General features: G+C 52.8%; 89 protein-coding genes, 4 tRNA genes and 5 pseudogenes (2 of these 98 cut by a window edge). 73 read left to right on the top strand and 25 right to left on the bottom strand.

From position 1 onward, the window contains the following. Both EGM51_16765 and EGM51_16770 read left to right on the top strand, forming a co-directional pair. Positions 1-389, top strand: partial view of a pyridoxine 5'-phosphate synthase gene (locus tag EGM51_16765; protein QBG48970.1) — the 3' portion only. 331 nt of this gene lie to the left of the window's left edge; the window shows 389 of its 720 coding nt (coding positions 332-720); its start codon lies off the left edge, out of view; the stop codon is at positions 387-389. A 36-nt stretch (positions 390-425) separates the two neighbouring features. Then, positions 426-1934, top strand: coding sequence for an NAD(P)H-hydrate dehydratase (locus EGM51_16770; GenBank protein ID QBG48971.1), 1509 nt, complete (start codon positions 426-428; stop codon positions 1932-1934). 33 nt (positions 1935-1967) lie between these two features. Here EGM51_16770 and EGM51_16775 read toward each other — a convergent pair whose 3' ends face one another. The 7 genes from EGM51_16775 to EGM51_16805 all read right to left on the bottom strand — a co-directional run bounded on the left by EGM51_16775 (position 1968) and on the right by EGM51_16805 (position 11617). After that, positions 1968-3266 carry an ATP-dependent 6-phosphofructokinase gene (locus EGM51_16775; protein QBG48972.1) on the bottom strand — a complete coding sequence of 433 codons (1299 nt, stop codon included), beginning with the start codon at positions 3264-3266 and terminating at the stop codon, positions 1968-1970. Positions 3267-3281: 15 nt separating this feature from the next. Further along, positions 3282-4295, bottom strand: a complete 1014-nt coding sequence (locus EGM51_16780) for a phenylalanine--tRNA ligase subunit alpha (protein ID QBG48973.1) — start codon at positions 4293-4295, stop codon at positions 3282-3284. 157 nt (positions 4296-4452) lie between these two features. Then, the gene (locus tag EGM51_16785; protein QBG48974.1) at positions 4453-6675 is read right to left on the bottom strand and encodes a hypothetical protein; all 2223 of its coding nucleotides are present in this window, start codon (positions 6673-6675) and stop codon (positions 4453-4455) included. 52 nt (positions 6676-6727) lie between these two features. Continuing rightward, positions 6728-8368, bottom strand: coding sequence for a hypothetical protein (locus EGM51_16790; GenBank protein ID QBG48975.1), 1641 nt, complete (start codon positions 8366-8368; stop codon positions 6728-6730). Beyond that, on the bottom strand, positions 8352-9299 hold the full coding sequence (locus EGM51_16795; GenBank protein QBG48976.1) for a trypsin-like serine protease: 948 nt from the start codon (positions 9297-9299) through the stop codon (positions 8352-8354). The genes EGM51_16790 and EGM51_16795 overlap by 17 nt, the downstream gene beginning before the upstream one ends. A gap of 100 nt (positions 9300-9399) precedes the next feature. Next, a complete protein-coding gene (locus EGM51_16800) occupies positions 9400-10650 on the bottom strand; it encodes a valine--pyruvate transaminase (protein QBG48977.1) in 1251 nt (416 codons plus the stop codon). 376 nt (positions 10651-11026) lie between these two features. Next, positions 11027-11617: a PEP-CTERM sorting domain-containing protein gene (locus EGM51_16805; protein QBG48978.1), complete on the bottom strand. Its 591-nt coding sequence runs from the start codon at positions 11615-11617 to the stop codon at positions 11027-11029. 815 nt (positions 11618-12432) lie between these two features. Here EGM51_16805 and EGM51_16810 point away from each other — a divergent pair. The 27 genes and pseudogenes from EGM51_16810 to EGM51_16940 all read left to right on the top strand — a co-directional run bounded on the left by EGM51_16810 (position 12433) and on the right by EGM51_16940 (position 41140). Continuing rightward, positions 12433-12753 carry an ArsR family transcriptional regulator gene (locus tag EGM51_16810; protein QBG48979.1) on the top strand — a complete coding sequence of 107 codons (321 nt, stop codon included), beginning with the start codon at positions 12433-12435 and terminating at the stop codon, positions 12751-12753. A gap of 54 nt (positions 12754-12807) precedes the next feature. Continuing rightward, on the top strand, positions 12808-14109 hold the full coding sequence (locus tag EGM51_16815) for a hypothetical protein (protein ID QBG48980.1): 1302 nt from the start codon (positions 12808-12810) through the stop codon (positions 14107-14109). A gap of 132 nt (positions 14110-14241) precedes the next feature. After that, positions 14242-14472, top strand: coding sequence for a thioredoxin family protein (locus tag EGM51_16820; GenBank protein QBG48981.1), 231 nt, complete (start codon positions 14242-14244; stop codon positions 14470-14472). A 66-nt stretch (positions 14473-14538) separates the two neighbouring features. Next, the gene (locus EGM51_16825) at positions 14539-15024 is read left to right on the top strand and encodes a thioredoxin (GenBank protein ID QBG48982.1); all 486 of its coding nucleotides are present in this window, start codon (positions 14539-14541) and stop codon (positions 15022-15024) included. A 15-nt stretch (positions 15025-15039) separates the two neighbouring features. Then, positions 15040-15738, top strand: a complete 699-nt coding sequence (locus EGM51_16830) for a cytochrome C biogenesis protein (protein ID QBG48983.1) — start codon at positions 15040-15042, stop codon at positions 15736-15738. Between the two features lie 488 nt (positions 15739-16226). Then, on the top strand, positions 16227-16601 hold the full coding sequence (locus EGM51_16835) for a hypothetical protein (GenBank protein QBG48984.1): 375 nt from the start codon (positions 16227-16229) through the stop codon (positions 16599-16601). A 435-nt stretch (positions 16602-17036) separates the two neighbouring features. Further along, complete coding sequence (locus EGM51_16840; GenBank protein ID QBG48985.1) at positions 17037-18011, top strand: transporter substrate-binding domain-containing protein; 975 nt, start codon at positions 17037-17039, stop codon at positions 18009-18011. A 117-nt stretch (positions 18012-18128) separates the two neighbouring features. Beyond that, positions 18129-19142: an ABC transporter permease subunit gene (locus EGM51_16845; GenBank protein QBG48986.1), complete on the top strand. Its 1014-nt coding sequence runs from the start codon at positions 18129-18131 to the stop codon at positions 19140-19142. 1 nt (position 19143) lies between these two features. Further along, a complete protein-coding gene (locus tag EGM51_16850; GenBank protein ID QBG48987.1) occupies positions 19144-20046 on the top strand; it encodes an ABC transporter ATP-binding protein in 903 nt (300 codons plus the stop codon). Next, a complete protein-coding gene (locus EGM51_16855; GenBank protein ID QBG48988.1) occupies positions 20043-20504 on the top strand; it encodes a CopG family ribbon-helix-helix protein in 462 nt (153 codons plus the stop codon). The genes EGM51_16850 and EGM51_16855 overlap by 4 nt, the downstream gene beginning before the upstream one ends. A 16-nt stretch (positions 20505-20520) precedes the next feature. Then, a complete protein-coding gene (locus EGM51_16860) occupies positions 20521-21246 on the top strand; it encodes an urea carboxylase-associated family protein (GenBank protein QBG48989.1) in 726 nt (241 codons plus the stop codon). Positions 21247-21255: 9 nt separating this feature from the next. Next, positions 21256-21900, top strand: coding sequence for a DUF1989 domain-containing protein (locus EGM51_16865; protein ID QBG48990.1), 645 nt, complete (start codon positions 21256-21258; stop codon positions 21898-21900). A 96-nt stretch (positions 21901-21996) separates the two neighbouring features. Next, a pseudogene (gene uca, locus EGM51_16870) lies at positions 21997-25588 on the top strand (urea carboxylase). 82 nt (positions 25589-25670) lie between these two features. Beyond that, positions 25671-27437, top strand: coding sequence for an allophanate hydrolase (gene atzF / locus EGM51_16875; GenBank protein ID QBG48991.1), 1767 nt, complete (start codon positions 25671-25673; stop codon positions 27435-27437). Between the two features lie 1413 nt (positions 27438-28850). Beyond that, on the top strand, positions 28851-29882 hold the full coding sequence (locus EGM51_16880) for a spermidine/putrescine ABC transporter substrate-binding protein (protein ID QBG48992.1): 1032 nt from the start codon (positions 28851-28853) through the stop codon (positions 29880-29882). Between the two features lie 110 nt (positions 29883-29992). Then, positions 29993-30879, top strand: a pseudogene (aguB, locus tag EGM51_16885) (N-carbamoylputrescine amidase). Between the two features lie 22 nt (positions 30880-30901). Further along, the gene (locus EGM51_16890; protein QBG48993.1) at positions 30902-31921 is read left to right on the top strand and encodes an ABC transporter ATP-binding protein; all 1020 of its coding nucleotides are present in this window, start codon (positions 30902-30904) and stop codon (positions 31919-31921) included. Further along, positions 31914-32858, top strand: a complete 945-nt coding sequence (locus EGM51_16895; GenBank protein ID QBG48994.1) for an ABC transporter permease — start codon at positions 31914-31916, stop codon at positions 32856-32858. The genes EGM51_16890 and EGM51_16895 overlap by 8 nt, the downstream gene beginning before the upstream one ends. A gap of 2 nt (positions 32859-32860) precedes the next feature. After that, positions 32861-33667 carry an ABC transporter permease gene (locus EGM51_16900; GenBank protein ID QBG48995.1) on the top strand — a complete coding sequence of 269 codons (807 nt, stop codon included), beginning with the start codon at positions 32861-32863 and terminating at the stop codon, positions 33665-33667. 145 nt (positions 33668-33812) lie between these two features. Next, positions 33813-35159 carry a putrescine aminotransferase gene (locus EGM51_16905; GenBank protein QBG48996.1) on the top strand — a complete coding sequence of 449 codons (1347 nt, stop codon included), beginning with the start codon at positions 33813-33815 and terminating at the stop codon, positions 35157-35159. A gap of 1 nt (position 35160) precedes the next feature. Beyond that, the gene (locus EGM51_16910; GenBank protein ID QBG48997.1) at positions 35161-35496 is read left to right on the top strand and encodes a multidrug DMT transporter; all 336 of its coding nucleotides are present in this window, start codon (positions 35161-35163) and stop codon (positions 35494-35496) included. A 13-nt stretch (positions 35497-35509) separates the two neighbouring features. Then, positions 35510-36547, top strand: a complete 1038-nt coding sequence (locus EGM51_16915; GenBank protein ID QBG48998.1) for an agmatine deiminase family protein — start codon at positions 35510-35512, stop codon at positions 36545-36547. A gap of 89 nt (positions 36548-36636) precedes the next feature. Next, positions 36637-37893, top strand: a complete 1257-nt coding sequence (locus tag EGM51_16920; protein QBG48999.1) for an aminotransferase class III-fold pyridoxal phosphate-dependent enzyme — start codon at positions 36637-36639, stop codon at positions 37891-37893. Then, the gene (locus EGM51_16925) at positions 37884-39014 is read left to right on the top strand and encodes an iron-containing alcohol dehydrogenase (GenBank protein QBG49000.1); all 1131 of its coding nucleotides are present in this window, start codon (positions 37884-37886) and stop codon (positions 39012-39014) included. The genes EGM51_16920 and EGM51_16925 overlap by 10 nt, the downstream gene beginning before the upstream one ends. 2 nt (positions 39015-39016) lie before the next feature. Next, positions 39017-40492 carry an aldehyde dehydrogenase family protein gene (locus tag EGM51_16930; GenBank protein QBG49001.1) on the top strand — a complete coding sequence of 492 codons (1476 nt, stop codon included), beginning with the start codon at positions 39017-39019 and terminating at the stop codon, positions 40490-40492. A 23-nt stretch (positions 40493-40515) separates the two neighbouring features. Beyond that, a complete protein-coding gene (locus EGM51_16935; protein ID QBG49002.1) occupies positions 40516-40959 on the top strand; it encodes a GNAT family N-acetyltransferase in 444 nt (147 codons plus the stop codon). A gap of 4 nt (positions 40960-40963) precedes the next feature. Next, positions 40964-41140, top strand: a pseudogene (locus EGM51_16940) (TetR family transcriptional regulator). Between the two features lie 424 nt (positions 41141-41564). Here EGM51_16940 and nspC read toward each other — a convergent pair. The 3 genes from nspC to EGM51_16955 are packed head-to-tail and all read right to left on the bottom strand — an operon-like array spanning position 41565 to position 44805. Continuing rightward, positions 41565-42680, bottom strand: coding sequence for a carboxynorspermidine decarboxylase (gene nspC / locus EGM51_16945; GenBank protein ID QBG49003.1), 1116 nt, complete (start codon positions 42678-42680; stop codon positions 41565-41567). Next, complete coding sequence (locus tag EGM51_16950; GenBank protein QBG49004.1) at positions 42680-43876, bottom strand: saccharopine dehydrogenase family protein; 1197 nt, start codon at positions 43874-43876, stop codon at positions 42680-42682. Before EGM51_16950 ends, nspC begins: the two co-directional genes overlap by 1 nt. A 59-nt stretch (positions 43877-43935) precedes the next feature. Further along, a complete protein-coding gene (locus EGM51_16955; GenBank protein ID QBG49005.1) occupies positions 43936-44805 on the bottom strand; it encodes a helix-turn-helix domain-containing protein in 870 nt (289 codons plus the stop codon). 87 nt (positions 44806-44892) lie between these two features. Between EGM51_16955 and EGM51_16960 the strand changes: the two genes are divergently transcribed. Further along, complete coding sequence (locus EGM51_16960) at positions 44893-45891, top strand: hypothetical protein (protein ID QBG49006.1); 999 nt, start codon at positions 44893-44895, stop codon at positions 45889-45891. Here the strand turns inward: EGM51_16960 and EGM51_16965 are convergent. Together EGM51_16965 and EGM51_16970 are read right to left on the bottom strand one after the other, a co-directional pair. Continuing rightward, the gene (locus EGM51_16965; protein QBG49007.1) at positions 45888-47402 is read right to left on the bottom strand and encodes a PLP-dependent transferase; all 1515 of its coding nucleotides are present in this window, start codon (positions 47400-47402) and stop codon (positions 45888-45890) included. The genes EGM51_16960 and EGM51_16965 overlap by 4 nt on opposite strands. Then, positions 47371-48513 carry a PLP-dependent transferase gene (locus EGM51_16970; GenBank protein QBG49008.1) on the bottom strand — a complete coding sequence of 381 codons (1143 nt, stop codon included), beginning with the start codon at positions 48511-48513 and terminating at the stop codon, positions 47371-47373. Before EGM51_16970 ends, EGM51_16965 begins: the two co-directional genes overlap by 32 nt. A gap of 207 nt (positions 48514-48720) precedes the next feature. Here EGM51_16970 and EGM51_16975 point away from each other — a divergent pair, with 207 nt between their 5' ends. Then, positions 48721-49356 carry a hypothetical protein gene (locus EGM51_16975; protein ID QBG49009.1) on the top strand — a complete coding sequence of 212 codons (636 nt, stop codon included), beginning with the start codon at positions 48721-48723 and terminating at the stop codon, positions 49354-49356. On the opposite strand, the gene speA is transcribed toward EGM51_16975, so the two are convergent. Further along, positions 49341-51245, bottom strand: a complete 1905-nt coding sequence (speA, locus tag EGM51_16980; GenBank protein QBG49010.1) for a biosynthetic arginine decarboxylase — start codon at positions 51243-51245, stop codon at positions 49341-49343. The two genes, EGM51_16975 and speA, sit on opposite strands and share 16 nt — an antisense overlap. A 384-nt stretch (positions 51246-51629) precedes the next feature. On the opposite strand from speA, the gene EGM51_16985 reads away from it, so the two are divergent. The 12 genes from EGM51_16985 (at position 51630) to EGM51_17040 (ending at position 67154) form a co-directional block, all read left to right on the top strand. Further along, positions 51630-55148 (top strand): hypothetical protein, encoded by a 3519-nt coding sequence (locus EGM51_16985; GenBank protein ID QBG49011.1) that lies wholly within the window; start codon positions 51630-51632, stop codon positions 55146-55148. Position 55149: 1 nt separating this feature from the next. Then, a complete protein-coding gene (locus EGM51_16990) occupies positions 55150-55536 on the top strand; it encodes a hypothetical protein (GenBank protein ID QBG49012.1) in 387 nt (128 codons plus the stop codon). After that, positions 55524-56075: a hypothetical protein gene (locus EGM51_16995; GenBank protein ID QBG49013.1), complete on the top strand. Its 552-nt coding sequence runs from the start codon at positions 55524-55526 to the stop codon at positions 56073-56075. Before EGM51_16990 ends, EGM51_16995 begins: the two co-directional genes overlap by 13 nt. 67 nt (positions 56076-56142) lie before the next feature. Next, positions 56143-57555, top strand: a complete 1413-nt coding sequence (locus EGM51_17000; protein QBG49014.1) for a hypothetical protein — start codon at positions 56143-56145, stop codon at positions 57553-57555. Further along, on the top strand, positions 57527-58483 hold the full coding sequence (locus EGM51_17005) for a hypothetical protein (protein ID QBG49015.1): 957 nt from the start codon (positions 57527-57529) through the stop codon (positions 58481-58483). The genes EGM51_17000 and EGM51_17005 overlap by 29 nt, the downstream gene beginning before the upstream one ends. A gap of 407 nt (positions 58484-58890) precedes the next feature. Beyond that, positions 58891-59400 carry a hypothetical protein gene (locus tag EGM51_17010; GenBank protein QBG49016.1) on the top strand — a complete coding sequence of 170 codons (510 nt, stop codon included), beginning with the start codon at positions 58891-58893 and terminating at the stop codon, positions 59398-59400. A gap of 239 nt (positions 59401-59639) precedes the next feature. Continuing rightward, positions 59640-59828 carry a hypothetical protein gene (locus EGM51_17015; protein QBG49017.1) on the top strand — a complete coding sequence of 63 codons (189 nt, stop codon included), beginning with the start codon at positions 59640-59642 and terminating at the stop codon, positions 59826-59828. A gap of 10 nt (positions 59829-59838) precedes the next feature. Continuing rightward, positions 59839-61209 carry a hypothetical protein gene (locus tag EGM51_17020; GenBank protein QBG49018.1) on the top strand — a complete coding sequence of 457 codons (1371 nt, stop codon included), beginning with the start codon at positions 59839-59841 and terminating at the stop codon, positions 61207-61209. Position 61210: 1 nt separating this feature from the next. Continuing rightward, entirely contained in the window at positions 61211-62140 is a 930-nt protein-coding gene (locus EGM51_17025; protein QBG49019.1) for a hypothetical protein, read from the top strand. An 831-nt stretch (positions 62141-62971) separates the two neighbouring features. Further along, complete coding sequence (locus tag EGM51_17030) at positions 62972-63496, top strand: hypothetical protein (GenBank protein ID QBG49020.1); 525 nt, start codon at positions 62972-62974, stop codon at positions 63494-63496. Between the two features lie 378 nt (positions 63497-63874). Beyond that, the gene (locus EGM51_17035) at positions 63875-65074 is read left to right on the top strand and encodes a cofactor-independent phosphoglycerate mutase (protein QBG49021.1); all 1200 of its coding nucleotides are present in this window, start codon (positions 63875-63877) and stop codon (positions 65072-65074) included. 133 nt (positions 65075-65207) lie between these two features. After that, on the top strand, positions 65208-67154 hold the full coding sequence (locus EGM51_17040) for a DEAD/DEAH box helicase (protein QBG49022.1): 1947 nt from the start codon (positions 65208-65210) through the stop codon (positions 67152-67154). 79 nt (positions 67155-67233) lie between these two features. Here the strand turns inward: EGM51_17040 and EGM51_17045 are convergent, their stop codons facing one another. Continuing rightward, entirely contained in the window at positions 67234-70002 is a 2769-nt protein-coding gene (locus tag EGM51_17045; protein QBG49023.1) for a hypothetical protein, read from the bottom strand. Between the two features lie 201 nt (positions 70003-70203). On the opposite strand from EGM51_17045, the gene EGM51_17050 reads away from it, so the two are divergent. From EGM51_17050 to rpe, 4 genes are all read left to right on the top strand, one after another. Then, a tRNA-Leu gene (locus EGM51_17050) sits at positions 70204-70292 on the top strand. A gap of 32 nt (positions 70293-70324) precedes the next feature. After that, positions 70325-70401, top strand: a tRNA-Met gene (locus EGM51_17055). A gap of 18 nt (positions 70402-70419) precedes the next feature. Further along, a tRNA-Met gene (locus tag EGM51_17060) sits at positions 70420-70496 on the top strand. 132 nt (positions 70497-70628) lie between these two features. Then, entirely contained in the window at positions 70629-71303 is a 675-nt protein-coding gene (rpe, locus tag EGM51_17065) for a ribulose-phosphate 3-epimerase (GenBank protein QBG49024.1), read from the top strand. Here rpe and EGM51_17070 read toward each other — a convergent pair. Continuing rightward, the gene (locus tag EGM51_17070; GenBank protein QBG49025.1) at positions 71300-72739 is read right to left on the bottom strand and encodes a hypothetical protein; all 1440 of its coding nucleotides are present in this window, start codon (positions 72737-72739) and stop codon (positions 71300-71302) included. The genes rpe and EGM51_17070 overlap by 4 nt on opposite strands. After that, positions 72736-73925, bottom strand: a pseudogene (locus tag EGM51_17075) (iron-containing alcohol dehydrogenase). Before EGM51_17075 ends, EGM51_17070 begins: the two are co-directional and overlap by 4 nt. Positions 73926-74051: 126 nt before the next feature. On the opposite strand from EGM51_17075, the gene EGM51_17080 reads away from it, so the two are divergent. The 16 genes from EGM51_17080 to bamA all read left to right on the top strand — a co-directional run bounded on the left by EGM51_17080 (position 74052) and on the right by bamA (position 86355). Further along, positions 74052-74333 carry a zinc ribbon domain-containing protein gene (locus EGM51_17080; GenBank protein ID QBG49026.1) on the top strand — a complete coding sequence of 94 codons (282 nt, stop codon included), beginning with the start codon at positions 74052-74054 and terminating at the stop codon, positions 74331-74333. A 65-nt stretch (positions 74334-74398) separates the two neighbouring features. Then, positions 74399-76138, top strand: coding sequence for a hypothetical protein (locus EGM51_17085; GenBank protein QBG49027.1), 1740 nt, complete (start codon positions 74399-74401; stop codon positions 76136-76138). Between the two features lie 83 nt (positions 76139-76221). Next, positions 76222-76677, top strand: coding sequence for a D-tyrosyl-tRNA(Tyr) deacylase (locus EGM51_17090; protein QBG49028.1), 456 nt, complete (start codon positions 76222-76224; stop codon positions 76675-76677). A 70-nt stretch (positions 76678-76747) separates the two neighbouring features. Continuing rightward, positions 76748-78124 carry an argininosuccinate lyase gene (argH, locus tag EGM51_17095; GenBank protein QBG49029.1) on the top strand — a complete coding sequence of 459 codons (1377 nt, stop codon included), beginning with the start codon at positions 76748-76750 and terminating at the stop codon, positions 78122-78124. Between the two features lies 1 nt (position 78125). Next, positions 78126-78542, top strand: a complete 417-nt coding sequence (locus EGM51_17100; GenBank protein ID QBG49030.1) for a YjbQ family protein — start codon at positions 78126-78128, stop codon at positions 78540-78542. Between the two features lie 11 nt (positions 78543-78553). Further along, complete coding sequence (locus EGM51_17105; protein ID QBG49031.1) at positions 78554-78739, top strand: hypothetical protein; 186 nt, start codon at positions 78554-78556, stop codon at positions 78737-78739. Between the two features lie 159 nt (positions 78740-78898). Continuing rightward, positions 78899-78972 (top strand) — tRNA-Gln (locus EGM51_17110). 16 nt (positions 78973-78988) lie between these two features. Beyond that, positions 78989-79915 (top strand): ribose-phosphate pyrophosphokinase, encoded by a 927-nt coding sequence (locus EGM51_17115; protein ID QBG49032.1) that lies wholly within the window; start codon positions 78989-78991, stop codon positions 79913-79915. Between the two features lie 17 nt (positions 79916-79932). Next, positions 79933-80559 carry a 50S ribosomal protein L25 gene (locus EGM51_17120; GenBank protein ID QBG49033.1) on the top strand — a complete coding sequence of 209 codons (627 nt, stop codon included), beginning with the start codon at positions 79933-79935 and terminating at the stop codon, positions 80557-80559. A 29-nt stretch (positions 80560-80588) separates the two neighbouring features. After that, positions 80589-81164 carry an aminoacyl-tRNA hydrolase gene (locus tag EGM51_17125; GenBank protein ID QBG49034.1) on the top strand — a complete coding sequence of 192 codons (576 nt, stop codon included), beginning with the start codon at positions 80589-80591 and terminating at the stop codon, positions 81162-81164. 16 nt (positions 81165-81180) lie between these two features. Further along, positions 81181-81489 carry a 30S ribosomal protein S6 gene (rpsF, locus tag EGM51_17130; protein QBG49035.1) on the top strand — a complete coding sequence of 103 codons (309 nt, stop codon included), beginning with the start codon at positions 81181-81183 and terminating at the stop codon, positions 81487-81489. Between the two features lie 5 nt (positions 81490-81494). Further along, complete coding sequence (locus EGM51_17135) at positions 81495-81926, top strand: single-stranded DNA-binding protein (protein QBG49036.1); 432 nt, start codon at positions 81495-81497, stop codon at positions 81924-81926. A 16-nt stretch (positions 81927-81942) separates the two neighbouring features. Further along, positions 81943-82155 carry a 30S ribosomal protein S18 gene (gene rpsR, locus EGM51_17140; GenBank protein ID QBG49037.1) on the top strand — a complete coding sequence of 71 codons (213 nt, stop codon included), beginning with the start codon at positions 81943-81945 and terminating at the stop codon, positions 82153-82155. A gap of 16 nt (positions 82156-82171) precedes the next feature. Continuing rightward, on the top strand, positions 82172-82624 hold the full coding sequence (locus EGM51_17145) for a 50S ribosomal protein L9 (protein QBG49038.1): 453 nt from the start codon (positions 82172-82174) through the stop codon (positions 82622-82624). Continuing rightward, the gene (gene dnaB, locus EGM51_17150) at positions 82621-84003 is read left to right on the top strand and encodes a replicative DNA helicase (protein QBG49039.1); all 1383 of its coding nucleotides are present in this window, start codon (positions 82621-82623) and stop codon (positions 84001-84003) included. The genes EGM51_17145 and dnaB overlap by 4 nt, the downstream gene beginning before the upstream one ends. A 21-nt stretch (positions 84004-84024) precedes the next feature. Beyond that, positions 84025-86355: an outer membrane protein assembly factor BamA gene (bamA, locus tag EGM51_17155; GenBank protein ID QBG49040.1), complete on the top strand. Its 2331-nt coding sequence runs from the start codon at positions 84025-84027 to the stop codon at positions 86353-86355. An 86-nt stretch (positions 86356-86441) separates the two neighbouring features. Here bamA and EGM51_17160 read toward each other — a convergent pair whose 3' ends face one another. Continuing rightward, positions 86442-86981, bottom strand: a complete 540-nt coding sequence (locus tag EGM51_17160) for a DUF386 domain-containing protein (protein ID QBG49041.1) — start codon at positions 86979-86981, stop codon at positions 86442-86444. After that, positions 86932-88983 (bottom strand): NAD-dependent DNA ligase LigA, encoded by a 2052-nt coding sequence (ligA, locus tag EGM51_17165; protein ID QBG49042.1) that lies wholly within the window; start codon positions 88981-88983, stop codon positions 86932-86934. Before ligA ends, EGM51_17160 begins: the two co-directional genes overlap by 50 nt. A 258-nt stretch (positions 88984-89241) precedes the next feature. On the opposite strand from ligA, the gene rlmB reads away from it, so the two are divergent. Further along, a complete protein-coding gene (rlmB, locus tag EGM51_17170) occupies positions 89242-89844 on the top strand; it encodes a 23S rRNA (guanosine(2251)-2'-O)-methyltransferase RlmB (GenBank protein QBG49043.1) in 603 nt (200 codons plus the stop codon). A 130-nt stretch (positions 89845-89974) separates the two neighbouring features. Continuing rightward, positions 89975-91894, top strand: coding sequence for a hypothetical protein (locus EGM51_17175; GenBank protein ID QBG49044.1), 1920 nt, complete (start codon positions 89975-89977; stop codon positions 91892-91894). 18 nt (positions 91895-91912) lie between these two features. On the opposite strand, the gene EGM51_17180 is transcribed toward EGM51_17175, so the two are convergent. The 7 genes from EGM51_17180 to EGM51_17210 form a co-directional block, all read right to left on the bottom strand. Further along, complete coding sequence (locus tag EGM51_17180) at positions 91913-93706, bottom strand: Na/Pi cotransporter family protein (protein QBG49045.1); 1794 nt, start codon at positions 93704-93706, stop codon at positions 91913-91915. A gap of 34 nt (positions 93707-93740) precedes the next feature. Further along, positions 93741-97172: a hypothetical protein gene (locus tag EGM51_17185; GenBank protein QBG49046.1), complete on the bottom strand. Its 3432-nt coding sequence runs from the start codon at positions 97170-97172 to the stop codon at positions 93741-93743. Positions 97173-97197: 25 nt separating this feature from the next. Then, positions 97198-98940: a hypothetical protein gene (locus tag EGM51_17190; GenBank protein ID QBG49047.1), complete on the bottom strand. Its 1743-nt coding sequence runs from the start codon at positions 98938-98940 to the stop codon at positions 97198-97200. A gap of 86 nt (positions 98941-99026) precedes the next feature. Further along, a complete protein-coding gene (locus tag EGM51_17195; protein ID QBG49048.1) occupies positions 99027-100358 on the bottom strand; it encodes a hypothetical protein in 1332 nt (443 codons plus the stop codon). A gap of 9 nt (positions 100359-100367) precedes the next feature. Continuing rightward, positions 100368-104291, bottom strand: coding sequence for a hypothetical protein (locus tag EGM51_17200; protein ID QBG49049.1), 3924 nt, complete (start codon positions 104289-104291; stop codon positions 100368-100370). Continuing rightward, a complete protein-coding gene (locus tag EGM51_17205; GenBank protein QBG49050.1) occupies positions 104291-105127 on the bottom strand; it encodes a hypothetical protein in 837 nt (278 codons plus the stop codon). Before EGM51_17205 ends, EGM51_17200 begins: the two co-directional genes overlap by 1 nt. 107 nt (positions 105128-105234) lie before the next feature. After that, the gene (locus EGM51_17210; GenBank protein QBG49051.1) at positions 105235-105972 is read right to left on the bottom strand and encodes a hypothetical protein; all 738 of its coding nucleotides are present in this window, start codon (positions 105970-105972) and stop codon (positions 105235-105237) included. Positions 105973-106280: 308 nt separating this feature from the next. Between EGM51_17210 and EGM51_17215 the strand changes: the two genes are divergently transcribed. The 8 genes and pseudogenes from EGM51_17215 to pheA all read left to right on the top strand — a co-directional run. Next, the gene (locus tag EGM51_17215) at positions 106281-106937 is read left to right on the top strand and encodes a DUF1573 domain-containing protein (GenBank protein QBG49052.1); all 657 of its coding nucleotides are present in this window, start codon (positions 106281-106283) and stop codon (positions 106935-106937) included. Between the two features lie 146 nt (positions 106938-107083). Continuing rightward, on the top strand, positions 107084-108313 hold the full coding sequence (locus tag EGM51_17220; GenBank protein ID QBG49053.1) for a hypothetical protein: 1230 nt from the start codon (positions 107084-107086) through the stop codon (positions 108311-108313). Positions 108314-108333: 20 nt separating this feature from the next. Beyond that, positions 108334-109161 (top strand): hypothetical protein, encoded by an 828-nt coding sequence (locus EGM51_17225; GenBank protein ID QBG49054.1) that lies wholly within the window; start codon positions 108334-108336, stop codon positions 109159-109161. A gap of 109 nt (positions 109162-109270) precedes the next feature. Then, complete coding sequence (locus EGM51_17230) at positions 109271-112333, top strand: hypothetical protein (protein QBG49055.1); 3063 nt, start codon at positions 109271-109273, stop codon at positions 112331-112333. Between the two features lie 112 nt (positions 112334-112445). Then, positions 112446-113408: a tryptophan--tRNA ligase gene (gene trpS / locus EGM51_17235; GenBank protein ID QBG49056.1), complete on the top strand. Its 963-nt coding sequence runs from the start codon at positions 112446-112448 to the stop codon at positions 113406-113408. Positions 113409-113541: 133 nt separating this feature from the next. Then, a pseudogene (locus EGM51_17240) lies at positions 113542-114243 on the top strand (chromosome segregation protein ScpA). Between the two features lie 164 nt (positions 114244-114407). Next, complete coding sequence (gene scpB, locus EGM51_17245; protein QBG49057.1) at positions 114408-115145, top strand: SMC-Scp complex subunit ScpB; 738 nt, start codon at positions 114408-114410, stop codon at positions 115143-115145. After that, on the top strand, positions 115142-115343 hold the 5' end (the start) of the coding sequence (gene pheA / locus EGM51_17250) for a prephenate dehydratase (GenBank protein QBG49058.1). Its footprint extends 863 nt past the window's final position; only the first 202 of its 1065 coding nucleotides appear in the window; its start codon is at positions 115142-115144; the stop codon falls past the right edge of the window. Before scpB ends, pheA begins: the two co-directional genes overlap by 4 nt.

Raw genomic sequence — 115343 nt, forward strand, 5'->3', positions numbered from 1 at the left:
AGCGCATGAAAGAAACGGTGACCTGCCTTACTGAAGCCGGAATTGAAGTCAGTATGTTTATTGATCCCGACATCGAAACCATTGTCGCGTGCAAGGATCTTGGTGCGCCGACGATTGAGCTGCACACGGGCGCCTATTGCGATGCCGAGCCGAATGAGCGGGCGGTGTTGATTGAACAGTTGATCAAAGCGGCCGACCACGCGCACGAGCTTGGATTGAAAGTCAATGCCGGCCACGGTATCACTATGGAAACGCTGGGCGGCATCCTCTGTATTCCGCATCTCGATACGCTCAACATCGGCCACAGTATTATCTGCCGTTCGGTATTTCTCGGGCTGGAAGGTGCTGTCCGTGAAATGCTCACCGGCATACAGGATTATGAAGGCTGAACAGTAAAAAAACGTGGGCCGGAAAACAAACGGTTCATGATCACGCGGATCTCAACAATGAAAATTGTCTCCTCAGAAGAAATGCGCGAGCTCGACCGGCGTACTATTGAAGCCGGGATTCCCGGCGAAGAACTGATGTATGCTGCCGGCGAAGGGCTCGCCGCTGCGATCAGAACGCTGGCCGGAAATCATCAGCTGGTTGATTCCCCTGTTCTTTTTGTTGCCGGTTCGGGCAATAACGGAGGCGATGCCTTTGTTGCAGCACTGCTGCTCTATGAGGATGGCTGGCCGGTGGAATGCTGGCTCGCGGCTTCTGAAAACAAGGTCAGGGGCGATGCTTTGATCTGGTTGAAAAAAATGAAAAAAGCCGGTGTTCCTTTTCAGACACTGGAAACATCCGATCATTGGAAAGCAGCTGCCGAAAGTGGAACTGATGCCGAAATTCTGGTGGACGGTCTGCTGGGCACCGGCATATCCGGTGCGCCGCGCGGTGTGATTGCGGATGCTGTTTCATTTATCGATTCCCAGGCGGATCGTTCGCTGGTGGTGGCCATCGATATGCCTTCAGCGATGGCGGTACGCGCTGACCTGACCGTCACCATGGGACTTCCCAAAGTCGAAAGTATTGAGCCGGAACATCTCGACTGTGTCGGGAATATCGAGGTTGTTGATATAGGTATCCCGCCGGAGTTTATTGAAGAGACCGCCGGAGATGGAGCCCGGGCCTTGATTCATCCCTCCGATTTAGCGGAACTGTTCCCACGGCGGCCGCGCGATACGCATAAAGGTTCTTATGGTCATGTACTTTGCATCGGCGGCAGTAAAGGATTCAGCGGGGCGATAACGATGGCCGCAAAAACGGCGGTGCATTCGGGAACCGGACTGGTGTCTGTGTTTGTGCCTGAAGCCATTCATGCGCTGGTGGCGCCGGCGGTGCCGGAGGCGATGGTGCATTCGGGCATGCCGGAAAACGACTGGACCGCCATTCTTGCAGGATGCGGAATGGGGCGTTCCGCCACGACAAAGGAGCAGGTTTTACAGCTGCTTGAAACATCATCTGTTCCGGTGATTCTGGATGCGGATGCGATCACCGTCATGGCCGGTCAGACCGAAGCGCTGGCTTCGGCGGCATGTCCGCTTATTCTGACCCCGCATCCCGGAGAATTTGCCCGGCTGTTCGGCTTGAAAGTGGAAGACGTGCAGGATGATCGTTTCGGTATGGCGCGTATGGCAGCCGATCGGCTAGGAGCGACGGTTGTGCTCAAGGGAGCAGGAACGCTGGTGGCGTCTCCGGGAGTTCCGGCTGCTGTGAATATGACCGGTAATCCGGGAATGGCTTCAGGCGGTTCCGGTGATGTGCTGGCCGGGCTTATTGCCGGGCTGGCAGCGCAGAGCATTAATCCGTTCGAAGCGGCATGTGCCGGTGTGTGGCTTCATGGCAGAGCGGGGGATCTGGCCGCCGCTGAAAAGTCGCAGGCATCCATTGCCGCAACGGATATCATTGAAAAGCTGCCCGAAGCGTTTCGTGAAATTTCCTGTCGGTGATTCCGAGGCTGTACATGCTGCGCTGAACTGCGGTTAATTGCACATGTTGGTCGGCTGATGCGTGGCCTGCAGTACGGTCTGCCAGAACCATCCTTTGGGATCAATGAATTTACGTTCACCGATCATGGAAATCGGGAGGTGCACGAGACGGCCGTGATGCATCCCGACAATCATGTTGGTGCAGCCGGCCATGGCGGCATGAACCGCGTTGTTTCCGAGCTGCAGACAATACATCGAGTCGTTGGCGTTGGCCCGGCGGCTGCGGATGTTGTAGCTTGGATCAAAATATTTGACGTTTACTTCCTGTCCCCGGCTGGCGAAATAACTATTGATTTCATCCTTCAATAGCAGACCGATGTCTTTCAGTCGTTTATTACCTGATTTATCCGTCCCGTTGTCGGTTTCATTGAAAAGATACTGCCCGGCACCTTCGGCTACCACTACGACGGCGTGTTCCTTGCGTTTCAGCCGTTTTTCCAGAACTTCAAGAAAGCCGCCGGGGCCATGGAGGTCGAACTGCACTTCCGGAACGAGGCAGAAATTCACCGCGCTGTTGGCCAGCGCGGCCGAGGCGGCGATCCAGCCCGATTCGCGGCCCATCAGTTTAACGAGGCCGACGCCGTTTTTATAGGCCCGGGCTTCGTTGTGGGCATTGGTGATGATATCCCACGTGGCCTCCACTGCGGTTTCGAAACCGAACGAGCGCTGAATCAGGCTGATGTCGTTATCGATGGTTTTGGGTATGCCGACGACGGCGATCGGAATATTGCGTTCTCTGAGTCTGTTAACAATATCGCGTGAGCCCCGCAGGGTGCCGTCGCCGCCGATCGTGAAGAGAATGTTCACTCCGTAGTGGACGAGCGTATTGATAATTTCATCGTCATCCTGCCTGCCGCGGGATGATTTGAGAATGGTTCCGCCTTTCTCGTGGATCTCATCGGTGTTATCGGTCGTGAGCTCAATCGGGTAGTGGTAATACTTGGCCACGAGGCCTTCATAACCATATTTAAAACCGAGCACCCGTTTTACGCCGTAGCTTTCTTCACAGCAGAAGGTCAATGCGCGGATGACATCGTTCAGTCCCGGGCAGAGGCCGCCGCAGGTTACAATGCCGACCGTGACTTCCGCCGGATTGAAAAACAGTTTTTCACGCGGACCTGCAAGTTCGAAGTATTCGATATCCGAAATGTGCTCAAGTCTGCCGAGCTCTTTGGTCCGATCATTGCAGGCAATCGCTTCTCCGCTGTAAAAGCGAATGATACTGTCTTTGAGCGGCGAATCGAAGGTGGCTTCGCCGAGGGTTTCCGCTTTGTGAATCTTCAGGTCGGCCATAAGGGGTGAACTCCGCTAAAACTGAGAGAGAAATCGTACGTCGTTTTCGTACAGGTTACGGATATCGCTTATGCCGTAGAGAATCATGGTGATCCGCTCAATGCCCATGCCGAATGCGAACCCGGTGACTTTAGAAGCATCGTAGCCGACATTCCGGAAAACATTGGGATCCACCATACCGGCACCGAGAATTTCAATCCATCCGCTGTTTTTACAGACGCGGCAACCTTTGCCGTTGCAGACGTGACAAGTGAAGTCAACTTCCACGCTGGGTTCGGTGAACGGGAAAAAGTGCGGGCGGAAGCGAACTTTCACTCCGGGTCCCATCAGTTCGCGTGCGAAATAGGACAGTGTACCCTTAAGGTCAGCCAGCGAAACATTTTCATCCACAAAAAGACCTTCCACCTGATGGAAGTTCGCCGAGTGGGTGGCGTCCGGTGTGTCGCGGCGATAGCAGCGGCCGGGAGAAATGATGCGAACCGGCGGTTTGTTCGCCATCATATACCGCACCTGTACCGGAGACGTGTGGCAACGCATCAGGTCGCCGTTGTTCAGGTAGAAGGTATCCTGTTCGTCGCGTGACGAATGGTCGGCTGGTGTATTAAGGGCGTCAAAATTGTTAAAAACCGTTTCAATGTCCGGACCGTCGGCCACAGTGAATCCCAGGGTCTGAAAGATCCGTGTGATGCGGTCGGTAATCTGGGTGATCGGATGCCGGGTTCCCAAGCCCTGCCACTGACCCGGCTGCGTCAGATCAAACCCGGCTCCAGCGGTATCTCCGCCGGCTGTAAATTCGGCCTGTTTGGTTTTGATCAGTTCCGTCAGTTCCTTTTTGAGTTCATTGACGGTTTTCCCGAAAACCGGTTTTTCTTCTGCGGGCACATTCTTGAGTTCCTGCATCACTTTCGGCAAAAGGCCTTTTCGGGCCAGATATTCAATACGAACCGCCTCCAGTGCTTCGGCATCAGCGGCGGCCTGCGCTGCGGCGAGCGCACGGGTTTTTATCTCGTTGAGTTCCTGTAAATTCATAGCTGTTCCCCTGTTTTTCCAGCCATTGGAAAAACGGGGTCTATCATCCAAGCTCTGAAAAAATAGGCAATGGCTTTTTTACAGTTTCTTTGAACGTTTCCGGCGCTTCTGCCGGCCTTGCATGCTGCGGATTTGTTTTACGCTTAAGCTGCGGGCATTATTCGCCGAGATAAATGAGGAGTTTATCGTGGGCGAGGATTACAAGGTCGCCGATGCCGTCGCCGTTGAGGTCGCCGGATTCTACATCGTGGGGTTCGGTCCCTCGTGTTTTGCCCACGTCGGCAAAATCAGAGGTCAGGAAGACTTCAAAAACCAGTTCCGTTTTTAATTCATCGCCTTGCTGAGAGATGAGTTCGACAGAGCGGTTGGAGGGATCGACCAGCGCGACCATGGGCCGGGCGGGGGAGCCGAGTTTCACCAGTTTGGCGTAGGCGAGCAGGGCGTTCTCGGAGGGCGAGACATATTCGGCAGCCACCTCAAGATCAAGCTGGGTGCCGTTACCCATGACTTCATTCAGGCCGGTACGGTCGAGCATGATGATGAGATCCCGTTTCGGGTGCCGCAGCTGCACGAGATCAAAGATGGTCTGGTCGGCATCCGGAATGTGGATTTTTCCCCAGTCATCGCCGGTTTCGGCAAAACGAACAAGGTCGCCGGAGTTGCGATCGTAGAAAAAGGTTCCGGTGGAACCGTCGAGCAGAGTGTAGGAGGTGGAGGCAATCATTTCGCCGCGCGGATTTTCAGGGTTGAACTGACGGATCACCTCGTAGCGGTCATTCACCCATTTAAAGCGGCGGGCAATGGCGCCCTGTGAAACCGTAATGACGGTGCCGTCACCGGGGTTTTCCAGCTGAATATTCGACAGGGCAATGCGCTGCGTGAGGGCGCGGAATGATTCGCTGGTTATCGGCTCGATGTATTCGCCGTCGTAAAGCTGCATGCGGGGGGTGTCGTAGGCCATGAAGAAGATAATACCGGTTCGGCCGCCGGGGAGGCTGAAGGCCAGCATATCTTCGGGATCGTTTTTCATGCCGTCGAGGTAGAAGACTTCGTGCTCTTCGCCGTCGGACTGTTTGACCAGCAGCAGTTCTTTATCGGAATTTTTACAGGTGAACCAGATTTCGCCATTGGACTCAACGGCAGAAGCGGCCAGTACATCACCGGGCAGTTTTTGAATGGCCGGAAATTTCTTCAGGTCGTCGGCCTTGTGCAGTGCCGCGATTCTTTCTTTCTGGCTGAGCACAAGAATATCGCCGGTGGAGGTTCTGGACATGCGGACAACATCGGACAGCGTATCGATTTTTTCCGGAGTCGGATTGAGTCCGGTTTCGGTGCCGAAATAGAGATGAAGACGGCTCAGTTCCGGAGCAGCAACGAGGAGGTCGTCCATACCGTCATGATTGAAATCGCCGGCCACCCATGCAGGGTTGTCTTTTTTGCTGGTTCCTTCGAGGCCGATACGGCTGGGGGAAACCTCCTGTGCCTCCATCAGCTGGGGCTGCTCTTTTTCGATAAAATCATAGAGCCGGAAAGCCAGACGGTTACGCAGGACCATGCCGACTTTGGCGTCGATATTTTCGGACTGCAGAATATCCATGTACTGGCGAGGCGGAAGATCGACAGGCTGCTCGGTTCCGAATACGCCGTTTCCTTTTCCGTAACGTACTTTGAACGGATTCCGGGTGGTGTTGAAATGAAAGGCCAGATCCGGGATGCCGTCTTTATTCACATCGGCAATGTCGCCGAAGAAACTTTTGTCGCCGGCAAACGTCAGCGTTTTTTTGTCCATAAAGGGTTTGGTTTTCGCATTCCAGAGCAGCTCGGCCTCGTTGCGGTGGCTGGCCAGAATATCGATCAGTCCATCCTGATTGAGATCGCCGAGCTGAATGGTGGTAACTGTGGAGGGGCTTTTAATGAAAATATGTTCCGGGGACTGGAAGCTGCCGTCGCTGTTCTGGTAGCGCACGTGCAGGCCGATGGTCGTTCCGAAGGTTACGATATCTTTCAGCCCGTCGTTGTTGAGGTCGCCGATGCGCAGGGCTTTGATGCCCTGGTCAACAATCATACCGCGGTCTTCAAAACGTTCATCCAGTTCCGGCAGGTCGTCGAGCGTTTCGCCGGTATCCGGTTTCCGGATCAGAATTTCGAGGCGGGATACGTGGTTGTTGGCAAAAATAATGTCGTCAAGGCCGTCGTTATTGATGTCGGTGACGAGCAATCGGGAGGTGCCCATTTTAAACTTATAAATTTCCAGAGGCTGGAACCCGAAGTCCCGTTCGGTATTTTCCCCCTGTACGGGGAACGCGGAACAGGAGAGTCCGGCAACTAAAACCGAGGTGATGAATTTTACAGTTTTAAATGTCTGATGGGTTGAATTCATACGGCACGGGCCTTTTTTAGATGAGCTGTGTTCTGACGTTTTTCAGGTCGTTTCAGTATTTCAGAATAATTTTCTGATGAAGTCCGCTGTTCAGGGCTTCGATGTACTGATAGGAAATATTGAAAAACTGTGCGATGTGTTCTGCGGTCGGCAGTTTGCTGAAATCCGGCGGGGGAAGGACTGAACCGCTTCTGGCCCAGTTCTGTTCGATGATGGCCGGGAGGTCTCCGCTTCCAAGTTCAGCAACAATGATGGGCATATATTTTTTCCAGTCGATGGCACTGAATCCGAAGGCTTCCGGCGAGACCTGTTTACGCAGTTCCTGAACGAGTTCAGACTGCTCGAAAGCGGTATTGGCTGCCCGTTCGCTGGTGATGGCACGGATGGTCTGACGCAGTCCGGCGGGATCGCCGTAAAGGAGGTAATCGCCTGTGACGGCAATGCCCATCTGTTCGTCCGGCGGGCTCTGTTTCAGTGTATAGATAGTGTGATCGAGGAAGTCGGAGATATCAAGCGCGGCGGCAACATAGGGCTGCATGGTCGGAGCCGTCAGCGCGGATTCGAGCCCCTGTTTGAAAGCAATGCCGTCTTCGAGTTCGAGTGCAACCACCGAGGAGGTGGTGTCGCCTTCAACCGTTGTAAAAGAGAGGTACTTTGTGCCCAGATTGGTCAGCAGATCCTGTTCTATGCTGATTCCGGTCTGTTGCTGAAGCATGGCCAGCATCATATCGAACTGGGGTTTGGTGCCCGGATTGATTTCCTGCAGAATGGCGGGGATCTCTTTCCAGAGTCCCGGCAGATCAAGGCGGCCGACTTCCAGCGAGGTGAGGTTTTCCGGAATGAACGTGACGGTAGGTAGTTCAGACGGTTCGGTATCGAGCACGTTGAACAGGCCCCGGTTCAGGTTATTAACGTACAACCAGCTGTCGATCAGCATCTGGTCATCCTGAAGGGCGATACGGCTCTTAAAGGCGCTGATATCCATGAGGCCGAGTGCTTCAAAAAGCCGCCGGTTATCTTCGGTGTCGGCACTGTTTGCCAGCAGATTGTTAACCGGTAGTTTCAGGTCCAGCACCGGTATACCTTCGGGCTCCGTGATTTCTTCGTTTCTGAGCCGTACAATACATTGTTCGAGCCACTCCCGATCATAACCAAGGATGAATGTGCTACCGACGTGCGCCTGCCAGGAGGAAATCTCGTTTACCGTTCCGGGGTTGTCTACATGCTGGATGATTTCCACACCCTGAAAGCTGTCGCGGACAACATCAAAAGGGTTTTCCGTAACGGTCCGCAGGTTATCATCCAGCTCAAGACTGCGCTCAAAATCATCATCACTCATCGCGGCAACGATAAAGATATGGTCTGTTTTTGAGTCGAAGGCCAGCACGACTTCGCCGGTGAGCATTTCCATCTGTTCGACAAAAACCCGGGTTTCTTCATCGGAATCGCCGTCGAAGAAGAAGGCATGCCAGGCTTCGAGTTCCGGATTGCCCATAAAGTCCTGAAACTGCTGGTCCTGCCAAAGTCGGCCGATGGAAGACTTCTGCAGGGCTTTCCAGAATTCAACGGTATTGGAAATGCGGAAATAGGTCTGACCGTTTGGTGGAAGCAGTTCGGTCCGCTGCAGAGCAAGGGTTGCGAACGGAATGGAAAGGATGAGGGCAAGCGTGGTGGTTTTACGGAAGAACGACATCGGATTTTTCCTTTTGGGCTGAGGTGAACTTTCCGGGACGACGCGGTGCGTCGGGATAAACAAAACCGGATTCAGGGTTGGTGGCGTCGTAGGCGAAGGCGTCAATGTGATCAAGGATATATTTTGCATGGCGTGCCGGAATGGCGAAATTGAGCCCTTCCATGGTGGGAACGCCCATGTTGATGATCCCGATCACCTGACCGCGTGCATTGAAAAGCGGGCCGCCGGAATTCCCGGGGTTGACGGCGGCATCGACCTGAAGATAGAGGATTCCACCGAAATTGCGATGAGTCTGGCTGAGTACCCCTTCGGTCACGGTGCGTTCCAGCCCAAGGGGATTTCCGATGGCAAAGACGGCTTCGCCGATGCTCATTTTTTCGTCGGGGGCAAAAACGACCGGGGTGATTTCGGTATCGAAATTGTTCACTTTCAGCACCGCGAGATCATGAAACGGGGCGGTGGCGATGATATCGACATCTTTGTGTACGACCCGGCGCAGCACCTGGTTTTCCTGCAGAAACTGGGTGACGGATATTTTCTTTTCGCCGGCAATGACGTGGAAGTTGGTGATGAGGTATCCTTCTTTATTAGTAAAGAATCCGGAGCCGAGTCCGGCGGCGGTTTTCACTAGAACCACTGCCGGCGCGTAAAGTTCAGCGGCTTCAGCCGTTGTAATGCGTGCGGGAATCTGGACGTTGTAAAGGGCATTGGAGTCGGTCGGAACCGTACCTTCCACCGGTTCGTCTTCGTAGGTGGCGAGAATTTCGTCTTTGGGAATCCGCAGTACATCAAATCCGAGATCCAGTACGGTGGCTCCGTCTGTATTTTTCAGTAGCGGGGCCTGAATTTTAGCCCCGCCCTTGAGGATGACATCGCCCGCACGGGCGGTGGCCGTCAGGGCGGCAACGATTAAAAACAGGTGTATTCTCATAAAAATTCCTTTATGCGCAGGTATTATCTATAAACGATAGCACACGGCTTTATATGGACATTGTACAGGGCGGAACGCATTTCGCAATAAGCATTACGTTTCACGAATAGAGTTCCTTTACTTCTTCGCAGATTATTTTTACGCCCTCGGCCACAACGGCATCGTCCTGAGCATAGGAGACCCGGATGCACTCGTGTTTGTGCGGCCACTCTTCATGTTCCAGTCCCGGGAAAAAGCAGTTGCCCGGAACTACCAGTGTATGGCGTGCTTTGAGGCGTTCATAAAGCCGGGTTGACGTGCAGGGAAGTTCCGGAAACCAAAGCCATAGAAAGAGGGCACCTTCCGGTTTATGGATTCTGCACGGGATATCGCCCAGATGATGCTCAAACTGCTCCAGTGTCTGAAAGGCTTTGCGGCGATAGAACGGCTGGATTACTTCTTTGCTGAGGTTCACGATTTCGCCGCTGCGTACCATTTCCAGGGCCAGTCTGGCTCCTGCTCCGCCGGGGGCCAGGTTCAGCACTCCATTGATATCGCCGATGGCCGCGGCAATTTCTTCCGGTGCAATGACAATGCCGGTCCGTAGATTCGGCAGTCCGAGTTTGGACAGGCTCATGGTCAGAATGGTGTTGGGACTCCAGAAGGGTTTGGCGTCTTCAAATATGATGTTCGGAAAAGGGAGCCCGTATGCGTTGTCGATAATCAGGGGAATGCCGCAATGGCCGGCAATGGTGTCCAGGTGCTGGATTTCGGCATCGGTCAGTACGTTACCGGTTGGATTGGTCGGACGGGAAACACAGAGGGCGCCGATATCATCGCCGACCTCAAGTTCCTCAAAATTGACGTGATATTTAAACAGGCGGTCGCCGATCAATTCCATGCTGGGGCGTTGTGCCGCGAAAAAACGGTCGGTCAGTCCGGCGTCGGCATAACCGATGTATTCAGGGGTAAGAGGAAACAGGACTTTCTTTTTCGATCCGTCCGGCATATCGCCGGCAAACAGATTGAACAGATAAAACAGGCCGCTTTGTGCCCCGTTGGTCAGAGCGATATTCCGTGCGGTGATCTCCCAGCCGAACTGTTCCCGGAGCAACGCGGCAAGTGCATCGATGAAAGCTTCGTTACCACGCGATCCGTCATAATTACCGATCAGTGTTTCAAAACCGTGCGGTTCCGCCATGATGGCTTCCATTCGCGCACGGAAACATTTCTGAACGTCCGGAATGTGAGCCGGGTTTCCGCCGCCGAGCATCAGCATATCTCCGCCCGCCATGGCGGCCCCGAGATCATCCATCAGCTGTGTGATCCCGGCCTTACGGGTAAACTTTTCGCCAAACTTAGAAAAATCCATGTAAACAGATTAACTGCGGTTCCGGTTGAATACACGAAAAATTAAAAAACAAAAGGGCGGTTTTTCATCTTTTCCGAAGCCGGTTACTTCAGTAAGGCAACGCTTCTGAGGTCGGTATTGCGGAGAAAGGTCAGCTGGTCTTTTATTTTCCAAACGCTGTATTCGTAATGCTGATTGATCTCCAGCACCTGAATGTCCTGTGCCCCGAGCTCCATGTGCTTAAATTTTATATGCCGGGCCTTTTTTCGCTCTGTGCTTTATTCAAAAGCTTTTCACTGAACGATGAAAAATAGATGGTGCGAAGTAAACGGAAGGTGCCTGAATGAAAAAAGCGCCCGGATGAGCGCTTTTCACAGATTGCCGTTCGGCAGAGAAGTTACATCATCAGACGACGACGGACGAAGAGAATGCCACCGCCGAAGAAGGCGATAAGGGCAATTGCGGACGGCTCAGGAATGGCCGTCGATATTTCTCCGGCAAGAAGCGAGCCTGAGTTCCCTTGCAGCCACATATTATAGGTGCCGCTTGAAAATAATTGCGTTTCGGCGGATCCGGCTCCAAGGGTGACTGTTGTTCCGGAAGGAATGGTAAGCACGTCGCCGACACTGATGCCGCCCGTATCGTACGTCCACAGGGCGCTCCAGTTGCTTATTTCATATCTGGCTTCCTGATAGCGCCAGAGGTCCCAGGTATCCACGCCGTTTTTCCGGATCAGGGTCGGACTTGAAGCGGTGAGGTTATCGGACGAATCCGTTTGCGGATATAAAACACCGAAGTGATACCTAATAAGTCCGATGGAATTATCGTTTTCGATCGTGAAATTAACATCATGATTAAAGGTGATGGTTGCTCCGGCCCCGGTAGCGGGGTCGCCGGTTACAGTCACATTTGCAGGGATTAAAACGGCGAATGATGCCGAACAGATCATTACTGCGGCCATTGTTGTTATTAGTTGATTAGGTTTCATTGTGCTCCATCTTTGTTTTGCTCAGAATGGACTACGGCGTCGTGTCATAATTCATCTTTGCAGTTTTGTTTTGCATGTGTGGCTTCTAGCAATCGAAGAAGCCGTTTCACAAGGCCTGTTTGATGAAGCGGCGGTTTGGGTGGATGAAGTGCCGGTTTTCCGCACTTCAATCTATATATTAGAGAACGGAAGAATATGCGACGTTTCGAAAATCGGTCGGCCGTCTTATCCCTCAAATGCGCTACGCAGTTATGGGGTTGATTTATACCAAACGTTAAAACTATCCGGTATAAATTTGATCCCGCGCAGAGGCGCTGAGGACGCAGAGAAATTCAGTCATAAACGGCTCCGCGCTCTTGTAGGTTTCTCCCGACATCATTTGAGCTTTTTCCCCTTTCGAGAATGGGAACCATTACTCGTCGGAGAAAGGGGAGGAAAAAAGCTCCTCAGTTAAGTAAGCTGAGGAGCACCAGGGAACCGCCGGGCTTTTGACGAAAAGCTCTGCGCGGAATAACGCTGTCGTTAAGACCGGAATGTTTTGGTAAATGGTATTATATTGGCCGCTGTTTATGGGCTCAGATTTTTTCAGCACCTTTCAGCTGAAACATTTCCAATTCGAAACCGTCCGGCACTTCCGTAAACCCGGTATTGTGTCCGTCGGCTTTTCCCCCAGGATGGTCACTTCATCGAATGTCAGGGACAGTTGTTTCGGATTCATTAACAGGAATATGGCTCCGACTTCTGTTTTTATTTATCGAACGGTTGACAACTTTTTACATTTGGCTATATTGCCAAATAATAATTCGGAGCATGGTATGACCGGGAAGGAAAAAAATCTGTATGAAGCGAAGGCAAAGGTGCTGAAGGCGCTGGCGCATCCGACGCGGCTGTGGATGGCGGAGCAGCTGTCGGTCGGGGAAAGGTGTGTCTGCGAATTTGTGGATCAGATCGATGCCGATTTTTCGACAATCTCGAAGCATCTTTCGGTACTGAAACAGGCGGGAATTGTGCAGGACGAGAAGCGCGGCAAGCAGGTGTTTTATAAAATGAAGGTTCCATGCGTGATGAATTTCATGAGTTGTGTGGAAGCGGTCATTGAGAACAATGCAAAGGATCAGGCGACATTATTGAAATAATTTTTGAACGATTATTGGTTAAAAGGTCAAATGACCATGTAATGAGGTGGTGCAATGAATTGGAAGACTGAGTGGAAAAAGCTGGCGTGGATTGTCGGGATATTTTTGGGGTTCTTCTATCTTCCGGTCGGGAATACGCGATTTGACCATGCTGTAATGGAGTCGCTCCATTTGGCGAAATGGTATGCTCAGGAGCATGTTCTGCTCTGTTTGGTTCCGGCTTTTTTTATTGCGGGGGCGATTGCGGTATTCGTCAGCCAGGGCGCGGTGATGAAATACTTGGGAGCAAGAGCCAAAAAGGTGGTAGCCTATGGGGTGGCTTCGGTTTCAGGAACCATTCTGGCGGTTTGTTCCTGCACGGTGCTTCCGCTTTTTTCGGGAATTTATAAAATGGGAGCCGGATTAGGGCCGGCTACGGCGTTTCTTTATTCCGGACCGGCGATCAATGTACTGGCGATTGCCCTCACGGCCCGTATCCTCGGTGCGGAAATGGGGATTGCCCGTGCGGTCGGTGCTATTCTGTTCAGTGTGGTGATCGGATTGCTGATGCACCTTATTTTCCGCAAGGAGGAACAGGAAAAAGCTGCGGCCCAGATGGCCCTGCCCGAAGAAGAGGTGGCCCGTCCGTTATGGCAGAACGGCCTCTATTTTTTCTCGATGGTTGGGATTCTGGTTTTTGCCAACTGGGGCAAGCCGGATCTGGATACCGGTCTCTGGGCGGCGATTTATTCTTTAAAATGGATCATTACTTCCATTTTTGCTGCGGCCTTCGGAGTATTCCTCGTACTTTGGTTCAGTATTAAATGGTGGAAGGTCGTGTTGACTGCCGTTCCGGTCGGTACTTTGGCCCTCACATTTCCGGAACAACCCATCCTTGCGTTCAGCGCCGGGGCGGTGGGGCTTTCGTGGTTCACCAGCACCGATAAAGGTGAAGCAGGGGAATGGTTCAGTTCGTCCTGGGGATTTGCCAAACAGATTCTTCCTCTACTGCTTTTCGGCGTCCTGATTGCCGGTCTGCTGCTCGGCCGGGTGGGCCAGGAGGGTTTGATTCCTTCCGAATGGGTCGCCTCCGCCGTGGGCGGAAATTCGCTGCGGGCTAACTTTTTTGCATCATTTGCCGGGGCTTTCATGTACTTCGCCACGCTTACTGAAGTGCCTATCCTGCAGGGGCTGATCAACAACGGCATGGGCAAAGGTCCCGCATTGGCCTTGCTGCTGGCCGGCCCTGCACTCAGCCTGCCGAACATGTTGGTGATTCGCAGCGTGCTTGGCACCAGGAAGACGGTCGTGTTCGTTTCGCTGGTTATTGTTATGGCGACAGTCAGTGGAATGATTTTTGGAACGTTTTTCAATTAAACGGACGGTGTCGGGGAATTGAGACCGGATAGATGCCATGTGGCGGTGCGGCCGATGGGCCGTGGAGGGCTTAGTTGATGAATAATACGTCGTATAACGGCGTTTAAAGAAGGAATGAACGGAGGACATAAAATGAAAGTACAGATACTGGGCACCGGATGTCCGAAATGCAAAAAAACGGCGGAGGCGGCTCAATCGGCCATTGATGAACTGGGTATTGATGCTGAAATCGAAAAAGTGACCGACCTGAATGAAATTATGAAGTTCGGAGTCATGCTGACTCCCGCGCTGGCGGTGGATGGCGACGTTAAGGTCGTGGGTAAAGTTCCCACGGTGGATGATGTAAAGAAAATGCTGAAATAAAGGGAACGCTGGCAACGGAAAACAGGAACGAATCCATCTATATGGTTATGGGGGAATACGGAGCTTATGAAAAGAATTATACCGATTGTATTGCTGGTGGTTGCAGTGATTGCCGTAGTAGGCATAAAAAACAAAAAGAATCATGCCGCTCCGGAAATCGCCGGTTGCGAAGGGGGTGTCTGCACACTGCCGATTCCGCAGGAAAAGGTGGTGCAGGAAGCGGCGGAGGCCGATGCGCCCGTCGACAGTCCGTTGCCGAAACTGCTCGATCTGGGAGCCGGCAAGTGCATTCCGTGTAAAATGATGGCGCCGATTCTTGATGAGATGAAGGAAACCTTCGCCGGACAGCTTGATGTGGAATTCATTGATGTCTGGGAAAACCAGGAAGCCGGACAGCAGTATGGAATCCGTATGATTCCGACACAGATTTTTTTCGATGCGGATGGCCAGGAACTGTTTCGTCATGAAGGATTTTATGCCCGCGAAGATATGCTGAAAAAATGGCAGGAGCTGGGCTTTGAGTTTGAAGACCGCGCTGAATCTGCAGAGTAGCGGAGGAGAAAGTGTATGGAACAGCTGTTCATTGCTTTGACGCATGCGATCGAAAGCACCCCGCTGATTGCTCTCAGTGCGGCGCTGGTCTGGGGCGTGCTGAGCATAATTCTCAGTCCGTGTCATCTGGCCAGCATTCCGTTGATTATCGGATTTATTGATGAACAGGGCCGCACTTCGCCCCGTCGGGCTTTTCTGACGGCTCTGCTGTTTGCCACCGGCATTCTGCTGACCATTGCGCTGATCGGTTTGATTACGGCGGCGCTGGGCCGCATGATGGGCGACGTCGGGCGCTACGGAAACTGGTTTGTAGCGTTGATCTTTTTTGTGGTCGGCCTGCATCTGCTGGGCGTGATTCCCATGCCGGGCAGCGGCCCGGGACAGGTGGGGATGAAACGAAAAGGACTGCTTGCCGCATTCATTCTCGGGCTTATTTTCGGCATTGCGCTCGGTCCCTGCACCTTTGCCTATATGGCACCGATGCTTGGAGTGACCTTTAAACTCGGTGCGGAACAGCCGCTCTATGCCGGAAGTCTGCTGCTGATGTACGGAATCGGACACTGCAGTGTCATTGTCGCCGCCGGCACCTCAACCGGTCTGGTGCAGAAATACATGAACTGGAACGAAAGCTCCAAAGGTGCCGACCTGCTTAAGAAAGTCTGCGGAGTGCTGGTGCTGATCGGGGGGCTTTACCTGATCTACACCGCGCCCTGAGCAGGCGTTTATGATTTGCGGTATATTATTTTTAAACAATTGATCGGCTGGAAGAGTGGCAAATGAAATCGGCCTTGGCTGTTTAGGTTTGATGTAACGACGCTGTGCGAAGAGGTTTTGTTTTTCATCGCTTTTTTCTTTGGCCATGGTCCGGGAAAAGAAACCCGTCTCACAATTTCGTGTCGCATTTAATAAACAGATAATGCAGAGATGAGACATTTCAGGCCTTGAAGTGATGGTTTTGGATTTCAGCCGCTGCGTTTATAGGCTTGCATTCACGGTGTCTTTCCGGCCGACCCGCTTCTCCTATTAAATATACTCTCCCCTTCTCGATCAGGGAACTGAGAGGGGGGAATTGATTTCCGGTGTGTGGCTGTTGCAGTTGTTGACCACGGGCGCACGTTCGGCTGGAGCGAGCGGATCTTTTTTCAAACAGGTTGATTTTCGGGATCGGCGCTGCTGTTGGGGGAGGCGTCGGGTTTGTTTTAATGGCGGCGGTGCTGCTGACGGCACGCTTCATTGTTCCTTTGATTGGATATGAATCCGAATTTGAGCAGATGATTCAGATCTACCTTTATATAAGCGCTTTTTCGATTATTCCGGAGCTGATTTTTTACGCGATCCGGGAACTGCTGCTGGCGCGGTCCCATACGGTGATTCTCAACCTGTTGATTTTTCTGTTCAATTTTTTCAACATTGCGGTCAACATTCTGCTGATGTTCGGCCTGAAGCTGGGAATCGCCGGAGCGGCGATCGCCACGCTGCTTTCGCGGGCTCTGATGGCGCTGGCGGTTTTCCAATACAGCCGGAAAAAGACCCGTTGGCATTGGAAGGTTTGCGGTGATACGATGCTTATGATCTGAACGGTAATCGCACCTGAACCATGCCAAGCTGGGCACGCGGGAGTGCCGCGAATCCTGTCGCGGCTGTATGATGCCATAGCGGAAAATGAAGTGCCGCTCAGACACGGCCGCAGATTCCGCTTAAGCCAGTTGTCTTGAAATCGGGGCAACCGCAGGGGCTGCTGGGGAAACAAAAATGCGTCAGATTTCGGTTTATAAATACATATGTGTATTTGTGTGTATTGAGTCTACTGCGGTTTAATTTGCGACAATATTTTCATAGAATAATCATAAATTGTTTATATATAGGAAGAAATGTAGTTTAAAAGTTGTGGTTTATACTCAGGCCTGAGGGGGATGGCACATCTGTTGCGTATAGCAACGGTATCACTAATAAACTATCTAGTAATACTGTAGAGGATGAGAAAAACCAAACCCAATGGAGATTAAACCGAGATGAAACTGACCTTCCTTATGAGACCCATTGCTGTGATCATGGCGCTGATTGCCACTGCTGCTGTGGCGGAACCGCTTAAAATTGCCTATAGCGATTGGCCGGGCTGGGTGGCCTGGGATATCGCCAAGGAAAAAGGATTTTTTGAAAAGCACGGCGTGGAAGTGGAACTGCTTTGGTTTGAATATGTGGCCTCGATGGATGCCTTCGCGGCGGGTAAAGCCGATGCGGTCTGTGTGGCCAACGGCGACTCGGTGGTGCTCAATGCCACGGGGGCCCGCAACGTGATGATTCTGGTGAACGACTATTCCAACGGGAACGACAAAATCGTCGCCCGGGAAGGGATCGCCGATGTGAAAGCGTTGAAAGGAAAGAAGATCGGTGTCGAAATCGGTTTTCTCAGCCATGCGCTGCTGATCAAGGCGTTGCAGGATAACGGCATGTCGGAAAAGGATGTGGAACTCATCAATATGCCGACGCATCAGGCGGCACAGGTGCTGGCGTCCGGCGATGTGGATGCGATCGTGGCGTGGCAGCCGCATTCCGGCATGGCGTTGAAAGCCTCCGAGGGATCCACGGCGGTGTATACGACAGCCGATGCGCCCGGCATTATCTATGATACGCTTTGTGTGGCACCCGGCAGCATTCTGAAACGCAAAGCCGACTGGCAGAAGGTGGTGGCGGCCTGGTATGACGTGATCGACTATATGGCCGATCCGGCCAATGAAGAGGAAATGCTTCAGATTCTCTCCGCCCGCGTCGGTCTTACGCCGGCTGAATATAAACCCTTTCTCTCCGGCACCTACATGATGAGCAAAGACGAAGTGCTCAAGGCGCTTGAGCCCGGAGACGGATTTGAGTCACTTTATGGTTCCTGTGAAGTGGTGAATCAGTTTTTCGTTGCCAACAAGGTTTATGAAGAACCGGTGGCGGTTAAGCGCACCATCGATCCGTCGTTCACTAAATCCGTGAAATAATCTCTCCTCAAACCTCCTGGCGGGCCGGCTTCGGCCGGTCTGCCGAACCCTTTGCCCGCAGCATGCGGGCGATATACAACTTTCCAATCCCCGGAAAAATCCGGGGACAGGGGTGTCATGTCTAAACAGGAAAAATGGTTCAGGTTCGGAAAGAGCCTTTCGCCGAAGCGCGTCAGGGGACTGACCGTTGCGTCGTTTATTCTTCCGCTCGTGCTCTGGTCGGCGATCAGTTATATTCCGGGTCTCTGGCATCCGGAAGTACAGATTGAGAAGGTTGGGGACAGTCTGTATTTTGATGCGGGCGACCGGGTCGACGTGGAGACTTTTGAGCTGGAAAACAAAAATCTTCAGGCATCGGACGGTGTTCCAATGGTGGGGAAACGGGTAAACCCGGTCTATTTCCCGGCGCCGCATGAGGTGGTTCGCGCGCTCTATTCCGCATTCGTCACCGAGCCGCGTCGCGATGGTGAACCATGGTTTCATGAAAGTGTGGCGCACAGTGTGCGGGTGGTCTTCTGGGGTTTTCTGCTTTCATCGCTGTTCGGGGTTCCGCTTGGTATTCTCTGCGGCGTCTTCAGCTATTTTTCCAAACTGATTGAACCGTTTGTGGAGTTTTTCCGCTACTTCCCGGCCCCGGTGTTCGGTGCGCTGGCGGTGGCGATTCTGGGCATCAACGATGCGCCGAAAGTGGCGATCATTTTTATCGGTACGTTTTTCCAGCAGGTGCTGGTGATCGCCAACACGACGCGGACGGTGGATTTCAGTCTGGTTGAGGCCGCGCAAACGCTGGGAGCCAAACCGGGACGACTGCTTTTCAAGGTCGTGATTCCCGCGGTACTGCCGAAACTGTATATGGATATGCGGATTCTGCTGGGCTGGGCATGGACCTACCTGATTGTGGCGGAGGTTGTCGGCACCAGTACAGGCATCAGCTGGTTTATTAATCAGCAGGCCAAATACCGTATGTTCGACAATGTCTATGCCGCGATCCTGGTGCTCGGTTTTATCGGGCTGGGCACCGACATGCTGCTCGGTGCGCTCGGGAAACAGCTGTTTGCCTGGGAGGACGGGCGGCGTTCAGGATTCGGCAAAATGCTGCGAAAAATAAAACCTGCACCGGCGGAGGCCTGAGATGACCGATTTGCCCAGTACACTGAACCTGCCGTCCTATAAAGAGCAGTCGCATAAAGTGAAGGAGCGTCTGGACCATATCAAAAGCCAGCCGGTTGTTATCGAAGTCGATAAGCTGGTGAAGGATTTTCCAACGGAAGAGGGCATGCGCCGCATTCTCGACCAGGTGTCTTTTAAAGTGCACAAGCGCGAATTCCTTTCCATCATCGGCCCGTCGGGCTGTGGTAAGTCGACGGTGATCCGCATGATGGCCTGTCTGGAAGAGATCACCGACGGTCTGATTCTAGTGGACGGTTATCCAGTATCCGAGCCCGGGGCTGATCGCGGTATGGTGTTCCAGAAGTACACGCTCTTTCCCTGGCTGACCGTAAAGAAGAATGTCATGTTCGGTTTGGAGGTCGGCGGTGCCAGTAAGTTTGATGCCGAGCGCGATGCCCTCCAGTGGCTGGATATTGTCGGGCTCGAACCCTATGCCGATCTTTATCCGGCACAGCTTTCCGGCGGGATGCAGCAGCGCGTGGCCATTGCCCGCGCATTAGCCAATAAGCCGAAAGTGCTGCTGATGGATGAGCCGTTCGGGGCGCTTGATGCGCAGACGCGCGCCAAAATGCAGGCCTATCTCCTGCAGATCTGGAAGAAGATCGATATCACGATTATTTTTATTACGCACGATCTGGATGAGGCGGTTTATCTCTCCGACCGCGTGCTGGTGCTCGAAGCCAATCCGGGCCGGGTGCAGGAAATGGTGGAAGTCCCGGTCAGCAGGCCGCGTTCGCCGAGTCAGTTTTTATCGCCGGAGTTTCTGACCACTAAAATCCATCTCGAGGAACTGATTCATCCAACCGCAGAGGAGGCTCAGGATGATTTTGAGGTGGTTAAAATGGTGGCCAAAGAAGCTGGATGATCAGAGGAAAGGGAATGAAGAAAGAAAAACAGAATTACAAACGGTTCAGTGTCACTATGCCGGCCGAGCTCTATGAAGAGCTCGAAGAGATGGCGGAAGATCGGGGGATGGATAACCGCTCCATGATGATCTCGGATCTGGTGAAACGTGAAGTGCTTAAACACCGTCAGCTGGACCGTTCCCGCGTGATGGCAGGAACGCTGACGATCTCCTACGACGCGGCGGTCGATGACTGTGCCAACCGGCTGATCGCGCTGCGCCGCAACTATCTGGATGAAGTGATCTCCACGTTTCAGGTGATGCTGGAGGATGGAAAAAATCTGGAGATCTGGCTGGTGCAGGGGCAGGTGGAGGTACTCCATACCCTGCTTTCCCGCGCGCTGAAATGCAGCAAAAGCATGATGGGGCAGATTACCTTTGCCGACGCCATCCTGCCGCCGCTCAGAACCAATCGATAAACAAAGGACGCAGAAGATGAAATCTATACCCGAAGAAAAAATACTGTATGAAACCGTGGTTTCCGGAGGCTGGAACTTTTCGCACATTGTGCGCCGCGGCTGTACATTGCGGATTACCGATCTTGAAGGCGGCGGCAATGCCTCGGTGCTGTTTTACAATGCGGACAACTATACCGAGCGCTATAACATGGGTGACACCCTGAAAATCCAGCACATCTCATCGCTCTTCAAACATGCCTGTATCTATTCCGATATGGGCCGCGTGCTTATGAGTATTCCCGATACATCGAACGACTGGCACGATGTCATCTGCGGGGTGACCTACCGCGAAGACATGCTCCAGCGTTTCGGCACAAAAAGCTATCAGGAAGCCCGCAACGATTTTTATCGGAACGGTTATGACTCGCTTACGGTTGAGCTGGCCAAATACGGCATGACCAAGCGCGACTTCACTAATGTGGTGAATTTCTTTTCAAAAACCGACATCGATGCCGACGGCAATATGACCTTTGTTCCTGATGCATCACCGGCCGGTTCCTTCGTGGATCTGCGTGCCGAGATGGATACGCTGGTCATTCTGGATGCCGGTATGCATCCGCTGAATCCGTCGAGCGAATATGTGGCGAAGCCGATCGGTATCACACTGTATGCATCCGAACCCGCCGCGGCCGATGATCCCTGCCGGATGCTCTGCCCGGAGAATCAGCGCGGGTTTGAAAATTCGGAAAATTATTATTTGTAGGAGTCGATCATGAGTGAATTGAAAGAAAGTACATTGGTTGAAGAACATGCCCGGCTGAGCGAAACGGTTTCAGCAGGAACCTATTGGATGAAGGTGGTGAAAAAAGGAGAGATTCTCCGGATTACCGATCTTGAAGGGAATCAGGCGGCTGATACCCTGTTCTTCAACGCGAACAATACCGAAGAACGTTACCATGCGAACAATACGCTGCGAATGCAGAACAACGTCTACATCAAGCTCGGCACAGAAATCCGTTCTAACGAAAACAACGTAATGATGAAAGTGGTGGCTGACACCTGCGGGCGGCACGATACGCTAGGCAGTGCCTGTTCCTGCGAAAGCAACACGTCGCGCTATGCCCATGAAAAACGTTATATGCACAGCTGCCGCGATACATTCCTGCAGGGGATTCTCGACTGGGGCAACGGCATGGATAAGCGCGATCAGGTCTGCAATATCAACTTTTTCATGAATGTTCCGGTCGATCCGGAAGGCGGGTCCGATTTTGCCGATGGGATATCCGAGGCCGGAAAATATGTAGAGCTGGAGGCCGTGATGGACACGCTTGTTTTTGTCTCCAACTGCCCGCAGCTGAATAATCCCTGCAACGGCTACAACCCGACACCGGTGAAGATGACGATCTGGGAACAATAATGAATGCGAACCACGAACTACACGAAATCCCGAGAGCTGCTGAGTTTCGTGTAGTTCGTGGTCATCATCGGTTTACACACGACAGAGGATAATTGAATGTTTAAAAAAGTACTGGTGGCCAACCGCGGCGAAATTGCCTGCCGTATTATCCGCACGCTGAAGGAAATGGGGATAACCGCCGTGGCGGTCTATTCCGATGCCGACGCCGATGCGGAACATGTGGCGATGGCCGACGAGGCGTATAACATCGGTCCGGCGCCGGCGAAGGAGAGTTATCTCAACACGGATAAAATCCTGGCGGTCATGAACGACCACGGGGTGGAAGCCGTGCATCCGGGGTATGGCTTCCTCAGTGAAAATGTTGAATTCCGCAAAGCCTGCCTGGAGCTGGGCGTTGAATTTATCGGCCCCGAGGAACGCCACATTCTTGAGTTCGGCCTCAAACATATGGCACGCGATCTGGCGGAATCCGCCGGAGTGCCGCTGGTGCCGGGAACGCCGCTGCTCAACAGCCTGGAAGAGGCGCTCGAAGCGGCGGAGCATATCGGCTATCCGGTTATGCTGAAAAGCACGGCCGGAGGGGGCGGAATCGGCATGCGCATCTGCAACGAATCCGACGAGCTGGAAGCGCACTACGATACGATCAAACGCCTCGGTAAAAACTACTTTAAAGACGAAGGGGTTTTTCTGGAAAAATATATTCGCACCTCCCGGCACATTGAAGTTCAGGTGTTCGGCAACGGTAAAGGCGAGGTCGTTGTTCTGGGAGAACGCGACTGTTCGGTTCAGCGGCGGAATCAGAAAGTGATCGAGGAGACGCCGGCCCCGAATATATCGGAAGAGACGCGTGCGGCACTGCATGCCGCAGCGAAAGCGCTGACGGAAAAGGTGGCCTATCGTTCCGCAGGTACCGTCGAGTTTATTTATGACACCGAAACAGAGCAGTTTTATTTTCTTGAAGTGAACACCCGTCTGCAGGTGGAGCACGGAATTACGGAGGAGGTGTTCGGCGTTGATCTGGTGCGCTGGATGGTTGAGCTGGCGGCGGGTGAAGATCCTACCCCCGGAAAATTTGATCTGAAGCCGTCTGGCTGCGCGATGGAGTTCCGGGTCTATGCCGAGGATCCCGGCAAGGAGTATCAGCCGTCGAGCGGCATCATTACCAAAGCCGAATTCCCGGAAGGCATTCGGGTGGATAAATGGGTGGAAACGGGTGCCGAGGTGTCGGCCTATTATGATCCGCTGCTGGCCAAGGTGATTGTGACGGGAAGCACCCGGGATGAAACAGTTGCCCGTTCCGTGGACGTTTTGTCGAACACCGCGATCTGCGGTTTTGAAACCAACATTCAGCTGATGAGGCAGGTGCTTGAAGATGAAACCTTCCGGCGCGGTGAGGTTTTCACCGGCCTGCTGAATACGTTTGATTATCGGGCAGATACGATTGAAGTGGTCGTGCCGGGAACGCAGACGACCGTGCAGGATGTGCCCGGCCGTATCGGTTATTGGGGCATCGGGGTTCCGCCGTCGGGACCGATGGATATGCTCAGTTTCCGCATCGCCAACCGGCTGGTGGGCAATGCGGAGAATGCCGCGGCGCTCGAAATGACGATGTCGGGGGGAGTTATAGGTTTAACTGTGATGCCGTTGTGGCGGTGGCCGGCGGTGACCTGACCGTGATGCTGAACGGAGCGACGGTTCCGTTGCACGAAGCGTTCGAAGTCAGGGCCGGTGATACCGTCAGCGTGAGCGCTTTCTATAAAGGGCAGCGCGCCTATCTGGCCGTACGCGGCGGACTGGATGTTCCGGACTACATGGGCAGTAAATCCACCTTCATTCTCGGACGTTTCGGCGGTCATGCAGGGCGGGCATTGGCCGCCGGTGATGTACTGCATATCGGCGATTCGGTTGACGATGAGTGGACTATGAGGAAGCTGCCGGAAGCCGCTGTGCCGGAAATTTCAAGCCATTGGAAAATCGGCGTAATGTATGGACCGCACGGCGCGCCGGACTTCTTTACGGAAAAGGATATCGACACCTTCCTGGCGCATAAATGGGAAGTACACTTCAATTCGTCGCGCACCGGCGTCCGCCTGATCGGCCCGAAGCCGGAATGGGCGCGGACCGACGGCGGCGAAGCGGGGCTGCATCCCTCGAACATTCATGACAATGCCTATGCCATCGGCGCGATCGACTTTACCGGCGATATGCCCGTGATTCTTGGGCCCGACGGTCCGAGTCTGGGCGGCTTTGTCTGTCCGGTCACGGTGGTGGGTGCGGAGCTCTGGAAAGTCGGACAGCTGAAGCCGGGGATACAGTTCAGTTTATTCCCATAACGCTTGAGGAGGCCGGCCGGCTTGAAAAAGAGAATGCTGCGCTCATCGAATCGGGGACGCCGATGACGGTGCCGAACTATGCAACCATCGAGGATACGCCGGCGGTTATCGGCACATGGAATGAGGAAGATGAATTTGAAAAAGTGGTCTGTCGGCAGGCGGGGGATCAGTATCTGCTGCTGGAGTTCGGGCCGCTGCAGCTCGACCTGCGGCTGCGCTTCAAAGTGCATGCCTGGAACCTCAAGTTTGAAGCGCTGAACCTGCCGGGCATCATTGATATGACGCCGGGGATTCGCTCCTTCCAGTTGCATTTTGATCCGGCCGTGCTGCCGCGCAGGGAACTGCTCGCGCTGATTGATTCGCTGATCAAAGAGCTTAGTGAAAATCCGCCGGAGGAAGTGGAATCGCGGATCGTTCATCTGCCGCTGAGCTGGGATGATCCGCAGACGCGCGTAGCGATTGAAAAATATATGTCGTCGGTTCGGAAGGATGCGCCGTGGTGTCCGAGCAATATTGAATTTATCCGGCGCATCAACGGTCTCGATTCCATTCAGGATGTACAGGATATTCTGTTTGAAGCCAGTTATCTGGTGATGGGGCTGGGCGACGTTTATCTCGGTGCGCCGGTGGCCACTCCGCTGGATCCGCGGCACCGGCTGGTGACCACAAAATATAATCCGGCGCGGACATGGACGCCTGAAAACGCGGTGGGCATCGGCGGGGCCTATATGTGTGTCTACGGTATGGAGGGGCCGGGCGGTTATCAGTTTGTCGGACGGACGGTGCAGATGTGGAATCGCTATCATCAGACCCGGGAATTTAAACCCGGTAAACCGTGGCTGCTGCAGCCCTTTGATCAGATTCGGTTTTATCCGGTTGGTGGCGATGAGCTGATGCAGATGCGCCGCGATTTTCTGAAGGGCCGTTTTTCGCTGAAGATTGAAAAGACGACATTCAATATTCGTGAGTACAATCATTTTCTGGAGGCGAATGCCGGGAGCATCGATGCGTTTAAGTCAAGGCAGCAGGCGGCGTTTGCGAAAGAGTATCAGCACTGGGTGGACAACGATCTGCTGACGTTTGAAGAAGCGGTGCAGGAAGCGTCGTCGGAAGAGACGGAAATCATGGCGGGCGCCGAAGCCGTGACGGCTTCCGTGGCCGGCAGTGTCTGGCAGTGCAAGGTCAAGGTCGGCGACACGGTTGAAGCCGGTGATGAGGTGGTGGTGCTGGAAAGTATGAAGACGGAGATTCCGGTGATTGTTCCGGCAGCCGGCGAAGTGGTGCAGTTTTTCTGCTCTGCCGGCGATACGGTCAAGCAGGGCCAGCCGGTTTGCTCAATTAAATCTAATGAATAAGGAAAGCCATGAAATACACTAAATACACGAAAGGTACTGAGAATCATTTTTGTGTGGTTCGTGTATTTTGTGGTTCGAAAAAATGAAAAGTTTACAGATCAGTGCGCTGCATCAGGCGTATGCAAAGGGTGAAGAGACGGTGGCATCCGTCATGGAAAAATGTCTGCAGCAGGCGGATGAGCTTGCGCCGGAGGTGTGGATCCGGAAGCTGACGGCGGAAGAGGTTTCTATTTATGTGGGGGCTCTGAAGGGGGAATCGCCGGAGACGAAGCCGTTGTACGGTATTCCGTTTGTGATTAAGGATAATATTGATCTGGCCGGTATTCCGACGACGGCGGCGTGCCCGGAATATAGTTATGTCCCGGATCAGTCGGCACATGTAGTAGCCAGGCTGATTGAGGCCGGGGCGATTCCATTGGGCAAAACCAATATGGATCAGTTTGCAACCGGGCTGGTGGGCACGCGGTCACCCTATGGCGCCTGCCCAAACAGCTTTGATCCGGCTTATGTTTCCGGGGGGTCGAGCAGCGGTTCAGCGGTTGCTGTGGCGGAAGGTTGTGCCTCGTTTTCGCTGGGCACGGATACGGCCGGTTCCGGCCGGGTTCCGGCGGCATTCAATAATCTGATCGGATTGAAACCGTCACGCGGTGCACTGAGCTGTTCGGGGGTGGTGCCGGCGTGTAAGAGTCTTGACTGTGTTTCGGTTTTTGCGCTGGATGCGTCTGATGCCCAGACAGTGTTTGAGGTGGTGAATGATTTTGATCCGGGGGACTGTTATTCCCGTGAACTGGAGCAGGTTCCGGTAATTTCCAGCGGTTGGAAATTCGGGGTGCCGAAAAGAGAGCAGTTGAAGTTTTTCGGAAGCCGTGAATATGAATCCGCATTTTCTGAAAGTCTGGATATGCTGGAGAAGGCGGGCGGCACACGGGTTGAGGTGGATTTTCAGCCGTTCCTTGATGCGGCAGATCTGCTGTATTCCGGGGCCTGGGTGAATGAGCGTTATGCGGCGGTCGGTCCGTTCATTGAAGAGCATCCGGAGGCCGTGCTGGAGACGACACGGAATATTATTCTGTCAGGGCTGGATATTGCTGCACCGGATGTGTTCAGGGGATTTTATACTTTGCAGGAGTTCAAACGCATTGCGGATGCGGTGATGAGATCGGTTGATCTGATTGTCACGCCAACAGCGGGCACGCCTTATACGATTGACGAAGTGAATGCGGATCCGGTTCAGCTGAATACCAATCTGGGGTATTACACCAATTATATGAATCTGCTGGACTATGCCGCTATTGCAGTGCCGACGGTACTGACGCCGTCGGTACCGTTCGGCGTGACGCTGCTCTCCTTTGCGGGGCATGACCTGAAACTGCTGCAGCTGGCGGACCGCCTGCATCAGGTGTCCGGCCTGAACGTCGGTAAAACGGATCGGCGGCCCACGCCGCTGGAACTGCCGGCAAAGAAAAAACGGACGATCGATCTTGCGGTCTGCGGCGCGCATCTTAACGGATATCCGCTGCACCATCAGCTTGAAGAACTCGGCGCCTCGTTTGTGGAATCAACCGAGACCGCGAAGTCTTACCGGATGTATGCTTTTGAAACAGACGGTATCGCCAAGCCCGGCCTGATCCGCGATGCGGAGAAGGGCAGGCGCATCTATGTGGAGATCTACCGGATGACCTATCAGAATTTCGGTAAATTTGTAGCCGCCATTCCGGCTCCGCTGGGCATCGGTAAAATCAAACTCCGGGGCGGGGCGGAGGTCTGCGGTTTTATCGCCGAACCCGAAGTGGCCGCCATCGGCAAAGAGATCACCGAACTTGGGGACTGGCGGAAGTTTGCCGGTTAGCTGCCCTGTCCCAGATCGCCTCGTAGTGACTGATGATTTCAAGCATACGCGTCCGGTCAAAACTGGAATCGTGCCCTCCGTATATGGTGACGATCGGCAGCGATTTCAGGAGATCAAACATTTTCCGGTAATCCGGGGTACTCGTTTCCGGGCCTTCATAAAGCAGTGGTCCGTCGTAGATTGCATCCCCGGCAAAGAGTACGCCCGTACTGGTTTTAAACAGGCCGATGCTGCCGGATCGTAGCCGGCATCCAGCAGTAATTGTAAAATATCGTCGGGCATCTCGTTCCGAAATTAAGTGAGTTGGTCTGTGGGCTTTGCCGTCTCTTCAGCCTCGGCGGGGTGAAGCCGTCGGGTGTCAAACTCGTACACTGCGCCGATATGGTCAATGTGGGACAGATAATTTCCTTGGCGGGATCGCGGTGCAGCGTATCCGGAAAGGGTTTTAAGGGGATCACGCCCATATCCGTGTCAAAGAGCATGTCTCTTTCGGAGCCTTCAACCCGAAATATGTTTGCCCGGACCGGGAGGTGGACATGCGGCTCGAAAATCATCGTTGTATCCGCGCTGAGCTTTTTTGTTTTAAACCGGTTATCTGCAATATTCATCATCGTATGTGTTCTCTGTGGATTTGGTTTTCCGGATTGATCAGTGGATTTTATCAGGAAGGATCTATGGCAGAAGATGTGCCATCGAAAGACGGTGGCAGGAATGCTTTATAAGTGCCGAATAAGCGACCGGAGAACAATGTCGCCGTATGACTCCAAATGTGTGCGGTACTAATTTCGAAGGGAATATAAGTGTGTTATGTGCGCGAGCGTCCTTTCCCGGGGCGGCATCAGCAGCCCTTGATGAAAGCTGTCCCAATGCTGCTTGAAAGTACTCGGAAAATTATTTTTCCGGACTGGATATTCCGGCGCCGTAAGCGGCTTGCACAGGGACGGTGATGATCCGGCTCGGTCACAGGCGGAAATATACGGGTTGCGCGGATCTTTTCCAATGTCTGTAAGCGCTTTGTACAGGATGTTTCTTTGTGTCCTGACCCTCTGCGATGAATGGATTGTGGATTTCGCAGAATGACTTCGCGGGTCGCCCGGCCATGTGCAGATGGGCCATGAATTTTTGTGATTTCGGGAGGAGGATAAAGTGGGGTGAAAATAACAAAAATGTACTTATTAAGGTGTGACACATACATATATGAATGTGTGGATATAGTATGTATACATACACTCATGAATGTTTAATAAAAATCGTAAACCAATGTATACAAAGAGATAATATCAATAGTAGATAGATCATAAATATCGAAAAGCAACCGGTGGCACGGGGATTGCGTATAGGCTGGCAAGGATGCACGGATAATATTCAGATGGGGCGCGGCCCCGGAACCTTGAACCCACAATGGAGATTGAAATGAACGTGAAATTCGGAGCCCTCGCTCTTGGAGCCCTGCTGGCCGGTTCGGCTGCTGCCAGGGAAGAGCTGAACATCTATATCTGGTCGGAATACACCGAGCCGGAGCTGACCAAGGCGTTTGAAGAAAAGTATGACTGCAAGGTCATTGAAACGAACTATGAAAACTGTGAAGAGATGGTCGCCAAGCTACAGGCCGGCGGCCTTTCCCAGTATGACATGGTTTTCCCGTCTGACTATATCCTCCCATCGATGATTCAGCTCGGTCTGCTCGAAGAACTGGATCATTCCAGGATTCCGAACATTAAAAATCTGACCGATACGTTTACCTCACCGAGTTTCGATCCGGGCAATAAATATTCGGTGGCCTATCAGTGGGGTACTGTCGGCCTGATCTACAACATCGAAAAATTCGGTAAAATTGATTCCTGGAAAGCTATTCTTGAAGCGGATGATTCCACTCGCTTTTCACTCTTTGATTCCGAGCGCGAGATGACCGGCATTGCACTGGCCTATCTCGGTTATTCCATGAACACCACCAACAAGAAAGAACTGATGGAAGCAGCTCAGCTGCTGATCAAAGCGAAGAAGAAAAAAGGTTATTCCGGCTTCGATGCCAACGTCGGCGGCTTTTCCAAGGTTCAGGCCGGAACGCTCGACATGTCGTTCTGCTACAGCGGTGATGCCTTTGCCAACTTCAAAGATAACGATCATCTCTCTTATGTGATTCCGAAAGAGGGAACCGTGGTTTGGTGCGACAGCATGTGCATCACCAGGAAGGCACCGAACAAAGATCTGGCCTATAAATACATCAACTTCATTCTGGATGCGAAGAATGGCGCGCAGCTTTCCAATTACATCGCATTTGCCACACCGAACAAAGCATCACTGCCTCTGATTGACAAAGAGCTGATCGAAAATCCGTCCATCTATCCGGATGCGGCCACGGAGAAGAAGCTGGAGTTTATTCTCGATGCCGGCGCGAATACCGCCATGTACGGTGAGCTCTGGAAAATGATCAAAACCCGCTAACGAACCAATAACGATCCACAGATTACGCAGATTCCCACGGATTAGTACACCTGAAGAAATCCATCTAATCCGTGAAATCTGTGGATCAGAAACTCCATCGAGCAAGATCTATGAGCAAAGTAAAAACAGCCGTAACCCAGATGACCTGCAGCGAGGATTCCGCGGCCAATGTCGACAAGGCGGAAAAACTCGTCCGCGAAGCCGCAGCACAGGGCGCACAGATTATTCTCCTTCAGGAGCTCTTTGAAGGACCCTATTTCTGCAAACTGCAGAAGGATGAATATTTTTCCTGTGCTCATGAAGCCACGCTTGACGATCCGCTCCTGAAGCGTTTTTCAAATCTGGCGAAGGAACTCCGCGTGGTGCTTCCGGTCAGCTTTTTCGAACGCGCCGGCAAAGCCGCGTATAACTCGATGGCGATGATGGATGCTGACGGCACGATGATGGGCATCTACCGGAAAATACATATTCCGCAGGGGCCGGGCTACGAGGAGAAATACTATTTTGCCCCGGGTGATCTCGGCTTCAAGGTCTGGGATACGGCCTACGCCAAAATCGGTGTCGGCATCTGCTGGGACCAGTGGTATCCGGAAACCGCGCGCTGTCTGGCGCTGTTGGGTGCCGACCTGCTGCTCTATCCGACCGCGATCGGTTCCGAGCCGCGAGCGCCGGGCTATGATTCGTCCGATCACTGGGCCGTACACAGATCGGCCACGCGGCCGCCAATCTCATTCCGGTCTGCGCCTCAAACCGGATTGGAACCGAGCGGGATGAAGATGTGGAGATGACCTTTTACGGCCGCTCGTTTATTGCCGATGAAACAGGCGAGCTGATCGTTGATGCCGACCGCGATACCGAGGGGATCTGGATGGCGGCATTTGATTTTGAGGCATTGCGCAATTTCCGCTCAGGCTGGGGCTTTTTCCGCGACCGCCGGCCGCAGCATTACGGCACGCTTTTAACCCACGACGGCGTGAACCGCGTTGCTGGAATCTGAGTTTTACAGAGAGGATGATGCTATGGACTTAAAGGTATTTGCAGTTTGTAAGAGCTACGGTGAGGTGGAGGCGTTGAAATATGTCGACCTCAAAGTTGAAACGGGGGAGTTCTTTACCTTGCTGGGCCCGTCCGGCTGCGGTAAAACCACACTGCTGCGTGTGATTGCCGGTCTCGAAATGGCCGACAGCGGAATGGTGATGCTCGGCGGCGAAGCCATCACCTGGAAGCCGGCCAACGAGCGTCCGGTGAATACCGTGTTCCAGAGCTACGCCCTCTTTCCGCATCTCACGGTCACGGAGAATATCTGCTTCGGTCTGATGTCGCGCAAGATGCCGAAGGCCGACGCGCTGGCCAAAGCCGGAGAAATGCTCGATCTTGTGCAGCTCGAAGGTTTCGGTGACCGTAAACCGGATCAGATGTCCGGCGGGCAGCGCCAGCGCGTGGCGCTGGCCCGCGCTCTGGCCAACGAGCCGGAGCTGCTTCTGCTCGATGAACCGATGTCCGCACTTGATGCCAAGCTCCGGGTTCAGGTGCAGATTGAGTTGCGCCAGATTCAGCAGCGCCTCGAAAAAACCTTTATCATGGTCACGCACGATCAGCACGAAGCCCTTACGGTTTCCGACCGCATGGCCGTCATGAATGTTGGAGAAGTGGCACAGATCGGCGATGTCCGCGAAGTCTACGACCGACCGAAAACCCGGTTTGTGGCAGACTTCCTTCAGGCCCAGAATTTTATCGAAGCCGAAAAAGTTTCGGACGGGTTGATCAGAACATCCTACGGCGACTGGCCGGTGGCTGATGATATTCCGTGGGAGAAAGGGATGGTTACAGTGCGTCCCGAAAATATGAGCGTTACCGAAGACGCCTCGGCCTGCACTTTCAAAGGCCGTGTGCAGACTTCGCTCTACCGTGGCTGTTATCAGGAACTTTTCCTGGATAACGGCCTGCAGGTTGAAACCGAATCCGTCCGCCCGTTTGCCCGGGGCGAAGAAGTGATGGTTAACGTTCCGGCAGAATCGGTGGTGATGCTCAATGACTGAAGAAAAAAACAATTCTGAAGAGCAGAAGCCTGACGGAAGCTATACCGTTTTCCACGGCGGGCTCCTGAAAAAGAAAGCGCTGACCCGCCGCGGCATCGGTTTTGTTTCACCCGGCTTTATCTGGTCGCTGATCTTTCTGGTGATTCCCTGCCTGTCGCTGTTCATCGTCAGTTTTGCATCGCGCGGCGACTACGGCCAGATCGAGTGGAATTTCACCATCGATAACATGCGGCGCCTTGCCGGTTTCGGTTTTTTCGGCTGGTCGGCCGACAACCTGCTGATTGTCTGGCGCAGTATTCTTGTGGCGTTGGTGACGACCTTCCTCTGCGTGGTGCTCTCTTATCCGCTGGCCTTTTTCCTGGCGAGCCGCCCGGATAAAACGCGCACCATCTGGCTGGCGCTGCTGCTGATTCCGTTCTGGACGAATCTGGTGATCCGCACCTATGCCTGGTTCCTGGCGCTGGCGCCGAATATGCCGCTTTCGCTGCTGCTGCAGAATATCGGTGCGATCGATCCCGGTGAGCCGCTCTATCCGAGCACGTTTGCGGTCTATCTCGGCATGGTTTCCATGTTTCTGCCGTTTGTTGCGCTGCCGCTCTACACGGCCGTTGAAAAAATGGACTGGGCGCTCGTCGAGGCTGCGCACGATCTCTATGCCAGCCGCTGGCGCGTGTTCCGCCATGCCATTCTGCCGCAGACCATGCCCGGTCTTTCAGTGGGCATCACGCTCACGCTCGTTCCGGCGATGGGCATGTTTGTGGTGCCGGACATGCTGGGCGGTTCGCGCTACATGCTGATCGGCAACCTGATTCAGCAGCAGTTCGGCACCTCGCGCGACTGGCCGTTCGGCGCCGCGCTCAGCCTGGTGCTGATGCTGCTCACCCTGTCCGCCCTGATGGCTTCGCGCCGTAAAGAACTCAAGAAAGCGGAGGCTTAACCATGAACCGCTGCTCAACCGGACATGTCATCAACTCCGGACTGATTTTTATCTTTCTCTACATTCCGCTGCTCTGCGTGGCCATGTTCTCGTTCAACGCCAATAAGTTCGGCCTGACGTGGGACGGATTCACGCTCGACTGGTACATCCAGATGTTCCGGAACGAGGTCATTCTTAAGGCCGCCTGGAACACCCTGCTGCTCGCCGTCGTCTCGACGATCATCTCGACTGTGCTCGGCACGATGCTCGCAATCGGCATGTACCGCTTCCCATGGAAGAAGAAAACCATGCGCAAGCTCGATACGCTGCTGCACCTGCCGGTGGTTACTCCGGACATCATCTTTGCGGTGGCGCTCGTGATTGCCTTCAGCGTGATCCGCCACTTTACCGGCCTGTTCGAACTCGGCATGCCGTCGATGATCGTCGGGCACGTGACCTTCCAGGTTTCGTTCGTAGCCCTCGTGGTGCGCGGGCGGCTTGAACTGATCGGGCATGATGTGGAAGAGGCGGCCTATGACCTGTATGCCGATCACAAGCGCGTGCTGTTCAAAGTGCTGCTGCCGCTGCTCAAGCCGGGTATTCTGGCCGGGGCGATGCTGGCCTTCACGCTGTCGCTTGACGATTTTGTGATCAGCTTCTTCACGGCCGGTCCGAAGTCGACCACACTGCCGCTGTTTATCTATTCGGCACTCAAGCGCGGTATCACGCCGGAGATCCATGCGCTCTCTACTGTCATCATGGTGCTGACCATTGTGCTGGTGCTCGTCATGCAGAAGTTTACGGCCAAAAACGGCGGGGAGATTCATTAAATGATCTGGAACGCTCAAAGACCGGATTGTGTCTGCACCTCGCCTCCGCAGGGCCGGGCCCGACCGCCGGACGCGCCCGGGACGGCTCGGCGAGCCGCCTCTGCCGATGCACAGAATCTGAAGATAACATTTAAGGAGAAATAACATGCCAAGGAATATTGAAAACGCGAAAACAGAAGTACAATGGATCAACAATATTGTCTCTGGGAAAACCGAACTGACGCAGCAGGTTAAAGAGGAGATTTCGAGCAAGACGGTTGAGAACTTCCGCGATCACATTAACAAAGGATTTCTCGAATACCGCAAGTCCGCCACCATTGCCGGCGACTTTGCCATGACCGAATGGTCGGGACAGGGTTCGATCATCACTGATATCCTCGGCCGGGAATTTATCGATATGCTCGGCGGCTACGGGCTCTACAGTCTGGGCATCCGCCACCCGAAAGTGGTGGAAGCGGTCAGTGCCCAGCTGCACCGCTCCCCGCAGTATTCGCAGGAACTGCTTGATCCGCTGCGTGCCCAGCTCGGTCGTGTACTCGGCGAACTCACCCCCGGCGATATCCAATACGGCTTCTTTGCCAACTCCGGTACCGAAGGCGTGGAGGGCGCGCTGAAACTCGCCAAGCTTCACACCGGTAAAGCCGGCTTCATTTCCACCATCGGCAGCTTTCATGGCAAAACCGCCGGTTCGCTTTCCGTGATGGGCAAATCGGTATACCGTAAGCCGCTGCTGCCACTGCTCGCCAACGTGAAATATGCGCCGTACGGCGATGCGGATGCGATGGAGGAAGAACTGAAAAAAGCCCAGATTGTCGGCGATGATATTGCGGGGATCATTGTTGAGCCGGTGCAAGGCGAAGCCGGCGCGATTGTGCCGCCGGACGACTACTGGCCGCGTCTACGTGAAATGTGCGACCGCTACGGCGTGCTGCTCATTGCCGATGAAGTGCAGACCGGTTTCGGCCGCGTCGGCGAAATCTTCGGGGTCGATTGCTGGGAGGTGGTACCCGACATCATGGCGTTCGGCAAAGCGCTCGGCGGCGGGGTGGTTCCGTGCAGCGGCTTTATGTCGACCGCCAAGGTCTGGGAATGCATGGAGCCCAATCCGTTTATGCACACCACCACCACCGGCGGCAACCCGATCGCCTGTGCTTCGGCCCTCGCCGCCATCGGCGTGATGCTTGAAGAAGACACCCCGAAACAGTCCGCCGAAAAAGGCGTCTACATGACCGGCAAACTCAATGAGCTGAAAGATAAGTATCCCGACGTGATCAATGAGATCCGCGGCAAAGGCCTGCTGATCGGCGTGGAGTTTGCCGACGGCGACGTAGGCTACAAAGTAGTGGCCGGTATGTTCAAACGCGGCGTCCTGTGCGGCGGCACGCTCAACAATGCCCAGACCATCCGTATTGAGCCGGCGCTGACCGTGCCGTACGAGCTGCTCGACCAAACCGTTGAGATTATGGAAGAGGCCATCAAGGATCAGATCTAAGATGAAATTCGGATGGATCATTCTGATGATTTCCATGCTGGCGGATGTGGCCGCCAGCCTGCTGGCCAAGCAGGTCGACGGCTTTCGCCGACCGTTTCTGCTGGCGGCGGTGATCGGCGTATACATGGTTGCAATGGGGCTTTTCATGTATTGCATGAAGGTCCTGCCGATCGGGCCGGCATTTGCCATCTGGTCGGGTATTGGGATGGTGCTCATTGCCGTGCTCTCGATCTTCTTTTATCGCCAGATTCCCGACGGACCGGCCATTGTCGGAATGAGCCTGATTGTACTCGGAACCGTGGTGCTCAGCACCATGTCGAAGATGCAGGTGCACTGATTTGAGGAAAAATATGTTTACGATTGAAGAAACCAGAACTCCGAAAGCCGACGGCTTTCACATGCCTGCCGAGTGGCAGAAACATGAAGCCTGCTGGATGGCCTGGCCCTATGACGGCACCGCCTGGCGCGGGCACCACCGCGAGGCCAAGCACGCCGTGGCCACTCTGGCCAATGCGATCAGCGAATTCGAACCGGTCAAAATGCTGGTTCCGCCGGAGGTGCGTTCCGAAGCCGAGCGCTTTCTCGGCAAATACGTCGAGATTATCCCGTGCAAGCTCGACGATGCCTGGACGCGCGATACCTGCCCTTCATTCCTTATTGATCAGGAAGGCGGGCTGGCCGGCGTGAACTGGCGCTTTAACGGCTGGGGTGAAATGGAGTATGCCAATTGGGAGTCCGATAAAAAACTCGCCCGCCGTGTCTGCCGCAAAATTGATGTGCCGTGCTATAACGCGCCGATCATGAACGAAGGCGGGGCGATTCATGTGGACGGCGAAGGCACGGTGCTCTGCACCCGCGCAACAATCCTGAATGATAACCGTAATCCGGAAATGAGCGAGGAGAAGGTGGAGCAGATCCTCTGCGATTACCTCGGTGCGGAAAAGGTCATCTGGCTCGATCAGGGCTATGAACAGGATGAAACCGACGGTCATATTGATGTGGTAGCGGCTTTTGTTGCGCCCGGCAAGGTGATGCACCTCTCAACTGGAAATAAGACCGACCCCAACTACGGCCGGTTTGAGCAGAACATGGCCTACCTCGAAAATCAGACCGATGCAAAAGGCCGGAAAATTGAAGTCATCCGCATGCCGCAGCCGTCGCTTTGGCTGGAGGAAGACCGACGGATTTCATGCAGTTATGTCAATTACTACCTCGCCAACGGCGCGGTATTTGTCCCGCTTTTCGATGATCCGGTGGATGAACTCGCTATTGAAATATTCAAAGAGCTCTACCCGGACCGCGAAATTGTCGATATGCCCGAGTGCGCCGCAATTTTTTACGGCGGCGGAGGCATCCACTGTATCACACAACAACAACCCGCCATTTAGGAAATGGCTAAACACGAAGATACGAAAGACATGAATAACGAACACGCCTGAGCAGCTTCGTGCAGAAACAGAGAATAAAAATGAAGGAAATGGAATATAGTTTATCAGGTGTCTGGACCCATGCATGCGATCACACTGTCGTGCGCGGCGAAGGGGTTCGGCTTTTTACCGATACCGGCAAATCGCTGCTCGATTTTACCAGCGGTATCGGCGTCAACAGCACCGGCCACTGCCACCCGAAAGTGTCGGCCGCCGTTGCGGAGCAGGCGCAGAATCTGCTCTTCAGCCAGATCAACTGTGTACGGCACAACAAGCTCTACGAGCTGGCCGACGAACTCAAGTCGGTGGTACCGCCGCACCTGAATAAATTTTTCTATGCCCAGTCCGGCGCCGAGGCCATCGAGGCGGCTGTCAAACTTGCAAAACATGCCGCCGGCAAGCCGAACATCATTGTGATGCAGGGCAGTTTCCACGGCCGCACCCATATGGCCATGGCCATGACGACCAGCAAGACCGTCTACCGCCTGAAGTATCCCAACCTGCCATCCGGCGTTTATGTGGCGCCGTATCCCTATGCCTATGCTTCGGGCCGCACGGAGGAAGAGGAAACCGCCTATGCTCTTCAGGCCCTGGAACTGGTGCTTAATACCCAGAGCGCACCGGCGGAAACCGCCGCCATTTTCGTGGAACCCGTACTGGGCGAGGGCGGCTACCTGCCCGCACCGCCCAACTATCTCAAAGGTCTGCGCGACATCTGCGATAAACACGGTATCCTGCTGGTCTGCGATGAAATCCAGACCGGCTTCGGCCGCACCGGGAAAATGTTTGCGCACGAGTACGACGATGTTAAGCCGGACATCATGACCATGGCCAAAGGGATGGCTTCCGGCGCGCCTATTTCCGGCATCGCCTACCGCGAAGAGCTGGATGCCAAGTGGGGCAAAGGCACGCACGGCGGCACCTACGGCGGCAGTCCGCTCGGCTGCGCTGCGGCAATCTCCACCATCCGGGTCATCAAGGAAGAGGGCCTGGTGGAAAATGCCGTGGTGCGCGGCGAACAGCTGATGGCCGGGCTGAAGAAGCTTCAGCGCAACTATCCGTGTATCGGCGATGTGCGCGGCCGCGGCCTGATGATCGGTATGGAGCTGATGGCCGGCGATAAACCCGACACAGTCCTGCCGGGCAAACTGCTCAAGGAAGTGTATGCGCGCGACATGATGCTGCTTACCTGCGGGATCCGCCGCAATGTGGTGCGCTGGATTCCGCCGCTGGTGGTGACCGAAGCGGAAATCGATGAAGGCCTGAAGATCTTTGAAGAAGCGCTGGAGGCGGCGGTATGCATCTGATTCCCATGCCCGAAGTGTTCTGCGGCTCCGATGCGCTGGAGGCGCTGAGCAGCACACTGGCGCAGGTGAATGCGCAGCGCGTTTTCATTGTGACCGGTCCGCATGTTTCTCAAACGGACGGTTTTGCCGCAATGAAGGCGGTTGCGGAAATGGGCCGCGATGTCGCGGTGTTTAATGAAACGCAAGGCGATCCCTCGGTGGAGCAGGTCACCGAAATGATTGCACAGGCGAAAGCATTCGGCGCGGATGCCGTGATCGGGATGGGCGGCGGCAGTCCGATCGATGCTGCGAAAGTGGTGGCGGCTGCGCTTTTCAATGATCGGAAAGTCGAGGAGATGGTTGGAACGGATTTGGTTCCGAACCGCTGTGCGCCGCTGTTCATTATTCCCACAACGGCCGGTACGGGATCGGAGGCGACGAATATTTCAATCCTGACCGACACCGAAGAGCAGATGAAGAAAGCGGTGATCTCGAATAATATCCTGCCGCATGCCGCTTTTCTAGTGCCGGAGCTGACGGTTTCCATGCCGCCGCGTATTACGTCGATGACCGGGATCGACGCATTCTGCCACGCCACGGAAGCCTATCTTTCCAAACGCCGGAATCCGTACAGCGACGGCATGGCGCTCCGGGCGCTGGGTCTGATTGCCCGGTGGCTGGAAAAAGCCTGCAGTGAGCCGGAAAACCTCGAGGCGCGCGAGGGCATGCTGATGGCGAGTTTTTTTGCGGGGCTGGCTTTCACCAACGCAAGTGTTACGGCGATTCACGCCTTTGCCTATCCGCTGGGCGGACGGTACCACACGCCGCATGGCATGGCCAATGCGCTGATGCTCGCGCCGGTTCTACGGCATAACCTGGACGGCAATGAAGAGCGTTTTGCGGACTTGTCGGAAGCCTTCTGCGGGATTCGCGATGCCGAAACGTTTGTGCCGCAGGTTCAGGCCCTTAAAAAAAATATCGGCCTGCCGATGTCGCTTGAAGATGCAGGCGTTCCGGAAGCCGATCTGGAACCGATGGCCGAAGCGGTATTGGGGGTCACTCGGTTGCTGGAAGTGAATCCAAATCCCATCGGCATAAGCGATGCGTTGCGGATTTATCAGGAAGCATTCAAAGGAGAATAACCATGAGTGATGTGAAGAAAATGTTCATTAACGGGCAATGGGTGGAAGCTCTTTCCGGCGAAACGCGCGAGTCGATCAATCCGGCCAACGGCGAAGTGCTGGCGGCGGTAGCGGAAGGTTCGGCGGCGGATGTGGATAAAGCCGTCGAAGCCGCGAAGGAAGCTTTTTATAACGGACCGTGGGGATCGACCCCGGCGCAGGAGCGTGCGGCCCTGCTGTTTAAACTCGCCGACCTGGTGGATGCGAATGCCGGGGAGCTGGCGGAACTGGAGATGCGCGACAATGGTAAGCCGCTGCGCGAAACGAAGTATGACGTAGCGGATACGGCGGCCTGTTTCCGCTATTATGCCGGACTCTGTACGAAGCCGATGGGCCAGACCTATGAAGTGGCGGATCCTATGCAGGCGATGACGGTGCGTGAGCCGATCGGTGTGGTCGGCCTGATTGTGCCGTGGAACTATCCGCTGTTGATGGCCACGTGGAAAATTGCGCCGGCTTTGGCGGCAGGTAACTGCATTATTTTCAAGCCGGCAGAGCTGACGCCGCTTTCGGCGGTGCGTCTGTTTGAGCTGATTGAAGCCGCCGGATTCCCGAAAGGATCGGCCAACCTGGTGATGGGCGCCGGGGCCTCGGTCGGTGCGCGGATGGCCGAGCATCCGGAAATTGAAAAGATTGCTTTCACCGGCGGCACGGAGACGGGCCGTAAAATCATGATGGCCGCCACAGGCAACCTGAAGAAGATTTCGCTCGAACTCGGCGGTAAATCACCGTGCGTGGTGTTTGAAGATGCCGATATGGATGCCGCGGTGGACTGGGCGCTGTTTGCAATCTTTGCCAATCAGGGCCAGGTCTGTTCCGCGGGATCGCGCCTGCTGCTGCAGGAGAGCATCCACGATGAGTTCGTGGAAAAGCTCGTTGCACGGGCGAAGCAGATCAAGGTGGCTCCGGGCGATGCCGAGGGCGTCGAAATGGCGGCCATGATTTCGGAAGCGCACATGGAAAAGGTGCTGAAGTATATCGAAATCGGCAAGGAAGAGGGGGCCACGCTGCTGTGCGGCGGCGAGCGTTTGACCGACGGCGAGCTGGGCAAAGGCTTCTTTGTTGCACCGACGATCTTTACCGATACAACGCCGGACATGCGGATTGTGCAGGAGGAGATCTTCGGTCCCGTGCTCGCGGTGCAGAAATTTACCGATGATGAAGACGCGGTGCGTCTGGCCAACGATTCCATTTACGGCCTGGCTGGCGGGGTTTTTTCAGAAAACGGAACGCGGGCGATGAAATTCATCAAGAAGCTGCGCGCGGGCATTACCTGGATCAACTGCTACCACCCGACGTACAGTGAAGCGCCGTGGGGCGGTTATAAACAGAGCGGCATCGGCCGCGATTTAGGGACTTACGGGTTTGATGAATATACGGAAGTGAAGCAGATTAACATTAACCTGGAACCGGGACCCGTCGGCTGGTTTGAGGGATAGTTTTATTTTAAAGGGAGATTGGAATGTTTTTGGTCCAGGCTACGACAGATCATATTCTGCATGCGGCAAAGCTGTTTGACTTATATCGGCAGTTTTATGATCAGCCTGCCGATCCTGCGCTGGCGGAATCGTATATCCGTCAGCGTATCGTAAATAATGAGTCGGCGATTTTTTTGGCTTTTGAAGGCGGGGAGGCGGTTGGTTTTGTTCAGCTCTATCCCTCGTTTTGTTCGGTGGATGCGATCAGGATTCAGATTCTATACGACCTCTACGTAAAAGAAGCGTTTCGCGGAAACGGCATTGCCCGCTCGCTTATGAATAAAGCCAGAGCATATTCAAAAGCGAGCGGAGCAAAACGGATTGATTTATTGACCGGTGTTGAGAATAAGGCGGGTCGGGCCTTGTATGAAAAACTTGACTACTATCGGTCTGTGGATGACTTTATCGGGTACTCACTAAATTTGTGAAAAGATTATGAGACGTACAAAAGAAGAGGCGGATAAGACACGGGCGGCGATCCTCAAAGCCGCCCTAACGGTGTTTTATAAAAAAGGGGTCAGCCGTTCGACGCTGGCGGATATCGGCCAGGCGGCCGGTGTGACGCGCGGCGCGGTCTACCACCATTTCAAGGACAAGGTGGATCTGTTTCTTCAGCTCAGTGCCGAGATCACGAAATCGCGGCACTTTAATCCGGAAATCTGGAACGATGACTCTGTTCAGACTTTGGACGATCTGCGTGAAGTGATACTGGAACGGCTGCGGCTGTTCTTTGATGACCGCGATGTGCACAAGTTCATGATGACGATCTTTTCGCGTATGGAATACATCGACGATTTCAAGGAGTTCTGGATCAATGAAAAGAAGTACCAGCAGGCCTCAATCAAGGGACTGGAAAGTGCATTGGAGCGCTTGAAAGAGAAGGGGGAGGTCCGCAGTTCAATCAATCCGCTGCATGCAGCGCGGCATATTTATATTTTCATCGACGGGATTTACGACTGCTGGAGTATCGACGAAAAAGAATTTCTTGTGCGGGATGAGCTTGAAGAAGCTGTGGATGAATTCCTGATGCTGTTTAGGCCAGTCTGGCGCGGTAGTCCGCATAATTGAATTCGCGAAGAATTTCCACCTGATCACCGCGTCGGACAGCGATATCCGGGTGTTGAATGCCGTTGAAAAAGGTGGTCTTCACCATGGAGTAGTGGGCCATGTCTTTGAAGATCAGCCGGTCACCGACAGCCAACGGTTCATCGAATGAATAGTCGCCGATGATATCGCCGGCGAGGCAGCTGAGCCCGGCCAGCTTATAGGTGTAGGGTTTGGCTCCGGGAAGCGCGGCATTTTCAATCTCCGGGCGGTAGGGCATTTCCAGCACGTCGGGCATATGGCAGGTGCAGGAGACATCGAGGATAGCAATGGCGCCGTTGTTGTCGATGATGTCCAGCACCGAGGTGACGAGTTCGCCCGCATTGAGTGCCACGGCTTCGCCGGGTTCGAGGATGACCTGCACACCGTATTTCTTTTTAAAGGCGTTGATCAGTTTGACGAGCAGGTCGATGTCGTAGTCGTCGCGCGTAATATGATGCCCGCCGCCGAAATTCACCCAGTCCATTTGAGGCAGCAGATCGCTGAACTGTTCTTCAACAGCTTGCAGCGTGGTTTGCAGATCGTCGGCATTCTGTTCGCAGAGGGTGTGGAAATGAAGGCCGGTAATACCGGTCAGATTCTGTCCTTCAAAATCCCGGCGGCGAATACCGAGGCGGGATTGCGGGGCGCAGGGGTCGTAGATGGCATGGGCCGGATCCTGCGTGGAACATTCGGGATTTATGCGGAGGCCGAATTTGATGTCTGTGTCGCCGGCGGTCCGAAAGCGGTTGAGCTGATGGAATGAATTAAAGTCGATTTCATCGCAGAGTGTCAGCAGTTCCGCGAAATCGGCCTCGGAATAGGCGGCGGCGTAGGCATGAACTTCTTTGCCGAATTCTTCACGGCCGAGCCGTGCTTCCCAGGGTGAGCTGGCGCAGACGCCGTCGAGGTATTCTCCAATAATTGGAAAAAGGGGCCAAAGGGCGAAGCCTTTGAGGGCTAGCAGGATTTTACAGCCTGTCTGTTGTTTTACGGAAGCAAGTACTTCGCAGTTTTTTCGAACGAGATTTTCATCCACGATGAAAGCTGGAGTTTTAATATCCATCAATCGAGCTCAGCTACGGCGCCTTCGACTACCTTCCAGGGGAGACCGTATTGATTGAGGTCGTCCATAAACGGATCGGGGTCCATCTGTTCAATGTTGAAGACGCCTTTGCCGCTCCACTTTTTCTCGAGTACCATTTTTGAACCGATCATGCAGGGTACGCCGGTGGTGTAGGAAATCGCCTGTGATTTGACTTCGGCATAGCATTCCTGATGATCGCAGGTGTTATAGATGGTGATGGTTCGGGTTTCGCCGTTCTTAATGCCGGTAACCTGGCAGCCGATCCATGTTTTTCCTTTTGTGCGCGGGCCGAGGGTGGAGGGGTCGGGGAGGAGGGTTTTCAGGAACTGCAGCGGGATGATTTTCTGACCGTTGAATTCCACTTCGTCGATCCGGGTCATGCCGACATTGCCGAGCACTTCGAGGTGTTTGAGGTAGGAATCGCCGAAGCTCATCCAGAACCGGGCGCGTTTCAGCCCTTTAATATGTTTGCCGAGTGATTCGAGCTCCTCGTGATACATCAGGTAGATATTAAGGTCTCCGATATCTTCGGGCACCGCAAAGGAGCGTTTAACGGAAAGCGGTTCGGTTTCGATCCATTCACCGTTTTCCCAGTAGCGGCCTTTGGCGGTGACTTCGCGGATGTTGATTTCCGGATTGAAGTTGGTGGCAAAGGGGTAACCATGGTCGCCGGCGTTGCAGTCGATGATGTCGATGGTGTGGATTTCATCAAGATAGTGTTTCTGGATGTAGGTACAGAAGACCGAGGTGACGCCGGGGTCGAATCCGGAGCCGAGCAGGGCCATGAGACCGGCTTCTTTAAAGCGGTCGTGATAGGCCCACTGCCATTTATATTCAAATTTGGCGGTATCTTCAGGTTCATAGTTGGCGGTATCGATGTAGTGTACACCGGTTTCGAGGCAGGCATCCATGATGTGCAGATCCTGATAGGGCAGGGCCACATTGATCACCAGTTCCGGACCGAAGCGTTTAATCAGCTCCACCAGCTCCGGCACGTCGTCGGCATCGACCTGCGCTGTCTGAATCGGCCGGTCGAGTTGTGCAGCAATGGCATCGCACTTTGATTTTGTGCGGCTCGCCAGCATAATTTCTGAAAAGACTTCCGGCAGTGCGGCGCATTTGTGCACGACTACTCCGCTGACTCCGCCCGCTCCGATGATTAAAACCTTTGACATATTTTTAGCTCCTGAAAAAAGAGGATGCTAAATACCGCACCTGCGGCGGTTTTGGCAACCTAATGTTTATACTGGCTCAGGTGGGTCAGTTTCCGCTCGCGGAATTCCGCCGGTGAGAGTGTGCTGACCTGTTTGAAAACCCGGCTGAAATAGGCGCGGTTCGGGAAGCCGGTGGCCTCTGCAATCTGATCAATGGAGAGATCGGAATGCTCGAGCAGGTGGCCGGCCCGGCTGATGCGGATCTGATTGACATAGCGTGCCGGCGAGGTGTGCAGGTATTTACTGAAAAGGCGGCACAGGGTTTCGATGCTGATGCCGGCTCGAGCAGCGAGCAGTTCGTTCGGCAGTTTTTCACTCATATGCTCGCTGATGTAGCGGATGACCGACTGCAGTCTTCCGGGGAGCGGTGGGGCCCAGCTGATGTCGCGGTGACTGATGCACAGATGGATAAGCGCCAGACTGCGGTGGAATATGCGGTTGGTTCCGGCGCTGCCACTGGAAATTTCTTCAGCGAGATTCTGTATGAGCTGCAGCTGAAAGCCGGTCGGTTTGATAATTACCGGAATTTGCTGGTGCGGGGTGAGGCGTTTTTCCAGGGAAAAATGGAACCATAGGTTCCGTACTGGCTGTTCACCGATGCAATGAAACAGGACATGATCCGGAATAAGCAGAATGCGGTCGGGTTTCAGTTCATAGCGCTGATGATCGAGTTCGATGCAGTGGCCGGGATCGAAGTTGTAGTAAAGCCGCCAGAATGGACTGAGTACATTCGGAAAATTCCAGTGGGTATTGCCTGGAATATAGCCCGCCTCGTGTAACGCAGGCAGTTCCGAGGTGGCGATGATGCCGCGCGGCTCAAACTCAATCCCTTTGCCGGAGTAGGGATTTTCGTAGGCCCCGAAATTTAATCTTTTGACAGAATCAGACATAAGAATGCACGGAGCGGATATAGCCGTATTTCGGGATCGGTGCAAACGTAATCTGTTATTGAGATTTAGTATTAACAGGAGGATACTATGCCTGAACTCGTTGAAGAAAAAATATGCTGGTACCGTAGCCCCATTGATAAAGAGCTGCGCAAAAAACTGATGGAACGAAGCGATGCCAAAGGTCTGGTTCACGTTGTTTCGCTGATTCTTCTGTCTCTGGCAACCGGTTTCGGTGTGTGGTATTCAGCGCATCATTTCCACTGGAGCATTACGCTGCTGGCACTGTTTATTCATGGAACCTGCTTCACGTTTCTGGGGGAGCATGCCGGTATTCATGAGCTGTCGCACGGAACTGTATTTAAGACGAAAGCTCTGAATGAATTTTTTCTGAAACTGATCGGGTTTTTTACCTGGAAAAATATTCATGTGTACCGTGCCAGCCATACCCGGCATCATATGGCTACGGTGCATTGTAAACAGGATCTGGAGGTTCCGCTTCCTTATAAAGTCACGCTGCGGCAATGGATCGGGTATTACACCTTCGACATGGATCGTTTTCTCAGCACCAACTGGCAGATTGTCCGCAATGCCTTCGGCGTATTGAGCGGCGAATGGGAAAACTTTCTCTTTCCCAAGGGTTCTAAAGACCGGAGAAAGGTTTTCGCCTATGCCCGCATCGTTCTCATGGGTCAGCTGCTGATTGTAGCCGGAATCATCTATTTGCAGGACTGGATTCTGCTGTTGCTTTTCACGTTTCCGACCTACGCCACCTGGCTGGCCTGGCTGGTGACGATTCCGCAGCATGCGGGGCTGCAGCCCAATACGCCGGATTTCCGACTATGCTGCCGGTCGGTCAAGGTCGATCCGTTCACGCTTTTTCTGCATTGGAATATGGATTACCACGTGGAGCATCATATGTTTGCCGGAGTGCCCTTCTATAATCTGCCGAAACTGAGGGAAGCGATTAAAGACGATCTGCCGCCGATGCGTCCGTTTTTCGAGACCTGGAAAGAGATCCGGCATACGCTGAAGAAGCAGAAAACGGATCCGACCTATTGTTATATTCCGGAGATCCCGAAGGGCTAGGGCAGTGCCCGTGCGAGGCGCGCAATCAGGTCCTTCGGGTCTTCGGTGCCGACCGAAATACGGATGAGCCAGCGTGAAGCACCGGCCTGTTCCGCCCATTCGAGTTCCTGATAGTGGGCGATCAGTACAAACGGGCAGCAGAGACTGAAGCTGGTTCCGAGGTTTGGACCTTTGGTGATTTCGAGGCGGTCGTAGACCGCTTCGGTGTACTTTTCAGGTTCTTTCAGAACGAAAGAAAGCAGGCCGCCGTAACCGCCGTCGGGTCGCCGGAACTGATCATAGATTTCCCGGTCGGTAAACATCGGATAATACACGGAATCAACGGCCGGGTGCTGATGCAGATATTCGCTGAGGGCCAATGCGCTGCGGTTGATCTGTCCAACCCGTTCCCGGAAGTTGCGCGAATCTTTTTCCAGCTGGATAATGTCGGCTCCGTAAAACGCTTCCGGTTCATGAATGGTGCGGAGTTCATTGCGGAGTGTGCGATAGAAATCCGACTTTTCGTTCAGAATCAGTGCCCCGCCCATGACGTCGCTGGTGCCGGAAAAGAATTTGGTCAGGCTGATAACCGAGATGTCGGAAACCGGCAGTGTATTCTGATTGATGCAGGCGCCGAGGGTTTCATCGATGATAATTGGAAAGTGGAACTGATCCGCCAGTTTGCGGAGTCTTTTCAGATCCACACACGTCAGCAGCGGATTGGAGGGAAATTCACAGAAAAGGCCGCTGATGGGGGATGTGGCTAAATCCTTTTCCAGCTGTTCCAGATCCGCGATATCGCCTTTATCATAAAACAGGGCGCGGTAGGGATTAAACTTTTCCTGCAGCTTGAGCGTATCGCCATAGGGGAAGGCAAACTGTGCGGTCGGGGCTTCAAGGCGGTTTTGGCGTACGGCGATGTAGGCGGCATGAATGGCTGCCATTCCCGATGGGAAAAGAAAAATGTTTTCGGGGGTTGCGCCGGAAAATCCGGCAATACGTTTTTTAAGGGTTTCCGCTTGTGCGGAGGCGTCCGGGGCCGGGATGCCGTTGAGCAGGGCTTCGGCGCAACGCGATGAAATGCCCTCGCCGGCATGCTGCCAGTAGGCTTTGGCCTGCGCGGCCAGTGTTGAAGGAAAACTGATCAGATGAACGGCGGAACCGTCTGTTTTACGTATGCTGATTTCGGCGGTCGGATCGTTGACCCAGAGATAGGCTGCGCAGCGCTCGGCGGCATCGCGGGTGGTATAAAGCTGTGCGCATTCGTCGCTTCGCCTGCTGAATTTATGAACGGCGGCCTCGACCAGGGGATGATAAAAAAAGCGCGGATAGCCGAGGTGCAGTTTCTGCATAGTAACAGGGTTTTTCTCCTCGTAGCCGATGACGTCCTGCCAGCGCGGCAGGCACATGGCGATGGCATGCGGCGAGTTGGGCACCGGTTTTCCGAGATCTTCAGCCCGCCAGAGCGGATTTTTGCGTAAGGTTTCCTGCGGCATAACTCTATAGATTTTTAAGTGAAGTCTCGATGTCATTAATCAGGTCGTCGGCATCCTCGATGCCTACGGAAAAGCGGACGAGCCCGTCGGTGATGCCGACCGCTTCGCGTTCGGCTTTCGGGATCGAGGCATGGGTCATCGATGCCGGATGACAGATGAGTGATTCTATGCCGCCGAGGCTTTCTGCCAATGAAAACAGCTTGAGATTGGAGATCAGTTTTACGACCTGCTCAAACGGCAGGTTAAAGATGGCGGTGACGATGCCGCTGCCGCCGCGCATCTGTTTTCTGGCCAGCTCATACTGAGGATGCGAGGGATGGAAGGGATAGCGTACAGTTTCGGTTTCTTTCAATGACAGGAGAAAATCGGTGATTTTCAGCGCATTTTCCTGGTGCTGCTTCATGCGTACGGCAAGGGTTTTCAGGCCGCGCGAAATCAGCCAGCAGTCGAATGGCGACGGATTCAGGCCGACGGCTTTCTGCGCGAAGATCATCTTTTCGTTCCATTCTTCGGAATTGGTACAGACGACTCCGCCGAGGCAGTCGGAATGACCGTTAATGTATTTCGTGGTGCTCGACAGGCTGATGTCCGCTCCGAGCGCAAGCGGATTCTGGAAATAGGGTGATGCAAAGGTGTTGTCGACCAGCAGTTCTGTGCCGGCGTCGTGTGCGGCGTTGGCGAGAGTTTTGATATCGATGATTTTCAGCAGCGGATTGGTAGGCGATTCGATCCAGACCAGGGCCGGTTTCTGTTTTTCAATTTCCGCATAGTTTGCCGGTTCGGAGAGATCGGCATAGGAAATGGTGATGCCGAACTTTCGGAAGACCTGGTCGTAGATGCGATAGGTGCATCCGTAGATATTTTCTTCGGCCACGACATGATCGCCCGAGGAGAGGGTGGAAATGACGGCGTTGACGGCCGCCATGCCGCTGCCGAAGACGGTGGCATATTCCGCCTGTTCCAGCTGGGCGAGGGTGGCTCCGAGACGGTCGAAAGCCGGGTTGCCCGAGCGGGTGTAGTCGTAGCCCCGGGTCTGTCCGGGTTCGAGCTGGGCAAAGGTGGAGGTTAAGTAGACAGGGGGAATCACGGCTCCGGTTTCTTTATCCGGTTCCTGGCCGATGTGAATGGCTGCGGTATCAAATTTCATCTCATTCTCGTGTAAAACTGATCATATTTAAAGGGATTGTCGTGAGGGAAGGTAGCGGGTTGAGCGCATTACGTCAAATGCTGCCTTTGGAACCTTTGTTTTAATCTTGTTATCTGATTTGAATTGATTAATTCGTCTGGAAAATGGAGTTTGCTTTAGGACGTGTGTCCGGGGAGAAGGGTTCTTATTCTGGTTATTAAGGAAAATATGTTACGGGTTGTGAATAATAAGGCTTTGGCATTGCTTATGGCAGGAACTTTGTTCGTGCGGACCGCGTCAGCAATGCCGGAAACAGGTATAGCTCCAGAGAATGGTTTTATTGAAAATCTCCAAGTGGCTTTGCTGGTGTTGGGAATGCTTGTATTTCTGATCAGGGTGAAGCGAACGAGTCCGGCTTGCCGATGTATTATGTTCGGGGGGGCATGGCTCTGTCTCTCTTTTGTATTGAGGGAGCTTGATGTTGAGGATTTAGCAGTCCCTCGGTGGGTCATTATGATTGGGAGTGGGACGGGGCGGAATCTGATCATGGCTGCAGGATGGGTTGCTGTAGGCATATTTTGTTTGAAGTCATTTCGGATACTGAAGAGAAATCTGAAATTTCTGGTCTCTGTTCCGGCAAGTATTCTTGTTGTGATTGGCGGTTTTTTACTGGTGTCGGGGGGGCTGTTCGATCGAGAAACCATCCGGTTGGAAAACGGGCGTCTTTATGAAGAACTTTTGGAAGCCTGCGGCTATTTTCTGATATTTGTGGCTGCGCTGATGGCCGGCAAATTTAAAACACTTCCGGAGGATGAGCAGGAGGCCGTTGCGGCGGAGGGGGCCTGCGTTCACCGTTCGAAGTAGGTGTATCCGCGCATACCGTTTTCGAAAGCATCCATGATGTTGCGGCGCTCTTTCGCAGTAATCGCATCGTTGCGGACGGCGGTTTCCGCCAGTTTCCGGATGCGGCGGATTATGTTTTTCGGGTCGTATTCCACGTAGGATAAAACGTCGGCCACTGAGTCGCCTTCGAGTTCCCGGGAATAATTCAAATGTCCTTCGCGGTCGACTTCCACGGTGATGACGTTGGTGTCGCCCAGCAGGTTGTGCAGATCGCCGAGGGTTTCCTGATAGGCTCCGACAAGAAAGACGCCGAGATAATATTCATCATCTGTCAGGTTATGCAGCGGAAGCGAATCGCGGGTGGTGTACTGCCCGACAAAGCGGTCGATTTTACCGTCGCAGTCGCAGGTAATATCGGCCAGCACTACTTCGCGGGTCGGTTTTTCATTGAGCCGGTGGATCGGCATGATCGGAAAAAGCTGATCGATGGCCCAGACATCGGGCAGCGATTGAAACAGGCTGAAGTTACCGTAGTAAATATCGGCCAGCATGGAAGGCAGTTTGCGCAGCTCGCTGGGCACATAATCCATCTGTCCGGTGAGTTTTGCTATGCGGGTGATAATGTGCCAGAAAATGGTGCCGGCCAGCGCGCGGTCTCGCAGGGTCATGGTACCGCGTTTGAATCGTTCGTGAATTTCGTCGCGGTAGTAAAAGGCGTCGTGGAAGCATTCCTGTGCGTTGCGCTTGTTGACCACTTTGACTACGGCCATCAGGTTGTGCAGCAGTTCGTGAGCGTTTTCGGGGAGTTCAGTAGGCAGATCGCTGATTTCGAAACGGCTCTCGTCGAGAATGTTGAACAGCAGTACAGAATAATAGGCAACCGTTGCGCGCCCCGATTCGGTGACGATGTCGGGATGGGGCACGCCGGTTTCGGCCAGCGTACTGACCAGGTTTTCCACGATCGCTACGCAGTATTCGTCGAGATTATAGTTCCTGCTTGCTTCGGTATCGCCCTGTGATCCGTCATAGTCAACCGCCAGGCCGCCGCCAAGGTCGAGGATGCCCATGGGGGCGCCTTCTTTCACCAGACCGATATAGACGCGACAGGCTTCGACGACTGCTTCACGAATATCCCGGATATTGGGGATCTGCGAACCGACGTGATAGTGCAGCAGCTGGAGGCAGTCGAGCATGTTGACTTCTTTCAGGAGATCGACGACGTCACACACCTGCGAAGGATTCAGCCCGAAGACACTGCGCTCACCGCCGGAGTGGTTCCAGTGCCCGGATGCCTGAGTGGAGAGTTTGAGACGGACGCCGATTTTCGGCGGTATATCCAGGGTTTTGGAGCGGTTGATGATCAGTTCGAGCTCCGACGGGGTTTCCACCACAAAGATGCACTGCAGGCCCATTTTGCAGGCATAAAGGCCGAGGTCGACAAACTCCTCATCTTTATAACCGTTGCAGATGAGGTAGGCTTCGGGATCGTGCATGTAGGAGAGGGCCGCGATCAGTTCCGGTTTACTGCCGGCTTCTAGACCGTGATGGTAGCGGGCACCGAATGCCGTGATTTCTTCGAGCACCTGCTGTTGCTGGTTCACTTTAATCGGATAGACACCACGGTAGTTTCCTTCGTATTCAAACTCCTGAATCGCCCGGCCGAAACCTTCGTGCAGGAGTTTGATCCGTGCGTCAAGGATGTCGGAAAACCGCAACAGAACCGGCATATTCAGCCCTCGGTCGATTAAACCGTCCACAATATGGCGAAGAGATATGCCGGTGCCGTTTCCGTGCGGGTGAACAATCACCTCGCCGGCATCGGATACACTGAAGTAATCTGTACCCCAGTTGTTGATACCGTAAATTTCCGCCGACTGTTCCGGCGACCATGCTGTAGATTCCGTTTTCAAGAAGTGCGATATACGGGCGTTTCCGGGGTTTTGAAAGTCAATTATGAAAAAAATCTGATTGATTATAAATCCAGCGATTAACGGATAAGCCGGTGAACTTATTTCTGAAGAGCAATGCTGACGTACCGGATTGGATAAAAATTGATTTTCGGGTTTTCTCTCTGAATTTACGGGCGGGGAACTCAGCGATCGACTGTTGCGGAGAGGTTTCGAAATGGCGCAGGGATTAAACGCGATCGGGTTCTCTTTTTCCCGGGCATTATACGGTTGGATCAACGTTTCAGCGGGTAATCCGTAGCGTGTAAATTATATTTTTTTAAGTTTAACCTTTTATGGATTTCTCTTTTCTTCTTATATTTTCTATATTTAAGCATGGGAAAGTTTATGAAGAAAAGGGAATGGGGCGTGCCGGCTTTTCTGGCGGCGGTTTTCTTTCTGAATATGGCGGAATCCATGTTTGCGCAGGAGTTCCGGATCAGCGAATACGATGGAGATTCGATTACGGTTGAATATCCTCCGTGTTTTGACGGGGCCTACCTTTTTGTCGAGCAGGGGACCAATCTTGTCGATCAGAACTGGGAAACCGTGGATTATACGCAGGTCAGCCTGGCGGAGGAGGATGCGGTATCCTTTGCCGTGTCTTCGACCGGCCGGACAGCAACTGCCACGGGAGCGATTTCAGCCGCCGAATTGCCGGAGACCGGCGGAGAGCATGAAAGCGGATTTGTCCGGATCAGTGCCGTCTCTTTCGTGGATTCCGACGGGGACGGTCTCGACAATGTCACGGAATATGCGCTGAACCTGAACCCGTATGAGCAGGATGCCCCGCAGGTTTCACTGCCCGAAGATGACGGCGATCCCCGGCCGGTGCCGGGATCTATCGACAGTGCTCCGGGCGACTGGAATACGCCGCCGTCTGCAGTGTACCGGAATGCAGGATCTGCCTATGAGCTGATCAATCATCTGATTCTGGCGCTGGAAGGAACCAACGGAACGTTCACGGCTCAGACATCTGCTGCAGCGCTGGGCGGCTGGATCGAACAGCAGTGCGGGAGCTGGTATCCGCCGCTGGAGAATGATCGGTTTCCGATTGTGTACGGCGGCCGTTTTTTCAGGATGGAGACCAATGGATTTGAATGGGTCGGAAAGGAGCATATTTATCCGTTGGCTTTTTATGATTATGCGGCATCCGGCTATGCGGATGCCGTGCCTCAGTTTATCAATCATCTGGTCCGTTCGTCCGAAACAGACCGGCCGGGACTGGCGGTACTGCCGGACGGTTCCTCCGTTCTGGTCAATGCGGAAAATCCGTGGACTCCGGAAAAGGTGAATGCCTGTCTGCAGCAGTTCAGAACGGTGGTCTGCCGGCTGCAGTCGGTAGATGAAAATGGCGGTTTTGCGGCATCAGACAGTAACGCCATGGCCAGAGCAACGTGGAATTACTGGGGCACCTATAATGCCGCAACGGAATATTATCATCAGCCGCAGCAGCTGATCCGCTCTGAGTGGAAATATAATGCTGAACAGGGGGAGTGGGAGCAGGTTCCGAATGAAGACGGCGCCATTGTCACCATTTTCGCTCAGAATCAGCAGTTTGAATTTACGGGAAATCTGCGCCGGTATGGCTTCGGCAGAACGGTCCACCGCGGTTATATGAAACTGATGGATGAGGTGGAATGGCAGATTGGATATCCCGATGAAACCAGTGCATATAAACGCAGGTATGACCATCTCCCGGAAGGATTCCGGACCAACGGGATTTTCCGGACATTCACCGCCTCGGATCATGAAACCGCCTGGCTGGCCGCCGCGGCAACGAATTACAGCGCCGAAGCGTTCTGGGACTGGACGGCGCCGGATCTGACGGGCGGTACAGCGTGGACCGACCGGACGCTGGTTTATGACCGGGGCGGTTATATTGCGGACGGCTATGTGTATTCCGGATACTATCCCTCCTATGTCTCTCCCGATGACTATACCGTTCTTTCAACCCTGTCGCCCCCGGTCTTTGCCGAACAGTCGCTCATTATGGATATGGACCGCGACGGCGCCATTGATGCCGACGACTTCTATCGTGCGGACGCATCCCATCCCTACCGCTTCTGGATGAATGAAGACGGTAACGATGCGGCCTATCCTGAAGCCGATATGGAGGATTTCTTTCCTGCCATGTTCAAAGGAACCGGTTCAGCCCAGACCTTTAAACTGTCAGCGAATATCGACATGGATTATATTCAAACCACCATGTTAACCAACAACACCCAGGCGTATTTACATGATATTGATCTGGCGCAGTCGCTGGCCGGTCAGATCCGGTCCCTGGATGCCGGCGATCAGAGCCCGGCTGTTTTTTCAGAAAACGAGATCGTTCTGCTGGCGGCATCTGAAGTAAACACCAATGCACAGATCTATGTCCACACGCTTGAAAACGGGGTGGAGATCTCAATTTCCACCAACTATTTCTCCTTCAGCTCCGTCACCAACATGTACCGCATCAAAAACCTGCGGGCCGGCGGTGTCAGCTCCACCAATAAGCCCCTCAACTGGCCGGATGAATTGACCAACGGCAAGGATTTCGTCTTTGTTCATGGGTATAACGTGACGGAATCAGCCGGACACGAATGGAACAAAACCATCTTTAAACGCCTCTGGCATTCCAGCTCCAACGCCAGATACCACGCCCTCCTCTGGGATGGATCGCCGCCTACAGCAGGATTGCCCAATGTTGGCTATCATTATCACAACGCAGTCATTAATGCCTTTGCTACCGCTTCGCAATTGGCTGTTTATCTTAATGGATTGAATGAACCGGTTGTAATGGCGCACAGTTTGGGCAATATCGTTACCAGCGAGGCCATTACCGGAGACCATGGACTGCCGGACTATCACGTTGAACAATACTACGCCATGGATGCGGCAGTTGCACTTGAAGCATACGGCGATTCAACCCCAACTAATAATCTAATTCCTCAAACCCGTCTTGCCCGAAATGCGGAAGGGTTACTTTCGTTCACCGGATATAAGTGGACGGATTATCCTTATCAGATGCATCCTTATTCATGGTACCGCCGGTTTGGAGAAAGTGATTCACGCTCTGAACTGACATGGCGGCATCGTTTTGCAGACGTTCAGGAGAAAACGGATGTGTTCAACTTCTATTCCAGCACAGAAGATGTGCTCCGTGTGGGTGATGGGTACACAATTTATTTGGATACCGTTGATATCGATACAGAAACCTTCCTTTTTATTCCGACGGGCTTTGATATGCAAAAAGGGCTGTATGCATGGCACATTCAGGAAATCTACAAAGGAAGAAGCGGTTTCTTTGAGGGCCTGGTTCCCGATATGCTCGGCGGTGGATCAAGTAAATATGGCGGATGGGAGTTTGTGAAGGAGGGTGGTCATTATATCTATTCATTCCTCGGCCTTGACCTGTGGCCTGTTCATCCCAATACATGGAAGGAACGCCTGTGCCCTGATAATCCCGACCAGGAGGATTGGCTCGAAGTGGTTCGCGACGATCCGTTCTTTCGGCACACGCCGGAAGAACTGTTCGAGGCAGGTGCAGAAGCTTTTGCTGGCGGCACGCTTGGAACCCATGGCGCAAACCTTGACTACAACGCCGCCAGCTCCACCGTGCCAGTCAGTGAGGTTGCTATCCGCGACTGGCTCTTAGCGAAAGCTTTCCCCGCCGTCACTAGACCGATGGGGTCGACGTTTAATAGTGCAGAAAAATGGGAAAATGTAAATTTCGACATGTATAGCGCTGATTATATGACTGACCAAGCCGCATGGCATCACAGAGAAAATAATGTGCCAAAGTGGTGGCACAGCGATATCAAGGACATGCCATATGTTCATATTTACAAATTATATAACAAAGTTACCGGGAAGGAGCAGTAGCATGAAATCAAGTGTCTTATTTGTAGTATTATTAATGCAGTCGGGTTGCACATTAGCTAATCCGGCTACAACAAAATTTACGGTTAAGGTAGAAGATGCAGAAACTGGTCTTCCTGTCACCAACGCTGTGGCCAAAGCCAACTTTATTCTGAAATATGATCCATGGGGGGCAAAAAAAAACGAATATAATCAGGCAAAAGTTCAGGTCAATGCAGATGGCATGGCAGTTATCAGCGGAAAAACTATTCGGCGCACGGGCGGGGGGCTTCTGTTTTTGCAGATGGATATTATCCCGCCGGAAATGGATTCTCGTTTTCTGGACAGAATGTTGTACTCAATCGCTGGGAGCCGTGGAACCCGACGATTGAGGTTAAGATGCGGAAAATAAAAAATCCGGTATCGATGGTGCATAAAGGAAAAAAGTGGGAAGCATTTCCCGAATATAATGTTGAAATAGGATATGATCTGGGTGTCGGAGATTGGGTGTCTCCAAACGGGCGAGGCAAGTCCGCCGATTTTGTCTTTAAGACAAGGAAAACAGAAAATCCATCAAGAGCGGAATATGTGCTTTCCTTTTCAAATCCCGGTGACGGTATACTTGAATATCAATTTCCGGAAAACCTGAAGTCCAGTTTTAAGTGGCCCTATGTTGCTCCTGAAGCTGGGTATGATAATAAACTTGAAAAATACAAAGTCTATAAGATCCCTTCCCGGCCTGAAACGAACCTAAAGCGAACCGTTAATTACATTTTCCGAGTCCGCACCCAAATGGATGAGGATGGAAACATAATCGCAGCTTGCTATGGGCGGATTTCGGGAGAGATTGAACTGACGACTGACGGGAAATATCAATTTGGATACTGGTTCAACCCAGATTCCTCCAGCCGTTCTTTGGAATACAACGGTGTTAACCTGCTGAAAAAATGATCTTTGACATTTGAATAAAATGAGGGTTTCCAAGGTTTGAAAAAGTTGCGTCTGGTTTTTCCAAGCCTTGGAAATATATACACCCAACTGGCCCGACGAACTCACCAACGACAAGGACTTCGTTTTTGTGCATGGGTATAACGTGAAAGATGATTTCTCGTTACTCAAGTTTGATGAATTGGATACGCCCGCTCGTTTATGGCATCGTGAGATTTTTAAACGCCTGTGGCATGCCGGATTAAATGCTCGGTACAACGGGGTCATTTGGGACGGAACTCCCAGTTCGTATGCCGGTAAAAAACACTATCATCACTCTGTTATCAATGCTTTTGCCACCGCTCCGTTGCTGGCAACTTATTTAAATACATTCGATGATCCTGTGGTGATGGCGCACAGCTTAGGCAATATGGTCGTGGGGTCGGCGATTGTGGACTATAATGCGGATGTTTATCAGTATTATGCCATGGATGCTGCGGTTGCGCTGGAAGCCTACGGCGATGTTGCTCCGACGAATCACATGATTCCTGACTCACTGTTTGCTGTTCAGAATGATGGGTGGCTTTGTTTTAAGGGATATAGCTGGACCAATTACCCTTCGGAAACCTACGCCTCTGAATACTATCGCCTGTTTAAGGATAGTGGCGATTCGCGCACCAACCTCACCTGGCGGCATCGCTTTGCCGATATCCAGACCAAAACCGACGTCTTCAATTTTTATTCCAGTACGGAAGATATTTTGCGAGTGGATGATAAAATTGACATGCTGGATATCATCGATATTGACGCGGATCTGAAGATGAGTTTTCCGCCGGTCGATTTTGATTTCTCTACTCCGTACGCGTGGCAGCTGCAGGAAATGTATAAAGGGCTGGATCAAATTCCGATTATCAATGCGCCCGGCGGCGGTATCAGCAAATATGGAGGCTGGGGATTCATTGAAGATGGCGACTCCTGGCATATTAAAGAGTGGTTTAAAATTTTTGATGTCGGTCCGCGCAAGCCCAGACTCTATTTTGAGAAATTGGAAGACACGGATGAGAACAGGGAAACGCGTGATGAATTCAGGGCTTTGCTACAGATCGACCCGCTCTTCCGGCACGAACCCGAAGAGCTGTTCAGCGAGAATGCCGCCGCTTTCGCCGCCGGAACCATCGGATCACACGGCGGAAATCTGGAGTATCACACCGGCGATAACGACCTCGATATCTCGCAGGTGAAAATCCGCGATTGGCTTCTCGCCAAGGCGTTTCCGTCCAGAACAAGGCCGATGGGGTCGACATTGAATGCGAAATGGCCAATCACTATGGCTAATTTCGACATGTCGGATCCGGATACTGCGAAAACACTAATGACCGATTCGGGGAAGTGGTGGCATAAGGACGATGATAATCAAATAGAATGGCGGCATAGCGACCTGAAAAATATGCCCTATGTCCATGTTTACAAGCTTTATGAAAAAATCACAGGAATGGAGAAGTGAAATGAGATGGTTAGGCTTATTTTTGATTTTACTGCTGAATTCGGGTTGTGTTTTGGCAAACCCGGCTAAAACGAAATTTACAGTCCGAGTCCTGAATGCTGAAACAGATGAAATAATTACGAATGCTGCCGTGTTGTGCCATTTCACACAAAAACGGGATCCCTGGGGGAATGGAACAGGCAAATCGACTCGTGTAAAGCAGGTAGTCGATGCAAATGGGGAAACTACCATTGAAAATAAAACCATTCAGAAAGGAACGGGAGCAACAGCGTTTGCGGATGGATTTTATACCGATTCGGCCGGACTTAAATTTACAGGGAAAAATACCGCCCTCAACCGCTGGGAGCCATGGAATCCGACGATTGAAGTGAAGATGCGCCCGAAAAAGAATCCGGTGCCTATGATCAATAAGCGGGTTGAGTCATCGAAAATTCCCGTTTGGGAAAAGGATCTCGGATTTGATCTGGAAAAAGGCGATTGGGTAGATCCGTATGGAATAGGCACACAATCCGATTTTTTTGTAAACATGGTTCGTCGATTTGAACATTCAGGTGATTACGATGCCGTGGCAACGATCCGTTTTCCGAATGAAGGTGATGGTATTCAACGTTACGAGGTTCCTGACGAGTTTCAATCGAGCAGTTTTAAATTTCCTTATAAGGCTCCACTGGATGGATATCAGGATAAGCTGATTCTGGAACGACATGCCACGCTTCGCAAAACAGAGTGCAATTTTAATCCAAAAACAGATCTTTACATCTTTCGGGTACGCACGGAATTAGATGCGGACGGAAATGTTGTTTCCGCCTGTTATGGTCGTACCACCGGCCGAATTGAAATCGGATGGGGCGAGGTATTTGATTTCAGCTACTTTTTTAATACGAACTCCCAAAGCCGCAGTCTGGAGTCTGATGAGAAACCGTATTGATCTTTGACATCTGAATACATTTCTTGCCGCCGGAACCATCGGCACACATGGCAGCGGTCTCGAATACCACACCGGCGACAACGGCCTCGATATTTCCAATGTGGAAATCTGCGATTGGCTCCTCGTCCCGAAGCGTAGCGCAGATAATTTTCCAACGGAAAATAGCGACAAGGGAGCGGTTCATGCCTTTCCGTCCAGAACGAGGCTGATGGGAAGTGCAGAGAATAAAGAGTGGGATACTCAGGGCGCGAACTTTAACATGTTTATTGAGTTTAGAACTGATTCTGATAAATGGCCAATCGAAGATACCAATGATAATAAAATCTGGCGGCACAGTGATTGGAAAAATGCACCATACATACACGTCTATAAACTGTTTGAAAAAATGACAGGAAAGAAAAACTAAAATGAAAACAGCTTTATTTTTACCACTTGTCACATTGGTTTCCGGGTGCGCTTTGGCTCAGCCAGCATCTTTGAAATTTACGGTTCGGGTCTTGGATGAGGAGACTGGTCGTCCTGTTACAAATGCGATTGTACAGAGCTTTTTTGAGCATCAGTATGATCCATGGGGCAACAAGGCGAATATTATAAAGAAGGCGAAAGTACCTGTTGATAGAAATGGCGAAGCTGTCATGCAGGGAAAAGATTTACAGGGAGGTGTTGGAGGCACCGCATTTGCCGAAGGGTATTATCCGGGACATTCTGGACAAGCATCCGAATGGAAAAACTTAGCATTGAATCGATGGGAACCATGGAATCCGATCATTGAGGTTAAACTACGTCCTAAGAATAATCCCGTGCCGATGTTTTACCGAAAGCGGAATTATAGTGCGTTTAAGGTTCCGGAATATAATCAACCCATCGGGTATGACCTTGAAAAGCAATCATTTGTTGCCCCCATGGAAAAGGGGTAAAATCAGATCTGTTTTTTGAATTTAAACGGGATTTTAAAAATTCTCAGAATTACGATGTTTCATGCAGGCTGACATTCCCGAATGAGCATGACGGCATTCAGGAATATTATTTTGATGAAGCGATACAAAGTAGCTTTAAATGGCCTTATCTTGCTCCGACCAATAATTATCAACCGACTGTAGAATGGCATTCAACTCGAAGTAATGCCGGGGCTATAAACAATAATTTCAAAGAAAACGTGAATTATATTTTTCGGGTTCGAACACAGGTTGATGATGAAGGGAATATTACATCCGCCTGCTATGGGAAAATATCCGGCCCCTTCGGACTCGGATGGGCCGATTGGGTAAACTGGGTGTATTGGTTTAATCCGGTTCCGAACGAGCGGTCGCTGGAATGGAACGGTGTGAATCTGCTGAAAAATTGATCTTTGACAATTGAAAACCGACCCGCGCTTCCGACATGACCCCGAAGAGCTGTTCAGCGGGAAGGCCGCCGCTTTTGCCGCCGGAACCATCGGTACGCACGGCGGAAATCTCGAATATCACGGCATAATCTGGGACGGTATTGGAGAAGGTTCCTTACGGACGCATTACCAGAATTCAGTGGTGAAAGCTTTCGCGACTGCTCCATGGGTTGCTGACTATATTCAATCCCTCTCATCCACGGAAACCATTGTATTGGCGCATAGCCTGGGCAATATGGTGGTCAGTTCTGCTATCTGCGAATACAATGCCCCGGTCCGGCAGTATTATGCCTTAAATGCCGCTGTGGCACTCGAAGCCTACGGAGATGTAACGAGCAATGAAGCCTTAATTCCGGATGTCTTTTTTTGCTGGGAACGGGAAGGGTTTCTGGATTATGAACGGCGGGGCTGGCGGGACTATCCGCATGAAACCTGGGCTTCGGAATGGTATCGTCTGTTTCCGGAAAACGATCCGCGGGCAGAGCTGACCTGGCGGCACAAGTTTGCGGATATTCAGAAAAAAACAGCTGTATTCAACTTTTATTCCAGCACCGAGGATGTGCTTCGTGTGCTCGACGATGTAAATTCCATTATCAAATTGATCGACTGGAGTTCCGTCCGTCCCGAATTACGGTTTCATGTTTTTCCCCTGACTTTTACCTCTGACAAAAAATGTGCATGGCAGTTACAGGAAATGTACAAAGGATTAAATGACTGGGTAGCAACGTATTTCGGAGGAGGATCAAGTAAGCAGGCGGGATGGGGATTTACGAAGGAGGATGGAATGCATGTAAAAACTGTACGGAAAAAAACACCGGGCAGCCATCCCCCAAGCTACAGCTACAGAAAGTATACGGAAACTCCTGCCGCAGCCACCAATGCACTGAATACTTTGCCGGGTAATGAAACCCGGCGGGCAGACTATCTTGAAAAACTGAAAACCGATCCGCTCTTCCGAAAAGAACCGGCGATCCTCTTCGATGAAAACCATGCGGCGGATTTTGTGTCCGGTACTGTCAGTGACTATGCCGGCCATCTTGATTATACCAACGATGACACCGAACTTGATATTTCTAATGTTATTGTCAGGGATTGGCTTCTCGCAAAAGCATTCCCATCAAGGACCGGCCCCATGGGGTCGACATTCAATGCGAAATGGCCAATCACTATGGCTAATTTCGACATGTCAAATCCTTCGGAAGGTTTTAAAACGAGCGAGCAGGACTGGTTTAGAAAAGATAAATATAATGAAGTGAAAGAATGGAGGCATAGCGACCTCAAAAACGCGCCCTATGTCCATGTATACCGATTGTTTGAAACAATTACAGGGAAGGTGAATTGATATGAAATGGATTTTTTTATTTTTAAGTTTGATAATTTCAGGGTGTGTTTCTGCGACTGTGCCTGCATCCAAGTTTACTGTTCATGTAACAGATGTTGAAACAGGGTTGCCCGTAACCAACGCAGTGGTGGAAACGGTTTTCGAACATTTTTATGATCCATGGGGCAATAAAGCATCCAAAATAGACCGCAGAAAAAAGCAAGTAAACCGAGAAGGGATCATCTGCTTCTCAGGAAAAGAACAGGAACCGGGAATAGGCTGTTCAGTGGATGCGGATGGTTATTATGGAGACTGGGGAGGGATTGAAGGTCAATATATGAAAAAGAATCTCGTCCTCAACCGCTGGGAACCATGGAACCCGACGATCGAAGTAAAGATGCGCCCGAAAAAGAATCCGGTGCCTATGATCAATAAGCGGGTTGAGTCATCGAAAATTCCCGTTTGGGAAAAGGATCTCGGATTTGATCTGGAAAAAGGCGATTGGGTAGATCCGTATGGAATAGGCACACAATCCGATTTTTTTGTAAACATGGTTCGTCGATTTGAACATTCAGGTGATTACGATGCCGTGGCAACGATCCGTTTTCCGAATGAAGGTGATGGTATTCAACGTTACGAGGTTCCTGACGAGTTTCAATCGAGCAGTTTTAAATTTCCTTATAAGGCTCCACTGGATGGATATCAGGATAAGCTGATTCTGGAACGACATGCCACGCTTCGCAAAACAGAGTGCAATTTTAATCCAAAAACAGATCTTTACATCTTTCGGGTACGCACGGAATTAGATGCGGACGGAAATGTTGTTTCCGCCTGTTATGGTCGTACCACCGGCCGAATTGAAATCGGATGGGGCGAGGTATTTGATTTCAGCTACTTTTTTAATACGAACTCCCAAAGCCGCAGTCTGGAGTCTGATGAGAAACCGTATTGATCTTTGACATCTGAATACATTTCTTGCCGCCGGAACCATCGGCACACACGGCAGCGGTCTCGAATACCACACCGGCGACAACGGCCTCGATATTTCCAATGTGGAAATCTGCGATTGGCTCCTCGTCCCGAAGCGTAGCGCAGATAATTTCCCAACGGAAAATAGCGACAAGGGAGCGGTTCACGCCTTTCCGTCCAGGACCGGGCCGATGGGGTCAGCGCCAAACAATAAGTGGCCAATTACATCGGCTAATTTTGACATGTCGGATCTCCTTCGGAAGGTTTTAAAACGAGCGAGCAGGACTGGTTTAGAAAAGATAAATATAATGAAGTGAAAGAATGGAGGCATAGCGACCTCAAAAACGCGCCCTATGTCCATGTATACCGATTGTTTGAAGCAATTACAGGGAAGGTGAATTGATATGAAATGGATTTTTTATTTTTAAGTTTGATAACTTCAGGGTGTGTTTCTGCGACTGTGCCTGCATCCAAGTTTACTGTTCATGTAACAGATGTTGAAACAGGGTTGCCAATTACCAGCGCTGTGGTTCGAACAACTTTTGAACATGTTTATGATCCATGGGGAAATAAAAAGCCAAAGGTTGATCGACGAAAGGAAGTGGTGGAACCGGAAGGACGCATAATCTTTTCTGGTAAATCGGTTCGACCGGGGATTGGGTGTTCAGTTTCTGCGGATGGATATTACGCGGACTGGGGTGGTTTGGAGAAGACCAAGAAAAATCTAATTCTTAACCGCTGGGATCCGTGGAATCCGACGATCGAGGTGAAAATGCGAAGAACGAAGAATCCGGTTCCAATGGTAAACAAGAGAGTGGAATGGAAATTTAAAATTCCTGAATATAACACGCCGATTGGACTGGATCTGGAGCGAGGGGATTGGGTTCAGCCGTATGGGAACGGTGTTGTCAGCGATATGCTGATTGAAATCATTCCCCTGAATCCGCCGGAAAAAGGGTCGCAATGCCGTATCACCTTTCCGAATGAACGGGACGGAATTCAGGAACATAAATTCCAATGGCCGTCATCAGAATTCAAGTGGCCGTATCTTGCCCCGACAAACGGATACAGCAATGTGCTGGAAAAATTCTATGTGCTGAATTTACCGAAAATTGCAAGCGCGCCGAAACATACGCTTAAAAAAGAGAGGAACTGTATTATTCGAACGCGAACGAAGGATGATGAGGGCCAAATTATTTCAGCCTGTTACGGATATTTTGAGGGTGAAATCATGTTTCTACCCAAAGGAGAATTCAGCTTTTCCTATCATTTTAATCCGGTTCCGAACGAGCGGTCGCTGGAATACAACGGTGAAAATATTTTAACGGAGGAAAAATAATGTCGATTATAAAGCACATATTCTTGGTTATTTCTTTAATGCTTATAGGGTATGCTCCAATTACATCTCTGTCTGCGGAGAACATTGGCGGTGTGGATTGTGCATCTATACAGGATGAGTATAGAAGACTTGTTGAAATTGCCCAGAATGAGGATGCTTTCGCATTAGCCTGAATAATTCAGGCTAGAGAGGTTTGATCTGATCGCTTTGGATAGTACGCGCTGTGTCCGGGCCGGCATAACCCCATGGTTTTCTTCGGAGACGGAGGTTCCGAGGATTGAAAAGCGGTTTATGCTGTTATAATTTGGGTGTTCTTATGAATTGCCTTTTATGGACAATTCATAGAGATTCTCGCCCAATTATTCGGAGATTTTCCTGATGAAATATGTGTTTTTATGTGGCGACGGGATGGGTGACTATCCGGTTGAAGCGCTGGGAGATAAAACCCCGCTGCAGGCGGCGGACTGTCCGATGATGCGGACGTTTGCGGCTTTGGGCGAGACGCGCATGGTACAGACGGTTCCGGACGGTTTGCCGCCCGGAAGCGACGTCGCCAACATGGCCCTGCTTGGATACGATGCGTCTCTGAACTATACGGGACGCGCGCCGATCGAGGCCGCCGGTGCGGATATTTCCATGAAATCGTCGGATGTGGCATTTCGCTGCAATCTGGTCACGGTGACCGAAGACGGAATTATGGATGATTATTCGGCCGGACACATTACGACAGAAGAAGCGCATGCGCTGGTGCATTCGCTTCAGGAAGCACTTGGGACGGAAGGACTGACTTTCCATCCGGGTGTACAGTACCGCCATATTCTCGTCTGGAATAATGGCCCTGCGGAATGCCATTGTGAGCCTCCGCATGAATTCACCGATAAGCCGGTGGCAGACAATCTGCCGGCGGGAAAGCGGGAGGATGAAATCCGCGATTTAATGGAAAAATCGAAAGCTGTGTTTGCGGATCATCCGGTAAATCAGAAGCGTATTGCGGAAGGCAAAAAGCCCGCAACGCAGATCTGGCTGTGGGGGCAGGGAAAGGCTATGCAGCTGGATTCATACAAGTCCCTTTACGGTCTTGGCGGCGGGGTAATCTCCGCTGTTGACCTGCTGAAGGGAATCGCAAAACTGGCCGGTTTGGAAGCACCCGATGTTGAAGGTGCGACCGGCTTCCTGGATACCAATTACCAGGGCAAAATTGACGCGGCGTTTGAAATTCTTGAACGTGAGGACTTTGTTTACGTTCATATTGAAGCGCCGGACGAATGCGGTCATATGGGTGATGCACAGAAGAAAACCTTTGCCATCGAAGAGTTCGACGCAAAGGTGTGTTCCCCGGTTTTTCAATGGTTGGAAAACCGCGGCGAAGCGTACACCCTGGTGCTGTGCACCGACCACCGCACACCGGTTGCCCTCAAAGGGCATACCTCTGAGCCCGTTCCCATGACGGTCATGAAAGGACCCGTGGGGCATACGGATGCGCAGGCTCCGTTCGACGAAGATGTGAACGGAGGCCATGCCCAGGGCATGGCCTGCCATTGGTTACAGGATATATTGAAAAACGCATCATCCGACTGATGATGGAAGAATGGATTTTGGACTACAGGATTTGAGCCTACACAGGAGAGATTCAGGCAACCCATTTCAAAGCAGGATATTACGGATCCAGTAATCCATTCTTCCAGCCCTTCGGATGTGAAAGGACTGGAAATTGAGCTTACTCAAAAAAATCGCTTCCGTGTTCGGTAAGAAGGACGAACCGACCGGGAACAAAGCAAAGAAACAACAGGAAACATCGTCCAGCACGACTGATAAAAAGAATAAAAAGCAGCCCGAGCCCGGTACCGTCGAATGGCGTCCCGGCCAGAAACCCGTAAAAGGAAAGGGTGAGGGCGGTCAGCGTAAAAAAACGCAGCGCAAACGTAAAGAGCAGGGGCCTAAAGGCGAACAGCCGCAGGGGGAGAAAAAACCGCGCCCGCCGCGTACTCCGAAAAAGGAAATACCTCCGTTTGAGCTGTCTGCCGAAGAGCAGGAACGCATGAAGGATTTCCGTCCGGAGGAGGAAGACCGCCGGATTGCGTATGAAAAACGGCTGAGACAGCGTTGGAACGAAAAACACGGCATTAAGCCGGAGCGCCCGCCGCGTAAAAAACGTGAATCGCGGGGGGATGGCGACAGAAAGCCGGGACGTAATGAGGGTGAGCGTAAACCGCGTGATCGTAAGCCGAAGCGAGAGCGACCGGCGGATGCTCCTTATGCCGTAACTGCGGGAGCCACAGAACGTCGTAAAGTTGAAGATGTTCCGTGGGATCCGGAAACTTTTAAAGTGGAGCCGGCAGAAGGAAAGATCCGTTTTCATGATCTGGATCTGCATCCGAAGCTGATGCAGAGCATTCATGCGTTGGGCTGGAAATATGCGACGCCGATTCAGGGCGAAATTCTTCCGGGCACGTTGAAGGGCAGGGATATGGCCGGCCGGGCCCAGACCGGTACCGGTAAAACGGCTGCGTTTCTGATTTCGATCATCAATCACTGTCTGAACAATCCGTTGGAGAAACACAGTCCGGCAAGTCCGCGGGCTCTGATCATTGCGCCGACCCGCGAACTGGCCATGCAGATCGGCGAAGATTCTGTAGGTTTGAATAAATTCACCGGTCTGCGCACCGTCGTACTTTACGGCGGCATGGATTACAACAAGCAGCAGCGCGAACTGGAAGACGGACTGGTCGATATTGTGGTGGCTACGCCGGGTCGTCTGCTGGATTTTGAAAACAAGAAGGTTGTCAATATCCGCCACACGGAGATCATGGTGATTGATGAAGCTGACCGTATGCTCGATATGGGCTTTATTCCGGACGTACGCCGTATCATCTACAAGACTCCGCCGAAAGAAAAGCGCCAGACGGTGTTGTTCAGTGCAACGCTTTCGGACGATGTCATGAAGCTGGCGGCGGCCTGGATGGTTGATCCGGAGCGGATTGATATTGAGCCGGAGCAGGTAGCTGTTGATAGTGTGGAACAGAAGGTCTATATCGTGACTGATGATCAGAAATTCACACTGCTCTACAACATTATCAAAAATGATGATCCCGACCGGATCATTATCTTCACGAACCGCCGCGATCAGGCTGAGCGTCTATCCGAGGATCTTGATCGCTACAGCATCAAGTGCGAAATGCTGTCGGGTGCGGTGACGCAGAAAAAGCGGATGCGCATTCTGGAAGACTTCAAAGCCGGAAAAGTCAAAGTGCTGGTGGCTACCGATGTCGCCGGCCGCGGGATTCATGTGGACGGCCTGAGCCACGTGGTGAACTTCAACATTCCGGAAAATCCGGATGATTATGTGCACCGTATCGGGCGTACCGGCCGCGCAGGATCCACCGGTCAGTCAATTACGTTTGCCTGTGAGATGGAATCGTTCGAACTGCCGAAGATTGAAGAGCTGCTGGGGATGGAGCTGAAATGCCGTATGCCGACCGACGAGCTGCTGGCGGAGCTTCCGCCGGCTCCGCCGCGTAAGCCGCGGGCCCGTCGACCGCAGCAGGGCGGACAGCGTGGAGGTCGCCGACCGCAGGGCGGACATCACAAACCCGGTCAGAAGCGTTCGGGTAGTGGAACCGGGCACCGTGTTCCGCGTGATAAGCCGGAATCCAGATAATTCCTTTTTCAGGGACAAAAAAACCTTCGCCCTTGCGAAGGTTTTTTTTTGTTTCTGAGGTAGGGAATCCCGGTGAAGATCAGGGAAATACGCTGCGCCGACCGCCGGCGCGGCGGGTCTTTCGTCGCTTTTCCACTTTTTCCACGGTTTCTTCGACAACCTCTTCGACGGTTTCGGTGGTGCCTTTTGTAATCTTTCCAACGCTGTCTTTTGCGCCGCTTACCATGTCTGAAGTCAGGCTTCCAAGGCCTTTGAGGGTATCACCGGCAAAGCCGGTTGCTCCACTGACGGCATTGAGCATCTCTTCGTAGAAGGTGTCGTAGACCTGCGTCGCGGCTTCGGCCGGGGTGGCACCGCCTTTTTCTTTACCGATATCCTTCAGTTCCGGAAGAGGCAGGGGAATGGGCAGCGTCGGAAGAGCCGAAAGTTTGGCGTATACAATGCAACCGTCGATGGCAATGCGCTCAATAATAACCTTCTGGCCCTCCTCCTCTTCGGTTTCGGTTGTCGGGGTGGCTTCTGCGATTTTCGGTCCGGGTTCTGTATCGTCGGTGTATTCTTCCCGATGGAGCACGGCCTGTTCAATATTCTCCTGAAAGGCTTTGATGTTATCTTTGAGGATATGGCGTTCGTAGCGGACGCGCGGGTTGGTCAGCTGAATATCCCGAATCAGGAGAATGTCGCTTTGGAGACTGTCCGGATCAAGGTCGAGGCTGAAGTGCTCGATTTTAACCATATCCCGCCGCGAAAATTTCGGCGGGTTGGCGATACGCAGTCCGTTGATGTGCAGCAGGCCTTTGAGCGGTTGAAGAACGAGGTCGCTGAACGCTACAAGGGTGATAGGCGCATCGGGGTCGATTTCGGCCTCTTCGTCTTCTGATGAAAGCGGGTTGAGTTTCCCGATTTGTCCCATGGGGTTGAGCTTTCCAACCTGTTCCATGGGGTTAAGGCTTTTGAGGCTCATACCGGCGGTTTCTGTGTTGTTGGTGGTTACCGGAAGCTTAAGGTTTACACTCAGGTTGGTGATCGCGAGGCGATGCAGGACCACAGGCTGTTCCGCAATCGGGAGCGACGGTTTTTTTTCCTCGGCCGGTTCGGGCTGTTCCGGTTCGGGTATTTTGTCTGCAATTTCGGGCGGGATGAAGTGTTTGAAGGTGCCCTGGAGGCTGGCGACATTACCACTGTTTTCGGTCTGTTCCAGATCGACCTGTGGAGAATCAATCATAACGTCGTTAATGACGATCTGGTCGGAATAAAGGGAATCCGGATCAAGACTGACGGCGATCTGTGCCAGGTGAAAAAGGTTGCTTGCGGCAAAATCCGGGTGGTTGGGTACGGTGATATGGTTGATTTCGATCCGGCCATCGGTGAGCCGGGCTGAAATTTCATCAATTCCGGCGATTATTCTCGGGGTGTGGGTGGTGAGATTGGTGTCGGTGGTATCCAGTAGATGAGCTGCAATATTTTCAATGGCAATGTGTTGCAGTTCGAGTGGCGGAGCGGTCGGTTGATTGGTCGCCACGGCTGTGAATGTGTCATTTTTCGGTTTTTCCGGTGTGGGCGGGAGGCTGGGAATGGGATACGTCGGAATGCGTTCGATGTAGCTGTTGACTACACGAAGCCATTCGCTGACGGTATTGTTTTCTTTGTTCAGTTCAAGGAAGGCCAGCGGGCTGGTAACCCGTATATCTTCGATTACAGGGGAGGCTGTTTTGTGAGAACCGGGTTTGAGCTGAACGGCAACGTTTTCCAGTGAAAACAGGTTGGGGGTTTCCAGTGTTTCCGGATTGGATAGCCGGAGATTTTTCATTTCGACTTTGCCGTCTTCCAGGGCCACGGAAAGCCGATCAACGGATAACTGCACATTAAGATCCGGTTCGCCGATATTTATTGCGTGGAGCTGTATGTTGTCCACAGCCAGCAGGTCCAACGTAACATCCGGGGGCGGCGGGGCATCCCCGCCGGCGGTATTGGTTGTGGCAACGGTGTTGGTCATTTCTGCTTCCGGAGCATTGGTGGGGATTTTTGCGATAAGGGATTGGGCAAGCTTCAGAAATTCACCGGCAGTATCCGTATCGGAATTATATTCCACGTATGCATGCGGATTGATGACTTCGACGGCTTTAATATGAATGTTTGTGGAATAAATGGAGTCGGGCTCCATTTCAACGTTAATGCGGTCGAGCGTAAACAGGTTCGGTGTTTCCAGTCGCCCCGGATTTTTTACATATGCCTGATCCAGCACAAAGGTGCCGTTAGTCATGCTGACAGCCAGTGATTTGATGCCGAATCCGATATCGAGCTCGTGATCATGCGTGTTGGCCAGTTGCACCTGAACATCGTTGATGATCAGAGATTCGACGATGATCACCGGTGCCGTTTTCCGGTTTTTCTTTTTTTCTTTTTCCGGTTTCGGAGCCGAGGGATCCATTTTGGCAAATGCCTGCACATTGTGGATAAATTCAGTGATATTATCGCTTTTGAGATTCTGTTCATATACGAAATGCGGGCTGTTGATCTCCACCTGATGTACAGTAACGGTACTGGAGAAGAGCGAGGCCATATCGACTGAAATGTCCAGGCTGGCCAATGAGACGGCGTTGGATTGCCCGAAAATTTCGGGATTGCGGATGCTGAAATCCGACAGGGAAATAATGCCCTTCATCGGGTTCACTTTCAATCTGTCGATACTCACTTCTGTCCCGAGCGCTTTCGATCCGATGGTCCCGGCCACGAATTTAACGGTGGGGCCCAGCCAGAAGAGGAAGGTCAGGACAATCAGAATGATCAATGCCGCGATCCCGCCGATTACAATTTTAAGTGTTTTTTTTAATTTCTGTTTCGTCATGATCCCGCGCCTTAGTAGATGCTCAGAACACTACACGTATTTCAAAATCCTGGAAAGTTGTTTCCCGGGACGAATGCCCTGAGCGCACTTCAGAAATGGCTGAAAAATATTCTGGTTTCAAGTATCGGAATTTTTTCTGTTTTACCGCTTGCACCATATGGAGTGCCTCTGTATCTTGCTCCACCTCTTTTCGACCAAACCGCTCGGGTGGTGAAATTGGTAGACACGCAAGGTTGAGGGCCTTGTGGGAGTTAAATCCCGTGTGGGTTCGAATCCCACCCCGAGCACCATGTGCAGGTCGGTGGGAAAGAAGATAAAAGATTGCGGGGTAGAGCAGCCCGGTAGCTCGTCAGGCTCATAACCTGAAGGTCATTGGTTCAAATCCAATCCCCGCTACCAATTTGAAAAACTTAAGATTGCGGGGTAGAGCAGCCCGGTAGCTCGTCAGGCTCATAACCTGAAGGTCATTGGTTCAAATCCAATCCCCGCTACCAACTTATGTGAAGCAGGCCGGTCGGAAACGACCGGCCTGTTTTTTTGTCCTTGTTTCGGCGGGAACGGGGCGGCGGTCTTGACTCGATTTCCGCAGTTGGTTACCGTCCGCGCGTTTTCAGGAGATTTTAGATATGCCCGAAATTCAGATTATGCCATCCATTTTAGCGGCCGATTTCGGCCATCTGGCTGCCGGCTGCCGGCGTGCCGAGGAGGCGGGAGCCGATCAGCTTCATGTTGATGTGATGGACGGTGCGTTTGTGCCGAATATCAGCTTCGGCCCTGATGTGGTGAAAATGGCGGCGGCCAACGTTTCCATTCCCCGGAATGTTCATCTGATGGTGAAACGGCCGCAGGATCATATCAAAGCGTTTGCCGCAGCCGGGTCGGATACGATTCAGATTCACATCGAGTCGGTCTGTAATATTGAAAAAACGTTGACGGCCATCCGTGAAATGGGAAAACGTCCGGCCATTACCCTGAATCCCGAAACGCCGGCTGAAGCGATTTTTTCGTGTCTGGATAACCGCTGGGTGGATGAAGTGCTGGTGATGTCGGTGCATCCGGGATTCGGTGGTCAGAAGTATCTTGACTATGTGGAAGAGAAGGTGGTTGAAATCCGGCGCCGTGCGGACTGGGTGGATATTGCGATCGACGGGGGAATTGACGGCGAAACTGTTATTTCTGCGGCGGCGGCCGGCTGCAATCTGTTTGTGGCGGGGTCTTATCTCTATAAGCAGGATGATATGGCGGCGGCCATTGCGGATATGCGCGAAAAAGCCGCCGCAAATTTCTGCAAAGCGGTTTAGCGATTCCAGACCGTCAGGCCGGCGGGAACTTTCGGCGATTGGAAAAAGCGACTGGCGATGAGGGCTGCGCTGAAGCTGACAAGAAACGATATGGGGAAATAGTAGAGCTCGTGGACGGGCGTGAATTTCTGGATCCAGATGCTGGAGCCGATGGATACGCCGAGGCCGACGAGCCACCCTTTAAAGTTTCCTTTTTGCGTGAGAGCGCCGAGAAGAAAGAGAGCCAGTACGGGGGCGCTGAACATCCCCATGAAACTGAAGAAGGCTTTCAGAATGCCGTCGATAGTGGAGACGTAGAACGCCAGTGCTGTTGCAAGAAGGCCCAGGATCAGAGTAATGATGCGGGCCAGACGCACTTCATGTTCCACGCCTTTGGTAAAATCGCTGATGATGACAGTGGCAATCGAGTTGATACCGGAATCCATGGACGACATGGCCGCTGCAAAAACGGCGGTGATCAGCAGGCCGGAGATGCCCTGTGGAAGATGGTGGATAATGTAGTATGGCATTACTTTGTCCGGCGTGATGTCGGCAGGGAGTTCCGTTTCCTGAAAAAAAGCGAAAAGTCCAAGGCCGATAAACATCAGCAGGCCGATAATGAAGAAATCGGTACCGGCGTTGAACATGACGGATTTTACGGTTTTTCTGAGCGATCCGGTCGCCATAAGGCGCTGGACGGTGACCTGGTCGGTGCCGTAATCCTGCATGAGCTGGAAAAAGAACGAGATGGCAACGGCGGGGCCGGTCATGGCGAACAGGTTGAGTTTCCAGTCGCCGATGTCGAGCCGGCCGGTTTTCCCGGCGAGGGCCAGGATTTCCCCCGCGCCCCCTTCAACCCCGTTGATCAGTGAAACCGCCATCCAGATGGCTCCGCCGATGAGAATGATAAACTGGACGGCATCGGTCCAGACGACGGCCGAGAGGCCCCCGAGCGCGGTGTAGGCGGTGGCCAGCAGGCCCATTATACAGATACAGGTCCATGGCGGAATACCGGTGACGATGGACATTGCCATGGCCGGGGCGTAAACCACGGTGCCGAGCCAGCCGAGGCGGGCGAGGATAAAGAGGCCGGCTACGGCATATTTTGCCGGTGCACCGAAGCGTTTGAGAATGTATTCGTAGGAGGTAGTGACGCGCAGGCGGTGGTAAAGCGGGTAGAACAGAAACAGAATAAACGGAGCGACGATCGGGCTCATGATGCTGACGATGATGAGCGATATGTTTTCCGCATAGGCGGTGCCTGGAAGGCCGATATAAGTGACCGCGCTGGTGAGCGAAGCATACATGCTCATGGCCACGACGAGCCACGGCAGTTTGCGTCCGCCGAGAAAAAACATTTCGCTGTTTTCCTGCCGTCGGGAAAAATAAATGCCGATGCCGATCATGCCGGTGAGATAGATCGCCAGGACGGAATAATTGGTCAGGCCGAATGTCATAGATAAAGTGTGGCATCGCCGTCGGTGGGGGCGTCCATGGATTCCTGAAGGATGGTGATCAGTTCTTCATCGGTAAGTTCGATCGGATTGCCTTTCATGCTGCTTGATTTCCGAGCCTTTTCAACGATGACGGGGATGTCGGCGTGTGTGACGCCGAATTCTTCGAGTCCGGGAATGAACATCTGTGCGCAAATGTTTTTGAGGCTGTCGAGTGCATCGTCGATGGTGGCATCAGGATTGTGCAGAATCAGCTGTGCGGCCTCCCGGTATTTTTCAAGTGCTCCGGTTTCGGGGGTGCGGGACTGAAGAGCTCCGTGGTTGGTGTGTACAGCGGCATGCAGGAGGCTGGCACAGATCATTCCGTGGGGGGCTTTGAACATGCCTCCGATGGGGCCGGCGAAGCCGTGAATAACGCCGAGTCCGGCGTTGGCGAGGGCCAGTCCACCGCAGAGACTGGCAAAAGCCATGTTGGTGCGGGCTTCAAGGTCGGTGCCTTTGGTGTAGGCGCGGTAGAGGGAGTCGCCCATGTGCCGCAGTCCTTCTCGGCAGATGGCATCGGTTATGGGGGTGGCTTTTCGGGAAACAAAGGCTTCGAGCAGTTGAACAAGGGCGTCTAGCCCGGAGCCGGCTGTGACTTCGGGGGCATGGAGAGGGTCAGTTCAGGGTCGATAAGTGCGATGGTGGGCAGCATTCCAGGATGGCGCATGCTGACTTTGACCTGGTGCTCCTCCGATTGCAGGACAGCGTTGCGTGTGACTTCGGAGCCGGTTCCGGCGGTGGTCGGGATGGCGATGTACGGCGTGGGAACTTCGGTAAGGGGAAGGCCTTTTCCGATGACTTCGAGGTAGTCCGTGATATCGCGGGTATTGGTAAGCAGGGCTGCTATGGCTTTGCCGGCATCGATTACACTGCCGCCGCCGAAGGCCACCACGAAATCGCAACCGAGTTCGCGTGCGCCGGCGGCGAGTCGGGCAATGCGGTCGATGGTGGGTTCTCCGCTGATGCTGAAGGCGGCGGGAGCTGCACCTGCATTTTTCAGGGCGGTGAAAACCGGGGCGATCCGCTGGGCATTGCCACCTGTGACCAGGGCGGCTTTTCTGCCGAGGTCCTGAACGAGCTCCGGGAGAAGGCCGATTTTTCCACACCCGAAAATGATGCGTTGAGCGGTGGCGAATTCAAAGTTCATGCAGATCTCCAATGTTTGGGGAGGCAGTTTAGTTCGGGAGGCAGGCGTGTCCAGAATCAATTTGACAATAGAGGGGGAGTCGCTAAATTCCGCGTTTTTTGAATCTGTTTGTAAATGGAGAGTGCTATGCCAACGTATGATTATGAATGCAGAGAGTGTGGTCATCATTTCGAGGCTTTTCAGAGTATGTCGGCTGATCCGCTGACGAGCTGTCCGAAGTGTGAGGGGGAAGTACAGCGCATGATCGGCATGGGATCCGGTGTGCTTTTCAAAGGATCGGGATTTTATGAAACAGATTATCGAAGTTCCGGGTATAATAAGGATAAGGCCGCTGATAAACCCGGTAATACCGAGACGAAAAAGGATAAAAAGTCCGCTTCCAATAAGAATACGAAACAGGCACAGTAGTCGACCAATTGCGGCTTGTGGTTGGGCAGGACGCGTAATTCTCTTAAAAGAAGGACAACTGGACTATGAAGGATAAGAAGGAATTCTACAATCTGTTGGCTGAGCTCGACGGACAGCCGTTCGCGGAGTATCAGAGACTGATCGGAGATTTCGATTTCACCCGCTATGTCATTAAGTGCATGAACATTGATCTGTCGGAAGAGACGGGCAGTCGTCCGGTATTCAGCATCCGTGTTCCGCAGACCATATCAGAGATTCCGGAATATCTCTTCGACAGTCCGGTGCGGCGCACCGCGATGGAGGATCTGCTGCTGCGTCGTATGGCGAACCGAATTGCTTCCATAGCGCACTATGACCACAACGGTGTTGCCCGCCGTCATATTCATGTGGCCACACCCAACCAGAAGATCCTTCCCCGCAATGCATTGCTGCTGACCCGGGAATATATTGAAGTCCGTATTGAAATCACGCTGCCGGTGCAGACCATTGTGGTCGACGGTGAGCCGATTGTTTCCATTGATGGTACCATGGCTCAGCAGATCTTTTTTGAAGATCTTCCGGAAGTGGTGAGTAATTCGCTGCTGTACTGCAATATTGAAGTGTCTGAGGCGGATGACCATGTAAACTGCATGGAGGATGCTGACCGGCTTCGTCAGTATCTCAGTGCTTCCGGACAGGTGGCTTTCGTTGCCGAAGGAGCGCTGGTGAGCCGGGAAACCGGTACCGATACTCCGGATTTTGTCCGCTTTGACCCGGTTGAGGTCAGTGAGGATATTGTTGAAGAGGTCGAAGTGCCGCACAGCGGAACCGTACGCGGCCTCGGTATTCCGAGCGGGTTGACGCTGATTCTGGGCGAATCCAACAGTGGCCGGGTGGACCTGATGGATGCGATTGGGCAGGGGATATACAATCATATTCCCGGTGACGGCCGCGAATATGTGGTTACGGTTGCGGATGCGGTGAATATTCGCTCTGAAGTCGGCCGTTCCATTCAGCAGGTTGATATATCAGCTTTTGCCAGCAGTCTTTCCGATGGCGGAACACCTTCCTCCTATTCTGCTAAAGCGGCAGGAGCGTTCACATCGCAGGCTGCCTCCACGGTTGAGGCGCTCGAAGCCGGTGCGCGCGTTCTGCTGTATGATGAGCACAGCTCTTCATCCACATTTCTTTCTTCAGACACCCGGGTGACCTCGTTGCTGGGTGAATCATCGCGCAATACACTGGCCGCACGGGCCCGTCAGATGGTGGACGAACTGGGTATTTCCATGGTGGTGGCGGGCAGCAGCCTTGTTGCGGAATTTATTCCGATCGCCGATAAAATCCTCAAGGTGGAGAATTTTATGGTTACGGATATCACGGAAGAGGCCAAAGCGCTGGATATCACTCCGTCTATACCGGTGAATGATACAGTGAATCTTTCTTCAATGCTCAGTCGTTCGCGCTGGATTATGCCGAGCTCTATCGATCCGAGCATCGGCCGTGAAGATCTTGTGATCGAAACCGACGAAATTGATTTTCTGCAGTTCGGTCGTTCGCTGGTGGATCTTGATGGGGTCCGGCAGATTGCGGATGTCGATCAGGTGCGCGCAATCGGTTATGTACTCTACTATGCAAAGCTGCGCTATATGGATGAAGGTTATCCGCTTCGGGAAATCCTTGATCTGGTTGATCGCGATCTTTCCAATGAGGGTCTTAACGCGCTGGTACGTGATGTACGCGGCGATCTGGCCCGTCCGCGGCGGTATGAAGTGGCTGCCACGTTGAACCGTCTGCCTGCGTTCCGTGTATCACACGTCACAGAATAACGTATTTTTAACGGATTAAGAGAAGGTCGCAGAGCCCGCGAAGAGACGATCTTTGCGAACTTTGCGGCCTTTATGTTTAAACAATGAAACTTGTTGTTCAGCGGGTAAAGCGGGCCTCCGTTACGGTTGAAGGAGGGAAAATATCCGAAATCGGCCGGGGGCTGCTTGTGTTTTGCGGAGTCGGGCACGATGATACGGAGCACGATGCCCGTTTTCTGGCAAGGAAAACTGCCCATTTGCGCATTTTTGAAGATGATGCCGGGAAGATGAACCGGTCCGTGATGGATGTCGGCGGTGAAATTCTTTCAGTCAGTCAGTTTACGCTCTATGGCGACTGCACCAGAGGGAACCGTCCGAGTTTCATCGAAGCGGCCCGTCCGGAGTCAGGCGAGGCACTGTTTAATGCATATGTTCAGGCTTTGGAGAAAATCGGGTTTGTTCCGAAAACGGGCAGGTTCGGTGCGGATATGAGCGTGGATCTGCTGAACGACGGGCCGGTGACACTGATTATGGAATCTTCCGGGCGTACCCGGGATTAAGGACGGATAATTCTTCAGCATCTGCGTGCATTCGTGTTTATTCGCAATGAATAATTTTTAAGGTGAAGTCATGGCAAAACAGAAAACAACCGTTGGAATTATTAATCATGAAACGTTGGCTTATACAGCTGGACGTGATGTGGAGCTGGATCATGCACTGATTACGGTCGACTGTATCGGAACGGCGGCGCATGTGACCATGCTTTCGAAAATGCCGGTAAAGCCGAAGCTGATTACCGGGGATGAATGCATGCAGGTGATCGAAGGTCTGGTGGAAATCATCGGGCTGGCGCAGCAGAATCAATTTAAAATCGAGTTGGCGGATCAGGATGTGCATCTGGCGGTGGAGCGAACACTTACCAAAAAACTGGGTGATCTGGGTAAAAAAATCCATACCTGCCGCAGCCGGAATGACCAGGTGGCGGTGGATCTGCGTCTGTATGCTAAAGAACAGCTGCTTCAGACGCTCGAAGAGGCTGCAGCTCTGGCGGCGGTGTTGGTTTCCTTCGGCCGGAAACACAAGGACGTTCCAATGGTTGGAAGAACGCACATGCAGCCGGGAATGCCGTCGAGCGTCGGCCTCTGGGCGACGGCGCATGCGGAGAGTCTGCTGGATGACTGTGTCGGGCTGGTTAATGCATATGAACTGAACGATCAGTGCCCGCTGGGCTCTGCGGCAAGTTATGGGGTCCCGCTGCCGATTGACCGGCAATTGACGTCCGATCTGCTGGGTTTCGGGCGTCCCACTCATAATGTGCTTTATGCCAATAACGGCCGGGGAAAAATGGAGAATCTGGTTCTGTCGGCCATGAGTCAGGTGATGCTGACGCTGTCGCGTCTTTCGCAGGACCTGATGATTTTCACGATGCCGGAGTTTGATTATTTTCAGTTGCCGGCGGAATTCTGTACGGGGAGTTCGATTATGCCGCAGAAGCAGAATCCGGATGTCTGTGAGCTGATGCGCGCCAAGGCCTCGCGGGTGAAAGCCGCGGAGCTGGGAGTGTATGATCTGATTAAAGGATCGCCGTCCGGGTACAACCGTGATCTGCAGGAGGCTAAGGAGCTTTTCATGGAAGGGATTGCGACCACGCGCGCCAGTTTGCGGATTATGGCTCCGATGATTAAAAGCGCCAAAGTAAATAAACAGAAGCTGATTGATGGTTTTACGCCGGATGTTTTTGCCACAGACCGTGCGCTGGAGCTGGTGGGCGAAGGCATGCCGTTTCGCGATGCATATCATTATATTAAGGAAAATCTCCACGAACTGGAAAATATCGATCCGACAGAGGCGATTCAGCTGAAAACGCATCTGGGTGCACCGTTCGGGCTGGACTGGGATTATTTCAAGGACCGAATCGCGGCCGTGAAAGAAACGGTGCGCGAGGAGCGCAAGGCGTTTAATCGTGCTGTAACCCGTTTGCTGGGTGTTAAATATCCGATTCAGTAAGATGGTTTATCGTGAGACAATTCAGATTGAAACGTCCGGGCATCGTGATATGCACGAGATGACCAACCGGGTGCAGGCGATTGTGGACCGGTCCTGCATTTCGGAGGGTACGGCGCATGTATTTAATGTCGGCAGTACCGGTATTATCGGAACGATTGAGTATGAGCCGGGGCTGGAAAAAGATCTGCCCGATATGCTCGATCGGCTGATTCCTCCGAGTCTGGATTATGGTCATGAGCGCCAGTGGCACGACGGGAATGGCCACTCGCATCTGCAGGCGACACTGATGGGGCCCGAAATAACGGTGCCGGTTGGTGGCGGGCGCCTGTTGTTGGGTACGTGGCAGCAGATCTTCCATCTTGAGGCGGATATCAAACCGCGCAGCCGCAAGGTTGTTGTTACTGTGGTCGGGGAATAATGGATGTATTTATGAACATCCTGTTCTGGTTGGGTATTTTCGGTCTGGTGGATGGTTCGTTGGGAATTCTGCTGAAGGAAAAGTGGCAGAAAATGGCCGGGGATATGGATATTCAGAAGGTGGCGTTGATTGAGATCAGTCTGGCCTGGGTTTTTCTGATTCTGCATTTTGCGCTGCAATACGGATTCGGACGGTAGCGGCACTTTTCCGCTACTTTGGAAAAGCGCTGAAAAGAGGGCGTTTTCTTCGATATGCCCGCTTGACTTCCAACCCGTTGCTTTCTATGGTCTTCCGCTCTTTTGAACTTGAGAAAGGAAAAGGGGCGGGTTCGACTGTGCCTTTTTTACTATTTTTGTTGCCCGATAGTGTAATGGAAGCACATGTGACTTTGACTCATAGGGTCCTGGTTCGAACCCAGGTCGGGCAACCATGCAGAAGTGTAGATTATGAAAATTATTTCAGGGACAGGACATCGGGAATTGGCCGAGCAGATTGCTGCTGCGGCAGGCGCGGATTTGTGTGATGTAGACATCACGCGGTTCCCTGATGGCGAGGTATTTGTTAAAATTGTCGAGAATGTTCGCGGGGATGACCTCTTTATTGTTCAGTCCGTTTCGGTGAAGCCGAATGAATACCTGATGGAGCTCCTGATTATGATTGATGCGGCCAAACGGGCTTCGGCCGATCGCATCACGGCCGTGCTCCCATTCTACGGCTATGCCCGGCAGGACCGAAAAGATCAGCCGCGCGTTCCGATTACTGCAAAACTGGTGGCCAATCTGCTGGTTGCGGCGGGCGCGGACCGTATTCTCTGTGTGGATCTGCATGCGCAGCAGATTCAGGGTTTTTTTGATATTCCGGTGGATCACCTCTATGCTTCGCCCGTGATTGTTAAATACCTGCGTTCGTTGGACCTTGATGATCTGGTGGTGGTTTCGCCGGATGCCGGCGGCCTGAAAATGGCGGATGCGTATTCGAAGCTGCTTGATGCCGGTATTGCTCTGGTGGGCAAGCAGCGTAAGAGTGCAACCGATGTGGAGGCCAATCATCTGGTGGGTGATGTCGAGGGGCGGAATACCCTGCTGGTAGATGACATGACTTCAACGGCCGGTACGCTGACCGCGGCGGCCAAACTGCTGGAAAAAGCGGGTGCAAAATCAATTCGTGCGGCGGTTAGCCATTCCCTGCTGACTGAACAGGGGATAGACCGTCTTAAAGGTTCGCCCATTTGCGAGCTGGTGACCACCGATACGGTGCCGCAGCGCGAATGGACTTCATTTAATGTAACTGTATTATCTGTGGCCGACACGCTGGCGGAAGCCATCTGCCGGATTCACAACGACCAATCCGTCAGCTCGCTGTTCCGGGTTTGATTATTAGGAGAGAATCAATGGAAGATATTAAACTGATTGCTAAAAAAAGAGAACTCGGCGGTTCTTCAAATGCGCGCCGCCTGCGTAGTGAAGGCCGTCTGCCGGGTGTCGTATACGGCGGGGATAAAGAGCCGGTATCCGTTGTGGTTGATGCGCATGATCTGGAACAGATCCTGCATCATCATTCCAGTGAAAGTGTGATGATTGAAATCGACCTCGAGGGCGAAGGAGATACTCGCGTTCTGGTGAAAGAGGTTCAGCATCATCCGGTGACCAGCGATCTGGTTCATGTGGATATGCAGCGTGTTGTTGCCGGGCAGACCATGCATGTGGACATACAGATTGAACTCATCGGAGAAGCTGCCGGGGTTAAAGCCGGCGGTACGCTGGATCATGTAATGCACAGCATCGCTGTAGAGTGTCTGCCGAAGGACATCGTTGAAGCGATTGAGGTTGATGTTTCCGATCTGGAAATCGGTCAGAATCTGCACGTTTCCGACCTCGGTATTGATGACACTTTCAAAGTACTGGTTGATGATGATGCGATTGTCTGCGGGGTTTCCGGTCCGATGGCGGAGGTTGACGAAGACGAAGAAGCTGAGGCCGGCGAGCCGGAAGTGCTTACCGAAAAGAATGCTGAGTAAACTGTGATCCTGTTTCCCGGGAGGTTGATTTGAGACTGGTCGTGGGGCTGGGAAATCCCGGAAAAGAGTACGAGCGCACCCGTCACAACATCGGCTTTATGGTTGTGGAGGAACTGGCCCGGCGTCAGGGCGCTCTGCTGAAAAAGAAGTTTTTGTTTCCCGCCCGTGTGGCGAAATGCCGGATCGGGGAGCAGGAAGTGCGGTTAATTGAACCGACTACTTTTATGAACCACAGTGGTAAGGCGGTCTGGGGTGCCATGAGAAAATGGCGCGCTGATCCGGAAGATACAGTGGTGGTTTACGACGATGTCGACGTTGCTTTCGGCGGCATCAGGGTTCGGGCGAAGGGCTCGGGCGGAAGTCATAACGGCATGAAATCGGTGCTGGAGTGGCTTCAAACGAAAGGGTTCCCCCGCGTGCGGGTGGGCATCGGGCCGAAGCCGGCTGAAACGGACATGATCAAGTTCGTTCTGGGCGACTTCCCCGAACAGGAGCATTTGAAGTTGGAAAAGGTTGTCGAACGTGCCGCCGATGCGGTAGAAAGCATCCTTTCCGTTGGAACTGAGCGAACCATGAACGAGTTCAACCAGTTACAGATAGGTTAAGTATAGGAGAAAACCATTGAATACGTATGAAGGACTGTTCATCTTTCCGGAGGCACTGGACGAAGAAGGACTCGACCAGGCAATCGGCCGTGTGAAAGAAGAACTCGAAAAGCTGGGCGGCTCGATTGAAAGTGCTGCCCGCATGGGAAAGAAGACATTCGCCCGCGCACTGAAAAAGCAGAAGGCCGGTCTTTATGTGAACATTATGTTCAAGCTCGACGGTGCACAGGTTGATGCATTCAAAACCCGTCTGAAGCTGAGCACGAATGTGTTCCGTCACCAGTTTGTTGTTGCCAAAGGAGCAGAAGTCGCTCAGGAGGCGTAAGCACCATGGCCAGTTTTAATAAGGTCCTGCTGATGGGAAATCTGACGCGCAATCCGGAAATCCGGTATACGCCGTCCGGTACCGCTGTGGCAGACCTGGGGCTGGCTGTTAATGAGAACTTCAAAAACAAAGCGGGGGAAACGGTTGAACAGACCTGCTTTGTTGATGTCGTTGTTTGGGGACGCCAGGCCGAAACCTCGGCTGAGTATCTCCAGAAGGGCTCTCCCGTTTTTGTTGAGGGAAAGCTTCAGCTGGACCAGTGGGAAAACCAGCAGGGTGAAAAACGGAGTAAGCTGCGTGTACGTGCAGACCGTATTCAGTTTCTGGGCTCTCCCGGAAAGAGTACGGAGTTTTCTGCGGCACCTTCATCAGCTCCGCAGGATAACGTTCCGCAGCCACCCCCGGTTGCGGATGATGAAGATGATGTGCCGTTTTAGAGAAAGGATATAAACTATGGCTCGTAGAGATAGAGATGATTACAAGCGCGATCCGGAGCTCCTGCGTGGAGTTACCGAGGTTGACTATAAAGATGCTGAGTTCCTGAAGAAATTCATGACCGACCGCGGTAAAATTCTGCCGGGACGTATTACCGGTGCGAATGCCCAGCAGCAGCGTAATATTAAGAAAGCAATCCGCCGTGCCCGCGTAATGGGTCTGGTCCGCTAAGCAAGGAGTATTTACCATGGCTGTTGAAGTACTGTTGATGGACCAGGTTGAAGGCCTGGGTATTGAAGGTGATATTGTTAAGGTGGCCGACGGCTATGCCCGCAACTTCCTTTTCCCGCGTGGTATCGCTTCAGAAGTGACGGAAGGCAAAAAGCGCCAGATCGAGAAAAAACGTCTCGAACGTCTGGCCCTGCTTGAAAAAGAAAAAGCCGCTGCTGAAGAGCTCGTCAAGAAAATCGAAGGCGTTGAGTGCACCATTGCGGCAAAAGTCGGCGAAACCGGTAAGATGTTCGGTTCGGTCGGCGTGCCGGCCATTCTGGAAAAACTGGCGGAAGCCGGTATTGAAATCGATAAATCCAAAGTTGCACTCGCGGAACCGCTACATGAACTCGGTGTGTTTGATGTCGCCATCAAACTTCATCCGGAAGTTACCGCAACACTTAAGGTCTGGGTCGTCGAAGATAAATGATCCCAGGGGATCCATCCGGACTGAGAATCCCCCCGCACAGCGAAGAGGCCGAGCGGGGGGTTTTAGGTTCCATATTGCTCGATCCCGCCGGCTCTATCGATAAATGTCTGGCAAAGCGCCTTGGCCCTGATTGTTTTTATGATCGTCGCCATCAGGCGCTTTTTGAGCAACTGCAGGAAATGAGCCAGGCAAATGTTCCGATGGATGCGCTCACCATTGGTGAATGGCTCAAAAAAAACAATGTCCTCGATAAAGTCGGCGGTTACGATTATCTCGTTCAGCTGCAGGACAGCACGCTCGTTCCGGCTCATGTGGAGTTCTACTGTGACATTGTCATGGAAAAAAAACTCTACCGCAGCCTGATTGAAAAATCATCGGAAGCGATTGATAAAGCTTATCAGGGCGAAGTCAATGCGTCGGAGCTGATCAGTGCTGCGCAGGAGGATTTGTTTTCTCTCTCTGTTAATGGTGCTGAAAAAATTCCTGACTGGAAAGAGTCGGTCCGTGGGGCTTTTGAGGAAATTGAAAATGCGGATCCGAATCAACTGGTCACCGGAGTGACGACCGGATTTATAGGGCTGAATGAGCGGCTCGGCGGTTTACACAAGACCGATATGATTGTACTGGCGGCCCGTCCGGCCATGGGTAAAACCTCGCTGGCGCTGAATATTGCGGAAAATGCGGCGCTCGGCATACATGGCGATCCGGTTCCTGTGGCGGTATTCAGTCTTGAAATGAGCCGAGAGCAGCTGGTTAAACGTATGCTGTTCTGTAATGCGCGGCTTCCGATGCACCGCGCCAAGGGACGTGGCCTTACACCCGATGAACATGCCAAGCTGACCTCGGCTGTTGACCGGCTTTCCAAAGCCAAAATTTATATCGATGACACCCCGGGCCTTGAGGCTGTGGAAATGCGTTCGCGTGCCCGGAGAATGAAGGAGCGTTACGGTATCGGCCTCGTTGTAATTGACTATCTGCAGTTGATGAACTTTTCCAAATTTGCGAGCGACGGTCGGCAGCGCGAAACCATGGCGATTTCCGGTGCTGTGAAGGCGATGGCGAAAGAGCTGGATGTTCCGGTGATTGTGCTTTCCCAGCTCAGCCGTGCCGCCGAGAGTACCGGAGATAATATTCCGAAGCTTTCGCACTTGCGTGATTCCGGAGCGATTGAGCAGGATGCCGATATGGTCTGGCTGCTGTATCGTCCGAGTTATTATGCGAAGGGCGATGAACGCAACTCCGATAATCTTGCGATACTGGATGTGGCTAAATACCGCCACGGTGCTACCGGAGAAGTGAAGTTATCCTTTATCCGGGAGTACACCCGTTTTGAAGACCGTGCCGAGTTTGAAGATCAGTTCGACCCGGGTGAAGAATAGTTTCCAACCTTTGGACGGTTAATGAAATACATACGTTCTATACTTTTCAGCCTTCTGACCGCCGCCGCAGTTCATGCGGAAGTGATTAAAGATATCCGTATCGTGAATGCGGACGGCAAAGCCTATGACAACAGCTCTGTGGCTGCTTTCACCTCCTTCAGTGTCGGGGAGCAGGTGCCCGACCGGGAGACGATACTTTCTTCGATTGCAACTGATGTGAACCGGATGCGAGAATCCGGCCGATATTCATATGTGAATGCCCGCATGGATATTGAAGGTGACGGTGTTGTGCTGGTTTATACCGTGGTATCAAAACACCGACTGCGTCGGATCGCTATTGTCGGCGGCAAAAAAAGCGGGCGGAAAATTAAGCAGAAGTCCGAACTGGAAGTCGGCCAGTTTGCGGATGACTCCTCCTTTGAAATTGCTGCGGCTAAAATCCGTGAAGCCTATCGCGATTACTGGTATCCGGATGCGAAAGTGACCTGGACATCGAAGGTCAATGATGAACTGGGAACGGTTGATGTGGTCTTTAAAATTGATGAAGGCCCTAAGATGGGCATCAAACACATTGAGTTTGAAGGCAATGATATCATAGAGGATAAACAGCTGCGGAAAGTGATTCAGCAGAAGGAAAAACGCTGGTGGTCGTTTATTACCGGTTCGGGGAAGTACAAAGAAGAAGCGGTTGATGCCGACGTTTATGCCATCAAGACGCTTTACATGAACAATGGTTTCCTGGATGTCCGTGTATCTGAACCGGTGCTGGATGATTCCAATCCGAAAAAGTCGCGGCTCACGTTCCGGATTGATGAAGGCCAGCGCTACCGGCTCGGCGAGATTTCGCTGGAAGGGGTTGAGGCCTATCCGGAAAATGAAGTTCTCCGTGCCGTGCGGTTGCGTCCGGGAACGATTGCCTCAGTTGAAAACTCTGAACGCGGCAGCGAAGCCATCAAGGCTTATTACGGCAACCGTGGTTATGTCCGTACCATCGTGCGGCCGGTATACGATGCCAACGCGGAGACCGGTATTGTAGATATTACGTATCAGGTTACCGAAGGAAGCATCGGCTATATCAATGCTATAAACATCAGTGGCAACGAGCGTACGCTCGATAAAGTGATCCGGCGCGAGCTGGTCATGTATCCCGGTGAAAAATACAACCGAAGCCGGATTAAAACCTCTGAAAGCCGTTTGCGAAACCTGAACTATTTCGAAGTGGTCACCATCAATCCGGAACCGACCGGAGAAGGAGACAAATATGATATCAACGTTCAGGTCAGCGAAAAACCGACAGGGCAGTTTACTGCCGGTGTCGGTTTCTCGAGTGTGGATTCACTGGTAGGCTATATCGAGCTTTCGCAGGGTAACTTTAACTGGAAAACGTGGCCGCCCATAGGAGCCGGCCAGAAATTCAAGATTCGTCTGCAATTGGGTACGGAGCGTAATGACATTGATATTTCGTTCATTGAGCCGTGGTTCCTCAATCGGCAGCTCTCCTTCGGAATTGACCTGTTCCACCATGAATACCGTTATTTTTCGGATTCCTATGACCAGCAGAATGACGGTTTCCGGTTGTCGCTCGGAAAGCCGTTGTCCCGCTGGACCCGCGGGAGTCTTGCCTACACGCTGGAACAGTTTAATGTGTTTGATGTCGATGATTCCGCATCCCAGGCGATTAAGGACGAAAAGGGCCGCCGGCTCAAAAGCAGTCTCGAATATACCTGGACCTATGATTCGCGTGACCGGTTTTTCAATCCTTCGCGCGGGCAGAAAACGACCATTGCCCCGTATGTTGCCGGCGGCATGCTCGGCGGCGAAACTGATCTGTACGGAGTCCGGGTGCGGGCCACGCGCTATTGGCCGATGATGTGGGACATGATTTTTAATCTGCGAGGACAGATTGAATCGGTGGAAGCTTTTGGTGACAGTAAAAAAGAGGCTGGAACCTATGGTGAAGGGGTGCCGATTTTCGACCGGATGTTTCTTGGCGGCTCCTATAATCTGCGAGGGTTCGAATACCGCGATGTCGGCCCGACCGATCCCGTTACCGAGGATACCGTAGGTGGCAACTCCATGGCTTTCTGGACGGCTGAGCTCACCTATCCGATATGGAATAAAATCCGTGGTGCTGTTTTTTATGACTGGGGTTTTGTGAATGAGGATTCATGGGACTTCAATCCGAGTAAGCACGGAAATAATTTCGGCTATCACGACGACTGGGGTATCGGCCTGCGCCTGGATCTGCCCGGTTTCCCGTTGCATCTTGATTATGCCTGGCCGATCACCTATGACGACCGGTATCTCAGTGGAAAAGGCCGCTTCAACTTCCTGATCGGACACACCTTCTAGAAACTTGAACTGTGAAATTGGAAACTTGAACGATAGGTTATTCTAATCACAATCTGAAATCTGAAATCTGAAATCTGAAATTTTCCTCAGTCGACCGCGACTTTCACTACCACTTTGTGGATCGGGCCGTCTCCAATGCCTGGAAGGTGGGCATCGGTGGGCAGAAAAATGGCAAAGGAGCCCTCGGGAACTTTTACCACACTCTGAACGGGGTCGGTAAAAAATTCCAGATCGCGTTCTGCGTCATAGCCTTCAGAACCGACGAGGTCGACGAGCGGGCTCCAGCCCATCGATTCATGACCGCTGATGATATACTGAATATCAATATACCTGCGGTGGGCTTCGAGTTTTCCATCTTCGATTTTCCGGCCGTTGTTTTTTTCGACAATGGCGAAAACCAGTCCGTCTGAGATTTCATAGCGTCCCGCTTCCAGTTCCGCAATTCCCGGCTGATCGAGAAAGCCGAATCCTTCCGACAGTCCGGTTTTGATTCCCGTATATCGTGCGGCATTTTCCAGTGTATCCAGAATCATGGTATCTCCATATAATGTTGACGAAGCTCCCGGCTTCGTGAGGTTAAAATGCAAAGCCCATCTGGCCGGTGTTTTTATCTTCGGCATCTTCATCGGAACTCAGTAGATTGATCAGCTGTTCCTCATTCAGAATGGTGACCCCAAGGGCTTCGGCTTTGGCCAGTTTTGAGCCTGCGGCTTCGCCTGCCACCAGATAGCTGGTTTTTTTTGAAACACTGCTGCTGACTTTTCCGCCCCGAGCCTTGATCTTATCGCCGGCTTCATCCCGGGTCATGGTTTTCAGAGATCCGGTCAGTACAAATGTAAGCCCTTCAAGTTCGTTACTGCCGCCTTCGTTTTTCTGTTCAAAATTTACGCCGGCCGTCCGGAGTTGTTCGATAATTCGGCGGGTATCGGGGGATTGGAAATATTCCACGATTGATTTTCCGACGATGGGGCCGATATCGCGAATATTTTCCAGTGTCTGAATGTCAGTCGCCATCAGAGCATCGATGTTTTTGAATTCCCGGGCAAGAATAGAGGCCGCTCCTTTGCCGACATGACGAATACCGAGGCCGAACAGCACTTTTTCAAAAGGCCTTTTTCTGCTCTCTTCAATGCCTTTAATGAGATTGTCGGCTGATTTTTCGCCCATGCGTTCAAGTCCGAGCACCTCCACTTTCCGGAGGGTGTAGAGTTCGGCCGGATTTTTCACTAACCCGCCATCCACCAATTGTTCCACCAGAGATTCGCCCAGTCCGTTAATATCCATGGCCCCGCGCGATGCAAAATGGGTAAGCCAGTTTTTCACCTGTGCCGGACATTGAAGGTTGATGCAGCGTACCGCCACTTCGCCGTCCCGCTTTTCGACCTCGCTGCCGCAGACCGGGCATCGGCCGGGCATCGAAAACTCCTTCTCGGTTCCTGTACGTTTTTCGTCCAGCACTTTGACTACAGCCGGAATAATCTCCCCGGCCTTTTCGATAATTACGCGGTCGCCGATGCGGATATCTTTACGTCGGATTTCGTCTTCGTTGTGTAATGTGGCGCGTTTGACCGTGGTTCCGGCCAGCGGTACCGGTTCAAGTTCCGCCACCGGAGTCAGCACGCCGGTGCGGCCCACCTGGATGGAAATGGCGTTAAGCCGGGTTTCGGCCTGTTCCGGTTCATATTTATAGGCCACGGCCCAGCGCGGACTTTTGGCCGTATAGCCGAGGTCCTCGTAGAGGCGGCGCTGGTTTACTTTAATTACACCGCCGTCCATCCCGAACGGAAATTCGTGGCGCATGTTTTCCAGTTCATCAAGCAGTTCGATAATTTCAGCAATCGTGTTCCGAAGCCAATACTTCGGCGTAATCCGCAGTCCGTAGTTCCGCAATTTCAGAAGCATCTGCTCGTGGGTATCGAAATCAATACCGACGAGTTCGCCGGTGGCATAAAAAACAGCATCCAGCGGGCGGGAAGCCACTTCGCGCGGATCGAGCAGTTTCAGTGATCCGGCACAGGCATTGCGGGGATTGGCAAAAGGTTCCAGTCCGGCTTCCTGCCGCTGTTCATTCAGTGCGCCGAAACCCCGGGTATCCATATAAATTTCGCCGCGTACCTCCAGTACGGCCGGCGGCATCATATCGGTCAGGCGAAGCGGAATTGATTTAATGGTCCGAACATTCGCCGTTACATCATCGCCCGTCGTTCCGTCGCCGCGCGTCAGCGCACGGACTAATTCGCCGTTTTCATACCGTAGCGAAATGGCCACGCCGTCGATTTTCGGTTCAAGAATATAGTCAAAGGTCTCCTCGGGAATCAGTTTTCGGATCCGAATATCAAATTCGGCCAGTTCCTCTTTGGAATAGGTATTGGAAAGGCTCATCATCGGCACCGCATGCCGCACACTGTCGAAGCGGGCCAGCGGAGCACCGCCGACCCGCTGGGTCGGGGAGGTGGGGCTGCTGAATTCCGGAAATTTCCGTTCCAGTTTTTCCAGTGACTGGAGGAGGGCATCGTATTCGCGGTCGGTGATCTCCGGTGCGGCATCAATATAATAGAGGCGGTTATGGCGCTCAATTTCAGCGCGCAATTTATCGATCTTCTGCTTGGCTTCGGCTTTGTCTGTCATAATTCGGGAAAGCTACAGAAAGGGGCCGGAGTCGTCTATGCAATTGGCAAGGAAAGCAACAGAAGTCGAAGGGGGCGGGGGTGCGGGGGAACCCCGGGAGTATTGTGCCGGATTGTCCCGGTCCGCGTGTGGATGTGAACCGTGGCGGAAACGGAATACGTTGGATCTGTTTTATTTCTGACTGCGAGATTTCCGGTAATGGTGATCGGCAGCGCGCAGTGCGGTGGGTATAAGGAGATAAACGGTTTACTGGAGATTATGAGAAAACAATCGAAGCGACGTGCTGATCAGGGCCGAAACTCATCGCATGGGCGCAGTAATAAGCATTCGACCGGAGTCCGGGGACGGGCGCGGATGGCCGATGAATCGGAACTTGAGGCCTTGCTTGCAGGGGTGGAGCAGCCGTTGATTCTGATCCTGGATTCACTGCAGGACCCGCATAATCTGGGGGCGTGCATCCGTTCCGCCAATGCGGCGGGGGCGGATGCGGTCATCATGCCTCGTGATAGAGCTGTGGGGGTAACGGACACCGCCATGAAGGTCAGTTGCGGCGGGGCCTCCGAGACGCCGCTTTTCCGCGTGAAAAATCTGGCGCGCACCATAGACCTGCTTAAACAGCTGGGAATTCGTGTTGCAGGCACATCGGATCACCAGGGAACACAGAATCTCTATGAGGCGGATATTTCGGGCCCGATTGCTGTTATGGCGGGATCGGAGGAAAAAGGGGTGCGCCGGTTATCGATGGATAAATGCGATCTGCTGCTGAGTATCCCCATGGCCGGTTGTGTGCCGTGTCTGAATGTATCTGTGGCCGTGGGAATCTGTCTGTTTGAAGTTGTACGCCAGCGGTCGTTGGGCTGAGCGGGCGCACATCGTGTTTCATCCGAACCGGTCTGTGAATAAATGCGGTTACGCTTGTGAGGCTGCAGCGAGAATGGGGTGAGGGAGATTCGGCGGCGGGGAAGTGTGTGCCGGGTTTTGAGGGGACCCGATGAGAATCTCCATGAAAACGGCGGATTTTTCTATAGCATCTGCAGGCGCATCCTTGCATGATTTCCTTTCACGTTTTGACGGAAAACCATTAACGGGGAATGCAATGAGACCTACTTTTTCAGAGAGTATGGAGCTGGTCGGCCTTTCGACCAACTGGAATAATTTTACCGATGAGCAGAAGGAGCTGATCAATACGCTGGTGGAAAACGGGCAGGCACATCTGTTTGCCGGATGGGATGAGCCGGGTACGAACGATGACGCAAAGCAGGCCTTTCTGGAATCGCTGGAAAAAATTAACGGGAATTATCCGGGCGGGCTGGCCGGTTATATTTCCAATGCCCGGAAACTGCTGGCGGAATCCAAGGCGGGCGCAAATCCGTTTGAAGGGCTGACGCCGGAGCAGCCGGAAAAGGTGGATCTTACTTCGTTTACGGATGCGTTTGAAAAATATGAATCCATCGGGGCACAGTATTTCGATAAAGTCGGTGTTGTACTGGTGGCCGGCGGCCTGGGCGAACGACTGGGCTATAACGGCATCAAAGTGGATATTGCGGTTGAAGTGCTCGAAGAAACCACGTATCTGAAGCATTATGCCGACAATCTACTGGCGATGCAGGCGCGGTCGGAAAGTAAGCGGCCGGTTCCGTTCATTATTATGGTCTCTCAGGATACCGGCTCTAAAACCATCCGGTCTCTTGAAGAGAATAACTATTTCGGGCTGCAGAAAGAACAGGTCCATATTCTCCAGCAGGAGCTGGTTCCGGCGATTGCCGATAATGACGGCGCATTGGCATTGAAGGAAAAATATAAACTGATTCTTAAGCCGCACGGGCATGGCGATATTCACATGCTGCTGCACACCAGCGGGGTGGCGGCGAAGCTGGCGGCGGAAGGCATTGAATATTTCATGTTTATTCAGGATACCAACGGCCCGAGCTTTAATACGCTGCCGGCGGCGATCGGGGTGTCGGTTGAAAACGGATATGACTTTAACTCGCTGGCGATTGTACGCCGTCCCGGCGAAGCGGTCGGCGGTCTGGCCAAACTGGTGGGCAAGGGTAAAGAATTCACGCTCAACGTGGAATATAATCAGCTTGACCCACTGTTGCGCGCCACGATCAATCCTGAGGGCGATGTCGCTGACGAAACCGGCTTTTCCCCGTTCCCGGGCAACTGCAATACGCTGGTGATCAAGACCGAGTCGTATGTCCGTATTCTTGAAGCAACTCAGGGCATTATTGCCGAGTTTGTGAACCCGAAATATACGGATGAGACCAAGACCGCTTTTAAAAAGCCGACGCGTCTGGAAACGATGATGCAGGATCTGCCGAAGCTGTTCGGTGAAGCTGAAAAGGTGGGCGTAACCGTGTTTGACCGCATGTGGAGCTTTTCGCCGAATAAGAACAATGTGGTTGATGCCGCAGCCAAAGTGGCTGCCGGAGGGCCGGCGGACGCGAGTGCCACGGCAGAGAATGATTTTTATGGTGCCGGCCGGGCGCGTCTGAAAGCTGCCGGAATGAAGGTGAAAGAGGGTGAGGAAATTAAACTGCTCGGCGTCCCGTTCACCACCGGACCGAAAGTGATTCTCCGGCCGTCGTTTGCTATGACGCTTGAAGAGGGTCGCCGTAAAATTTCAGGTGGAAGTATTTCCGATGAAGCGACGCTGATTCTTGAAGGTTCCGGTATCACATTGGAAGACGTTGAGCTTTCCGGAAAATCCGGCTTGGTGGTGAAGGCCTGCGATGGTGCGAAAGTGACGGTTAAGGGCAAATTTGAAAACGACGGTTTTGAACTGGTTGAGCTGGATGCCGATGCCGAGGTTCCGGAATACCTGAAGATTCGCGGCTACACTTTTGAGAACCGCGGGGCCCAGATTTTCTCGTTTACCGAACCCGGAGAATATGTGGTTGAAGGCTGAGTGTTGAAGGTTTTCAATCTAAGGTAACTGCAGTGCCGCCCTGGAAGCCCGGGGCGGTTTTTTATTAGCGGTATTCGTCTGATTGCAGGCGGTCGAGATAGTCTTTAGGGTTGATATTGTCCGGAAGGGTGTATCCGGGGCTTCGGCAGACATCACACGGTTCAGCTTTTCGCGCTTGAGCCAGAATTGCGGTTGCTGTTCGGCTAGAGCAATACTCTTAATATGTTTTGAAATCCGCCAGAAGTTGGAGAGGTAGTCGTTAAAGAACAGTCCGGCGGCGGGCGTGATTTCCTTGGTTTCCAGTCGTTGGAAATGAGCACGGCGTACCTTGATGGCGGTTTCGCTGCACTGTTTCTGCAGATCAATGATTTCTCTGGCGATATCCTGGAAATTATCAAGTTCGGGATTAAGTGACTGGATGACTTTGGCGAGCAGCAGCTCGACGGCTTTATGCACTTCCAGCCAGTTTTCTACGGCATCGGGACTGAAACGGGCGGTGGATACCGCACGCTGCCGTGCGGCAATATCGGCCAGGTTGGCGATATGATCCCCGATCCGTTCGAGATCGGACATGCAGCGGTCGATGTGACCGATAAGGATTGACTGCCGTTTGGAGAGGTAGTGTTTGGTCAGATCGGTAAGATAGCTGCGCATGGCTGTTTTGATGGCGTTGACGCTATGTTCATTGACTTTAATTCGTTTGGTCCGTCCGGGATCGTGCTGAATAAATTCTTCGGCTGCCAGATGCAGGCTGACTGCACAGATTCTGCTGGTACGCTGAAGTTCGTGCAGACAGGCGGAAATGGCTCGTTCCGGCTGGATGAGCTGGTCTCGGTTGAGATAGCTGGATTCTGGTTGCTTACGTTTTGTCGGAGTAAGCACGATGGTAATTTTTGCAATGACGGGAGCCAGAGGCAGCAGGAGTAAGGCGGAAAGTGTCATTTTGAGGGTTCCGGCATTGGCGGCCTGGCGGATCAGGTCGTCAGAAGTTAAGGGGATGTATTGATAGAAGAGCGGGGCCGTTGCAATCGCTAAGGTGGTGCTGATCAAATTAAAAATCAAATGAGCAATGGCCGCGCGCCGCGCATCCACCGTTGTGCCGATACTTCCTAGCAGACCGGTCACGCAGGTGCCGACGTTGGCTCCGATGATGATCGGAAAAATGCCCTGAAAATCCGTGATGGCTCCGGCGGAAATCAGGGCGAACCCCATGCCGATGACGGCACCGGAACTTTGAACTGCTCCGGTGACCAGTGCGGCTATGCATGTGCCTGTGATGAGCCCCTTGAAGGAATGCCCACTGATATGCACCAGCCAGGGTTCAAAGAGTGCCCGATGGGGTCTTAGGGAATCGCCCATGATCGTCATGCCGAGAAACAGCAGGCCGAAGCCGAGGATGGCCTGACCGCCATATTTAAGTTTTCGATGGCTGGAAATCAGGTGCAGCATAAGGCCCGTGAAAACGGCCGGAAGGCAATAGTCACTCAGTCTGAAAGAAATCAGCTGAACGGAGAGTGTGGTGCCGATATTGGCACCGAGAATCGGGGCAATCGATTGCGACAGGGTCATCAGACCGGCGTTAATGAATCCAATGAAAAGCACGACGGATGCGCTGCTTTGTATAAGACCGCCAATGAGGGTGCCGAGTCCGAGCCCGGAAAAGCGGTTTCCGGTGGATTTGCCGAGCAGGGTCCGCATGCCCTCGCCAAGGGCGGAGGATAACCCCTCACTCATTGTGCGCATTCCGAAAATGAAAAGAGCCAGTCCGCCGAGCAGGTTGAACAGCAAGGTGATAAGTTCAGGGGTATCCATGTTTAAATCATAGATGACCCGTTGCCGTTGTCAACTAGCGCAGATGGATACCGACCTTATAAAAGCGGGCATCTGAAGAATCGGTACTGATGACGGTGCTCAATGTGCCCGGGGCCAGTTCGTGATCGCTGGAAAAACCGGGAGTTGACAAATCATCGGAATAGATTGCCGTGAAAACGAACGGATCCGCATAGGCCGCCGGCCACTGAATATCGAGCTGAATCTGTCCTGCACCGAGAGAAGTCACAGTAACTTCCGGAGGACTGAGATCGACGATGGCTCCTGCAGGTGTGTTGAGCGGGTCGGCGGGATCGGAGCCGTCCAGATATTCCTGAAGATCGCTGTAGCCGTCGCCATCGGAATCGAGGTGGGACGGGGACCTCGGACTGGCCAGCAGGTTTTCTTCGAGCGCATCCGGAATGAGATTCCCGTTGGCATCGGCATCCGATGAAACGGGCACGGCGGTAAGGTTCAGACTTATAATTTCAATGGGATCGGTACCGGGCACCCGGTTCCATGAAACGTCGGTGAAGGCCAGCGCAGTGACTTCGGCGCCTGCTCCCAGTTCAAAAGAAAAGGGCATGATATAAGGGCGACCCTCGGCATCGTAGAGGCTCTTGGCGGCATCGTCTGTCGTGTAGAGCACCGGACAACTATTTGAGAATGAGCCGTCCCGGACTTCCAGCAACAGCGATTCCACCGGGCGGGGGGAAATACTGGCCAGCATGTTGGTGGCGTTGTCTACGATCTGAGTCAGTTCACTCGAATTATAGGTAACGCGCGCGGCGTAGTTGGAATTCAGCGTGCCGGTCAGCAGATAGTTGCGGAGCACGGTCATCGGCAACGGATAAAGGCCCGGTTCAGCGTCGGAATACTCGCTGCAGATATCGTAGAGTTCCTGGGCAAGGAATCGGAGTGCAGCGCTGTTGGCGTCTGAAAGATAGGTGTCGATTTCAGCGATGACTGTTTCCGGCAGAAATGCGTTATTGGTGTTTCTGCGCAGGTCGGAAAAATCATTTGCAGATACACTGAGCATGGTGCCGTCGGAAGGACGCGTTGGAAAAATAGTGGCGTAACGGTTGGTAATGAAACCTTCATTGAACAGTTCGTCGATCAGTTTCCGTTCGGTCAGCATGGCTCTCAGGACATCCTCGGTGTTGAGTTCATCCTGAAGTACCGGAACGGAGCTGTTGGTCATGATATTGAGTGCTGCGCTGATCCAGGTTGCGGATTCCGATGCGAGATTACCCCCGCTGTAGACCGGCGGAATTTCCAGGGGCTGGAATGAGGGCGGTATCATGACCGAGGCCATTTCAATGCCGATATTTTTATTGCTGAATGACGTGCTGATGGGGAAATGCTGATCGGTCAGCAGGGTGAAGAAACCGGCTTCAATGGTGGACGGCATGTTGGTGATCAATACGGAGGGGTCGGTGATGCCGGCAACAGCATGGTTGGAGGCTGTGGCAAAACCGAACTGCCATCCGGTGCCGCTGAATGCACGCAGTGTGGTTCCGGTTCGGCAGACGGTGAGACTGTCCGCGGTTCCGTCATATGGTGTCAGAGAAATGTGCAGATCGAAAGCGGAGAACTGTTCAAGCCGGCCGGACGTTCCGGGGATCGGGAGTACAGGTACGTTTGAGGAGACTGCGGGATCAGAGCCGGCCAGCAGTTCTTCAAGATCGGAGAAGCCATCGCCGTCGGCATCGAGTCCGCTGGTGAGCGGATTCAGGCCGTTTGCAAGTTCGACATAATCAGGAATACCGTCGCTGTCGGAATCAAGTTCGCCGGGAGCGTCTTCAAATGAGTAGGAGGAAGACCGGATCGGCGAGCGCTGTCCGCCCGGAGCTTCGGCATAGAACAGAATGGTTTCATCCTTAAACAACGGAATAGCGGAGCTGTAAAGGTTCCAGACCGTGGAATCCGACAGACGGTAATAGATGTCATCGCCGGTGCTGTTGGAAAACGTAACCTCAATGCCGGTACGGTAGTGCCCGGGGGCGGGATTGATGAAGGCTTCAGCCCATTGATCGCCTGCGGCCGCTTCGGTGCTGTAAATGGAATACGGGATGCCGGCCTGATTGACCAGCGTGTGCTGAGCACTGATATCGGCAAGGCCGAGAACCGCTGTGTCGGTATTGCCGAGACCATCCGGCAGGCCCTGATCGATTTCGTAGTCGGCCTCAATTTGGACGGGACCACCGGTCAGCAGCGCCCGGGAGGACCAGTCGCCGGCGTTCAGGGTCTGAAGCCGTTGCGGTTGCGGATTCACGAACGGTTCGTTTACAAAAGTGAATACGTTGGCCCGACCACGTGCTGCAGTTACAGCAGGAAGTTCAAGCGGGCCATCTCCCTGGAAAGTACCGTCCGCAAATTCAAAACGTTCCGCAGTGAGGGAACGGCCGGTGGCCTCGTCGGCTGAAAGCAGGACAAAGCGGTCGGAGCCGATCTGCAGAGCGGCGCTATAGAAGATGCCGCTTCCGGCCGAAGCGATGTCGTGGTCATATATCGGATCATTCACGCCGTCGTAAGCGAAAACCCGGGCCTCCCCGTTGGTATAGAAGATCAGCAGCCAATCTGATCCTTTGGCCTGAACGGTCTGGATTGAACGGATATCGCCGCCGAAGTCGACGGCATCGAGGGTACTGAAGGTATCGCCGGGCTGCATGTAAAACCGATAGGCGGAGGAGGTGCCCGGATCCCAGGCGATGTAGTGGATATAGCCGCCGGATACCGGATGTATCGGACAGTAGTCCGGTGCGGTCAGTGCACTGTTGAAAAAGAGGGAGTCGAGGTAGTGAATGGTTCCCGTTGAAAATTCATACATACGCAATGCATTGTTGCTGCGGTCGAGGAATACGGCGGCGGCTTGGTTGCCGGTATACAATACCGAATTGCCGCGTTCCCAGGCATCGCTGATGGTGTGGGAGCCCAGCGGGGTGAAGGAACTGCCGGACGATTCAATACGCTCCAGCCGGTTTGGATTCGATGAGCCCAGGCTGTTAATAACGATCAGGTCCGATTCCGGGGTTCCTGCTCCGATGGGCAGGCTGACCACCGTTTCCGGACCGATTTCATTTCCAAAAACCGGAAGAGGATAGGCGGGGGTTCCGACGCCGGCCGCCTCGATCAGGTGAATGCGGTTCATAAAAGGCGTGACTGCAGCAATGCTGTCGTAATTGACATCGGTGATGGGGCCGGTGGCGAGACCGGTAATATTGGTTGCACCCAGACTGCGTGATTCGGACCAGGTGAAGAGGTCGCTGCTGATCTGATAGCCGGCTCTGAACGTGCCGCTGCTTTTATCTACAACAACGATATCCTGACGTCCGTCTCCATCAAGATCCGCACGGGTGATCAGTTCCTGTTCGGTTTCCGTGACAAACCCGCCTGAAGCAGACAGGACAAAGCCGATACAGAATCCGGACAGTCTGAGGGCGTCGGCAGCTGTATGAAACGTTTTCATGGTTTTCATATCCTTTTCATAACGGTTATTCCGGGATCGATACGGTACCGGCATCATAGATGGTTTCCGGTTCTCCGTTTTCGCCGAAGCGAACGAGAAGATACTGATAATTCGCACCGAGCATTACGGGATGGGTGTCGACCAGATAGATGCCCCAGACCGCGTCCTGACTCCGGTGGGTTACACGAATGAACGGGTCATATAATGTGGTCTTTCCGGGATTGGCGGGATCATTTTGACCGTAGGCAATATTTTCCATAAGGACCGATACCTGGGCTACATCACCACTCACCTGTGGATAGAGGGGAGAGGAAATCTGGTACCGGTAGAGTACACAGGGGAATACGGTCTGTCCGTCGTCATCGGTATAGAGGAGCGATTCCGGTGTGCTGGAGGTGTAGAGAAATATGCCCTTTCCGGGGGCGATATCACCGATACTTTTGTTATCGATTTCGCCGATTCGTATCCCCACACGACCGGAGGTGTAAATGCCCTGATAACGATCCCCGGGAAGATCGCTGCTGTAGGGCAGCATAAACCGCGCTTTAATGCGGGAATCAAAGGGGTCTTCAACGGGAGGAAGCGGACGGGTCGGCCAGGGGACATCCGGTCCAGCCAGCGGAGCAGGAGTCCAGACAAAGCGGCGCGCTTCACTCCACCTGCCGCGCTCTCCGTTAGGACCGACAGCGCGTACCATCAGAATATATTCCGGTCCCAGTTCGACGGAACCGTTAATGAGGAATTCCGGGTTCTCCGGCAGTCCGAAGTTTGCGCCGACCCGGCCGGTCATATAGGTCATGAAACTGAGGTTGGTGGTCACACCTTCGAGCACTACATCGGTAAAGTTGGTGATGCCGAGGCCTTCGATATCGCGCAGTTCCGGACTGAATGAGGCTGTGACGGGGGAACCGCCGTCTTTATGTACAGCCACTTCGAACCGCTCTATCCCCTGCGGGGCGCAGAACCAGGAGGCTTCGAAACCCGGGCTGGCGGTTTCTGTTCCGGTCGACTCCAGCGGATTGAGCACTGGAACCGGAAGGTCCATGGTCCGGGTAATGTCAATGCAGTCGATCAGCGTCATCGGACCCGGATTGCCGTTGAAGTCCAGGAACTGATAGTAGTAGCAGATGGTGCCGCCGTTCGCGATATAGGCCTGCTCATCAGCTTCAATGATGGTGGTGGCGTTGGAGGTTGCGCCCTGGCCGATCAGTGTGCGCGGGCCGTTGTTCACCCGGCGATAGTAGCGGTATTCGCCGGCATCCGGCGGAACATCAACCTCCAGCACCGGGAAAAACGGCGTCGGTGTGCCGGTGACATGCGGGCCGTCAGAGGGATCATTGCTGAATCCGTAGGTGGCGAACCCGAGAAAATTGGCGACACCGGTATCCCGGACACTGAGTGCTCCGACACGCCATTCACTGGTCTTGACACCATTGCCGACGCGGCAGAAAACCGTGTAATAGTCGAGGTGTCCTTCCGGCAGTTTGGCTGTTGCGCTGACCTGCGGTTTGTTGTCGAAGTAGAACCGTCCGACAAAGGCGGCGTTTGTGATCAGTTCAGGGTTGCCGTTTTCATTGGGCAGGTAGGCGAACTCAGCCCATTGTACGCCCTCGTTGGTGCGGGTGCAGTTGAAGACCAGATCATAAAACGGGTTATCGGCTTCCGAGCCGAATTTATCGAGATTACAATGAAGCGTTTCCACATAAATACTGATGTTGGCGCCAAGCTGGGCTTCCGGGCCTTCCCAGTCGTGGATACCGCCATGCACGGGGGCACTGTTCAGCGAAAGGTTGGGGCCGCAGTAGGCATCGTCAATAGCTCGTACGGTGTACCAGTAGGTACGGTCCTGATCGGCTACGGAAAGGGTATTGGTATAGGCCAGACGTTCCGCCCGTTCTCGCGGGCGATCGGCCCGGCGATCCGGCCGTATACTTTATTAGCGGCATTGGCCTGCATGTTGGAAATACTATCGTACCGATATACATAATAGGCATGGGTTTCGGCGGCATCAGGATCCTGGTCCCATGAAATTTCCACCGACTGCACCTGATTGCTGGATTCATCGAAGGTGTAGAGTGCGCGGGTGCGAATGTCTTTTGGGACACGCGGAGCTACACGGTCGCAGGCGGTTGCTTCATAACCGTCCGAAACTTCGCCGTCGCGGCCGAGCAGATCGAGGGCGGTGACAAAATAGTAGAACTTTTCCCCGTCGACAAAGGGGGTTCCGCCGGATAGTCCGTCGTTGTCATCGATAAAGAAATAGGTTTCGGGGGTTACCTCATCCTCGTTCGGCAGAATCGGCAGCCGGTTGACCTTCTGTACAGCAGGATCGTTCTCTGCGAGATCAATCAGCTGTTCCGTAGCGGGCGGGTTGACATCAAATCCGTGTTCAATGGTGAACTTTCTTTCCATGCGATACAGGCTGTAGCCGAACTGCATGAGCGCCAGACGGCGCAGGGCATCCGGCGATTCCCAGCGCAGGCGGATATTGAGGTGCCCTTTCGGTGAGGAATCGAATACCTGAACGATATTTTCCGGGGCCGGCAGGATGGTCGGGTTTCCGGCCTCTACGCTGATCCGCCCGATGACTTCACCGGTATTGTGATCGCGGATTTCAAAACTGGTGATACCGCTGCTGCTGATGCGGCAGGCAAATCCGCGGCCGAGGGCCAGAGTGAGGGCGGGATGCGCCTGCGACATAAAGACGATATTCTGAAACATTTCGGTATCTTCCAGCGACCCGTCGATCACGGCGGCCACTTTTTCGCCGAGGGACAGATTTCCGTCCGGAACGGCTTCAGCAAACAGTTCATCGATGGCGGTTTCCAGAAGGTCGAGATCCTGTCCGAGGTTTTCTGCGCGGCTGTTCAGCACAGCAATTGAGTTGGGGTCGGTGTGCAGCTGGGCTGTGCCCTGGAACTCGTAGGGATTCGCCGAGCTGAAATCGCCGGATTTGGCATAGATGTCGTACTGCACGCCCAGCAGCATATTCAGGTCGGTCGCCATCCAGCTCAGGTAGGCCCACTCCCGACCGTTTTCATCGGTGGTTACGGTGCCGGCGGTAAAGATCATATCGCCGAGGCCCTGATTGTTCTGCGCCTTGAGCGAAGCGGACGGGGCCGCCACCCACAGCGCGACCGCCAGGGCCGTTCGGGTTACTGATTTGAATATGTTTTTCGGAATCATGACTGTCCTCTAATAATCGGCGTCCCAGTCGCCGTTTTCATAGGTGATTTCAGCGCTTTTGCTGAACTTGACACAGAAGGGGCACGGGCCCACTTTGCCGGAAATTTTGCCTTTGCCTTTCATCCGCATGATGTCGCCGTTTTTCATGCCGACCAGGGTTACTTCGCCGCGGACACCGACGACGCAGATGGCTTCGCCTTCGGCGCCGAGGAAGATTTTTCCGCCGACCGGTCCTTCGAGGAAGGCGAACACGCCGGCACCGACTCCGGATTTAATCCGGAAGAGACAGCCGTAGTCGATGATGGGCATCCAGCCTTCGCCATAGACATACACTCCGGTGAACGGCGGATCGCCCAGAATACCCTGTACATCCGGATCCCAGGCAAAAGGATCCAGTGTGCAGGTGCGGCCGAAGAAGACGCCGCCTTCCACCTCGAAACTGGTCATTTCGCAACGTACCGCGGCGGAGAGATAGTTTTCACGTGCACCGAAGGCCACGGCGGCATAGAGCTCCGATATTTCGAAGGCTTCGAAGCTGATAGCGCCCTCCGTCATTTCGAAGGCCCCGGCGAGCCCGATCGGTTTGAACGGTCCGGTGGCAAAGGCGAATTTGGTGTTGATTTTTGCACGGAGATCAGAGCCGACCCAGCTTAGATCGACGTCGTCCGAACCGAGGACGACCTCGGTGGCATTGTCGCCCGGAAAACCGCAACTGGAAGAGCCGTCGGAATTCAGCTGACGGATGATGAGATAGGCATTAAATTCCATTTCTTCCGGAACTTTCCACTGGAAGGCACCGTCCAGGCGAAGCTCGGTGAGCGAGTCATGGCGGATGTGGGCATAACCGTCAATCTGGCCGGCGCCGATGAGATCCGACAGATCTCCGAGCATGCCGTTGATTTCTTCATCGATGGCGGTAAGATATTCGCCGATAACATCTTTTATGGCAGTGTTCACCTGCTGGAATACGCCGTCGATGGCGGTGTTGACCGATGCCTGTACCTCATAAACCCGGGAGCGGATGGCCTGCTGGATGTTGCAGACGGGGAGGGAGCCATAGAACTGATCCTCGATGTGCTGGCGGATCATGGCTTTGATTTCCTCGGCAGTATATTCCTCGAACAGATCGCCGGCAGCCTGCAGAGCGGTGAATTCACCGGTCAGGTCTGCCACGGCGGCATCCATGGCGGCCTGCAGCTGGACCGGATCGAGAGCGGCCTGTACTTCGCGGGCGAAAGATTCGCCGTCAGCGAGCTGGGTGCGGATCTGCTCAATTACACGGCGTACTTCCAGCAGATATTCACGTGCTGTATCGAGTGAGGGTTTCAGATGGCTGATGGCTTCGTTCAGTGAGGTTTCAAGTTCCGCTCCCAGCGACCCGGCCACTTCGGAGGCGAGAGTGCCGATAATGCCTGCAGCGAGATCGCCCAATGCCTCGAATTCAGTACCTTCAAGGTCCAGCAGACCGTTAATTGCCTGAGGCAGAAGCTCACCGGTTTCGGGATCGAACTGGACGGTGCCGGTGAAGGCATCAATGACCCGGAGAGCCTGCTCCAGATGACCGTCAATTTCGTCCAGCATATTGGTTGCATTTGCAGTTGTGTCGGCCAGATTTTCCAGTTCGTTCTGAATAGAACCGATCGGTCCGGCAATATAGTTGGTGAGAAGGCCGGAATAGTAATCCGTATTTGGAGCGGCGTTGTAGGCCGTCTGCAACTGGGTGTAGAGTTCATCGACAATGGGATCGACGGTTTCCTGCAGAACCGGTTCAAACAGTTCTTCGGGAATATCGGCAAGCAGATTGTCGAATCGATCCAGTCCCTGGAAAATCGTCATGAAAATATTGCTGTTTACGCTGCTCAGTACAGCTGAGGCCATGCCGGTCTGTTCATCAATGGCATTAAAGGCCATGTTGGCCAGGTTGATCTGCGGCAGGCCGTCGTACTGAATGCCGAATGACAATTCCGCATTTACCCCGCTGAGGTAATCGGCCTGATGTTCTACTTCGAGAATAAGAAGATCGTTTTTTACCGCTTCCGGGGATTGGAAGGATTTGGTCGCGCTTGACCAATCCAGCGGATAATCGAAATCCACGACTTCCAGCCAGGTGCGCTGTGCCCGCGTGCGGTAGGTGTCGGTGGAGGGATTCCGGAAACTGTCTACGTCCACACCTTGCGGAATGCCGGCATTGAGGACATCAAAATCTTCAGGCTTTTTGTGGAAGGTGTGCCCCAGAGCATCGGTGAAACCGCCGGTCATGTGGATTGGAGCTGCACTGTTGTTGGTGCTTGCGCTGGTATGAAACAGCACATTGAGATCTTTAAAGAAGGCAACATCAAGGGCTCCCGCAAAGTTGATCCAGCCTGTGTCGTCGGGTGCTGCTCCCGATTCGCCGTAATCGTTGTAGTAAGCGGAGAGGATCGGGGTAAAGCGGTATACCTCATCCTGCGGTCCGTCGAGTTCAATCAGATCGGGCAGGCTCAGACGCGAATCGATGCCGATAATGCCGTCGGCTTCGGAGGCGATTTCTCCACTGGGCAGAAAGCCGAGCACGCCGGCCAGCGGTTTGTCGATATTGGCGCAGGCGGTGGTGATACCCAGGCAGAGACCGCGTTCGCTGTTGCCGCAGCTGTCGTTGACCGTCGGTTTGTAGAACAGTGATTTCGGACTGATGACGGCGTTCCAGTATTCGAGGGTTTTATCCGGAGCACCATCAATGTCGGCACTTAGAATTTCACCCATGCAGTCGAATTTCATCTCTTCATATTCGAGGTCGAAGTTGCTTGGGAAGAAAAGGGAGACAAGCCCCTGCACCCGGGACTCCTGCGGTTTTCCGGAGAGATAGGACAGACCGTATTGGCTGAAGTTGTGGAGGTATCCGTAAATGTAAAGGGTTTGAGGGAATGTTCCCGGCGAGGCTTCGTGAATACCGGTTACCCCGGACGGGCGGAGGTAATATTTTGCGCGGTCGGTCAGCCACCAGGTGCCCGACGGTGTTCCGCCCAGAACGGACTCCGCCGGATAGGAGGCATCAATACCGGTCAACACATTCAGACCGGCATAATGGGCATAGCCGTTGCGGTAGTCTTCGGCACCGGAATAATGTCCGGGACGTTCCATTTCAGAGCTTTTGGCATGGGCGCCGGAAAGGAGGATAACCCCTGGGCCGAAGTTGTCGGTGACCGGAAGAACGGACTGATCGCCGCGAATAAAGTGGCCCGCCATACAGAACTGGCCTTTATGAAAATCCATTGCGCGCTGGGCATAATAGCCCGCTTTATTTTTGCCCCATTCAATATCGAGGCTGTTGAGCTCCACCGGCTGAAGCAGGCCGCCGTCTTTACTGAAAGCTGCCGGAGAGTTCGCATACATCTGAACCGGGGTTGCACCGCCGGGATCGGCGCAGGTGTGTGCCGGGCAGGTGGGGTTGTATTCAATCTGCATATCGGTGGTGTTCCGCAGTTCGCTGCCGGTATCCACGAGATCCTCTGCAATCATGATGGAGGATGAGTCTAGCCATTGCACAACAGGACCATAGGGGAAGTGCGTGTGGAAACTTCCGGGATCAAGTGAAATATCCACTGTCATGCGGGCATCCTGGGAGGGCCCGGGGTTGACCTGAATATCGGAATTCACTCCGGCCACCGCTGTATAGTATTCAGCGTTAGAGCGTTTGATAGCGAGATCAGGTGATGTCAGCGAAGGTTTAGCAACGGCTAACTGTACATGGTCACTTTCGCGAGTGAAGGTAATACTGCCGGTTTGGGTAAAATCCAGCGTTCCATTGGCCGGATCCCAGGTGATATCCTGCACATCAATCCATAACGGTTTGGTTTCTTCGGTAATTTTAAAAGGGCCGGGTGATGTCAGCACGTATTTCGGTTTGAGACTGGAATCCAGCGATACGGAGCCGAAGGTATATGTAGACTGCATCACATATTCGTTCGCCGTGGAGATCCCAGGCCGGCGGGCATCCGCAACCGGATGTCCGCGTAAGCCCCGGCCGTGCTCAGGGTGAGGTCATTCGGCAGCGTATACTGAAGACCGGCCATGGTAACGGGATTCGGAACCGCTACGGTGATGGTCTGGGTTTCTGAGGGGTGAATGGAATAGTTGAGTGAAACCGGATCCTTGATCACATCGAGATTATTGAAGACAAAGCTGTATCCGGAAATCGTTCCGCTGCCGCTGATGGTGTGCAGGGTATCGGAAGTCCGGGTCCAGTCGGTGACGGTGATGTCGGTTTCAACATCGTCGAAAAAGAGTTTGCCGGAATACTGGTTGATGGTGAGCGGCAGGGTCCGGGTGTTGTTGTTTTCCCGGCCCTCATCAATTTGGTTGCCGGCGTCGGCTTCGATAAGAACAGTGTAGTTGTTTTTCGTGAATTTTTCGGTGCCGGGAATATAGAAGTTTGCGGTCCAGTCATCTTCCTGCGCTTCCAGTGCCGGGAAAGTGATATTCCGGGTTACGCTGTTGGAGAAAACCGGCGAGGCTCCATCGAGAATAGTGAAGCGGTAGGAAATACCCGGATAGGATTCGGTTACCTGTCCGCTGCGCAACGTGGTCTGGATCTCAATCGGAATATTTCGAGTGCCGAGTGTAGTTTTCCAGATATTGTTGGTATTCGCGGCAAAGAGATAATCGGCATCATGAAGGAAGAGGTCGGCATCGGAAAAGATCCGGATATCATCGAATTCCCGGCCGTCGGTCGGCCAGCTGTAATTGTCTACCTGCTGAAACTTGATATAAGGGGTTCCGGTCAGGGCCATGCCGTTCTGTGCTGCCAGATCGTTAATATCGAGGTTGAAAGTCTGCCAGCCGGTAGTGCCGTTGGGCAGATCAAAAATTTTGGTGAATGACGAGCCGCTGTCATTACTCAGGAAAATGCCGTCGCCGGCATGGAGTTCCTCCCGGATGCCCGATGTTTAAAGCTGAGTGTGAGTGGATCGTAATCTTCGATGTCGACCACCATCACAACGCTGTTGGTTGCGGTCTGTCCGGCAGAAAGGTTGTCGTCCATCCGCATGACCATGTTGGTGGCAATGTCCAGTTCCTGGACATAGGTCAGACTGGACGGTGAGGCACCGGATGCTGATCCGGCTGCCGGGTATCCACTTATGGCGTATCCGCCGATGCTTTGTCCGAATGCCGTCTGCTGCGGATGGGAGCCGGAGGTGCTGTAGCGCGCCGAGTTGTTCCAGGCGGCACCGATCAGGTAGTATTTGCCCTCCTTCAGGACAGTGTTGAGTGTGCCGTAGACATAGTTGGTGCCAATGGATGCGGTAACCGTGTTGGAGGAGATTAGTGAATAGGTTCCGTTTGCCGTGGAACTTTCATACACCAGAAACTGCACGGAGGTGGATTGCGAGCGGCCCAGATAGAAACCCTGGCGGGTGAGTTCCACGGTTTGGTCGCACTGGAAAAAGTTTCCCCTCATACGGTTGCTGCCGGTGTAGTGGCTGGGGTTGAAAAGCGGGCCGGGAATATTCTCTGTAATCACCGTGTCGGTATCTCCACGCAGTTCAATGCGTCCTTCCGGGGAGGAGTTATACACCCACAGGATATTATTCGGCAGAGTCGCTTTGTCGAAATCTTCGCGGATCGGCGGAGCCATCGAATATGCGCTCCGGGTGGTGATCAATAAAATTATCAGACAGAAAAGCCGGGATAATCGAACTGAACCGGAAGGAAGAGTTTTCATTACTTTTTCCTTTTTTTAAATTCCGGAGGTGTCGGCTAATGTATAAATGTATAGCCGGTAAGCTCCTCTCTTTGTTTTCCTCAATAAGTGCAAGCTAGGGTTGAGGCTCATTATTGTCAATATTAAGTATATTAGGATTTAATATAATTTATGGGGTATCATCCGCGATACGTCGGTTTATTTTGATTTATCGGGTTACAGGAATCGGGTATCGCTTGTTTATGAAAACAGGATTAATCATCAGTCTGGTGGCTTTTTATGCTGTGCGTGTTGTGGCTCAGCTGGAGTGGGATCAGGAATTTATCCGGCTGAAGGCACACCCGCTGCAGGAAAAGATGCAGATCGAATTCAACTACCGGAATGTCGGGGATCAGCCGGTGAAGATTGTCCGTATGGATTCTTCCTGCGGCTGCCTGGTTCCGCAGAAGGGACCGCGCACGGTGGCTCCGGGAGAGTCGGGATCGATTACGGCTGAATTCATGTTACGCGGCCGAAGCGGAAAGCAGAAAAAGCATATTCTGGTTACCACTGATCGTAATGCGCAGGTTCCCTATCGGCTCGATATTGAGGTGGATATTCCCGGCAGTTACCTTCCGTCGGTTAAACGGGTAATCTGGGAACGTGCGGAAACTTATGAATCCCGCACCGTCAGGCTGACGAACCATTATCATGAACCGATCAACCTGATCGAGGTGCTTCCAAGCATTGGTACGCTCAGAACAGAACTGAAGACGGTCAAACCGGGGTTTGAATATGATCTCACGATCACCCCCGAACCCGGTGTGAAAAATCTTCGGGCATTTATTCGACTGAAACCCGAACCGCTTTCTGAAATGCAGAAGCCCCGGGATTTTAAGGTGTATGTCTTTGTGCGGTGAAACGGATTTAATTTAAAAACACACCGTTTAAAACGTGTATTGGTATGCATATATTTATAAATTTAAAAAGATGCTAATTAGTCTTGTTGTCTGAGAAAACCCTTTTAGTGTCCGTCTCTAAGAAAAGATGTGAAAAGGGAGGGCACATGGCATCGCAGGCAACAATCCTTATTCCGGGAATTAAAGGGACTAAACTGCTGAATTCCAACGAGGTGAATCATGACACCATCTGGTCGGGGATTCAGAGTAACTTTGAATCAATCGACGATCTGACGCTGACCAGGAGTTATCGGAACCGATATTATGACGAGGCGCTGGAGTGTATTATTCAGCCCAGCGAGGTGGAACAGCTCGCTTATGGAGAGCTTGTACAGGAGCTGCGGAAAACTTCGAGCCGTCCGGTTTATATTTTCAACTATGACTGGCGCTACTCCAATGTGGAAAACGGCGAACGGCTGCGGGACTATATCGGATACCTGATTGCCAAATCAAAAGCCCGCCGCCGGGTGGATCCGAATCAGCCGGTATTTTCTTCGTTCGATTTTATCACGCACAGTATGGGCAATCAGGTGTTGCGTTCGTATCTGAATCTGGATGGATTCCGGTATGTTAATAAAGCGGTGCTCACCGTGCCGCCGTTTCGGGGATCGCTTGAGATTATTTCGGCATTGATTAAAGGCGAAGGGCTTTTTGCCGGAACCAGAGAAAGCATGCGGAAACTGGTGCGCACCTGGCCCGGTGCCCTGGAACTGCTTCCCCGTTATGCCGGGGCCTCGCGTTTTGAAAACGGAGCGGCACACAACTTCTTCAACATTAATCACTGGCAGGAGAATCTGGTGCAGATTAAACCGGATGATTCCGATGAAAAGATTGCGCGGAAGGAAAAACTGAGGGCGCTGATCCGCCGCGGAAAAAAGATGGTGGAGCAGGAAATGGTGGATCTTGATCAGCTTTCCGCGGCCGACAGAAAACGGATGCTGATTGTGGTTCGCGACGGGTTTAAAACCATGCAGTCCATACAGGTGCTCAAAGATGTTCCGTCTCCCGGACCGGCGAATCTGTTCAACCTTTCACAGGTAGCTGTCAGCAAAGACGGCGACGGTGCTGTGGCGCATGCCAGCTCCTGCTGTTATGCCCGCCCAGACGGTTCCGGTGTTCAGACGGTTGCATTAATGAAAGATTTCTGGGCCAACGACAACAGCCACGGTTTTGTGCTGAACGAAGGACGTATGCAACGTCTGATTCAGCGTTTTCTCTATTCCGATGCCCCGTTCGATTACCGGATTCCCGGAAACTCTGTCCGTGAAGTGATCGGGCTGGATAAACGCGGATGGGGCCACAACCTCTCGCGCTGGGGATTGGTGCTTAAAGATTGAATATTGAAAGGGAGGGCGTGATGAAAATCATCATTTATCTGGCTGTGATTATTGTGTCTGTTTCGGGGTGTGAAACCACCGGCAGGAGCACATCCCGGGAGATCAGTCCCGGTTATTATCCTATTGATCCGCTGCCGGTGCAGTTGGCTAAGCCGGACGGTTATGAACCGGTAAAAATGAACGAAGCAATTCTGGCGGTTCTTCCGGATGAAACCATGCGCCTTTCGGTGGGATCGTTCGATTCTTCCGGTGGAATTACCTATGGGCCGGCGGGTGGAAACTTCAGCAAAGGCAGCTATGTGGTCGTGCTCGATTATATCAAGTATACGACGTTGCCGGTGGGGATTCTGGAAACGGGGACAGCGTCGAATACTATGCTGCAGGCGGTGGAGTATGGGACAGATGCGCCGATGTCCACCGGGCTGTTTACCGGCGTCGGCCTGCGGTTGACCGCAAATCTGAGTGTGCTGAAATCGAATGTGGACCTTAGCAGTCTCTTTGCTGTCGGGGTGGCGGCTGAAGCAAAACAGGTATCGGGTTCAATGGTGATTCAAACGCTGGGAATCAGTGGAGAGCCGGTTTCGACGATGCTGCCGATGCCCAGCGAAATCAGTCGGTCAAGTATTCAGAATGCCATGCTGGCGCTGGGGGCTATCAAGGCTAAATTATATGAAGAGGATATTACCATTACCCCCCGTATTCTCGGCTTTAACAACACCTATTGCAAAACGCCGGAATCGATAAGCTATTTTACGGCTTCTCTCCTGAATCTTCCGTCTCCGTACCCGCCCGTTAATCTGGTGCAGGTTTTTGCAGCACAGGCAGATGCTGATGATCATGGGCTGTAAAGCAGTTCTACTCAATCCGGTTAAGGCCGGATGGTTATAAACGGTACAGGCCGTATGGCCGGTATGAAATGATCCCGGTTCGCCAGGAAAACGTGAATGAAGGGGCATCATGAAACTGTTAGGCACCGGTTCCGGTCCGATTCCGGCGAGCAATGTGATTCTGCTGTTCAGCGCGATTATCGGCGCACTGATATCGAGCACCCGCACCACCCTGAAATCTCATCGGCCTGTTATTCCGGAAGAGGCTGTCGTGGAACGGACGGACAGTCAGGTAGCTGCGCGGCTTTGGGAGGATCCCTTTGATGTGCTTGAGCGATGGGAGTTGCTAGCGTCAAAGGGCCGGGTTGAACTCAGGTCTCTGCAGGCAATTCTGGCCGCCAGACCGAACAAACTGATTATTCCGGTAATCACTGATGACGAACATTATCCGGAGATGAGGGAAAACCGGATTCAGCAACGCTACGCCATACTGGCGGCTCTGAGCACCTCAAATTATAAGCCGGGAAATCCGAAAAAAATGGGGATTGGCGAGCTGGTAATTGACGGTGTCACTATTGGGGTGCCGTATGATTGGTTTTCACTGGATAAATCCAAACCGGCGGTTTATCCGGACGGGGGAATTAACGGGATTGATCCCGCCTATAAACAACCGGGCAATATGTCCAATCATGAATTCGAGCATGTATGTGTTCTCTGGCTGCGCAGTGACTTAAAGGCGAAGGACTGGGCCGAAAGGGATGCCGAAATAAAAACAGCTGAATCGTTCGCGAACATCTGGAGAAAGAAGACTGATGCATTGGGGAATGCCTGTGCCTCGATGAAGCACCGGATCAGCAGGCTTGAGGCCGTCAGCAGAGCTCTTGGCCGATTTAAGGAAAATAAACTGGCCGATGCCGGAACGATGAACGGAATTAAAAGTCTGTATCCGGTTCCTGTCTGCAGTGTCTTTTCGCCATGGGCCACTGCGGATAATTATCTGCTGAATGCAGATCTCACAGACGGCAACCGTTTTAATGAACTGATGGATAAAAAATATGACAGCAGAACCGCGATCGGGCGCAGCGCACTGGCGGAACTGCGTAAGGAAATGCTTTATTTCCACGGCATTCATTTCAACCGTACTGTACAGAAAGACAAACGTGTCGCTGAAGTGCTGGTCAATGAACTGGTACGGCGGGGAGCAATTGTGCCGTCGGGCAATAGAGAGGAATCGGCGGCCCGCATCGTTTTGATCGGGGAATGGGATTCTGTGTTCAGTCGGGCGCTTTCAACCACATTCGCGCTGGAATACCTGGGAATAATGGGGCGGCCGGCGTACCAGTGGCCGGCTGAAATTGAGGTTTTTGAATATTTGCGAGGAATCGACGGGCTCATACCCGGTGCGGAACATAACGACGTCCCGTCATCCGGCAGCGGCACGCGAGACGGACAGAGCGTATATCAGACCTTAGGCAAACGGTATCCGGACGGAGCAAGCCAGTATGACTATCTCCGGCGATTGGCCGACCGTATTCAGCATATCAATACCGATGAACACAAAGTTACGGCGGTCGGCATTTTTGGCAGTGATCCGTATGATAAACTGCTGATTCTCCGGGCACTGCGAGGGAAAATTCCCGATGCGGTATTTTTTACGACCGATCTTGACGCCCGCTTTTTTCATGGAGAAGAATTGAAGTGGACTCGCGGACTGGTGGTGGGTTCCAGTTATGGACTTGAGCTTGCTCCTGCGCTGCAGCAACGGACGGCACCGTTCCCGAATACTTATCAGACCGGGATTTATGCGACCATGTTTACGGTCCTTAACGGAGCACCCTGGGCGTTCAATATTGATGATTATGAGCCGCGCATTTTTGAGATCGGTCTGCAGGGGGCCGTCGATATATCCAATCGGGAAAAACAGTTGGGCGATTTTTTTCTGCCGCTGCATCCGGAGCCGGATAATCTGTGGAGAAAACAGGTCTTCAATCTGCTGGTCCTGCTGGGTCTGGGGGTTGCCGTTCCTGCATTGCTTCTCGGTCTGTTCGGCTTTTTTAAAACCGAAAAAGAAAATCCGGATATGTCAAAGTCGGCTCTTTACTGGCTGCTTTATGCCGTTTTATGCGGTTGGGCGATCATCTCATTTTTCAGAAAAGTCGTTGAAAGTGCAGCGGGATCCTATGGAGGAGAGCCTCTGTCATTTTCCGGCGGGATATCCATCTGGCCGTCGCTCATGATCCGTATTCTGGTTTTTATATTTTCACTCTTTTTTATCATCAGAACCTATTTTTCCATTCGTAGCGATTCTTGTTCAATCGCTTCAGAATTCGGATTTGACACCGGATCGCTGAACAAAAAAGAATACGGATTTCTGAAGAATCTTCTGTGGCCGTTCCAGCGGCGGGGAACAGAACCCGACATTTCTCAGATCTGGAGTGCGTACAGCTGCCGCCGTGGAATAGGCTGGATTTACGTTGTACTTTTTCTTGCCACATTTATATACGGCAGAATGGCTTCGCTGGTTGTCCGTTGCGACCCTCCGTTTGTTCCGTACCGGGGACTGCCTGCACTGGAAGCACATGAAAGTACACTCCGTCTGGCGTTGCTGAGTATGATTCTTCTCTGCGGAATTACGGTTTATACCCTGTTGCGCAGTACTCGACTTATCTGCAGTCTCTATCACCGTGGGAAAAAAAGCTTTGAATCGTGTTCCTGGATGCAGAGCGGACTGCCGGCTTCGGAGTGCCGGATTCATCTGAATAATATTTTTCTCGTGGGCCGTGTGACGGAGACCACGGGGCGGATTATTATCTATCCGTTTGTCGTGCTTTTTCTGATGATTTTTTCCCGGTATTCTTTCATCGATCTGTGGGACTGGCCGCTTCCGCTGGCCGCTGTTGTCGGTCTGATCGTATTGTCCGCACTTTTTTCAGCGGTTTACCTGAGATATAAAACCAAGGAAATTCAGAAACGCGCAATTGATCTGCTCCAGATGCAAAAACTGAAAAAACCGGGAAAACGGGATGATATTAACCGGTGCATCGAACAGATTGCCGGGTATGATCGCGGGGCGTTTGCTCCATTGTCGAGTAATCCCATCCTTCTGGCCGTATTAACGCCGTTCGGGGTATCGGGGCGGTTACGATCCTCCAGAGCATCATTGCCGGGCTGTAAAAAGAGGTCGTTGTGTTGAATCCGCCGGTTCGGTCGTTCCGGTTTTGAGGGTTTATTGGATTTGTATAGGGGGCGCGGAATCGGTAAAAAGTTCCATTCTTTCTGAAAACGAATGATTTGGAGCACTTTAAATGAGAATTCTGACGGGTATTCAGCCTTCGGGCAAACTGCATATCGGCAATTATTTCGGGGCGATCAAGCCGGCGACGGAACTGCAGGAACAGGGTGACGCCTATATTTTTATCGCGAATTATCATGCGCTGACAACGGTGCATGACGGACCGGCGCTGCGGGAAATGACAAAAGATGTGGCGCTGGACTATCTGGCGTGCGGCATTGATCCGGAGAAAACGGCGTTGTATCGGCAGAGCGATCTGCCGGAAGTACAGGAGCTGGCGTGGCTGCTGTCGGTGGTCTGTCCGATGGGGCTGCTGGAGCGCTGCCATTCCTATAAGGACAAGATCGCGAAAGGATTCGCGACGACGCACGGCCTTTTCGCCTATCCGGTACTGATGGCCGCGGATATTCTGGCGGTGCAGGGTGAAGTGGTGCCGGTGGGCAAGGACCAGAAACAGCACTTGGAAGTGACTCGCGATCTGGCGATTAAGTTCAATAACCAATATGGTGAAGTTTTCACGATTCCGGAAGCGGCGATCCGCGAAAATGTGGCGGTGGTGCCGGGGATTGACGGGCAGAAAATGTCGAAGTCGTATGACAACACCATCGAAATTTTTGCCGAGGGCAAACCGCTGAAAAAGCGGGTCATGTCTATTGTAACCGACAGTAAAGGGCTGGAGGATCCGAAGGAGCCGGAAGGCGACAATGTTTTTGCACTGTATAAACTGTTTGCTTCCGAAGAGGAACAGCTTGATCTGGCGGCGCGATATCGGGCCGGCGGGCTGGGTTATGGCCACGCCAAGCAGGAACTGCTGGAAAAAATCAATGAGCATTTCGGGCCGATCCGTGAAAAACGCCGGGAATTGGCGGCCAATATGGATTATGTGGAAGACGTGCTGAAGACCGGTGCGGAAAAGGCGCGGGTGCTTGCCCGTGCAACCTTGCAGAAAGCGCGTCAGGCCGCCGGGCTCGAATGAGTTTTGAATGGAATGCTGAGGTGTGGGGCTGCGACGGGCTGTTTAGGAAAGTCCGTCTTCTGAGTTCCAGGCCTCATCATTCGTCATGCTGAAGCTGTAAATGCGAACGGACGTGAATTCACAGATGGAATTAATCAAAGACGACTATAAGGTTCAGCTCGAGGTGTTCGAGGGCCCCTTGGACCTGCTTTTATACCTCATCAAAAAAGATGAGGTGGATATCTATGATATTCCGATCGGTCGCATTACGGATCAGTACATGGAATATCTGCGGCTGATGAAGGTACTGGACCTGAATATCGCCGGCGATTTTATCGTGATGTCGGCTACGCTGATGCTGATTAAGAGCCGCATGCTGCTGCCGGTGGAAGAGCGTAAGGATGAAAGCGAAGAGGAAGAGGAGGATCCGCGCTGGGATCTGGTACGCCAGCTGGTTGAATATAAAAAGTTCAAGGATGCGGCGGATCATCTTGAGGACCTTGAGCTGCATATGGAAAATGTGTTCAGCCGTGAAAGTGAACATGTCGAGCTTGGCGCACCGCCGGATGTCGATCTGAAAGACGCGAGCATCTTTGATCTGATTTCGGCGCTGAACGAGGCGCTGGGCCGTGTGAAAGAGGAGGATCTGCAGGAAATCTTTGCCGAGGAATATACGGTCAGTCAGAAGGTGACCTTTATTGTGGAAAACCTGAAGGTGATGGATCGGCTGTGTGTTTCTGACCTGTTCGGTGGTATGACCTCGAAGCTGGAGATTGTCTGCACATTTCTGGCGGTACTGGAGCTGATTAAGCTGAATAAGATTGCCTGTGTGCAGGATGAGCGTTTCGGTGACATTGTGGTGGAACCGCGCGATCCTGATCCGGCGCCGGCGCTGCCGCCGGAAGAACCCGAGGAACCGCATCCGGAACTTGAACTGGATGATGGATCGGATGACGATAGATCCGATGAAGATGACAAGTTAGAAGACGAAGAGAACGAAACGCTTTAGCGGAGAGTAACATGAGCGAAAGCACGGTAGATGTACTTCCAGAGTTGAAGCAGATTGTCGGCGCGCTGCTGTTTGCGGCGAAAGAGCCGCTGACGGTGAAACGCATGCGCAAGGCGATGATCGAAACCGGTAACGGTTACGGCGGACCATACGAGCAGTATGCAAAAGCGACGGACAAGCAGATTGAAGGGGCCATTGAGCAGCTGACCGAAGATCTGCAAAAGGCCAAAGTCGGCCTGGAGGTGGCACTGGTGGCCGGAGCGTATCGTCTGCAGAACGATGCCGCGTGCGGGCCGTTTGTGCGGGCGCTGCTGGAAAAGAACCAGACCATGCGTCTTTCAAAACCGGCACTGGAAACGCTGGCCATTGTGGCATATAGGCAGCCCTGCCTTCGTTCGGAAATTGAGGAGGTTCGCGGTGTTTCCGTGGATGCGGTACTGCGTAAACTGATCGATATGCAGCTGGTGCGGGTGGTGAAGCGTTCCGAGCTGCCGGGCCGGCCGTGGCTGTTCGGGACCACACAGAAATTCCTTGAGCATTTCGGGATCAACGATATCAATGATCTGCCGGGAGCGCAGGAACTGAAACGTACGATGCCGGTTGAAGAAAAGAAAAAAGAGACGACAGAGGAGCTTCCGGGAATCGAAAAAGAACTGAAGGAAAAATCGGATGCCGCGGATATGGATGCTTCAATGGCGGCATTGGATGAAGAGATCCAGAGTTCGGAAGGCAACGGGGAGAAAAAATGAATCTTAATGATTTAAGAAAGCAGATCGACTCGCTCGATTCTGAAATTGTTAAACTCCTCAATGAGCGCATTAATGTTGTGCTGAAGATTGGAGAGGAAAAGAAAAAAGAGGGAGCGGAAATTTATGTGCCGTCCCGTGAACGTGCGGTATTTGATAAAATCAAATCACTGAATTCCGGGCCGCTGCCCGAGGAATCGG

This window comes from Verrucomicrobia bacterium S94, from assembly GCA_004299845.1.
Classification (GTDB): domain Bacteria; phylum Verrucomicrobiota; class Kiritimatiellia; order Kiritimatiellales; family Pontiellaceae; genus Pontiella.

Excerpts from the sequence above, each read along its gene's own strand:
- EGM51_17145 (QBG49038.1), top strand. The coding sequence starts at position 82,172 with ATGGCTGTTGAAGTACTGTTGATGGACCAGGTTGAAGGCCTGGGTATT.
- EGM51_16775 (QBG48972.1), bottom strand. The coding sequence starts at position 3,266 with ATGGCCGACCTGAAGATTCACAAAGCGGAAACCCTCGGCGAAGCCACC.
- EGM51_16795 (QBG48976.1), bottom strand. The coding sequence starts at position 9,299 with ATGAGAATACACCTGTTTTTAATCGTTGCCGCCCTGACGGCCACCGCC.
- EGM51_16825 (QBG48982.1), top strand. The coding sequence starts at position 14,539 with ATGAAAAGAATTATACCGATTGTATTGCTGGTGGTTGCAGTGATTGCC.
- EGM51_16860 (QBG48989.1), top strand. The coding sequence starts at position 20,521 with ATGAAATCTATACCCGAAGAAAAAATACTGTATGAAACCGTGGTTTCC.
- EGM51_16985 (QBG49011.1), top strand. The coding sequence starts at position 51,630 with ATGAAGAAAAGGGAATGGGGCGTGCCGGCTTTTCTGGCGGCGGTTTTC.
- EGM51_16855 (QBG48988.1), top strand. The coding sequence starts at position 20,043 with ATGATCAGAGGAAAGGGAATGAAGAAAGAAAAACAGAATTACAAACGG.
- argH (QBG49029.1), top strand. The coding sequence starts at position 76,748 with ATGGCAAAACAGAAAACAACCGTTGGAATTATTAATCATGAAACGTTG.
- EGM51_16820 (QBG48981.1), top strand. The coding sequence starts at position 14,242 with ATGAAAGTACAGATACTGGGCACCGGATGTCCGAAATGCAAAAAAACG.
- EGM51_16865 (QBG48990.1), top strand. The coding sequence starts at position 21,256 with ATGAGTGAATTGAAAGAAAGTACATTGGTTGAAGAACATGCCCGGCTG.
- EGM51_16800 (QBG48977.1), bottom strand. The coding sequence starts at position 10,650 with ATGGATTTTTCTAAGTTTGGCGAAAAGTTTACCCGTAAGGCCGGGATC.
- EGM51_17100 (QBG49030.1), top strand. The coding sequence starts at position 78,126 with ATGGTTTATCGTGAGACAATTCAGATTGAAACGTCCGGGCATCGTGAT.
- EGM51_16930 (QBG49001.1), top strand. The coding sequence starts at position 39,017 with ATGAGTGATGTGAAGAAAATGTTCATTAACGGGCAATGGGTGGAAGCT.
- EGM51_16975 (QBG49009.1), top strand. The coding sequence starts at position 48,721 with ATGTTACGGGTTGTGAATAATAAGGCTTTGGCATTGCTTATGGCAGGA.
- EGM51_16970 (QBG49008.1), bottom strand. The coding sequence starts at position 48,513 with ATGAAATTTGATACCGCAGCCATTCACATCGGCCAGGAACCGGATAAA.
- EGM51_17135 (QBG49036.1), top strand. The coding sequence starts at position 81,495 with ATGGCCAGTTTTAATAAGGTCCTGCTGATGGGAAATCTGACGCGCAAT.
- EGM51_17120 (QBG49033.1), top strand. The coding sequence starts at position 79,933 with ATGGAAGATATTAAACTGATTGCTAAAAAAAGAGAACTCGGCGGTTCT.
- EGM51_17175 (QBG49044.1), top strand. The coding sequence starts at position 89,975 with ATGAGAATCTCCATGAAAACGGCGGATTTTTCTATAGCATCTGCAGGC.
- bamA (QBG49040.1), top strand. The coding sequence starts at position 84,025 with ATGAAATACATACGTTCTATACTTTTCAGCCTTCTGACCGCCGCCGCA.
- atzF (QBG48991.1), top strand. The coding sequence starts at position 25,671 with ATGAAAAGTTTACAGATCAGTGCGCTGCATCAGGCGTATGCAAAGGGT.
- EGM51_16805 (QBG48978.1), bottom strand. The coding sequence starts at position 11,617 with ATGAAACCTAATCAACTAATAACAACAATGGCCGCAGTAATGATCTGT.
- EGM51_16850 (QBG48987.1), top strand. The coding sequence starts at position 19,144 with ATGACCGATTTGCCCAGTACACTGAACCTGCCGTCCTATAAAGAGCAG.
- EGM51_16780 (QBG48973.1), bottom strand. The coding sequence starts at position 4,295 with ATGAATTTACAGGAACTCAACGAGATAAAAACCCGTGCGCTCGCCGCA.
- ligA (QBG49042.1), bottom strand. The coding sequence starts at position 88,983 with ATGACAGACAAAGCCGAAGCCAAGCAGAAGATCGATAAATTGCGCGCT.
- EGM51_17200 (QBG49049.1), bottom strand. The coding sequence starts at position 104,291 with ATGCAGTCTACATATACCTTCGGCTCCGTATCGCTGGATTCCAGTCTC.
- EGM51_16995 (QBG49013.1), top strand. The coding sequence starts at position 55,524 with ATGCGGAAAATAAAAAATCCGGTATCGATGGTGCATAAAGGAAAAAAG.
- nspC (QBG49003.1), bottom strand. The coding sequence starts at position 42,680 with ATGGATATTAAAACTCCAGCTTTCATCGTGGATGAAAATCTCGTTCGA.
- EGM51_17220 (QBG49053.1), top strand. The coding sequence starts at position 107,084 with ATGGCATCGCAGGCAACAATCCTTATTCCGGGAATTAAAGGGACTAAA.
- EGM51_17210 (QBG49051.1), bottom strand. The coding sequence starts at position 105,972 with ATGGCTCCGCCGATCCGCGAAGATTTCGACAAAGCGACTCTGCCGAAT.
- EGM51_17010 (QBG49016.1), top strand. The coding sequence starts at position 58,891 with ATGAAAACAGCTTTATTTTTACCACTTGTCACATTGGTTTCCGGGTGC.
- EGM51_17005 (QBG49015.1), top strand. The coding sequence starts at position 57,527 with ATGAAAAAATCACAGGAATGGAGAAGTGAAATGAGATGGTTAGGCTTA.
- EGM51_16900 (QBG48995.1), top strand. The coding sequence starts at position 32,861 with ATGAACCGCTGCTCAACCGGACATGTCATCAACTCCGGACTGATTTTT.
- rpe (QBG49024.1), top strand. The coding sequence starts at position 70,629 with ATGCCCGAAATTCAGATTATGCCATCCATTTTAGCGGCCGATTTCGGC.
- trpS (QBG49056.1), top strand. The coding sequence starts at position 112,446 with ATGAGAATTCTGACGGGTATTCAGCCTTCGGGCAAACTGCATATCGGC.
- dnaB (QBG49039.1), top strand. The coding sequence starts at position 82,621 with ATGATCCCAGGGGATCCATCCGGACTGAGAATCCCCCCGCACAGCGAA.
- EGM51_17025 (QBG49019.1), top strand. The coding sequence starts at position 61,211 with ATGAAATGGATTTTTTTATTTTTAAGTTTGATAATTTCAGGGTGTGTT.
- EGM51_17085 (QBG49027.1), top strand. The coding sequence starts at position 74,399 with ATGAAGGATAAGAAGGAATTCTACAATCTGTTGGCTGAGCTCGACGGA.
- EGM51_17225 (QBG49054.1), top strand. The coding sequence starts at position 108,334 with ATGAAAATCATCATTTATCTGGCTGTGATTATTGTGTCTGTTTCGGGG.
- EGM51_16920 (QBG48999.1), top strand. The coding sequence starts at position 36,637 with ATGGAATATAGTTTATCAGGTGTCTGGACCCATGCATGCGATCACACT.
- scpB (QBG49057.1), top strand. The coding sequence starts at position 114,408 with ATGAGCGAAAGCACGGTAGATGTACTTCCAGAGTTGAAGCAGATTGTC.
- EGM51_17230 (QBG49055.1), top strand. The coding sequence starts at position 109,271 with ATGAAACTGTTAGGCACCGGTTCCGGTCCGATTCCGGCGAGCAATGTG.
- EGM51_17180 (QBG49045.1), bottom strand. The coding sequence starts at position 93,706 with ATGGATACCCCTGAACTTATCACCTTGCTGTTCAACCTGCTCGGCGGA.
- EGM51_17160 (QBG49041.1), bottom strand. The coding sequence starts at position 86,981 with ATGAAGATGCCGAAGATAAAAACACCGGCCAGATGGGCTTTGCATTTT.
- EGM51_16790 (QBG48975.1), bottom strand. The coding sequence starts at position 8,368 with ATGTCGTTCTTCCGTAAAACCACCACGCTTGCCCTCATCCTTTCCATT.
- EGM51_16915 (QBG48998.1), top strand. The coding sequence starts at position 35,510 with ATGTTTACGATTGAAGAAACCAGAACTCCGAAAGCCGACGGCTTTCAC.
- EGM51_16910 (QBG48997.1), top strand. The coding sequence starts at position 35,161 with ATGAAATTCGGATGGATCATTCTGATGATTTCCATGCTGGCGGATGTG.
- EGM51_16785 (QBG48974.1), bottom strand. The coding sequence starts at position 6,675 with ATGAATTCAACCCATCAGACATTTAAAACTGTAAAATTCATCACCTCG.
- EGM51_16925 (QBG49000.1), top strand. The coding sequence starts at position 37,884 with ATGCATCTGATTCCCATGCCCGAAGTGTTCTGCGGCTCCGATGCGCTG.
- EGM51_16950 (QBG49004.1), bottom strand. The coding sequence starts at position 43,876 with ATGTCAAAGGTTTTAATCATCGGAGCGGGCGGAGTCAGCGGAGTAGTC.
- EGM51_16815 (QBG48980.1), top strand. The coding sequence starts at position 12,808 with ATGAATTGGAAGACTGAGTGGAAAAAGCTGGCGTGGATTGTCGGGATA.
- EGM51_16835 (QBG48984.1), top strand. The coding sequence starts at position 16,227 with ATGGCGGCGGTGCTGCTGACGGCACGCTTCATTGTTCCTTTGATTGGA.
- EGM51_16880 (QBG48992.1), top strand. The coding sequence starts at position 28,851 with ATGAACGTGAAATTCGGAGCCCTCGCTCTTGGAGCCCTGCTGGCCGGT.
- EGM51_16840 (QBG48985.1), top strand. The coding sequence starts at position 17,037 with ATGAAACTGACCTTCCTTATGAGACCCATTGCTGTGATCATGGCGCTG.
- EGM51_17090 (QBG49028.1), top strand. The coding sequence starts at position 76,222 with ATGAAACTTGTTGTTCAGCGGGTAAAGCGGGCCTCCGTTACGGTTGAA.
- EGM51_17185 (QBG49046.1), bottom strand. The coding sequence starts at position 97,172 with ATGAAAACGTTTCATACAGCTGCCGACGCCCTCAGACTGTCCGGATTC.
- EGM51_17115 (QBG49032.1), top strand. The coding sequence starts at position 78,989 with ATGAAAATTATTTCAGGGACAGGACATCGGGAATTGGCCGAGCAGATT.
- EGM51_16905 (QBG48996.1), top strand. The coding sequence starts at position 33,813 with ATGCCAAGGAATATTGAAAACGCGAAAACAGAAGTACAATGGATCAAC.
- EGM51_16960 (QBG49006.1), top strand. The coding sequence starts at position 44,893 with ATGCCTGAACTCGTTGAAGAAAAAATATGCTGGTACCGTAGCCCCATT.
- rlmB (QBG49043.1), top strand. The coding sequence starts at position 89,242 with ATGAGAAAACAATCGAAGCGACGTGCTGATCAGGGCCGAAACTCATCG.
- EGM51_17205 (QBG49050.1), bottom strand. The coding sequence starts at position 105,127 with ATGGCCCTGACCGGAACCCCTTATATCAAGTTTCAGCAGGTAGACAAT.
- EGM51_16935 (QBG49002.1), top strand. The coding sequence starts at position 40,516 with ATGTTTTTGGTCCAGGCTACGACAGATCATATTCTGCATGCGGCAAAG.
- EGM51_16770 (QBG48971.1), top strand. The coding sequence starts at position 426 with ATGATCACGCGGATCTCAACAATGAAAATTGTCTCCTCAGAAGAAATG.
- EGM51_16895 (QBG48994.1), top strand. The coding sequence starts at position 31,914 with ATGACTGAAGAAAAAAACAATTCTGAAGAGCAGAAGCCTGACGGAAGC.
- EGM51_17195 (QBG49048.1), bottom strand. The coding sequence starts at position 100,358 with ATGATTCCGAAAAACATATTCAAATCAGTAACCCGAACGGCCCTGGCG.
- EGM51_16830 (QBG48983.1), top strand. The coding sequence starts at position 15,040 with ATGGAACAGCTGTTCATTGCTTTGACGCATGCGATCGAAAGCACCCCG.
- EGM51_16990 (QBG49012.1), top strand. The coding sequence starts at position 55,150 with ATGAAATCAAGTGTCTTATTTGTAGTATTATTAATGCAGTCGGGTTGC.
- EGM51_16890 (QBG48993.1), top strand. The coding sequence starts at position 30,902 with ATGGACTTAAAGGTATTTGCAGTTTGTAAGAGCTACGGTGAGGTGGAG.
- EGM51_16955 (QBG49005.1), bottom strand. The coding sequence starts at position 44,805 with ATGTCTGATTCTGTCAAAAGATTAAATTTCGGGGCCTACGAAAATCCC.
- rpsR (QBG49037.1), top strand. The coding sequence starts at position 81,943 with ATGGCTCGTAGAGATAGAGATGATTACAAGCGCGATCCGGAGCTCCTG.
- EGM51_16965 (QBG49007.1), bottom strand. The coding sequence starts at position 47,402 with ATGACATCGAGACTTCACTTAAAAATCTATAGAGTTATGCCGCAGGAA.
- EGM51_17045 (QBG49023.1), bottom strand. The coding sequence starts at position 70,002 with ATGACGAAACAGAAATTAAAAAAAACACTTAAAATTGTAATCGGCGGG.
- EGM51_17080 (QBG49026.1), top strand. The coding sequence starts at position 74,052 with ATGCCAACGTATGATTATGAATGCAGAGAGTGTGGTCATCATTTCGAG.
- EGM51_17035 (QBG49021.1), top strand. The coding sequence starts at position 63,875 with ATGAAATATGTGTTTTTATGTGGCGACGGGATGGGTGACTATCCGGTT.
- EGM51_16810 (QBG48979.1), top strand. The coding sequence starts at position 12,433 with ATGACCGGGAAGGAAAAAAATCTGTATGAAGCGAAGGCAAAGGTGCTG.
- EGM51_17105 (QBG49031.1), top strand. The coding sequence starts at position 78,554 with ATGAACATCCTGTTCTGGTTGGGTATTTTCGGTCTGGTGGATGGTTCG.
- EGM51_17215 (QBG49052.1), top strand. The coding sequence starts at position 106,281 with ATGAAAACAGGATTAATCATCAGTCTGGTGGCTTTTTATGCTGTGCGT.
- EGM51_16845 (QBG48986.1), top strand. The coding sequence starts at position 18,129 with ATGTCTAAACAGGAAAAATGGTTCAGGTTCGGAAAGAGCCTTTCGCCG.
- EGM51_17070 (QBG49025.1), bottom strand. The coding sequence starts at position 72,739 with ATGACATTCGGCCTGACCAATTATTCCGTCCTGGCGATCTATCTCACC.